Source organism: Methylophilus sp. 13 (genome assembly GCF_015354335.1).
Taxonomy (GTDB): domain Bacteria; phylum Pseudomonadota; class Gammaproteobacteria; order Burkholderiales; family Methylophilaceae; genus Methylophilus; species Methylophilus glucosoxydans.
The window spans coordinates 230,147-340,633 of record NZ_JADKYR010000003.1 but is presented as its reverse complement, the minus strand read 5'-3'; the positions used below and the strand labels follow the sequence as shown (position 1 = coordinate 340,633).

General features: G+C 50.6%; 123 protein-coding genes and 6 tRNA genes (1 of these 129 running past the window's edge). 104 read left to right on the top strand and 25 right to left on the bottom strand.

The features are described from left to right. The 23 genes from mlaE to tatC form a co-directional block, all read left to right on the top strand. A protein-coding gene (gene mlaE, locus INP77_RS09460; RefSeq protein ID WP_194748771.1) for a lipid asymmetry maintenance ABC transporter permease subunit MlaE crosses the window boundary here: on the top strand, positions 1–387 show its 3' end. Its footprint begins 408 nt before the window's first position; only the last 387 of its 795 coding nucleotides appear in the window; the start codon falls outside the window, past its left edge; it ends in the stop codon at positions 385–387. A 34-nt stretch (positions 388–421) separates the two neighbouring features. Next, the gene (mlaD, locus tag INP77_RS09455) at positions 422–967 is read left to right on the top strand and encodes an outer membrane lipid asymmetry maintenance protein MlaD (protein ID WP_194748770.1); all 546 of its coding nucleotides are present in this window, start codon (positions 422–424) and stop codon (positions 965–967) included. A 24-nt stretch (positions 968–991) separates the two neighbouring features. Then, a complete protein-coding gene (locus tag INP77_RS09450; protein WP_194748769.1) occupies positions 992–1,594 on the top strand; it encodes a phospholipid-binding protein MlaC in 603 nt (200 codons plus the stop codon). Between the two features lie 31 nt (positions 1,595–1,625). Then, positions 1,626–1,919 (top strand): STAS domain-containing protein, encoded by a 294-nt coding sequence (locus tag INP77_RS09445; RefSeq protein ID WP_194748768.1) that lies wholly within the window; start codon positions 1,626–1,628, stop codon positions 1,917–1,919. 74 nt (positions 1,920–1,993) lie between these two features. Then, positions 1,994–2,908 (top strand): ABC transporter ATP-binding protein, encoded by a 915-nt coding sequence (locus tag INP77_RS09440; RefSeq protein ID WP_368667932.1) that lies wholly within the window; start codon positions 1,994–1,996, stop codon positions 2,906–2,908. Then, entirely contained in the window at positions 2,905–3,711 is an 807-nt protein-coding gene (locus INP77_RS09435; RefSeq protein ID WP_194748767.1) for an ABC transporter permease, read from the top strand. Before INP77_RS09440 ends, INP77_RS09435 begins: the two co-directional genes overlap by 4 nt. Before the next feature lie 54 nt (positions 3,712–3,765). Next, entirely contained in the window at positions 3,766–4,011 is a 246-nt protein-coding gene (locus INP77_RS09430) for a BolA family protein (RefSeq protein WP_194748766.1), read from the top strand. Positions 4,012–4,041: 30 nt separating this feature from the next. Beyond that, positions 4,042–4,350: a Grx4 family monothiol glutaredoxin gene (gene grxD / locus INP77_RS09425; RefSeq protein WP_194748765.1), complete on the top strand. Its 309-nt coding sequence runs from the start codon at positions 4,042–4,044 to the stop codon at positions 4,348–4,350. A 2-nt stretch (positions 4,351–4,352) separates the two neighbouring features. Then, positions 4,353–5,618 (top strand): UDP-N-acetylglucosamine 1-carboxyvinyltransferase, encoded by a 1,266-nt coding sequence (gene murA, locus INP77_RS09420; protein ID WP_194748764.1) that lies wholly within the window; start codon positions 4,353–4,355, stop codon positions 5,616–5,618. A 2-nt stretch (positions 5,619–5,620) separates the two neighbouring features. Continuing rightward, positions 5,621–6,262 carry an ATP phosphoribosyltransferase gene (gene hisG, locus INP77_RS09415; RefSeq protein ID WP_194748763.1) on the top strand — a complete coding sequence of 214 codons (642 nt, stop codon included), beginning with the start codon at positions 5,621–5,623 and terminating at the stop codon, positions 6,260–6,262. A 13-nt stretch (positions 6,263–6,275) separates the two neighbouring features. Continuing rightward, positions 6,276–7,571: a histidinol dehydrogenase gene (hisD, locus tag INP77_RS09410; protein ID WP_194749111.1), complete on the top strand. Its 1,296-nt coding sequence runs from the start codon at positions 6,276–6,278 to the stop codon at positions 7,569–7,571. Between the two features lie 9 nt (positions 7,572–7,580). Continuing rightward, on the top strand, positions 7,581–8,645 hold the full coding sequence (hisC, locus tag INP77_RS09405) for a histidinol-phosphate transaminase (RefSeq protein ID WP_194748762.1): 1,065 nt from the start codon (positions 7,581–7,583) through the stop codon (positions 8,643–8,645). Between the two features lie 216 nt (positions 8,646–8,861). Next, on the top strand, positions 8,862–9,746 hold the full coding sequence (hxlA, locus tag INP77_RS09400) for a 3-hexulose-6-phosphate synthase (RefSeq protein ID WP_194748761.1): 885 nt from the start codon (positions 8,862–8,864) through the stop codon (positions 9,744–9,746). A gap of 152 nt (positions 9,747–9,898) precedes the next feature. Then, positions 9,899–10,489, top strand: coding sequence for an imidazoleglycerol-phosphate dehydratase HisB (gene hisB, locus INP77_RS09395; protein WP_194748760.1), 591 nt, complete (start codon positions 9,899–9,901; stop codon positions 10,487–10,489). 14 nt (positions 10,490–10,503) lie between these two features. Further along, the gene (hisH, locus tag INP77_RS09390; protein WP_194749110.1) at positions 10,504–11,148 is read left to right on the top strand and encodes an imidazole glycerol phosphate synthase subunit HisH; all 645 of its coding nucleotides are present in this window, start codon (positions 10,504–10,506) and stop codon (positions 11,146–11,148) included. A 53-nt stretch (positions 11,149–11,201) separates the two neighbouring features. Beyond that, complete coding sequence (hisA, locus tag INP77_RS09385; RefSeq protein WP_194748759.1) at positions 11,202–11,945, top strand: 1-(5-phosphoribosyl)-5-[(5-phosphoribosylamino)methylideneamino]imidazole-4-carboxamide isomerase; 744 nt, start codon at positions 11,202–11,204, stop codon at positions 11,943–11,945. A 2-nt stretch (positions 11,946–11,947) separates the two neighbouring features. Then, a complete protein-coding gene (hisF, locus tag INP77_RS09380; RefSeq protein WP_194748758.1) occupies positions 11,948–12,712 on the top strand; it encodes an imidazole glycerol phosphate synthase subunit HisF in 765 nt (254 codons plus the stop codon). Next, positions 12,709–13,092, top strand: coding sequence for a phosphoribosyl-AMP cyclohydrolase (gene hisI / locus INP77_RS09375; protein WP_194748757.1), 384 nt, complete (start codon positions 12,709–12,711; stop codon positions 13,090–13,092). The genes hisF and hisI overlap by 4 nt, the downstream gene beginning before the upstream one ends. After that, entirely contained in the window at positions 13,085–13,405 is a 321-nt protein-coding gene (locus INP77_RS09370) for a phosphoribosyl-ATP diphosphatase (protein WP_194748756.1), read from the top strand. The genes hisI and INP77_RS09370 overlap by 8 nt, the downstream gene beginning before the upstream one ends. Beyond that, entirely contained in the window at positions 13,402–13,731 is a 330-nt protein-coding gene (locus tag INP77_RS09365) for a histidine triad nucleotide-binding protein (RefSeq protein ID WP_194748755.1), read from the top strand. Before INP77_RS09370 ends, INP77_RS09365 begins: the two co-directional genes overlap by 4 nt. 25 nt (positions 13,732–13,756) lie before the next feature. Beyond that, positions 13,757–13,939 (top strand): Sec-independent protein translocase subunit TatA, encoded by a 183-nt coding sequence (gene tatA, locus INP77_RS09360; protein WP_194748754.1) that lies wholly within the window; start codon positions 13,757–13,759, stop codon positions 13,937–13,939. Between the two features lie 13 nt (positions 13,940–13,952). Then, positions 13,953–14,474, top strand: a complete 522-nt coding sequence (gene tatB, locus INP77_RS09355) for a Sec-independent protein translocase protein TatB (protein WP_194748753.1) — start codon at positions 13,953–13,955, stop codon at positions 14,472–14,474. Between the two features lie 31 nt (positions 14,475–14,505). Continuing rightward, the gene (gene tatC / locus INP77_RS09350; protein WP_194748752.1) at positions 14,506–15,243 is read left to right on the top strand and encodes a twin-arginine translocase subunit TatC; all 738 of its coding nucleotides are present in this window, start codon (positions 14,506–14,508) and stop codon (positions 15,241–15,243) included. Positions 15,244–15,256: 13 nt separating this feature from the next. Here the strand turns inward: tatC and INP77_RS09345 are convergent, their stop codons facing one another. Next, a complete protein-coding gene (locus INP77_RS09345; RefSeq protein ID WP_194748751.1) occupies positions 15,257–16,414 on the bottom strand; it encodes a S1C family serine protease in 1,158 nt (385 codons plus the stop codon). A 67-nt stretch (positions 16,415–16,481) separates the two neighbouring features. Here INP77_RS09345 and INP77_RS09340 point away from each other — a divergent pair, with 67 nt between their 5' ends. From INP77_RS09340 to rplQ, 53 genes are all read left to right on the top strand, one after another. Continuing rightward, positions 16,482–17,228 carry a Nif3-like dinuclear metal center hexameric protein gene (locus INP77_RS09340; protein ID WP_194748750.1) on the top strand — a complete coding sequence of 249 codons (747 nt, stop codon included), beginning with the start codon at positions 16,482–16,484 and terminating at the stop codon, positions 17,226–17,228. Positions 17,229–17,344: 116 nt separating this feature from the next. Continuing rightward, complete coding sequence (gene petA, locus INP77_RS09335) at positions 17,345–17,965, top strand: ubiquinol-cytochrome c reductase iron-sulfur subunit (RefSeq protein WP_194748749.1); 621 nt, start codon at positions 17,345–17,347, stop codon at positions 17,963–17,965. A gap of 5 nt (positions 17,966–17,970) precedes the next feature. Continuing rightward, a complete protein-coding gene (locus INP77_RS09330; RefSeq protein WP_194748748.1) occupies positions 17,971–19,257 on the top strand; it encodes a cytochrome b N-terminal domain-containing protein in 1,287 nt (428 codons plus the stop codon). Beyond that, on the top strand, positions 19,257–19,967 hold the full coding sequence (locus INP77_RS09325; protein WP_194748747.1) for a cytochrome c1: 711 nt from the start codon (positions 19,257–19,259) through the stop codon (positions 19,965–19,967). Before INP77_RS09330 ends, INP77_RS09325 begins: the two co-directional genes overlap by 1 nt. Before the next feature lie 65 nt (positions 19,968–20,032). Beyond that, a complete protein-coding gene (locus tag INP77_RS09320; protein ID WP_194748746.1) occupies positions 20,033–20,632 on the top strand; it encodes a glutathione S-transferase N-terminal domain-containing protein in 600 nt (199 codons plus the stop codon). A 61-nt stretch (positions 20,633–20,693) separates the two neighbouring features. Further along, positions 20,694–21,101 carry a ClpXP protease specificity-enhancing factor gene (locus INP77_RS09315; protein WP_194748745.1) on the top strand — a complete coding sequence of 136 codons (408 nt, stop codon included), beginning with the start codon at positions 20,694–20,696 and terminating at the stop codon, positions 21,099–21,101. Positions 21,102–21,229: 128 nt separating this feature from the next. Continuing rightward, positions 21,230–21,305, top strand: a tRNA-Thr gene (locus tag INP77_RS09310). A gap of 62 nt (positions 21,306–21,367) precedes the next feature. Then, positions 21,368–21,452 (top strand) — tRNA-Tyr (locus INP77_RS09305). A gap of 70 nt (positions 21,453–21,522) precedes the next feature. Further along, a tRNA-Gly gene (locus INP77_RS09300) sits at positions 21,523–21,598 on the top strand. 20 nt (positions 21,599–21,618) lie between these two features. Then, positions 21,619–21,693 (top strand) — tRNA-Thr (locus INP77_RS09295). Between the two features lie 122 nt (positions 21,694–21,815). After that, positions 21,816–23,006 carry an elongation factor Tu gene (gene tuf / locus INP77_RS09290; protein ID WP_194748734.1) on the top strand — a complete coding sequence of 397 codons (1,191 nt, stop codon included), beginning with the start codon at positions 21,816–21,818 and terminating at the stop codon, positions 23,004–23,006. A 58-nt stretch (positions 23,007–23,064) separates the two neighbouring features. Beyond that, positions 23,065–23,140 (top strand) — tRNA-Trp (locus INP77_RS09285). 43 nt (positions 23,141–23,183) lie between these two features. Then, positions 23,184–23,531, top strand: a complete 348-nt coding sequence (gene secE, locus INP77_RS09280; protein WP_194748744.1) for a preprotein translocase subunit SecE — start codon at positions 23,184–23,186, stop codon at positions 23,529–23,531. Further along, positions 23,531–24,067 carry a transcription termination/antitermination protein NusG gene (gene nusG / locus INP77_RS09275; RefSeq protein ID WP_194748743.1) on the top strand — a complete coding sequence of 179 codons (537 nt, stop codon included), beginning with the start codon at positions 23,531–23,533 and terminating at the stop codon, positions 24,065–24,067. Before secE ends, nusG begins: the two co-directional genes overlap by 1 nt. A 90-nt stretch (positions 24,068–24,157) precedes the next feature. Beyond that, a complete protein-coding gene (gene rplK, locus INP77_RS09270; RefSeq protein ID WP_029147986.1) occupies positions 24,158–24,589 on the top strand; it encodes a 50S ribosomal protein L11 in 432 nt (143 codons plus the stop codon). 1 nt (position 24,590) lies between these two features. Beyond that, entirely contained in the window at positions 24,591–25,277 is a 687-nt protein-coding gene (gene rplA, locus INP77_RS09265) for a 50S ribosomal protein L1 (RefSeq protein WP_194748742.1), read from the top strand. Between the two features lie 276 nt (positions 25,278–25,553). Beyond that, positions 25,554–26,051 carry a 50S ribosomal protein L10 gene (gene rplJ, locus INP77_RS09260; protein ID WP_194748741.1) on the top strand — a complete coding sequence of 166 codons (498 nt, stop codon included), beginning with the start codon at positions 25,554–25,556 and terminating at the stop codon, positions 26,049–26,051. 33 nt (positions 26,052–26,084) lie between these two features. Further along, positions 26,085–26,462, top strand: a complete 378-nt coding sequence (gene rplL, locus INP77_RS09255) for a 50S ribosomal protein L7/L12 (protein WP_194748740.1) — start codon at positions 26,085–26,087, stop codon at positions 26,460–26,462. Between the two features lie 243 nt (positions 26,463–26,705). Then, entirely contained in the window at positions 26,706–30,878 is a 4,173-nt protein-coding gene (gene rpoB / locus INP77_RS09250; protein WP_194748739.1) for a DNA-directed RNA polymerase subunit beta, read from the top strand. 23 nt (positions 30,879–30,901) lie between these two features. Continuing rightward, entirely contained in the window at positions 30,902–35,161 is a 4,260-nt protein-coding gene (gene rpoC / locus INP77_RS09245; RefSeq protein ID WP_194748738.1) for a DNA-directed RNA polymerase subunit beta', read from the top strand. A gap of 207 nt (positions 35,162–35,368) precedes the next feature. After that, complete coding sequence (rpsL, locus tag INP77_RS09240; RefSeq protein WP_194748737.1) at positions 35,369–35,752, top strand: 30S ribosomal protein S12; 384 nt, start codon at positions 35,369–35,371, stop codon at positions 35,750–35,752. Between the two features lie 98 nt (positions 35,753–35,850). Beyond that, positions 35,851–36,321, top strand: a complete 471-nt coding sequence (rpsG, locus tag INP77_RS09235; RefSeq protein WP_194748736.1) for a 30S ribosomal protein S7 — start codon at positions 35,851–35,853, stop codon at positions 36,319–36,321. A 55-nt stretch (positions 36,322–36,376) separates the two neighbouring features. Then, on the top strand, positions 36,377–38,470 hold the full coding sequence (gene fusA, locus INP77_RS09230; protein ID WP_194748735.1) for an elongation factor G: 2,094 nt from the start codon (positions 36,377–36,379) through the stop codon (positions 38,468–38,470). Between the two features lie 36 nt (positions 38,471–38,506). Then, the gene (gene tuf, locus INP77_RS09225; protein ID WP_194748734.1) at positions 38,507–39,697 is read left to right on the top strand and encodes an elongation factor Tu; all 1,191 of its coding nucleotides are present in this window, start codon (positions 38,507–38,509) and stop codon (positions 39,695–39,697) included. Between the two features lie 58 nt (positions 39,698–39,755). After that, entirely contained in the window at positions 39,756–40,064 is a 309-nt protein-coding gene (gene rpsJ, locus INP77_RS09220) for a 30S ribosomal protein S10 (protein WP_018986280.1), read from the top strand. A 137-nt stretch (positions 40,065–40,201) separates the two neighbouring features. Next, a complete protein-coding gene (gene rplC / locus INP77_RS09215) occupies positions 40,202–40,852 on the top strand; it encodes a 50S ribosomal protein L3 (protein ID WP_049637763.1) in 651 nt (216 codons plus the stop codon). Beyond that, positions 40,852–41,478: a 50S ribosomal protein L4 gene (rplD, locus tag INP77_RS09210; RefSeq protein ID WP_194748733.1), complete on the top strand. Its 627-nt coding sequence runs from the start codon at positions 40,852–40,854 to the stop codon at positions 41,476–41,478. Before rplC ends, rplD begins: the two co-directional genes overlap by 1 nt. Further along, complete coding sequence (gene rplW / locus INP77_RS09205; RefSeq protein WP_018986277.1) at positions 41,475–41,789, top strand: 50S ribosomal protein L23; 315 nt, start codon at positions 41,475–41,477, stop codon at positions 41,787–41,789. Before rplD ends, rplW begins: the two co-directional genes overlap by 4 nt. 11 nt (positions 41,790–41,800) lie before the next feature. Next, a complete protein-coding gene (gene rplB, locus INP77_RS09200; protein ID WP_194748732.1) occupies positions 41,801–42,634 on the top strand; it encodes a 50S ribosomal protein L2 in 834 nt (277 codons plus the stop codon). Between the two features lie 5 nt (positions 42,635–42,639). Continuing rightward, positions 42,640–42,915: a 30S ribosomal protein S19 gene (gene rpsS, locus INP77_RS09195; protein WP_018986275.1), complete on the top strand. Its 276-nt coding sequence runs from the start codon at positions 42,640–42,642 to the stop codon at positions 42,913–42,915. Positions 42,916–42,925: 10 nt separating this feature from the next. Further along, the gene (gene rplV, locus INP77_RS09190; protein WP_194748731.1) at positions 42,926–43,264 is read left to right on the top strand and encodes a 50S ribosomal protein L22; all 339 of its coding nucleotides are present in this window, start codon (positions 42,926–42,928) and stop codon (positions 43,262–43,264) included. Between the two features lies 1 nt (position 43,265). Next, positions 43,266–43,982 (top strand): 30S ribosomal protein S3, encoded by a 717-nt coding sequence (gene rpsC / locus INP77_RS09185; protein ID WP_194748730.1) that lies wholly within the window; start codon positions 43,266–43,268, stop codon positions 43,980–43,982. After that, on the top strand, positions 43,966–44,382 hold the full coding sequence (gene rplP / locus INP77_RS09180) for a 50S ribosomal protein L16 (RefSeq protein ID WP_055827127.1): 417 nt from the start codon (positions 43,966–43,968) through the stop codon (positions 44,380–44,382). Before rpsC ends, rplP begins: the two co-directional genes overlap by 17 nt. An 11-nt stretch (positions 44,383–44,393) precedes the next feature. Then, a complete protein-coding gene (gene rpmC, locus INP77_RS09175) occupies positions 44,394–44,588 on the top strand; it encodes a 50S ribosomal protein L29 (RefSeq protein WP_194748729.1) in 195 nt (64 codons plus the stop codon). Continuing rightward, entirely contained in the window at positions 44,585–44,842 is a 258-nt protein-coding gene (gene rpsQ, locus INP77_RS09170) for a 30S ribosomal protein S17 (RefSeq protein ID WP_275356359.1), read from the top strand. Before rpmC ends, rpsQ begins: the two co-directional genes overlap by 4 nt. A gap of 211 nt (positions 44,843–45,053) precedes the next feature. Continuing rightward, positions 45,054–45,422: a 50S ribosomal protein L14 gene (gene rplN, locus INP77_RS09165; RefSeq protein WP_018986269.1), complete on the top strand. Its 369-nt coding sequence runs from the start codon at positions 45,054–45,056 to the stop codon at positions 45,420–45,422. A 17-nt stretch (positions 45,423–45,439) separates the two neighbouring features. Then, a complete protein-coding gene (gene rplX, locus INP77_RS09160; RefSeq protein WP_194748728.1) occupies positions 45,440–45,757 on the top strand; it encodes a 50S ribosomal protein L24 in 318 nt (105 codons plus the stop codon). An 8-nt stretch (positions 45,758–45,765) separates the two neighbouring features. Then, positions 45,766–46,305 (top strand): 50S ribosomal protein L5, encoded by a 540-nt coding sequence (gene rplE, locus INP77_RS09155; protein ID WP_194748727.1) that lies wholly within the window; start codon positions 45,766–45,768, stop codon positions 46,303–46,305. A gap of 3 nt (positions 46,306–46,308) precedes the next feature. Then, entirely contained in the window at positions 46,309–46,614 is a 306-nt protein-coding gene (gene rpsN / locus INP77_RS09150; RefSeq protein WP_194748726.1) for a 30S ribosomal protein S14, read from the top strand. Between the two features lie 14 nt (positions 46,615–46,628). Beyond that, positions 46,629–47,024, top strand: coding sequence for a 30S ribosomal protein S8 (gene rpsH / locus INP77_RS09145; protein ID WP_194748725.1), 396 nt, complete (start codon positions 46,629–46,631; stop codon positions 47,022–47,024). A gap of 11 nt (positions 47,025–47,035) precedes the next feature. Then, entirely contained in the window at positions 47,036–47,569 is a 534-nt protein-coding gene (rplF, locus tag INP77_RS09140; protein WP_194748724.1) for a 50S ribosomal protein L6, read from the top strand. 74 nt (positions 47,570–47,643) lie between these two features. Beyond that, positions 47,644–47,997, top strand: a complete 354-nt coding sequence (rplR, locus tag INP77_RS09135; protein ID WP_194748723.1) for a 50S ribosomal protein L18 — start codon at positions 47,644–47,646, stop codon at positions 47,995–47,997. 14 nt (positions 47,998–48,011) lie between these two features. Next, positions 48,012–48,521 carry a 30S ribosomal protein S5 gene (rpsE, locus tag INP77_RS09130; protein ID WP_018986262.1) on the top strand — a complete coding sequence of 170 codons (510 nt, stop codon included), beginning with the start codon at positions 48,012–48,014 and terminating at the stop codon, positions 48,519–48,521. A gap of 2 nt (positions 48,522–48,523) precedes the next feature. Continuing rightward, positions 48,524–48,718, top strand: a complete 195-nt coding sequence (gene rpmD, locus INP77_RS09125) for a 50S ribosomal protein L30 (RefSeq protein ID WP_019881237.1) — start codon at positions 48,524–48,526, stop codon at positions 48,716–48,718. A gap of 2 nt (positions 48,719–48,720) precedes the next feature. Further along, a complete protein-coding gene (rplO, locus tag INP77_RS09120) occupies positions 48,721–49,158 on the top strand; it encodes a 50S ribosomal protein L15 (protein WP_194748722.1) in 438 nt (145 codons plus the stop codon). Positions 49,159–49,182: 24 nt separating this feature from the next. Next, positions 49,183–50,496, top strand: a complete 1,314-nt coding sequence (gene secY, locus INP77_RS09115) for a preprotein translocase subunit SecY (RefSeq protein WP_018986259.1) — start codon at positions 49,183–49,185, stop codon at positions 50,494–50,496. A gap of 3 nt (positions 50,497–50,499) precedes the next feature. Further along, positions 50,500–50,718, top strand: coding sequence for a translation initiation factor IF-1 (gene infA / locus INP77_RS09110; protein WP_194748721.1), 219 nt, complete (start codon positions 50,500–50,502; stop codon positions 50,716–50,718). 24 nt (positions 50,719–50,742) lie between these two features. After that, positions 50,743–50,856, top strand: a complete 114-nt coding sequence (gene rpmJ / locus INP77_RS09105) for a 50S ribosomal protein L36 (protein ID WP_081620790.1) — start codon at positions 50,743–50,745, stop codon at positions 50,854–50,856. 108 nt (positions 50,857–50,964) lie between these two features. Continuing rightward, a complete protein-coding gene (gene rpsM, locus INP77_RS09100) occupies positions 50,965–51,327 on the top strand; it encodes a 30S ribosomal protein S13 (protein WP_194748720.1) in 363 nt (120 codons plus the stop codon). A 39-nt stretch (positions 51,328–51,366) separates the two neighbouring features. After that, positions 51,367–51,756: a 30S ribosomal protein S11 gene (gene rpsK, locus INP77_RS09095; protein WP_018986256.1), complete on the top strand. Its 390-nt coding sequence runs from the start codon at positions 51,367–51,369 to the stop codon at positions 51,754–51,756. Between the two features lie 47 nt (positions 51,757–51,803). Further along, the gene (gene rpsD, locus INP77_RS09090) at positions 51,804–52,433 is read left to right on the top strand and encodes a 30S ribosomal protein S4 (RefSeq protein WP_194748719.1); all 630 of its coding nucleotides are present in this window, start codon (positions 51,804–51,806) and stop codon (positions 52,431–52,433) included. Positions 52,434–52,489: 56 nt separating this feature from the next. Continuing rightward, complete coding sequence (rpoA, locus tag INP77_RS09085) at positions 52,490–53,476, top strand: DNA-directed RNA polymerase subunit alpha (protein WP_194748718.1); 987 nt, start codon at positions 52,490–52,492, stop codon at positions 53,474–53,476. Positions 53,477–53,509: 33 nt separating this feature from the next. Next, entirely contained in the window at positions 53,510–53,896 is a 387-nt protein-coding gene (gene rplQ / locus INP77_RS09080) for a 50S ribosomal protein L17 (protein WP_194748717.1), read from the top strand. 42 nt (positions 53,897–53,938) lie between these two features. On the opposite strand, the gene INP77_RS09075 is transcribed toward rplQ, so the two are convergent. Beyond that, positions 53,939–54,187, bottom strand: a complete 249-nt coding sequence (locus INP77_RS09075; RefSeq protein WP_194748716.1) for a glutaredoxin family protein — start codon at positions 54,185–54,187, stop codon at positions 53,939–53,941. Positions 54,188–54,265: 78 nt separating this feature from the next. Here INP77_RS09075 and mgtE point away from each other — a divergent pair, with 78 nt between their 5' ends. Together mgtE and INP77_RS09065 are read left to right on the top strand one after the other, a co-directional pair. Further along, a complete protein-coding gene (gene mgtE / locus INP77_RS09070; RefSeq protein ID WP_194748715.1) occupies positions 54,266–55,723 on the top strand; it encodes a magnesium transporter in 1,458 nt (485 codons plus the stop codon). A 10-nt stretch (positions 55,724–55,733) separates the two neighbouring features. Beyond that, positions 55,734–57,026, top strand: a complete 1,293-nt coding sequence (locus INP77_RS09065; RefSeq protein WP_194748714.1) for a mechanosensitive ion channel family protein — start codon at positions 55,734–55,736, stop codon at positions 57,024–57,026. A 68-nt stretch (positions 57,027–57,094) separates the two neighbouring features. Here INP77_RS09065 and rpmG read toward each other — a convergent pair whose 3' ends face one another. The 5 genes from rpmG to coaBC all read right to left on the bottom strand — a co-directional run bounded on the left by rpmG (position 57,095) and on the right by coaBC (position 61,560). Beyond that, positions 57,095–57,250 carry a 50S ribosomal protein L33 gene (gene rpmG, locus INP77_RS09060; RefSeq protein WP_013441158.1) on the bottom strand — a complete coding sequence of 52 codons (156 nt, stop codon included), beginning with the start codon at positions 57,248–57,250 and terminating at the stop codon, positions 57,095–57,097. A 31-nt stretch (positions 57,251–57,281) separates the two neighbouring features. Next, a complete protein-coding gene (rpmB, locus tag INP77_RS09055; RefSeq protein ID WP_018986249.1) occupies positions 57,282–57,518 on the bottom strand; it encodes a 50S ribosomal protein L28 in 237 nt (78 codons plus the stop codon). A 95-nt stretch (positions 57,519–57,613) separates the two neighbouring features. Next, positions 57,614–58,066 carry a dUTP diphosphatase gene (gene dut, locus INP77_RS09050; RefSeq protein WP_194748713.1) on the bottom strand — a complete coding sequence of 151 codons (453 nt, stop codon included), beginning with the start codon at positions 58,064–58,066 and terminating at the stop codon, positions 57,614–57,616. A gap of 122 nt (positions 58,067–58,188) precedes the next feature. Continuing rightward, positions 58,189–60,261, bottom strand: a complete 2,073-nt coding sequence (locus tag INP77_RS09045) for a TonB-dependent receptor (protein ID WP_194748712.1) — start codon at positions 60,259–60,261, stop codon at positions 58,189–58,191. A 102-nt stretch (positions 60,262–60,363) separates the two neighbouring features. Further along, on the bottom strand, positions 60,364–61,560 hold the full coding sequence (gene coaBC, locus INP77_RS09040; RefSeq protein WP_194748711.1) for a bifunctional phosphopantothenoylcysteine decarboxylase/phosphopantothenate--cysteine ligase CoaBC: 1,197 nt from the start codon (positions 61,558–61,560) through the stop codon (positions 60,364–60,366). A gap of 100 nt (positions 61,561–61,660) precedes the next feature. Between coaBC and INP77_RS09035 the strand changes: the two genes are divergently transcribed. Together INP77_RS09035 and radC are read left to right on the top strand one after the other, a co-directional pair. Next, positions 61,661–62,428, top strand: coding sequence for a hypothetical protein (locus tag INP77_RS09035; RefSeq protein ID WP_194748710.1), 768 nt, complete (start codon positions 61,661–61,663; stop codon positions 62,426–62,428). Positions 62,429–62,446: 18 nt separating this feature from the next. Further along, positions 62,447–63,121 carry a DNA repair protein RadC gene (radC, locus tag INP77_RS09030; RefSeq protein WP_194748709.1) on the top strand — a complete coding sequence of 225 codons (675 nt, stop codon included), beginning with the start codon at positions 62,447–62,449 and terminating at the stop codon, positions 63,119–63,121. A 24-nt stretch (positions 63,122–63,145) separates the two neighbouring features. Here the strand turns inward: radC and INP77_RS09025 are convergent. Both INP77_RS09025 and INP77_RS09020 read right to left on the bottom strand, forming a co-directional pair. After that, positions 63,146–63,221, bottom strand: a tRNA-Val gene (locus INP77_RS09025). Between the two features lie 147 nt (positions 63,222–63,368). Beyond that, entirely contained in the window at positions 63,369–63,569 is a 201-nt protein-coding gene (locus tag INP77_RS09020; protein ID WP_228518840.1) for an ANTAR domain-containing protein, read from the bottom strand. A 286-nt stretch (positions 63,570–63,855) separates the two neighbouring features. Between INP77_RS09020 and INP77_RS09015 the strand changes: the two genes are divergently transcribed. From INP77_RS09015 to INP77_RS08990, 6 genes are all read left to right on the top strand, one after another. Beyond that, positions 63,856–65,910: a carbon starvation CstA family protein gene (locus INP77_RS09015; RefSeq protein ID WP_194748708.1), complete on the top strand. Its 2,055-nt coding sequence runs from the start codon at positions 63,856–63,858 to the stop codon at positions 65,908–65,910. A gap of 12 nt (positions 65,911–65,922) precedes the next feature. Next, positions 65,923–66,111 (top strand): YbdD/YjiX family protein, encoded by a 189-nt coding sequence (locus INP77_RS09010; protein WP_194748707.1) that lies wholly within the window; start codon positions 65,923–65,925, stop codon positions 66,109–66,111. Beyond that, positions 66,084–66,368: a TIGR03643 family protein gene (locus INP77_RS09005; RefSeq protein WP_228518839.1), complete on the top strand. Its 285-nt coding sequence runs from the start codon at positions 66,084–66,086 to the stop codon at positions 66,366–66,368. The genes INP77_RS09010 and INP77_RS09005 overlap by 28 nt, the downstream gene beginning before the upstream one ends. A gap of 103 nt (positions 66,369–66,471) precedes the next feature. Next, entirely contained in the window at positions 66,472–68,328 is a 1,857-nt protein-coding gene (gene ilvD / locus INP77_RS09000; protein ID WP_194748706.1) for a dihydroxy-acid dehydratase, read from the top strand. Then, positions 68,328–69,263, top strand: coding sequence for a D-hexose-6-phosphate mutarotase (locus INP77_RS08995; RefSeq protein WP_194748705.1), 936 nt, complete (start codon positions 68,328–68,330; stop codon positions 69,261–69,263). The genes ilvD and INP77_RS08995 overlap by 1 nt, the downstream gene beginning before the upstream one ends. Before the next feature lie 204 nt (positions 69,264–69,467). Further along, on the top strand, positions 69,468–69,791 hold the full coding sequence (locus INP77_RS08990) for a c-type cytochrome (RefSeq protein WP_194748704.1): 324 nt from the start codon (positions 69,468–69,470) through the stop codon (positions 69,789–69,791). 75 nt (positions 69,792–69,866) lie between these two features. On the opposite strand, the gene INP77_RS08985 is transcribed toward INP77_RS08990, so the two are convergent. From INP77_RS08985 to INP77_RS08950, 8 genes are all read right to left on the bottom strand, one after another. Next, the gene (locus INP77_RS08985; protein ID WP_194748703.1) at positions 69,867–71,261 is read right to left on the bottom strand and encodes an amino acid permease; all 1,395 of its coding nucleotides are present in this window, start codon (positions 71,259–71,261) and stop codon (positions 69,867–69,869) included. A gap of 68 nt (positions 71,262–71,329) precedes the next feature. Continuing rightward, positions 71,330–72,634, bottom strand: coding sequence for a M18 family aminopeptidase (locus INP77_RS08980; protein ID WP_194748702.1), 1,305 nt, complete (start codon positions 72,632–72,634; stop codon positions 71,330–71,332). Between the two features lies 1 nt (position 72,635). Beyond that, entirely contained in the window at positions 72,636–73,550 is a 915-nt protein-coding gene (hemF, locus tag INP77_RS08975) for an oxygen-dependent coproporphyrinogen oxidase (RefSeq protein ID WP_194748701.1), read from the bottom strand. Positions 73,551–73,556: 6 nt separating this feature from the next. Beyond that, positions 73,557–74,825: a phosphoribosylamine--glycine ligase gene (purD, locus tag INP77_RS08970; RefSeq protein ID WP_194748700.1), complete on the bottom strand. Its 1,269-nt coding sequence runs from the start codon at positions 74,823–74,825 to the stop codon at positions 73,557–73,559. Between the two features lie 110 nt (positions 74,826–74,935). Continuing rightward, positions 74,936–76,540, bottom strand: a complete 1,605-nt coding sequence (gene purH, locus INP77_RS08965) for a bifunctional phosphoribosylaminoimidazolecarboxamide formyltransferase/IMP cyclohydrolase (protein ID WP_194748699.1) — start codon at positions 76,538–76,540, stop codon at positions 74,936–74,938. A gap of 92 nt (positions 76,541–76,632) precedes the next feature. Beyond that, positions 76,633–76,869: a helix-turn-helix domain-containing protein gene (locus INP77_RS08960; RefSeq protein ID WP_194748698.1), complete on the bottom strand. Its 237-nt coding sequence runs from the start codon at positions 76,867–76,869 to the stop codon at positions 76,633–76,635. Further along, positions 76,869–77,912: a tRNA dihydrouridine synthase DusB gene (dusB, locus tag INP77_RS08955; RefSeq protein ID WP_194748697.1), complete on the bottom strand. Its 1,044-nt coding sequence runs from the start codon at positions 77,910–77,912 to the stop codon at positions 76,869–76,871. Before dusB ends, INP77_RS08960 begins: the two co-directional genes overlap by 1 nt. A 79-nt stretch (positions 77,913–77,991) precedes the next feature. Beyond that, positions 77,992–78,618, bottom strand: a complete 627-nt coding sequence (locus INP77_RS08950) for a TetR family transcriptional regulator (protein WP_194748696.1) — start codon at positions 78,616–78,618, stop codon at positions 77,992–77,994. A 198-nt stretch (positions 78,619–78,816) separates the two neighbouring features. On the opposite strand from INP77_RS08950, the gene INP77_RS08945 reads away from it, so the two are divergent. The 5 genes from INP77_RS08945 to lgt all read left to right on the top strand — a co-directional run bounded on the left by INP77_RS08945 (position 78,817) and on the right by lgt (position 86,940). Continuing rightward, positions 78,817–79,995, top strand: a complete 1,179-nt coding sequence (locus INP77_RS08945) for an efflux RND transporter periplasmic adaptor subunit (RefSeq protein WP_194748695.1) — start codon at positions 78,817–78,819, stop codon at positions 79,993–79,995. Between the two features lie 82 nt (positions 79,996–80,077). Continuing rightward, positions 80,078–83,215, top strand: a complete 3,138-nt coding sequence (locus tag INP77_RS08940; RefSeq protein ID WP_194748694.1) for an efflux RND transporter permease subunit — start codon at positions 80,078–80,080, stop codon at positions 83,213–83,215. After that, positions 83,212–84,672 carry an efflux transporter outer membrane subunit gene (locus INP77_RS08935; protein ID WP_194748693.1) on the top strand — a complete coding sequence of 487 codons (1,461 nt, stop codon included), beginning with the start codon at positions 83,212–83,214 and terminating at the stop codon, positions 84,670–84,672. Before INP77_RS08940 ends, INP77_RS08935 begins: the two co-directional genes overlap by 4 nt. Positions 84,673–84,783: 111 nt before the next feature. Continuing rightward, positions 84,784–86,049: an MFS transporter gene (locus tag INP77_RS08930; protein ID WP_194748692.1), complete on the top strand. Its 1,266-nt coding sequence runs from the start codon at positions 84,784–84,786 to the stop codon at positions 86,047–86,049. A gap of 99 nt (positions 86,050–86,148) precedes the next feature. After that, on the top strand, positions 86,149–86,940 hold the full coding sequence (gene lgt / locus INP77_RS08925) for a prolipoprotein diacylglyceryl transferase (RefSeq protein ID WP_194748691.1): 792 nt from the start codon (positions 86,149–86,151) through the stop codon (positions 86,938–86,940). A gap of 13 nt (positions 86,941–86,953) precedes the next feature. Here lgt and INP77_RS08920 read toward each other — a convergent pair whose 3' ends face one another. Both INP77_RS08920 and INP77_RS08915 read right to left on the bottom strand, forming a co-directional pair. Continuing rightward, positions 86,954–87,226, bottom strand: a complete 273-nt coding sequence (locus tag INP77_RS08920) for a YkgJ family cysteine cluster protein (RefSeq protein WP_194748690.1) — start codon at positions 87,224–87,226, stop codon at positions 86,954–86,956. Between the two features lie 6 nt (positions 87,227–87,232). Next, the gene (locus tag INP77_RS08915; protein WP_194748689.1) at positions 87,233–87,973 is read right to left on the bottom strand and encodes a molybdopterin-binding protein; all 741 of its coding nucleotides are present in this window, start codon (positions 87,971–87,973) and stop codon (positions 87,233–87,235) included. 212 nt (positions 87,974–88,185) lie between these two features. Here INP77_RS08915 and INP77_RS08910 point away from each other — a divergent pair, with 212 nt between their 5' ends. Then, entirely contained in the window at positions 88,186–89,859 is a 1,674-nt protein-coding gene (locus INP77_RS08910) for an MHYT domain-containing protein (RefSeq protein ID WP_228518838.1), read from the top strand. Positions 89,860–89,888: 29 nt separating this feature from the next. Here INP77_RS08910 and INP77_RS08905 read toward each other — a convergent pair whose 3' ends face one another. The 3 genes from INP77_RS08905 to polA all read right to left on the bottom strand — a co-directional run bounded on the left by INP77_RS08905 (position 89,889) and on the right by polA (position 93,322). Continuing rightward, positions 89,889–90,128, bottom strand: coding sequence for a GlsB/YeaQ/YmgE family stress response membrane protein (locus INP77_RS08905; RefSeq protein WP_194748688.1), 240 nt, complete (start codon positions 90,126–90,128; stop codon positions 89,889–89,891). Between the two features lie 151 nt (positions 90,129–90,279). Next, complete coding sequence (locus INP77_RS08900) at positions 90,280–90,498, bottom strand: hypothetical protein (RefSeq protein ID WP_228518837.1); 219 nt, start codon at positions 90,496–90,498, stop codon at positions 90,280–90,282. Positions 90,499–90,556: 58 nt separating this feature from the next. After that, positions 90,557–93,322: a DNA polymerase I gene (gene polA / locus INP77_RS08895; RefSeq protein ID WP_194748687.1), complete on the bottom strand. Its 2,766-nt coding sequence runs from the start codon at positions 93,320–93,322 to the stop codon at positions 90,557–90,559. Between the two features lie 96 nt (positions 93,323–93,418). On the opposite strand from polA, the gene INP77_RS08890 reads away from it, so the two are divergent. The 4 genes from INP77_RS08890 (at position 93,419) to INP77_RS08875 (ending at position 96,380) form a co-directional block, all read left to right on the top strand. Then, positions 93,419–94,144, top strand: a complete 726-nt coding sequence (locus tag INP77_RS08890; protein ID WP_194749104.1) for a TIGR00730 family Rossman fold protein — start codon at positions 93,419–93,421, stop codon at positions 94,142–94,144. A 104-nt stretch (positions 94,145–94,248) separates the two neighbouring features. Then, positions 94,249–94,593: a DUF2782 domain-containing protein gene (locus INP77_RS08885; protein ID WP_194748686.1), complete on the top strand. Its 345-nt coding sequence runs from the start codon at positions 94,249–94,251 to the stop codon at positions 94,591–94,593. Between the two features lie 40 nt (positions 94,594–94,633). Then, positions 94,634–95,560, top strand: coding sequence for a homoserine kinase (locus tag INP77_RS08880; protein ID WP_194748685.1), 927 nt, complete (start codon positions 94,634–94,636; stop codon positions 95,558–95,560). A 22-nt stretch (positions 95,561–95,582) separates the two neighbouring features. Then, positions 95,583–96,380: a BPSS1780 family membrane protein gene (locus INP77_RS08875; RefSeq protein WP_194748684.1), complete on the top strand. Its 798-nt coding sequence runs from the start codon at positions 95,583–95,585 to the stop codon at positions 96,378–96,380. A gap of 19 nt (positions 96,381–96,399) precedes the next feature. On the opposite strand, the gene INP77_RS08870 is transcribed toward INP77_RS08875, so the two are convergent. From INP77_RS08870 to trmL, 3 genes are all read right to left on the bottom strand, one after another. After that, entirely contained in the window at positions 96,400–98,169 is a 1,770-nt protein-coding gene (locus INP77_RS08870; RefSeq protein ID WP_194748683.1) for a GGDEF domain-containing protein, read from the bottom strand. Between the two features lie 206 nt (positions 98,170–98,375). Next, positions 98,376–100,556 (bottom strand): DNA helicase II, encoded by a 2,181-nt coding sequence (gene uvrD, locus INP77_RS08865; protein WP_194748682.1) that lies wholly within the window; start codon positions 100,554–100,556, stop codon positions 98,376–98,378. A 245-nt stretch (positions 100,557–100,801) separates the two neighbouring features. Beyond that, positions 100,802–101,266, bottom strand: a complete 465-nt coding sequence (trmL, locus tag INP77_RS08860) for a tRNA (uridine(34)/cytosine(34)/5-carboxymethylaminomethyluridine(34)-2'-O)-methyltransferase TrmL (protein ID WP_194748681.1) — start codon at positions 101,264–101,266, stop codon at positions 100,802–100,804. Positions 101,267–101,407: 141 nt separating this feature from the next. Here trmL and INP77_RS08855 point away from each other — a divergent pair, with 141 nt between their 5' ends. From INP77_RS08855 to INP77_RS14900, 8 genes are all read left to right on the top strand, one after another. Then, positions 101,408–103,060, top strand: a complete 1,653-nt coding sequence (locus tag INP77_RS08855; protein ID WP_368667931.1) for a GspE/PulE family protein — start codon at positions 101,408–101,410, stop codon at positions 103,058–103,060. 5 nt (positions 103,061–103,065) lie between these two features. Next, positions 103,066–104,280 (top strand): type II secretion system F family protein, encoded by a 1,215-nt coding sequence (locus tag INP77_RS08850; RefSeq protein WP_194748679.1) that lies wholly within the window; start codon positions 103,066–103,068, stop codon positions 104,278–104,280. A gap of 122 nt (positions 104,281–104,402) precedes the next feature. Further along, entirely contained in the window at positions 104,403–104,846 is a 444-nt protein-coding gene (locus tag INP77_RS15045; RefSeq protein ID WP_194748678.1) for a type II secretion system protein, read from the top strand. 12 nt (positions 104,847–104,858) lie between these two features. Beyond that, the gene (locus INP77_RS08840; RefSeq protein WP_194748677.1) at positions 104,859–105,317 is read left to right on the top strand and encodes a Tfp pilus assembly protein FimT/FimU; all 459 of its coding nucleotides are present in this window, start codon (positions 104,859–104,861) and stop codon (positions 105,315–105,317) included. 32 nt (positions 105,318–105,349) lie between these two features. After that, positions 105,350–105,973 (top strand): prepilin-type N-terminal cleavage/methylation domain-containing protein, encoded by a 624-nt coding sequence (locus INP77_RS08835; protein WP_228518836.1) that lies wholly within the window; start codon positions 105,350–105,352, stop codon positions 105,971–105,973. Beyond that, positions 105,957–106,748, top strand: a complete 792-nt coding sequence (locus INP77_RS08830) for a prepilin-type N-terminal cleavage/methylation domain-containing protein (RefSeq protein WP_194748676.1) — start codon at positions 105,957–105,959, stop codon at positions 106,746–106,748. Before INP77_RS08835 ends, INP77_RS08830 begins: the two co-directional genes overlap by 17 nt. Positions 106,749–106,834: 86 nt before the next feature. Next, positions 106,835–107,194 carry a hypothetical protein gene (locus INP77_RS08825; RefSeq protein ID WP_228518835.1) on the top strand — a complete coding sequence of 120 codons (360 nt, stop codon included), beginning with the start codon at positions 106,835–106,837 and terminating at the stop codon, positions 107,192–107,194. Between the two features lie 6 nt (positions 107,195–107,200). Beyond that, on the top strand, positions 107,201–110,260 hold the full coding sequence (locus INP77_RS14900; protein WP_228518834.1) for a DUF6701 domain-containing protein: 3,060 nt from the start codon (positions 107,201–107,203) through the stop codon (positions 110,258–110,260). The last annotated feature ends 227 nt before the right edge of the window (positions 110,261–110,487 follow it).

The following is a 110,487-nucleotide window of genomic DNA, read 5'->3' as shown; positions in this document are numbered from 1 at the left end:
GAAATGATGGCGGTCAGTCCCATCGCACGCGTCATTGCCCCGCGTTTCTGGGCGGGGGTGATTGCCATGCCAATATTGGCGGCCTTGTTCTCGATGGTGGGTATTTTGGGCGGCTATTTGGTGGCAGTGCCTTTGATTGGCGTCGACGCTGGGGCGTTCTGGTCACAGATGCAAGCCAATGTGGACTGGCAGTATGACATCCTGAATGGCGTGTTGAAGAGCCTGGTGTTTGGCGTGGCTTGTACCATGATTGCCTTGTTTGAGGGCTATGATGCACCGCCGACCGCTGAGGGGGTCAGCCGGGCCACAACACGCACAGTGGTGAGTTCGTCACTGGCGGTATTGGGACTGGATTTTATATTAACCTCGTTCATGATCGCGGTTTAGCAGGACAACGTACGAGATATTTGCGGGAGCAGCAATGGAAAGAACAACAATTGATTTATGGGTAGGGATCTTTGTGGCATTAGGATTGGCCGCTTTATTGGGCTTGGCCATGAAAGTGGGCAATCTCACTACCAGTAATATTGGCCAGACCTATACCGTGACGGCGAACTTTGAGAATATTGGCGGCCTCAAACCTCGCGCCCCTGTGAAAAGTGCAGGGGTGGTGGTCGGTCGCGTCAATGATATTGTGTTTGATCCTAAAACTTATGAGGCCGTCGTGAGTCTCAACATTGATGCTCGTTACGCGTTCCCCAAAGATACGTTCGCCAACATTTACACTGCAGGCTTGCTGGGTGAGCAATACGTTGGGCTCGAAGCCGGTGGTGACGAAGTCAGTCTCAAAAATGGAGACAAGATTACACAGACCCAGGATGCAGTTGTGCTGGAAAAACTGATTAGCCAGTTTTTGTATAGCAAGGCGACAGAAAGTAACGACAATGGAAATAAAACGGCAGCAACATCAACCGAAAGTACAGTTGATGCGTTAGATGCCAGCCCGCTTGATAAAGTGGGCAAATAACTCAAACGATATAAAGGGATAGCGATGAAAAAGTGGTGGATGGCAGCAGCCATGTGGTTGGTCAGTGGTGTAGCAATGGCAGCAATGGCGCCCGATCAACTGGTGAAAAAGACCGCCGACGATGTGATTGAAGTCATCAAAAGCGATAAGGATATTCAAGCGGGCAACCAGCAAAAGATTTTCAGTCTGGCAGAAGAAAAGATACTGCCAAACTTTGACTTTGAGAAAGTGTCACGTCTGGTGTTAGGTAAAAACTGGACTAATGCGAGCCCAGATCAGAAAACAGCTTTCCAGGCTGAGTTCAAGACGCTGCTGTTACGCACTTATGCTACTGCATTGTCTAAATATAAAAATCAGGTAATTGAATACAAGCCTTTCCGCATGGAGTCCGGGGCGGATACAGCAACCGTCAAAACGGCGATACAGCAGCCTGGTGGCGATCCGATTGCCGTTGATTACACATTGGGAAAAAAAGGCGACGACTGGAAAGTGTTTGATATCGTCATTGAAGGCGTTAGTCTGGTCACTAACTACCGTAGCCAGTTTGCACAAGAAATTCGCCAAAATGGTCTGGATAGCCTGACGAAAAAACTGGCGGACAAGAACAAGGCAGCCACAGGTAAATAACTGCGTGGTCTGAAGAAATCGGGAGAAACGGGTGGCTCAACTGACGCAACAACAAAATAGTTTGCACTTTAAAGGTGATTTGCTGATTGCCAATATCAGCGAAACTTTAGCTGACTTGCAAAAACTGCAGCTCGCCTCGCCACTGACCCTGGACTTTTCAGGGGTGAAAGAGGTGGATACGGTGGCGATCAGTATGATTCTTGAGATACAGCGCAGACTTAATCATGACTATACGCACCCGGGTAACATGTCAGTCGTCGGGGTGCCAGACAATCTGCGAAGTTTAATGCAGCTATACGGTGTCGATGGATTCTTGTTGAATTAACCACTCACAAAATCGAACAGCCCCAGCTCAGACGAGGTGGGGTTTCGTTTTTTTGGGATAGCGAAAGGATAGACGTGGCCGCTGCCATAGAAATCACAGGAATTACCAAACGGTTTGGTCAGTTTGAAGCCCTAAGGGGCGTGGATTTGCAGATTGAGCAAGGCGAGTTTTTTGCCTTACTTGGCCCTAACGGGGCAGGCAAATCCACGCTGATCAATTTGATGGCGGGGTTGTTGCAACCCACGAGCGGCAGCATCCGCATCATGGGGTACGATGTGCAGTCTGATTATCAGCGTGCGCGTCAGGCATTGGGCGTGGTGCCGCAAGAGCTGGTATTTGATCCGTTTTTCAATGTGCGTGAAATGCTGCGTTTCCAGGCTGGTTATTTCGGGCATGGCCCCGAGAATGATGTCTGGGTCGATGAGATTATCGAAGGGCTGGGGCTCACTGACAAAGCCTATACCAATATGCGAAAACTGTCGGGCGGCATGAAGCGTCGGGCCCTGATTGCGCAGGCGCTGGCGCACAAGCCCCCCGTCATCGTGCTCGATGAGCCGACCGCAGGGGTGGATGTCGAATTGCGGCAAATGCTGTGGGCGTTTATTCAAACACTGAATCAGCAAGGACATACGATTATTTTGACCACGCATTATCTCGAAGAGGCTGAGGCTTTGTGTCAGCGCGTGGCAATGATGAAGCAAGGCCGCGTTGTGGCGCTAGACAGTACGCGCGCTTTGCTCAAGAGCCATGCCGCAAAGCAGTTGTCGTTACGCTTGTCGGCGGCCTTGCCTGCTGTGTTACAGCCGCTACTCAAGCAGCAAAACGGGGAAGAGGTCGTCCTGGCGATCACGGAGTTAACGCAGGTGGAAACGGTGCTGACTGCGTTGCGTCAGGCGGGCGTGCAGGTGCTGGACATGCAACTGCAGGAGGCGGATCTGGAAGATGTCTTTCTTAACCTGGTGGGGAATCAGCAAGGGGTGCTGGCATGAAGTGGCTGAATCCATTTTTTTGGCTGGATGACAAAATCAGCCCGCAGCGTCGCGGCGTTTATACGCTGTTTAAAAAAGAGCTGTTGCGTTTTTGGCGCGTGGCATTTCAAACCATTGCTTCGCCCATTCTGACAGCATTGTTATACCTGCTGATTTTTTCGCATGTGCTGGAGTCCCACGTCAAAGTCTACGATCAGGTCAGTTATACCGCGTTTCTGGTGCCTGGCCTGATGATGATGTCCTTGTTGCAGAATGCCTTTGCCAATAGCTCATCGAGCCTGATCCAGTCTAAAGTGATGGGCAACATTGTCTTCCTGCTACTCACGCCGCTGACGACCATGGAGTTTTTTATCGCTTTTCTGGCGGCATCCATGATCCGTGGTTTAGTGGTTGGGTTGAGTATTTATCTGGTTGCGTTGTGTTTTGTGTCGGTACCAACGGTGCATCCCGGGTGGATTATCACGTTCGCCCTTTGTGGTAGCGCATTGCTGGGCACGTTTGGTGTGATTGCCGGTATCTGGGCGGACAAGTTCGACCAGATGGCCGCTTTTCAAAACTTTGTCATCATGCCGCTGACGTTTTTATCCGGTGTTTTCTATTCGATTCACTCGCTCCCCCCTTTCTGGCAGGCGGTCTCGCAATTGAATCCATTTTTTTACATGATAGACGGTTTTCGTTATGGCTTCTTCGGGCAGGGGGACGTGTCGCCATGGCTGAGTTTGGCAGTGGTGGCTAGCTTCTTGCTCGGATTGGCGTGGCTATGCCTAAAGATGTTAAAATCCGGTTATAAATTACGCAGTTAGCTGGTCAGACCCCTGGCTAGATTCAACTGTATTTTGTAGAACAAGAGAGGTTTTGTGTTAACAGCAGCGCAATTAGAGGCTTATATCCGCAACGGGTTGGAGTGCGATTACCTGAAAGTCAATGGCGATGACGGCACGCATTTTGATGCGGTGATAGTCAGTCCGGCATTTGAAGGTAAACGCATGGTGCAGCAGCACCAGCTTGTCTATGCCGCACTGGGAGACCGGATGCGTGCGGAAATTCATGCGTTGTCTATGCAAACCTATACCCCGACGCAATGGCAGCAACTGCAGGCCTGAAGCGTTCTTAACACGATGGAGTGATGAATCATGGATGTACAAGCAAAAATCAAAGAGACAGTGACCAGCAACAAGGTGGTGCTGTATATGAAAGGTAGCCCCAAGTTTCCGCAATGCGGTTTTTCAAGCGTGGCTGCGCAAATCCTCAACGCCTGTGGTGCCGAGTTTGTTGCGGTAGACGTGTTGCAAGACATGGAGGTGCGTGAAGGCATCAAACAATTTGCTAACTGGCCGACTATTCCGCAACTGTATGTAGGCGGGGAGTTTATCGGTGGTGCCGACATTATGCGCAGCATGTACCAGAGTGGTGAATTGCAAGAACTGTTGGCGAAAGCGTAATTTTGGATAAACTGATTATTGAAGGTGGCGTGCCTCTGCACGGCGAAGTCGTCGTTTCTGGCGCCAAGAATGCCGCGCTGCCAATTCTGTGCGCTGGCTTGCTGGCGGAAACGCCTTTTACGCTCACGGGCGTGCCTGAGTTACGTGATGTGGCGTCTACGCTGAAGCTGCTGGACACCATGGGCGTCAAGGTCAGCAAACAGGCGGATCAGGTCATACTGGATGCCAGCGATGTGGCCTCGTTTGAAGCCACCTATGACATGGTGAAAACCATGCGTGCATCTATCCTGGTGTTAGGACCATTGCTGGCGCGTTTTGGTACTGCCCGCGTGTCTTTGCCTGGCGGATGCGCCATTGGTTCGCGTCCGGTCGATTTGCATATCAAAGGTCTGCAAGCCATGGGTGCTGCCATGCATATCACGCACGGTTACATCCAGGCCAGCACCTTGCACTTGCCTAACCGTCGCCTGCAAGGCACTAAGTATTATATGGATCTGGTCACTGTCACCGGCACAGAAAATCTCATGATGGCCGCTGCGCTGGCGCAGGGCACGACGGTGCTGGAAAACGCTGCCAAAGAACCTGAGGTGGTTGATCTGGCCGAGTGCCTGAATAAAATGGGTGCCAACATTAAAGGCGCTGGCACAGACACGATTACCATCGAAGGGGTGGAGCGTTTGCTTGGCGCACAGCATCATATAGTGTGTGATCGTATTGAAGCCGGCACCTATATGGTGGCCGCTGCCATGACCGGTGGTGAAGTGACCTTGAAAAACGCACGTCCTGATTTGCTGGAGGCGGTGATCGAAAAACTGCGTGAAGCCGGTGCCCAAATCAGTCATGACGCGAACAGTATTACGGTCAAAAGTGATGGCAAACTCAAAGCCGTCAATGTGCGTACGGCGCCGCATCCTGCCTTTCCTACCGATATGCAGGCACAGTTCATGGCCATGAATACGGTGGCAGAGGGCGTATCTACGGTGATTGAAACCATTTTTGAAAACCGCTTCATGCATGTGCAAGAGTTGCAGCGCATGGGGGCCAATATTGATGTGCAGGGCAATACTGCATTGGTGAAAGGTGTCTCCGTGCTGGAAGGCGCAAATGTAATGGCCACCGATTTGCGTGCGTCTGCCGGCTTGGTTCTGGCTGGCCTGGTCGCTGAGGGGGAAACCGTGATAGATCGGATTTACCATCTGGACCGCGGCTACGAAAAACTCGAAGAAAAATTGAATCAACTGGGCGCCAAAGTGCGCAGATCGAATTAATCATGATTACTATCGCACTCAGCAAGGGGCGTATTTTTGAGGAAACCACGCCCTTGTTGGCCGCAGCAGGGATTCAGGCATTAGAAGACCCCGAGTCTTCCCGCAAGCTGATTGTGCCGACCAACCGTGAGGATGTCCGGTTGGTGATTGTCCGTGCGACCGATGTGCCTACCTATGTGCAATATGGTGCAGCAGATATTGGTATTGCCGGTAAGGATGTCCTGGATGAGCATGGTGGAGAAGGCCTGTATCAACCGCTGGACTTGAATATTGCGCGCTGCAAAATGATGGTGGCGGTGCGTGATGACTTCGATTATGAAGCCAGCATCCGTCAGGGCGCGCGCCTCAAGGTGGTGACTAAGTATGTGAAAACCGCACGCGAGCATTTTGCCGCCAAAGGCATGCATGTGGATTTGATCAAGCTTTATGGCTCGATGGAATTGGGCCCGTTGGTTGGATTGGCCGATGCGATTGTGGATTTGGTCAGCACGGGTGGAACTTTACGCGCCAACAAGCTCAAAGCAGTAGAGGAGATTGGTGCTATCAGTTCGCGGCTGGTGGTCAATCAGGCTTCTTACAAAGTGAATCGGCCTTTGTTGCAGCCGATTATTGATAGCTTTGCGGGCGCTGTCCGCAAAGATTAATGTTTAGAAAATGATGAAGATTAAACGCTTAAATACACAGGATCATGGCTTTGATGCCGAATTGAAGGCATTGCTGGCTTTTGAGACCGCGCAAGATGACAGCATAGACCTGGTGGTTGCCAATATTCTCAAGGATGTGAAGGCGCGCGGTGATGCGGCTGTGCTTGAATATACCAACCGCTTTGATAAAACCAATGCCTCCAGTCTGGCTGCATTGGAAATTCCTCAAGCGGAGTTGCAAGCGGCCTTAACCAGCCTGCCGGCGGCACAGCGCGAGGCTTTGCAGGCAGCAGCTGACCGGGTGCGTAGCTATCACGAAAAGCAGGTCATGCAGTCCTGGCAATATACTGAGGCTGATGGCACCTTGCTTGGTCAACAGGTGACGGCGCTGGATCGCGTGGGCTTGTATGTGCCTGGCGGTAAGGCGGCTTATCCCTCTTCTGTGCTGATGAATGCGATCCCTGCCAAGGTGGCGGGTGTGCAAGAGTTGGTGATGGTTGTGCCTACGCCGAATGGCGAGAAAAATTCATTGGTACTGGCTGCGGCTGCGGTCTGTGGCGTGGATCGCGTGTTCTGTATTGGCGGTGCACAAGCCGTGGGGGCGCTGGCATATGGCACTGAAACCGTGCCACAGGTAGACAAGATTGTCGGGCCAGGTAATGCCTATGTGGCTGCGGCCAAGCGCCGGGTGTTCGGGGTCGTCGGCATTGATATGGTGGCAGGTCCTTCTGAGATTCTGGTCATCAGCGATGGCAAGAGCAATCCAGATTGGACAGCCATGGATCTGTTCAGCCAGGCGGAACATGACGAGTTGGCACAGGCGATATTGCTGTCGCCAAGCGCAGAATTTCTGGATCAGGTGGAGGCCAGTATTGCCCGTCAGGTGGTCGACATGCCGCGCCAGGAGATTATTCGTACCTCGCTGCAAAACCGGGGTGCACTGATACAAGTAAAGGACCTGGCTGAGGCCGCCGAGATTTGCAACTACATCGCGCCAGAACACCTGGAGTTATCCATGGACGATGCCTTGGCCTTTAGCAAGCAGATCAAGCATGCCGGGGCGATCTTTATGGGGCGTGACACCTGTGAGGCGCTGGGCGATTATTGCGCCGGCCCCAACCATGTGCTGCCGACCTCACGTACCGCCCGATTCAGTTCGCCGTTGGGGGTCTATGATTTCCAGAAGCGTTCCAGCCTGATTATGGTGTCGTCTGCGGGGGCGCAAACGCTGGGCAAGATTGCTGCGACGTTGGCGTATGGCGAAGGCCTGCAGGCGCACGCGCGTAGTGCTGAGTATCGCTTGAAATAAGAGGCAGCCATGAGTCAATATTGGAGCAAGATTGTTCATGAGTTGACCCCTTATGTGCCGGGCGAACAGCCCAAGTTGCAAAATCTGGTCAAGCTTAATACCAATGAAAATCCTTATGGTCCCAGCCCCAAGGTGATTGCTGCCTTGGAGGCAGAAGCTGCAGACAGTTTGCGCCTGTATCCCGATCCGGATTCCAGTCGCCTCAAGGCGGCGTTGGCTGAATATCATGGGCTGCAAGCCAATCAGGTGTTTGTCGGCAACGGTTCCGATGAGGTGTTAGCGCACGTGTTTCAGGCCTTGCTCAAGCACGACTTGCCTTTGTTGTTTCCTGATATTAGTTACAGTTTCTATCCGGTCTACTGCGGCTTGTACGGCATCCACTTTGAAACCGTTGCGCTCAATGCGCAGTTTGAAGTGGCGATAGACGATTATTTGCGCCCTAATGGCGGGATTATTTTCCCTAACCCCAACGCGCCAACCGGCATTCCGCTGCCATTAAGCGAAATTGAGCGCTTGCTGGCCCACAATACGCAATCTGTGGTGGTGGTCGATGAGGCCTATGTTGACTTTGGCACCGAGTCCGCGGTCGCACTGATTCATCGTTACCCAAATCTGCTGGTGACGCATACCTACTCGAAATCACGTTCGTTAGCAGGCTTGCGCGTGGGCTATGCGTTGGGCAATGCCGCGTTGATTGAGGCATTAATCCGGGTCAAGGACAGCTTTAACTCATATCCGATTGATCGTTTTGCCGAGGCGGGTGCCATTGCGGCATTGCAGGATGAAGCTTACTTTCAGCAAACGCGTCAACAGGTCATCACGTCGCGTACCAGCCTGGTCAGTGCACTAGAAGCGTTGGGATTTGAAGTGTTGCCTTCCGGGGCAAACTTTATTTTTACCCGTCACCCGGCGTATGTGGGTGAGCAGTTGGCCGCAGGGCTGCGTGAACGCGCCGTGATCGTCCGCCATTTCAAAAAACCAGCTAGAATTTCCGATTTTTTACGGATTACCATCGGTAACGAGTCGCAAAATCAGGCCTTGATGCAGGCAATACGTGCGCTTGTGCAAGCCTGATGTCGTCAAAAGCGCGGGATTTGTACTAAATTACGGGCTAATCGCGGTTAATTGATTGTAATCGCACATAAAAATATCCAGCGAATATTGTCATTGTGTGGCAAATCCGGTTATGATGCACCCTATTGTACATAATGTGCAGTGACGGTTGCGTTTGCATGATTGCTGCGCATAGATTCATTGGATTGAAAATAGAGCAAACTCGGAGGAAGAAAAATGGCACAAACCCAGATGGCATTGGACTCATTGGATTTTGACGCGACGATCGCTTTAGCAGCTAAAGTGGCGCCACACGTTGATATCTTGGAAATCGGTACCCCTTGCATCAAGCACAACGGTATCGAACTGTTGAAAGCACTGCGTGCAAAATTCCCTAACAACAAAATTTTGGTTGACCTGAAAACCATGGATGCTGGCTTCTACGAAGCTGAGCCATTCTACAAAGCAGGTGCTGACATTTGTACCGTTTTGGGCACTGCTGACATCGGTACCATCAAAGGCGTGATTGATGCTGCCAACAAATATGGCAAAGAAGCGCAAATCGACCTGATCAACGTAAAAGACAAAAAAGCCCGTACGCTGGAAGTTGTTAAGTTGGGTGCACACATCATCGGCGTGCACACTGGCTTGGATCAACAAGCGGCTGGTCAAACCCCATTCGCTGACTTGGGCCTGGTGTCCGGTCTGAAAACAGGCGCTAAAGTGTCTGTGGCTGGTGGTGTAAAAGCTGCAACGACTAAACAAGTGGTTGACGCTGGTGCTGATATCGTCGTTGCTGGTGCAGCGATCTACGGTGCTGCTGATCCTGCTGCTGCTGCAACAGAAATCACCAAAATTGCACACGGTGCTGGTGCTGGTGCTGCTAAAGGTGGTAACAAGTTGCTGCCATGGATTATTGCTGCAGTTGCTGCAGTATTGGTATTCTCTTTGTTGGGTAAAAAATCTGAAGAAGCTGCGCCTGCTGCAGAAGCACCAGCTGCTGAAGAGGCTGCCCCAGCTGCTGAGGCGCCTGCTGCCGAAGCACCTGCTGCTGAAGAAGCTGCTCCAGCCGCTGAAGCGCCTGCTGCAGAAGCTGCACCAGCGACTGAAGAAGCAAAATAATCCGCTTTTATTTCTGATAAATGCACGATTCAAAAAAGCAGTCCATTGGGCTGCTTTTTTGTTTTTCACAACTGGTTTTGCCTGTCTGCCAAGACTTGCTGTAAAATGCGTATAATACTTGCAAACTCTCAGTGATCACCTTCCTCTCTCATATGTCACGTCAAGCCGAAGTTACGCGTAATACGCTAGAAACCCAAATTACTGTGTCGATTAATCTCGATGGTACAGGGCAGTCTGAACTGGACAGTGGGCTGGGCTTTTTGGATCACATGCTGGATCAAATCGCCCGTCATGGCATGATAGACCTGAAAGTGCATGCCAAAGGCGATTTGCATATTGATGCCCACCATACGGTTGAAGATATCGGGATCACCTTGGGTCAGGCATTCAGCAAGGCGTTGGGCGACAAAAAAGGCTTGACGCGCTACGGGCATAGCTATGTCCCGCTGGATGAAGCCTTGAGCCGTGTGGCGCTGGACTTGTCCGGTCGTCCGGGCTTGGCGTTTGATTGCACCTTTACGCGTGCCATGATCGGTGAGTTTGATGTAGATCTGATTCACGAATTTTTCCAGGGCTTTGTCAATCATGCACTGGTCACGCTGCACATTGATAATCTCAAAGGCCAAAACGCTCATCACCAGGCGGAAACGATTTTTAAAGCGTTTGGCCGTGCCTTGCGTATGGCGGCCACCCAGGATCCTCGCATGGCCGGCTTGATGCCATCAACCAAAGGTGCGTTATAGCCCGATTGTTTATGATGAATCGTTTGCAAGTCGCCATTGTTGATTATGGCATGGGAAACCTCCGTTCAGTTGCCAATGCTTTCAAAGCGGTAGCGCCTGATACCACGGTTGCAGTCACCAGCGATCCTGCGCAAATTGCCCAGGCGGAGCGGGTAGTGTTTCCGGGGCAGGGCGCCATGCCGGATTGCATTCGTGAATTGGATGCGCGGAGTTTGCGTCAGGCAGTGATGGACGCAACACAGCAAAAGCCTTTCCTCGGCATATGTATTGGTTTGCAAATGTTGTTTGAGCATTCTGAAGAAGGCAATGTGCCTGGGCTAGGCGTGTATGCCGGCGAGGTCAAGCGCTTTCCTCAGGCAAAAATGGTGGATGTGCATGGTGAAAAGCTCAAGGTCCCGCACATGGGCTGGAGCCAGGTACATCAGACTCAGCCGCATGCCTTGTGGCAGGAGATTCCTGACCAGGCCCGTTTTTACTACGTGCATAGCTACTATGTGGTCCCGGATGAGACGGCATTGACCGCTGCGACCACCGCCTATCCATTTGATTTTACCGGCGCGATTGCACGTGACAATGTATTTGCCGTGCAGTTTCACCCGGAAAAGAGCGCCAGTGCAGGCTTGCAACTTTTACGTAATTTTGTAAACTGGAAGCCCTAAGACGGGCTACAGTCGTTTTAGTCACTACTCGTTATTTATCTACTGAAAACAACATGTTAATCATTCCAGCAATTGATTTAAAAGATGGCCACTGCGTGCGTTTGAAGCAGGGACTGATGGAAGAGTCCACCGTATTTTCCGAAGATCCTGCAGCGATGGCCAGACATTGGGCAGATAAAGGCGGTAAGCGTTTACACCTGGTGGACTTGAATGGGGCCTTTGCGGGCAAGCCTGTCAATGAAGGTGCGATCAAGTCTATTGTGGCTGCAATAGGTGGGGATATCCCTATTCAATTGGGTGGTGGCATCCGTGATCTGGATACAATAGAGCGCTATCTGGATGATGGTATCAGCTATGTCATTATTGGCACCGCCGCTGTGAAGAATCCGGGCTTTCTGCATGAGGCCTGCTATGCTTTCCCAGGCCAGATCATGGTGGGGCTGGATGCCAAAGACGGCAAAGTAGCCGTGGATGGCTGGTCCAAGTTGACGGGGCATGATGTGATTGACCTGGCGAAGAAATTTGAAGATTACGGTGTGGAAAGTATTGTTTACACGGATATCGGCCGGGATGGCATGTTGACTGGCGTGAATATTGAAGCGACTGTAGCATTGGCGCAGGCTTTAACGATTCCGGTGATCGCCAGTGGCGGGGTGACCAATCTGGATGATGTGCGCAACTTGTGCGCCGTGCAGGATGAAGGCATCATGGGTGCCATTACCGGCCGCGCCATTTATGAAGGGACACTGGACTTTTCTGCTGCGCAAGCATTAGCTGACCAGCTGAGTGGTCAATAAAAATGGGCTGCGCCAAACGCATTATTCCTTGCCTGGATGTGACTGATGGTCGTGTCGTCAAAGGCGTGAATTTTCTGGAATTGCGCGATGCAGGCGATCCGGTGGAAATCGCACAGCGTTACAACGACCAGGGCGCGGACGAACTGACGTTTCTGGATATTACCGCCAGCTCAGACAATCGTGACTTGATTCTGCACATTATTGAGCGTGTGGCCGAGCAGATCTTTATCCCGTTAACCGTCGGTGGCGGCGTGCGCAAGGTTGAAGATGTGCGGCGGCTGCTCAATGCGGGGGCCGATAAAGTCAGCATCAACACCACTGCCGTGGTCAATCCGCAAGTGGTTGAGGATGCTGCCGGACGTTTTGGTTCGCAATGTATAGTGGTCGCGATTGATGCCAAAAAAGTAGATAATCAGCCGTTTGAGTGGGAAGTGTTCACCCATGGCGGGCGTAATCCTACCGGTCTCGATGCCGTCAAATGGGCGCAAAAGATGGTGAGTCTGGGGGCCGGTGAGTTGCTGGTCACCAGCATGGACCGCGATGGAACCAAAATCGGATTTAATAACCCGCTCAACAAAGCGATCAGCGAAGCAGTGGATGTGCCATTGATTGCTTCCGGCGGCGTGGGGAATCTGCACCATCTGGTGGAGGGTGTCACCGTTGGTGGCGCCGACGCTGTTCTGGCTGCCAGTATTTTTCACTATGGTGAGTTCACTGTGCAGCAAGCGAAAGACTATATGCGTGAACATGGGATAGAAGTGCGATGAGCTGGCTGGAGCAAGTGGCCTGGACGGCAGAAGGCTTGGTGCCGGTCATCGCCCAGGAAAAAGACACAGGTAAAATTCTCATGTTTGCCTGGATGAACCGCGAAGCCTTGCAATTGACTAGAGACTCTGGACATGCAGTTTACTATTCGCGCTCGCGCAACAAACTGTGGCATAAAGGTGAAGAGTCTGGGCACACGCAAATCGTGCACGACATTCGTCTCGATTGCGATAATGATGTCGTGCTGATCACGGTCGAACAATTGGGTGGCATCGCCTGTCACACCGGTAGGCATAACTGTTTCTTTCAGCAATTACAGGGCGATACCTGGGTGACTGTAGAGCCTGTGCTCAAAGATCCGAAAGCGATTTACCATGAGTGATGACGTATTAAGCCGCTTGTCTGAATTGCTGGAAGCGCGTAAAAGTGCCGATCCGGCCAGCTCCTATGTCGCCAAACTCTATGCCAAAGGCATGGACAGCATTCTCAAAAAAGTGGGTGAAGAAGCGACGGAAACAGTGATTGCGGCCAAAGGCGGCAACAAGGAAGAGCTGATTTATGAAACCGCCGATTTATGGTTTCATACCCTGGTGATGTTAAGTCATGCCGGCTTGCAGGCGCAGGATGTGCTTAATGAGCTTGCGCGCCGTGAAGGGCTGTCGGGCATCGTTGAGAAAGCGAGCAGAAAAGAATGAGTGCAGACTGCATTTTTTGTAAAATTGTTGCTGGCACTATTCCGGCGAAATTACTGTATGAAGATGACGAGGTCATCGCATTTCATGATATTCGGCCACTGGCGCGGGTGCATTTTCTGATTGTCCCCAAAGCACATATTGAAACGCTTAAAGAATGTACTGCTGAGCATCAGGCGCTTCTTGGCAAAATGATGTTGCTGGGTGCCAAACTGGCTGCTGAGCAAGGGTTGGTTGGCTATAAAACAGTGATGAATGTCGGGCGTGAGGGTGGCCAGGAAGTGTTCCATATCCATCTGCATGTCTTTGGTGGCGGGCCTGCCGCTTAAAAGTTGACGCGTTAAGGAGATTGCAATGGGTTCATTCAGTTTATGGCATTGGCTGATCGTGTTACTGATCGTGGTGCTGGTGTTTGGTACCAAAAAGCTGCGTAATATTGGCGGTGATGTAGGTGGCGCGGTCAATGAGTTTAAAAAAGCAATGAATGACGGCAAAGAAGGTTCTAAGCCTGATGAGATTTCTGACAAAAGTAAGTGAGTACTGACCGATTGTGTTTGATATTTCGTTTTCAGAATTACTGGTGATTGCGCTGGTTGCCTTGGTGGTGATCGGGCCGGAAAAACTGCCTAAAGTCGCCCGCACTGCGGGCGCTTTTTTTGGGCGCATGCAACGCTTTGTCAGCCAGGTAAAAGATGAGGTTAATCGTGAAGCCAGGTTTGCCGAGTTGCAACAACTGCAAGACGAAGTAAAATCGGGCTTGCAGTCGGTATATGACGATGCGGCACAGCATATTTTGCCTGAGAATTCGATCGCCGAAACCAGTGTCCAGCCCGAGAAGGTTGTTGAGCCGGTTAAACCGTCACGCAAACCACGTCAACGCAAGTCATCACCGGTGAACGATGAGCAGCCTGCTGAAGCAGCAGTGCCTAGCGCATTGGTGGTTTCTGAATCTGCGCCAGCGCCACAAGCCGAGTTATTTGCAGAAGCCCCTGCGGCAAAGCCGAGACAGCGCCGCGCACGGCAGGCGGCGAAGACGGCAAACGATACGCCACCGAATGAACCCATCCTCTAAGCGTTTGTAGTTTGATCGCGCTTTATAAATTATGACGCCTACTGAAAGTTTTATTTCCCACCTGATTGAGCTGCGTAACCGTTTGTTGCGTGCGGTTGCGGGCTGGCTGGTCATTTTTGTGGCTTTATTTCCGTTTGCTGACCGCATTTATCATTTGCTGGCGGCACCCTTGCTGGCAAAGTTGCCGCAAGGGGCGCAAATGATAGCGACAGCAGTCACCACGCCCTTCTTTGTGCCGATGAAAGTGACCATGATGGCAGCCTTTTTGATCGCGTTGCCATGGATGATTTATCAGTGCTGGGCATTTATCGCACCGGGGTTATATGCACATGAAAAACGATTGATTCGGCCCCTGCTTGCGGCGGCCATCGGGTTATTCTTTATGGGCATGGCCTTTGCCTATTTTGCCGTGTTCCCGGTTGTATTTGGCTTTCTGGTGGGTAGCGCACCAGCGGGTGTCGCGGTGATGACAGATATTGCTGAGTATCTGGACTTTGTCATCGGCATGTTTCTAGCGTTTGGTTTTGCATTTGAAGTGCCCATCGCCGTCATATTGTTATCATTGATGGGGTGGGTGACTTTGGCGCAACTCAAGGAGGCGCGCTCTTATGTAATCGTAGGCGCTTTTGTGTTGGGCGCCATTTTTACGCCACCAGACATTGTCTCTCAATGCATGCTGGCCATCCCGTTGTGGTTGCTCTATGAGCTGGGCCTGCTGGTGGTGCGCTGGTTGCCGCAATCGCCAGCAGACAGTGCTACACCAACTTAATTAAAGTTTCTAGTTATTGCGCTACCTTGCTTGGCAGTGGGCGCTTACCTACGATCAGGCTGATCTCCATTTTCTTGCCCGCGCGCAAGATCGCCAATGTTGCCTTGTCACGTGGCTTGAGCATGGCGATTATATTTAGCATTGCCTGGCTGTCAGACACAGGTTTGTTGTCGATGGCAATCAGGATGTCGCCAGGACGCAAGCCGGCGCGATCAGCCGGACTGTCTAACAACACACCGGCAATCAAGGAGCCGTTGACGTTCTTGAGGTTAAAGGATTCCGCCAGTTCTGGCGTAATGTCTTGCGCTTCTATGCCTATCCAGCCACGCGTCACCGACCCATTAAAAGTAATTTGTTCCATGACCTGTTTGGCGATGCTGACCGGAATAGCAAAGCCTATCCCCATGCTGCCGCCATTGCGGGAATAAATGGCACTATTGATGCCGATCAGGTTGCCGTTGACGTCGATCAGCGCGCCACCGGAGTTGCCAGGATTAATGGAGGCATCGGTTTGAATAAAGTTCTCAAATGTATTGATGCCCAGATGGTTGCGTCCCAGTGCGCTAATAATGCCTTGGGTCACGGTTTGTCCAACGCCAAACGGGTTGCCAATCGCCAGGACGACATCCCCTACCTTCATCTGGTCACTATTGCTGAATGTGATGGCAGGGAGTTGTTTGCGGTCTATTTTGAGCACGGCCAGGTCGGTCTCAGGATCGGTACCGACCACTGTGGCTGAGGACTTGCTGCCATCGCTGAGCGCAACTTCAATTTGATCGGCCGAGCTGATCACATGGTTATTGGTCAGGATCAGGCCATCGGCACTGACAATCACGCCGCTACCGAGGCTGTTTTCAGGTTGTTCATCCTCTTCTTCAATTTCATCACCGAAAAAATGACGAAACAATGGGTCATTCTTCAATGCGCGGTGTGGATCCTGGCTCATGCGGGCAGTGGTGAAAATATTCACCACTGAGGGCATGGCCTTGCTCACGGCATTGCGGTAGCCGGACTTCGCGACCATGGCCTGGCTAGTGGCGGCCGTTTCCTTGATCACCAGGGTTTTGTTCACGGGTTGCGTGAGCAGGGTGGGATAAAAAAGTTTTAAGACAAACAAAATGCCCAGACAAACGGTGACTGCTTGTGAGAAGATAGACCAGAGATGTCGCATAGATGCCAAAAGAGAAATGTGCAATAAGTGAATGTCTTTAATAACGACTAGTATATGAGACTCAGAGATGGAATTGAATCTTCTTGTTAGTGAATTGGCTAATTTTTTGCAAGTAAGCAAATTCCAGGACTATTGCCCCAACGGTTTGCAGGTGGAGGGGCGGCCGCAAGTGCGGCGCATTATCAGTGGCGTGACTGCCAGTCAGGCGCTGATTGAGGCGGCCATCGCCGCCAATGCGGATGCGATTCTAGTGCATCATGGCTATTTCTGGCGTGGCGAGCCAGCAGAGGTGACTGGGCTCAAGCGTCAGCGCCTCAAGCGCTTGCTCACACATGATATCAGCCTGCTGGCGTATCACCTGCCGCTAGATGCACATCCGCAGGTGGGAAACAATGTGCAACTGGGACAGGTGTTCGGCTGGCCGGTGACACGCTATCTTGATGATAAGAATATGCTGCCTGTGACCACCTTGGCGCAACCGATGTCGCTGGCGCAGGTGGCAGAGCATGTTGCCCAACGATTGGGGCGGCAGCCACAAGTGCTTGGGGCCCCTGATAAGTTAGTACACACTGTCTCCTGGTGTACTGGCGCTGCCCAATCTTATATTCAACAGGCGGTCACTGCTGGCGTGGACCTGTTTATCAGTGGTGAAGTCTCCGAGCAAACCTGGCATACCGTCTGCGAATCAGGTACGGCTTACCTCAGTGCCGGGCATCATGCCACTGAGCGTTATGGCGTCCAGGCGCTTGGGCAGTGGCTTGCACAAACGCATGGCTTGGAGCATGTTTATGTTGAGTTGGGTAACCCTGTTTAATTGATTAATATCAATGACTTATTGAAATAAATTTGGCTTGTTTCTGCGAAAAATGTATAATCGCGACTCAAGTTTTATACTCACTGTTACCTCAAAAGGGTAGATTAAGGAAGCCAATGTCAGAAAACAAAATTGACAACAACTGTTTGTCGTTTTGCCAGCCATCTGAGGTGGATTTGCAAAAACGCGATTTTTTGGTGAAAGCGACTGCCGCCACCGGGGCTGTTGGGGTTGCTGCAGTAGCGGTGCCGTTTGTTGGTAGCATGCTGCCAAGTGAACGTGCCAAAGCGGCGGGTGCACCTGTCGAGGTGGATATCAGCAAGTTGAAGCCGGGCGAGAAAATGACGGCTGAATGGCGTGGTCAACCGGTTTGGATCGTGCGTCGTACGCCAGAAATGCTGGATAAGTTGGTCAAGCATGATGACCAGTTGTCGGATCCGAATCTGGAAGTGCCGCAACAGCCTGAGTATTGTAAAAACAAGGATCGTTCTATCAAGCCAGAGTTCGGGGTCATGTTGGGGACCTGCACGCATCTGGGTTGTTCACCAAACGACAACTTTGCAATGACAGCAGACTGGGATGGTGGTTTTGTCTGTCCTTGCCACGGCTCTAAGTTTGACTTGGCTGGCCGTGTGTTCAAAGGCTCTCCGGCACCAAAAAATCTGCTGGTGCCGCCGCATCAATATCTGACTGACACGACCTTGCTGATTGGCGATGACAAAAAGGCGGAGGCTTAACTATCATGGCAACGACTAAAAAAACAACTGCCACTGGTTTACTGGGCTGGTTTGATGCCAGATTCCCGCTGACCAGTACCATCAAGGGACACCTTACCGAGTATTACGCACCGAAAAATTTCAACTTCTGGTATTTCTTCGGATCATTGGCTTTGCTGGTGCTGGTGCTGCAAATTGTCACCGGTATTTTTCTGACCATGAACTACAAGCCGGATGCCGAGTTGGCCTTTGCTTCGGTGGAATACATCATGCGGGACGTATTTGGCGGCAACATTATCCGTTACATGCACTCGACCGGCGCCTCCATGTTCTTTGTGGTGGTCTATTTGCATATGTTCCGTGGCCTGATTTACGGATCTTATCGCACGCCGCGTGAGTTGATCTGGTTGTTTGGTGTGGGCATTTTCCTGGTGCTGATGGGCGAAGCGTTCTTTGGCTACCTGCTGCCATGGGGTCAAATGTCTTACTGGGGTGCGCAGGTGATTGTGAACCTGTTCTCAACTGTGCCGTTTATTGGTCCTGACTTGTCTGAGTGGTTGCGTGGTGACTATCTGGTTTCCGATGCTACCCTGAACCGTTTCTTTGCTTTCCACGTGATCGCCTTACCGCTGGTGTTGCTGGGGCTGGTTGCTGTGCATATCGTGGCTTTGCATGAAGTGGGCTCTAACAACCCTGATGGCGTTGAAATCAAGACCTATAAAGACAAGGCAACCGGTATTCCATTGGATGGCATTCCATTTCACCCTTACTACTCTGTGAAAGATCTGGTGGGTGTAGTTGTCTTCCTGATGGTGTTTTTTGCGATTGTGTTCTTTATGCCTGAAATGGGTGGTTACTTCCTCGAAGCGAATAACTTTATTCCGGCAGATCCTTTGAAAACACCGCCGCATATTGCGCCAGTCTGGTATTTCACGCCTTACTACTCCATTTTGCGTGCAGTGCCGCCTATCGGTATCTCGCAATTCCCTGGTGTGGTAGCCATGGGCTTGTCAGTCGTGGCCTTTGCGTTCTTGCCGTGGTTGGACAAGAGTCCGGTGAAGTCTATTCGTTACCGTGGCAAGTTGTACAAACGCTGGTTGGCTGCTTTTGTGATCAGCTTCGTGATCCTGGGTTATCTGGGAACCGTGCCAGGTGATGTCTGGGGTCAATTTGGACCATGGATGGGTCGTGCAGACCGCGCGACTGTGTTGGCTCGTATTTGTTCAGTGGTGTACTTTGCATTCTTTGTCTTGATGCCTTGGTATACCAAAAAAGATCAAACCAAGCCTGTGCCAGAAAGGGTGACATACTAATGATGAAAAAATTGTTTTTGCAGGCCTTTGCAGGTCTGGCCCTCTTGGCGTCAGTGATGGCGTTTGCAAATGAGGTGCATATTGATGTCAAGGCGCCAATCAAGATGACGGATAAAGCGTCATTGCAGCGTGGTGCCAAGATCTTTGTAAATTATTGCCTGAATTGCCACAGCGCCAACTACATGCGTTACAACCGCTTGCAGGACATTGGCCTGACCGACAAAGAGATTAAAGACAATCTGTTGTTTGCCGGTGAGAAGGTGGGCGAAACCATGCGCATTAGCATGAATCCTAAAGATGCGAAAAAATGGTTTGGTGCTGCACCGCCTGATTTGAGCGTTGAAGTGCGTGCGCGTGGTGCGGATTGGGTGTATGCCTATCTGCGCAGCTTCTACAAGGATGAGTCACGTCCCACTGGCTGGAATAACCTGGTGTTTGACAAGGTGGCCATGCCGCATGTGTTATATGAGTTGCAAGGCGTGCAAGTACTCGATCACGAAACACACACCCTTAAACTGGACAAAGCCGGTAAGCTCAATCCGCAAGAGTATGACCAGTTTGTCGGTGATCTGACTAACTTCCTCGCATTTATGGCAGAGCCAGCCAAACAATCCCGTTTGTGGATTGGGGTGGCAGTGTTGCTGTTCCTGTCAGGATTGTTCTTCTTGGTGAAAAAAATCAAAGCCGAATACTGGAAAGATATTCGCTAATTGCCAACCAAGTCTGACACCAAGGCGTGAGGCCTTGGTGTCTTTTTTTATAGGGAAAATAAATTATGATGAGATTGTATTCGGGTACCGTTGATCCTTACAGTCACCGTTGCCGTATCGTGCTGTTCGAGAAGGGCATGGACTTTGAAGTCATTGATGTGGACTTGACCAATAAAACTGAAGATCTGGCCATTTTGAATCCTTATGGTGAAGTGCCGGTGTTGGTCGAGCGTGACCTGGTCTTGTCAGAAGCCAATATCATCAATGAGTATATCGATGAGCGTTTTCCTCATCCTCAACTCATGCCAGCTGACCCGGTCATGCGCGCACGTGCAAGACTGTTCTTGTATAACTTTGAAAAAGACTTGTTCAGTCATATCAAGGATGTTGAATCTGATAATCAGGAAACCGCGGATCGTGCACGCAAGGTCATTCGCGATAACCTGACGCAGTTGGTGCCGATTTTTGGCAAGCAAAACTACCTGATGGGCGACGAGTACTCCATGCTGGATGTGGCGATCACGCCATTGTTATGGCGGTTAGGGCATTATGGCATTGAGTTGCCAAACCAGGCTTCGCCATTGCTCAAGTATGCCGAGCGTTTGTTCTCTCGTCCAATGTATGCAGAGGCTATGACACCCTCTGAAAAGGCGATGCGTAAATAACATCAGTCATGCATAAACAGCGCGAATCCATATTCGCGCTGTTTTTTTAAGGAAGTCCAACATGAGTACATTGATTCCGACCACGGCTTATTTGATTCGCGCCATACATGAATGGTGTCTGGATAATAATCTGACGCCGCATTTGCTGGTCAAAGTGGATGCGCAGACGCGTGTGCCGATGGCTTATGTCAAAAATGGCGAGATTGTGCTAAATGTGAACTACACTGCTGTCAAAGATTTGCATATTGATAATGATGCGGTTGTGTTCTCTGCGCGCTTTAATGGCGTTGCGCAACATATTTATGTCCCGATCAACCGGATCGGAGGCGTATTTGCCAGGGAGAATGGGCAAGGTATGTTTTTTGAAGTTGTGGATGGCGTGCCGCCAGCGCCTGAAAAAATGGTGTCCCCGGTAGCGTCTGCGGTGGATGCGCAAGCGAAAAAGTCACACCTTAAAGTAGTGAAGTAAGGCTGCTGTGCTCGGTGTTTAGCCGATGCTTCATTTTGAATGCAATTTTTTCAACAAAAAATAAAAAAATTCATAAAAGCACTAGATCACATCCCAAAAAAAGTGATATAGTTGCGCCTTCCTGAAATGCCGGGTTAGCTCAGTTGGTAGAGCAGCGCACTTGTAATGCGAAGGTCATCAGTTCGATTCCGATACCCGGCACCAAATTTATGTCAGTTGACATTGACGTTGATGACATAAACCGCGATAATCGCGGTCGATTTTTTGGAGGGGTGGCCGAGTGGTTAAAGGCGACGGACTGTAAATCCGTTCTCTCTGAGTACGCTGGTTCGAATCCAGCCCCCTCCACCAAAAAATGATTGCCTGTAGGTGTTGCTGTAAAGCGGGTTGGTGAGAGCCTTCCTTGGGTGTTCTGCATAGTGCGGGTGTAGCTCAGTTGGTAGAGCACTTGCCTTCCAAGCAAGATGTCGCGAGTTCGAACCTCGTCGCCCGCTCCAACAATAACAAAAGGCAAAACGCCCATGTGGCTCAGTGGTAGAGCACTCCCTTGGTAAGGGAGAGGTCGCGGGTCCGATTCCCGCCATGGGCACCAGATGCGCTCTGTAGTGATATGGGGCTTGGTAAGTAGTCGCGCAAGGGTGCTGTCATCCGCGTCGCATAATTTGTGAAAACAATATTATTGGCTTTATTTAGTACTAATAAAGGAAAAACATCATGGCAAAAGGCAAATTTGAACGTACCAAGCCACACGTGAACGTTGGTACGATTGGTCACGTTGACCACGGTAAGACAACATTGACAGCGGCGATCACCACAGTGTTGACCAAGAAATTTGGTGGCGAAGCAAAAGCTTACGACCAAATTGACGCGGCACCAGAAGAAAAAGCACGTGGTATTACCATCAACACAGCACACGTTGAGTACGAGACTGCAAGCCGTCACTACGCACACGTTGACTGCCCAGGCCACGCTGACTACGTTAAAAACATGATTACCGGTGCTGCCCAGATGGACGGCGCGATCCTGGTATGTTCAGCAGCTGACGGCCCTATGCCACAAACACGTGAGCACATCCTGTTGGCCCGTCAGGTTGGCGTACCATACATCGTTGTATTCCTGAACAAAGCCGACATGGTTGACGACGCTGAGTTGTTGGAACTGGTTGAAATGGAAGTGCGTGACTTGCTGAGCAAGTATGACTTCCCAGGTGATGACACCCCAATCATCAAAGGTTCTGCTAAATTGGCCCTTGAAGGCGACCAATCAGAAATCGGCGAACCAGCGATCTTCGCATTGGCTGACGCATTGGACAGCTACATCCCAACCCCAGAGCGTGCCATTGACGGTACCTTCCTGATGCCAGTAGAAGACGTATTCTCTATCTCTGGTCGTGGTACTGTAGTAACCGGCCGTGTTGAGCGTGGTATCGTTAAAGTCGGTGACGAAATCGAAATCGTTGGTCTGAAGCCAACCTTGAAAACCACCTGTACTGGTGTTGAAATGTTCCGTAAACTGCTGGACCAAGGTCAAGCGGGTGACAACGTAGGCGTACTGCTGCGCGGTACCAAGCGTGAAGAAGTTGAGCGTGGTCAAGTGCTGGCTAAATCCGGTTCTATCAAACCACACACCAAGTTCACCGCTGAGATCTACGTGTTGGGTAAAGATGAAGGTGGTCGTCATACACCATTCTTCAACGGCTACCGTCCACAGTTCTACTTCCGTACCACTGACGTGACTGGTGCAGTTGAATTGCCAGCAGGTACCGAAATGGTGATGCCAGGTGATAACGTATCTATCACTGTGACATTGATCGCGCCTATCGCGATGGAAGATGGTCTGCGCTTCGCGATTCGTGAAGGTGGTCGTACCGTTGGTGCTGGCGTCGTTGCCAAAATCATCGAGTAATTGTTGATGTAGGTGAAAGCTGCGCTACAACCCGTGCAGCTTTCGCTTTAAAGAGTACAGGCCAATAGCTCAATTGGTAGAGTATCGGTCTCCAAAACCGAGGGTTGGGGGTTCGAGACCCTCTTGGCCTGCCAAACACCCAGAATAGTCTGTGGTGTTAATCATAAAGTTAAGTATATGATCGATAAAATCAAACTGGCTTTATCCCTGTTGTTACTAGCTTTGGGGATTGCCGGTTTTTATCTTTTTGAAGATAAAGCAATGGTTATCAGGATACTTGCCGTGTTGGCAGGTATTGTCGCGTCTGTAGCGGTCGCGTGGACTGCGCCACAAGGTAAGCAGGCGCTGGTTTTCTTTAATGAGTCTGTTGCTGAAGCCAAGCGTGTGGTGTGGCCAACGCGTCAGGAAACCCTGCAAACGACACTGGCTGTTGTGGTGCTGGTTGTGATCATGGCTGCTTTCTTGGCGTTGGTGGACATCAGTTTTGCCTACATGGTGCAATGGATTATGGGTAGGGGGGCTTAATGGCTATGCGTTGGTATGCAGTTCAGGCCTTCTCCGGCATGGAGAAATCCGTCAAGGCCGGTTTGGAAGAGCGCGTCGCAAGATCGAATATCCCGGATCAGTTCGGTGACATTCTGGTGCCGGTAGAAGAGGTGATTGAGCTGAAAAATGGTCAGAAGACCATTTCTGAGCGTCGCTTGTATCCTGGTTACGTGTTGGTGCAAATGGAAATGACTGACGAAAGTTGGCATTTGGTGAGAAGTACACCACGTGTGACTTCATTCATCGGTGGCACTGCACAACGTCCAACCCCGATCAAGGATAAGGAAGTCGAAATTATTCTGCGTCGCATGGATGACAGCAAATCTAATCCGACACAGAAGATGACCTTTGAAAAGGGCGAGAGTGTTCGTGTGATCGATGGTCCATTCAAGGACTTCTCTGGCAGCGTAGAGGAAGTGAACTACGACAAAAACAAACTGCGTGTTTCAGTGGTCATTTTTGGCCGTGCGACACCGGTTGAACTGGATTTTGCACAAGTAGAAAAAGAAGTCTAGTTGTGCATTGTGTCGACGGCCTGACTGGCGGTCGATATTTTTTAACGGGGAGCCTGCCACAGGCGCTATTACCCATTCAAGGAGTCAAACATGGCAAAGAAAGTCATTGGCTATATTAAGCTGCAGATCCCTGCAGGTAAAGCCAACCCAAGCCCACCAGTCGGTCCAGCACTGGGTCAACGTGGTCTGAACATCATGGAATTCTGTAAAGCGTTTAACGCGGCAACACAAGGCGTTGAACCAGGTCTGCCTATCCCAGTGGTGATCACTGCGTTTGCAGACAAGAGCTTCACATTCGTGATGAAAACCCCTCCTGCAACTGTGCTGATCAAAAAAGCAGCCAAGCTGGAAAAAGGGTCTCCACGTCCTCATACGGACAAAGTTGGCAAGATTACTCGTGCACAAGCCGAAGAAATCGCCAAAACAAAAATGCCTGACCTGACCGCTGCCGACATGGACGCAGCCGTTCGCACCATCGCTGGTAGCGCACGCAGCATGGGTATCGAAGTGGAGGGTGTATAACATGGCGAAAAGAATTGATGCGTTGCGTGCAAAGATTGACCGCAACAAGCTGTACCCGGTAGTTGATGCGCTGAGCCTGGTAAAAGAAGGCGCAACTGCTAAATTTAACGAATCTGTAGACGCAGTGATTAACTTGGGTATCGACCCACGTAAATCTGACCAGCTGGTGCGTGGCGCGATCGTATTGCCTAACGGGACTGGTAAAACAGTGCGTGTGGCTGTGTTTGCACAAGGTGCACAAGCTGAAGCTGCAAAAGCAGCTGGTGCTGACATCGTTGGTTTTGAAGATCTGGCCGAGCAAGTCAAAGGCGGTATGTTGGATTTTGATGTAGCCATTGCTACACCTGATGCGATGCGTATCGTTGGTGCCTTGGGTCAAGTGTTGGGCCCACGTGGTTTGATGCCTAACCCAAAAGTGGGTACCGTGACACCAGACGCAGCGACAGCAGTTAAGAATGCTAAAGCGGGTCAAGTGCAATACCGTACTGATAAAGGCGGTATCGTTCACTGCACCATCGGCCGTGCTTCATTTACTGTTGAGCAACTGCAAGGCAACCTGTCTGCTTTGATCGAAGCATTGAACAAAGCCAAGCCAGCCAGCTCCAAAGGCGTATACCTGAAGAAATTGTCAGTCTCCAGCACCATGGGTCCTGGCGTACGTGTTGACCAAGCTTCAGTCGCTGCTTAAGCATTGAATCAAGTCCCGGTCCGTTAATGGGTCGGGCAAGTACTTTGGGCTTGAGTGTTTATGCAATTTTGTAAGCACTCAAGAACATCAAAGACCGTTGGTGTTTTACTTAATTGAAAATTGAATGCAAATGGGTGAGTAATCCTCTGTTTGCAGCAGTTTGAAACCAACGCAGATGGCGATCCCCAACACAGGATATATCCATGCCCTGCACAAGGACGCCGTGAGTGGCCCGGTGATTTAACCGGGCTTTCATTAACGGAAGGAGAACAGACCTTGAGTCTTAATCTTACAGAGAAAAAAGAAGTCGTTGCCGAGGTTGCTGCGCAAGTAGCAAACGCACAAGCAATCGTACTTGCTGAGTATCGTGGTATTGGCGTAGCCAATATGACGAAACTGCGTGCTGATGCACGTAATGCAGGTGTGTATCTGCGTGTGTTGAAAAACACCTTGGTTCGTCGTGCAGTAGAAGGTACGCCTTTTGCCGCATTGGCTGACGACATGGTTGGGCCACTGGTGTACGGTATTTCTACCGATCCAGTTGCAGCCGCCAAAGTCATGAACAATTTCGCAAAAGATAACGAATTGTTCGTACTGAAAGCGGGCGCGATGCCTAATGAGCGTCTTGATGTGGCTGGCGTGCAAGCGTTGGCATCTACATTGAGCCGTGATGAGTTGCTGTCCAAATTGGCTGGCACACTCAACGAAGTCCCAACCAAGTTTGCTCGTGCCGTTGCTGCAATACGCGACGAAAAAGAAAAGCAAGCGGCTTAATTTTTAATCAAATTATTTTAGGAAATTTATATCATGGCAATTTCTAATGCTGACATCTTAGATGCAATCGGTGGCATGACCGTATTGGAACTGACTGCGTTCATCAAAGAAATCGAAGAGAAGTTTGGTGTTTCTGCTGCTGCTGTTGCAGTGGCTGCTGGCGGCGCTGCTGCTGGTGCTGCTCCAGCTGCTGCTGAGCAAACTGAGTTCAACGTCATCTTGAACGGCGCTGGCGACAACAAAGTGAGCGTGATTAAAGCAGTTCGTGAACTGACAGGTTTGGGCTTGAAAGAAGCTAAAGACCTGGTAGACGGCGCACCTAAAGCGGTTAAAGAAGGCGTAAGCAAAGCTGACGCTGAAGCCGCTGTGAAGAAATTGATCGAAGCGGGCGCTACTGCTGAGATGAAATAATTCACAATTGTGAATCTGGCTGGGCTGACGGGAGACCGTCGGCCTTCGCCATTTCTGGCGTTGCAGATTGTAAATAAACTGTAATTGTCTGGAAGCCTGTTGTAAAAGCGGTATTGTGGCCACATATAGATAAGCTAACCGGCTAATTTAAGTGGCTGATTTTAAATGCGAAGTTAGATGTCAAAACATTGCAGTGGATGAAAAGTGTTTTGTCTTCTACCCTCAAAAATTTCAGGAGACGCTATGAGCTATTCCTTTACCGAAAAGAAACGCCTTCGCAAAAGCTTTGCCAAGCGTGACAGCGTTCAAGAGGTACCTTATCTGCTGGCCATGCAGCTGGAGTCCTATAAATCATTCCTGCAGGAAAATGTACCAGCGGACCAACGTAAAAACGAAGGTCTAGAGTCGACTTTCCGTTCCATTTTCCCGATTGTGAGTCATTCAGAGAATGCCCGTCTGGACTATGTGAGCTACCAATTAGGCGCAGAGCCATTTGACGTGAAAGAATGTCAGCAACGTGGGCTGACTTACGCGGTGCCACTGCGTGTCAAGGTACGTCTGACCATTATGGACCGTGAAGCGTCCAAACCAACCGTCAAAGAAGTCAAAGAACAAGAAGTCTACATGGGTGAATTGCCGCTCATGACCGAAAATGGCTCTTTCGTGATTAATGGTACCGAGCGTGTCATTGTTTCCCAATTGCACCGTAGCCCTGGCGTATTCTTTGAGCACGATCGTGGTAAAACCCACAGCTCCGGTAAGTTGTTGTTCTCTGCACGGATTATTCCTTACCGTGGCTCCTGGTTAGACTTTGAGTTTGATCCTAAAGATTACCTGTACTTCCGTGTGGATCGTCGCCGCAAGATGCCAGTGACCATCCTGCTGAAGGCATTGGGCTACACTCCAGAGCAAATTCTGGAAACCTTCCACGACACCGACACTTTCCACATCGGCCCGAAAGGCGTGGAGTTTGAGTTGGTGGCAGACCGCCTGCGTGGTGAAGTGGCCAAATTCGACATTACTGACAAAGACGGTAATGTGCTGGTTGCCAAAGACAAACGTATCACCGTTAAACATATCCGTGACATCGAAAAAGCGGGCGTAACCACCATGGCGGTACCAACCGACTTTATGATGGGTCGCGCAGTTGCCAAAAACATTATTGATACTGAAACGGGTGAGCTGATTGCTAACGCCAATGATGAAGTGACACCATCATTGCTTGAAAAGTTGGTCGCGGCAAAGATTTCAGAAATCGACACCATTTACACCAACGACTTGGATCATGGTAATTTCATTTCGCAAACATTGCGCAGTGATGAGATTCCTGACCAGTACAGTGCACGTGTAGCGATTTACCGCATGATGCGCCCAGGCGAGCCGCCAACCGAAGAGGCTGTAGAGGCCTTGTTTAATGGTTTGTTCTTCTCTGAAGATCGCTATGACCTGTCCGTAGTGGGTCGTATGAAATTCAACCGCCGTGCTTATCCAAGCAAGCTGGAAGACCGTTCAGCAACCTGGATGCGTCGTTTCTACGAAAAAGTCGGCCCTCAAGGCGATACAGGTAGCAATGTGCTATCCAACGAAGATATCCTCGCTGTCATTGGCGTGCTGATTGAGCTGCGCAATGGCCGTGGCGAGATTGACGATATTGACCACTTAGGTAACCGTCGTATCCGTTCCGTGGGTGAATTGGCCGAGAACCAGTTCCGTGCCGGTCTGGTCCGTGTTGAGCGTGCCGTCAAAGAGCGTCTGTCACAGGCTGAGTCAGAGAACCTGATGCCGCATGACTTGATCAATGCCAAGCCAGTCTCCAGTGCGATTCGTGAGTTTTTCGGTTCTAGCCAGTTGTCGCAGTTTATGGACCAGACTAACCCATTGTCCGAGATTACGCACAAACGCCGTATCTCCGCTTTGGGCCCAGGTGGCTTGACCCGTGAGCGTGCCGGCTTCGAGGTGCGTGACGTACACACTACCCACTATGGCCGTGTGTGTCCAATTGAAACGCCTGAAGGTCCAAACATTGGTTTGATCAACTCACTGGCGCTGTATGCCCGTACCAACGAATATGGTTTCCTGGAAACCCCTTATCGTCTGGTTGAAGGCAACAAGGTGTCGGGCAAGATTGATTTCCTGTCAGCCATTGAAGAAAGCCAGTATGTGATCGCACAGGCTAACACCGAACTGTCTACAGACGGTGGCTTCAAGGAGGAATTGGTCTCTGCGCGTTTCCATAACGAATTTACCATGACGCAACCTGAGCGCGTGCAGTATATGGACGTGGCACCAGGCCAGATCGTGTCTGTTGCGGCTTCATTGATTCCTTTCCTGGAACACGATGACGCGAACCGTGCCTTGATGGGTGCCAACATGCAACGTCAAGCCGTGCCTTGTCTGCGTGCTGAAAAAGCCGTAGTCGGTACAGGCATTGAGCGTACAGTCGCGGTGGACTCCGGTACTGTCGTGACTGCCCGTCGTGGTGGCGTGGTCGATTACGTCGACTCAGGCCGTATTGTGATTCGTGTCCACGATGCTGAAGCGCAAGCCGGCGAAGTGGGTGTGGATATCTACAACCTGACCAAGTACACCCGTTCTAACCAGAACACCAATATTAACCAGCGTCCGCTGGTTAAAGTAGGCGATATCATTAGCCGCGGCGACGTGGTGGCGGATGGTGCTTCTACGGATATGGGTGAGTTGGCGCTGGGTCAGAACATGCTGGTTGGCTTTATGCCTTGGAACGGTTACAACTACGAAGACTCGATTCTGATCTCCGAGCGCGTAGTGGCTGATGACCGTTACACCTCCATCCACATTGAAGAGCTGTCAGTGGTGGCACGTGATACCAAACTGGGACCTGAAGAGATTACCCGCGATATTTCCAATCTGTCCGAGCGCATGCTGGGCCGTCTGGATGATTCCGGGATTATCTATATTGGTGCCGAGGTGGAAGCGGGTGACGTGCTGGTAGGTAAAGTGACCCCTAAAGGTGAAACCACTTTAACGCCAGAAGAAAAGCTGCTGCGTGCGATTTTCGGTGAAAAAGCGTCTGACGTGAAAGACACTTCACTGCGCGTGCCTTCTGGCATGACCGGTACTGTGATCGACGTACAAGTGTTCACACGCGAAGGTATCGACCGTGATGCCCGTGCGCAACAAATTATTGATGACCAGTTGTCTCACTACAAGAAAGATCTGGGCGACCAGATGCGTATTGTAGAAGACGATACTTTTGGCCGTATCAGCCGTCTGTTGACGGGTAAAGTGGCCACAGGTGGTCCGAACAAGCTGAAAAAAGGCGACACCCTGACTCAGGAATATCTGGAGAGCGTGGGTCGTTATGACTGGTTTGACATCCGTTTGAGCGATGAAGAGGCTGCCCGTCAACTTGAGCAGTTGAAAGACAGCTTGAGCCAGGCCCGCATCGAATTCGATAACAAATTCGAAGAGAAGAAGCGTAAACTGACACAAGGTGACGAACTGCCACCAGGTGTACAAAAAATGGTCAAAGTCTATCTGGCTGTGAAACGCCGTATTCAGCCTGGTGACAAGATGGCCGGTCGTCACGGTAACAAGGGTGTGATTTCAAAAATCTGCCCGGTCGAAGACATGCCATACATGGCTGATGGTACACCGCTGGATATCGTGTTGAACCCGCTGGGCGTGCCTTCACGGATGAACATCGGTCAGATTCTGGAAACCCACCTGGGTTGGGCTGCCAAAGGTTTGGGCAAACGCATTGGCGATATGCTGCAAGCAGAAGCCAAAGTGGCTGAAATCCGAGGCTTCCTGGACAAGATCTATAACAGCAGCACTGGCAAGAAAGAAGACATTGCTGGTCTGACAGATGTGGAAGTGATTGACCTTGCGCAGAACCTGAAACACGGCGTGCCGTTCGCGACACCAGTGTTTGACGGTGCCGCTGAGTCTGACATTAAAGCCATGCTGGATCTGGCTTTCCCTGATGATGACGAGCACACCAAGAAATTGCAGTTCCACGCTGGCAAAACACAGGTCAAACTGTTTGATGGCCGTACCGGTGATGCGTTCGAGCGTCCAGTGACTGTCGGTTACATGCACGTGCTGAAACTGCACCACTTGGTCGACGACAAGATGCACGCACGATCTACCGGTCCTTACAGCCTGGTGACACAGCAGCCGCTGGGTGGTAAAGCCCAGTTCGGTGGCCAGCGCTTCGGTGAGATGGAAGTGTGGGCACTGGAAGCCTATGGTGCGTCATACACCTTGCAAGAGATGTTGACCGTGAAATCAGATGACGTGAATGGCCGTACCAAAGTGTACGAAAACATCGTCAAAGGTGAGCACAAAATTGATGCGGGTATGCCTGAATCATTCAACGTGCTGGTGAAAGAAATCCGTTCACTGGCCATTGATATTGATTTGGACCGTAACTAAGCCCCGCCATTAGGAGAGTCTCTATGAAAGCGTTATTAGATTTATTTAAACAGGTTACGCAAGAAGAAGAGTTCGACGCGATCAAGATCGCGCTGGCTTCACCTGAAAAAATCCGTTCATGGTCCTATGGCGAAGTGAAAAAGCCAGAAACCATCAACTACCGTACCTTCAAACCTGAGCGGGACGGTTTGTTCTGCTCCAAAATCTTTGGCCCGATCAAAGATTACGAGTGCTTGTGCGGTAAATACAAGCGTTTGAAACACCGCGGTGTGATTTGTGAAAAATGTGGCGTTGAAGTCACACTGAGCAAAGTGCGTCGTGAGCGCATGGGTCATATCGAGCTGGCCTCACCTGTCGCCCACATCTGGTTCCTGAAATCCTTGCCTAGCCGCTTGGGCATGGTGCTGGATATCGCCTTGCGCGACATCGAACGTGTGTTGTACTTTGAAGCATTCATCGTGATTGATCCAGGCATGACGCCGCTGACCCGTGGCCAGTTGCTGACTGAAGATGACTACCTGGCCAAGGTGGAAGAATACGGTGACGAATTCAACGCCGTGATGGGTGCTGAAGCTGTGCGTGAATTGTTGCGCACCATGGACATTGAGCGCGAGATTGAAACATTGCGTAGCGAACTGTCCGCGACCAGCTCTGAAGCCAAAATCAAGAAGATCGCCAAGCGTCTGAAAGTCCTGGAAGCGTTCCAGAAATCTGGCATCAAGCCAGAGTGGATGATCCTGGAAATCTTGCCAGTGTTGCCACCAGAGCTGCGTCCATTGGTGCCACTGGATGGTGGCCGCTTTGCGACCTCGGATCTGAACGACCTGTATCGCCGTGTGATCAACCGTAACAACCGCTTGAAGCGTTTGCTGGAGCTGAAAGCGCCTGAAATCATCGTCCGTAACGAAAAACGTATGTTGCAAGAGGCTGTTGACTCTCTGCTGGATAACGGTCGTCGCGGTAAAGTGATGACCGGCGCCAACAAGCGTCCGCTCAAATCACTGGCTGACATGATCAAAGGTAAAGGCGGTCGTTTCCGTCAAAACCTGTTGGGTAAACGTGTGGACTACTCCGGCCGTTCCGTGATCGTGGTCGGTCCGCAGTTGAAACTGCATCAGTGCGGTTTGCCTAAGAAAATGGCGCTGGAATTGTTCAAGCCTTTCATTTTCCACAAGCTGGAAGTGTTAGGCTTGGCAACCACCATCAAGGCTGCCAAGAAGAAAGTGGAAGAAGAAGGACCAGAAGTTTGGGATATCCTGGAAGACGTGATCCGCGAGCATCCGGTGTTGTTGAACCGTGCGCCTACGCTGCACCGTTTGGGTATCCAGGCATTTGAGCCCGTGCTGATCGAAGGTAAAGCGATCCAGTTGCACCCATTGGTGTGTTCAGCCTTTAACGCTGACTTTGACGGTGACCAAATGGCGGTACACGTTCCATTGAGCCTGGAAGCACAGATGGAAGCCCGCACCTTGATGTTGGCTTCCAACAACGTACTGTCTCCAGCCAACGGCGAGCCTATCATTGTGCCTTCGCAGGATATCGTGTTGGGTCTGTATTACATGACTCGCGAAAAAGTGGCTGCACGTGGCGAAGGTATGATCTTCAGTGACATCAAGGAAGTACAACGTGTGTACGACCAGGGGCTGATCGATTTGCACGCCAAGATTACGGTGCGTATCCGTGAGTTCGAGATGGATGTGACCGGTCACAAAACCGAGAAATTCAATCGGTATAACACCACCGTTGGCCGTGCTTTGCTGTCTGAAATTCTGCCACCAGGCATGCCATACAGCTACATTGACAAGGCACTGAAGAAAAAAGAAATTTCACGCCTGATCAATGCCAGCTTCCGTAAGGTAGGCATCCGTGAAACCGTGATCTTCGCGGATAAACTGATGTACACCGGTTACTCATACGCAACCAAAGCCGGTATCTCTATCAGCATCAATGACATGTTGGTGCCACCAGAGAAAGAGCAATTGATTGCGGCTGCCGATGCTGAAGTGAAAGAGATCGAAGACCAGTATGTATCCGGTCTGGTGACACAGGGTGAGCGTTACAACAAGGTGGTCGACATCTGGGGTCGTGCTGGTGACAAAGTGGCTGAGGCCATGATGAAGCAGTTGCGCGAAGAAGATGTCAAGGACGCTGACGGCAACGTGGTCACCAAAGACGGTAAAGCTGTTCGTCAGGAATCCTTTAACGCGATTTACATGATGGCCGACTCCGGTGCGCGGGGTTCCGCAGCGCAGGTGCGTCAGCTGGCTGGTATGCGTGGCCTGATGGCGAAACCAGATGGTTCCATTATTGAAACGCCGATCAAGGCGAACTTCCGTGATGGCTTGAACGTGTTGCAATACTTTATTTCAACCCACGGTGCGCGTAAGGGTCTGGCCGATACGGCGCTGAAAACAGCGAACTCCGGTTACCTGACACGCCGTCTGGTAGACGTGACACAAGACTTGGTTGTGACCGAGACCGATTGTGGCACCACCGAAGGCTTGGTCACCAAGGCGCTGGTTAAAGGCGGTGAAGTGGTTGAGCCCTTGCATGACCGTATCCTGGGTCGTACCTCTGCTCTGGATATCTTGCATCCTGAAACACAGGAAGTGGTATTCGCAGCCGGTACTTTGCTGGGTGAAGACGAAGTCGAGAAAATTGATGCGTTGGGCATTGATGAAGTCAAAGTGCGTACTGCCCTGACTTGCGACACACGTTACGGGATTTGTGCCAAGTGTTATGGTCGTGACTTGGGTCGTGGCAAGCTGATCAGTATCGGCGAGTCTGTCGGCGTGATTGCGGCACAGTCCATCGGTGAGCCTGGTACACAGTTGACCATGCGTACATTCCACATTGGTGGTGCGGTATCCCGTGCAGCTTCTGTGTCACAAGTAGAGAGCAAGTCTAACGGTACTGCTGGCTTCACATCGACCATGCGTTACGTGACCAACTCACGTGGTGAGCAAATCGTGATTTCCCGTAACGGTGAGGTTGTGATTTCTGACGACAATGGCCGTGAGCGTGAGCGTCATAAAGTGCCTTACGGTGCGACACTGACCATCAATGATGGTAAGACGGTTAAAGCGGGTCAGGCCTTGGCGACTTGGGATCCACATACTCGTCCGATTATTACCGAGTATGCGGGTCGCGTGAAGTTCGAGAACGTTGAAGAAGGCGTCACGGTTGCCAAGCAGGTGGATGAAGTCACTGGCTTGTCCTCACTGGTGGTGATTGATCCTAAACAAAGAGCGGGCTCGACTAAAGGCTTGCGTCCACAGGTGAAATTGCTGGATGCAAATGGTGTGGAAGTGAAAATTGCCGGTACTGAAACGCCGGTAAACGTCACCTTCCAGCTGGGTTGTATCATTACCGTGAAAGATGGTCAGGAAGTGGGTGTGGGTGAAGTGCTGGCACGTATCCCGCAAGAATCCTCCAAAACACGGGATATTACCGGGGGTCTGCCACGTGTGGCTGAGCTGTTCGAAGCACGTTCACCCAAAGATGCCGGCATGCTGGCAGAAGTGACCGGTACTGTGTCATTTGGTAAGGACACCAAGGGTAAGCAGCGTCTGGTCATTACTGACCTGGACGGTATTACCAGCGAGTTCCTGATTGCCAAGGACAAGCACGTGACCGCGCACGATGGTCAAGTGGTCACCAAGGGTGAAACGATTGTCGACGGCCCGGCAGATCCGCAAGACATCTTGCGTCTGCAAGGTCGTGAGGCACTGGCACGTTATATCATTGACGAAGTGCAAGACGTGTATCGTTTGCAGGGCGTGAAGATTAACGACAAGCACATTGAAGTCATTGTGCGTCAGATGTTGCGCCGTGTGAAAGTGCAAGATGCCGGTGATACCAGCTTCATCCCGGGTGAGCAGGTAGAGCGTGCAGACTTGTTGACTGAAAACGAACGCGTCATTGCCGAAAACAAACGTCCGGCAACATTCGAGTACGTATTGCTGGGGATTACCAAGGCATCGCTGTCTACGGACTCCTTCATCTCTGCCGCATCCTTCCAGGAAACGACAAGAGTGTTGACCGAGGCTGCGATCTTGGGCAAACGCGACGATCTGCGTGGCTTGAAAGAAAACGTGATTGTCGGCCGTCTGATTCCAGCCGGTACCGGTTTGGCGTATCACGAGTCTCGCAAGCGTGCAGCAATTGCGTCATTGACGCCAAATGTCGCTGAGCCTTCAGAAGCGATGTTGGCCGCTGAAGCGATGTTTGCACCAGAAGAAGTGGTTGAAGAAACCGCAACGGACGACAACGCGACCGAGTAATTTTAGGCTTTACCGGTCGTCAGGCCGGGTAATAAAACAAGGGGTGTTCAAGTATGAATAATGCTTGACACCCCTTGACTCGTTTATTAAAATGCTGGGTTTCTCAGAATAGCCTTATTGTCTCAATAAGGTGTTATTGTTGATATGCCGCCGGTCCTGAGTTTCCTGCTCAGTTGGTGGATTTTTTAAGGTGAAGAGGTTAAGGCAATGCCAACCATTAATCAGTTAGTACGTAAACCACGCGTTAAAGTGGTAACCAAGAGCAAGGTTCCAGCCCTGGAATCCTGTCCACAAAAGCGTGGTGTATGTACCCGTGTGTACACCACTACTCCTAAAAAGCCAAACTCCGCGTTGCGTAAGGTTGCCAAAGTGCGCCTGACTAACGGTTACGAAGTCATTAGCTACATCGGCGGTGAAGGCCATAACCTGCAAGAGCACTCTGTGGTGCTGATTCGCGGTGGTCGTGTAAAAGACTTGCCAGGTGTGCGTTACCACATGGTGCGCGGTAGCTTGGATACGGCTGGTGTGAAAGATCGTAAACAGTCACGTTCCAAATACGGTGCTAAACGTCCTAAAGAAGCTAAAGCTTAATTTGTTAAGTTGGTTTCGGACATTGGTCCAATTTTTAATAGCGGCTGAAATGCCTTGCAGTGTTGTAGCTAGCAAAATTTAATTGAAAGAGAATAGTTATGCCTAGACGTAGAGAAGTTCCCAAACGTAATATCTTGCCGGATCCAAAATTTGGTAGCCAGGAAGTATCCAAATTCGTAAACGTACTGATGACAGGTGGTAAGAAATCTGTTGCTGAGCGTATTGTTTACGGTGCATTTGATCAAGTAGCCAGCAAGAGTGGCAAAGATCCGCTGGAATTATTCACCACAGCGTTGAACAATCTGCGCCCTATCGTTGAAGTGAAAAGCCGTCGCGTCGGTGGTGCTAACTATCAGGTGCCTGTTGAAGTGCGTCCTAGCCGTCGTAGCGCCTTGGCAATGCGTTGGTTGCGTGATGCAGCGCGCAAGCGTGGCGAAAAGTCCATGGGCTTGCGTCTGGCTGCTGAGTTGCTTGAAGCCTCAGAAGGCCGCGGCGCCGCAATGAAGAAGCGTGAAGAAGTTCATCGTATGGCAGAAGCCAACAAGGCTTTCTCACACTTCCGTTTTTAATTAAACGACCTCGTTCTTTAATAATTAGTTGAATTGATAGCAAAGGTAAAGCATCGTGGCACGTAAAACCCCTATTGAACGCTACCGTAATATTGGTATTTCTGCGCACATTGACGCAGGTAAAACAACCACGACAGAACGTATTCTGTTCTACACTGGTGTGAACCATAAAATTGGTGAGGTGCACGATGGTGCAGCGACCATGGACTGGATGGAGCAAGAGCAGGAGCGTGGGATTACCATTACTTCCGCTGCGACCACCTGTTTCTGGAAAGGCATGGACCTGTCTTTGCCTGAGCATCGATTCAATATTATTGATACCCCTGGGCACGTAGACTTCACGATTGAAGTTGAGCGTTCCATGCGTGTGCTGGATGGCGCCTGCATGGTGTACTGTGCGGTAGGTGGTGTGCAACCACAATCTGAAACTGTTTGGCGTCAGGCCAACAAATACAAAGTGCCTCGCTTGGCCTTTGTGAACAAAATGGACCGTTCTGGTGCCGATTTCTTCAAAGTTGTTGAGCAGATGAAAACGCGTCTGCGCGCAAGCCCAGTGCCTGTGGTGATCCCAATTGGCCGTGAAGATACTTTCACTGGCGTCGTTGATCTCATGAAAATGAAAGCCATCATCTGGGATGAGGCTTCTCAAGGCATGAAATTTACTTACGGTGAGATTCCGGCTGATCTGGTTGAGACTGCTAAAAAATGGCGCGAGCAGATGGTTGAATCTGCGGCAGAAGCCAGTGAAGATTTGATGAACAAATACCTGGAAAACGGTGATCTGGAAGAGAAGGACATCGTGTTTGGTCTGCGTACGCGTACCATTGCGGGTGAAATTCAGCCGATGCTGTGCGGTTCTGCCTTTAAAAACAAAGGCGTGCAACGTATGCTGGATGCGGTGATTCAGTTCCTGCCATCTCCAGTAGATATTCCTGATGTGACCGGTGAAGACGATGATGGCAAACCAGCCAGCCGTAAAGCTGATGACAAAGAGGGGTTCTCTGCACTGGCATTTAAATTGATGACAGACCCGTTTGTCGGTCAGTTGACCTTTATCCGTGTTTACTCTGGTGTGTTGAACAAGGGTGATACCGTGCTCAACTCTGTGAAGGGTAAAAAAGAGCGTATCGGTCGTATCGTTCAGATGCACGCGAATAACCGTGAAGAAGTGGATGAAGTGTTGGCCGGCGACATTGCAGCCTGTATCGGTTTGAAAGAAGTGACCACTGGTGAATCTCTGTGCTCTCCAGACAAGCCTATCATCCTTGAGCGCATGGTATTCCCTGAGCCAGTGATTCACGTGGCTGTTGAGCCAAAAACCAAGAGCGATCAGGAAAAAATGGGCTTGGCATTGGGCCGTTTGGCACAAGAAGACCCTTCTTTCCGCGTGCGTTCTGACGAAGAATCTGGCCAGACCATTATTTCCGGTATGGGCGAATTGCACCTGGAAATTCTGGTTGACCGTATGAAGCGTGAATTCAATGTTGAAGCCAACGTAGGTGCGCCACAAGTGGCTTACCGTGAAGCGATCCGTAAAGCGGTTGAGGTTGAAGGTAAATTCGTTAAACAGTCCGGTGGTAAAGGTCAGTACGGTCACGTATGGCTCAAAATGGAGCCAAATGAGGCTGGTAAAGGTTACGAGTTTGTGGATGCCATTAAAGGCGGTACTGTGCCACGTGAATTTATCCCTGCAGTGGACAAAGGGTTGCGTGAAACGATTCCAGCAGGTGTTCTGGCAGGCTTCCCAGTGGTCGACGTAAAAGTGACCTTGTTTGATGGTTCCTACCATGACGTTGACTCGAACGAAAACGCGTTCAAGATGGCTGCTTCTATCGGTTTCAAAGATGGTATGCGTAAAGCAGATCCAGTCTTGCTGGAGCCAATGATGGCGGTTGAAGTTGAGACGCCTGAAGAGTACATGGGTGATGTGATGGGTGACTTGTCATCTCGTCGTGGCATCATTCAGGGCATGGATGATATGCCTGGTGGCGGTAAAGCGATTAAAGCTGAAGTGCCGCTGTCAGAGATGTTTGGTTACTCCACTGTCGTGCGTTCCTTGTCACAAGGTCGTGCAACCTACAGCATGGAATTCAAACACTACGCAGATGCGCCGAAAAACGTTGCTGATGCAATCATCAACAAAAAATAATTGATTTTTAAAGTATTGAATTAAAGGAAAAACATCATGGCAAAAGGCAAATTTGAACGTACCAAGCCACACGTGAACGTTGGTACGATTGGTCACGTTGACCACGGTAAGACAACATTGACAGCGGCGATCACCACAGTGTTGACCAAGAAATTTGGTGGCGAAGCAAAAGCTTACGACCAAATTGACGCGGCACCAGAAGAAAAAGCACGTGGTATTACCATCAACACAGCACACGTTGAGTATGAGACTGCAAGCCGTCACTACGCACACGTTGACTGCCCAGGCCACGCCGACTATGTTAAAAACATGATTACCGGTGCTGCCCAGATGGACGGCGCGATCCTGGTATGTTCCGCTGCTGACGGCCCTATGCCACAAACACGTGAGCACATCCTGTTGGCCCGTCAGGTTGGCGTACCATACATCGTTGTATTCCTGAACAAAGCCGACATGGTTGACGACGCTGAGTTGTTGGAACTGGTTGAAATGGAAGTGCGTGACTTGCTGAGCAAGTATGACTTCCCAGGTGATGACACCCCAATCATCAAAGGTTCTGCTAAATTGGCCCTTGAAGGCGACCAATCAGAAATCGGCGAACCAGCGATCTTCGCATTGGCTGACGCATTGGACAGCTACATCCCAACCCCAGAGCGTGCCATTGACGGTACCTTCCTGATGCCAGTAGAAGACGTATTCTCTATCTCTGGTCGTGGTACTGTAGTAACCGGCCGTGTTGAGCGTGGTATCGTTAAAGTCGGTGACGAAATCGAAATCGTTGGTCTGAAGCCAACCTTGAAAACCACCTGTACTGGTGTTGAAATGTTCCGTAAACTGCTGGACCAAGGTCAAGCAGGTGACAACGTAGGCGTACTGCTGCGCGGTACTAAACGTGAAGAAGTTGAGCGTGGTCAAGTGCTGGCTAAATCCGGTTCTATCAAACCACACACCAAGTTCACCGCTGAGATCTACGTGTTGGGTAAAGATGAAGGTGGTCGTCATACACCATTCTTCAACGGCTACCGTCCACAGTTCTACTTCCGTACCACTGACGTGACTGGTGCAGTTGAATTGCCAGCAGGTACCGAAATGGTGATGCCAGGTGATAACGTATCTATCACTGTGACATTGATCGCGCCTATCGCGATGGAAGATGGTCTGCGCTTCGCGATTCGTGAAGGTGGTCGTACCGTTGGTGCTGGCGTCGTTGCCAAAATCATCGAGTAATTCTTTTTATGAGCGGCAGGCGTATCCTGCCGCTTTTTGCTCTTTTTAAGGAAAAAACATGGCAGCTCAAAAAATTCGTATCCGTCTGAAAGCATTTGACTATCGTTTGATCGACCAATCTGCTTTGGAAATTGTGGATACTGCGAAACGTACTGGTGCAGTTGTAAAAGGTCCAGTGCCATTGCCAACACGTATCGAACGCTTTGACATTCTGCGTTCACCACACGTGAACAAAACCTCCCGTGACCAGTTTGAAATCCGTACCCATCAGCGTTTGATGGATATCGTTGATCCTACAGACAAGACTGTAGATGCATTGATGAAATTGGATTTGCCAGCTGGCGTAGATGTAGAAATCAAGCTTTAATTTTTAAAGTTGTCATTAGAAATAACCTTTTCGAAAGAAAAGGTTATTGTCAAATCAAGAATAGTTCGGTATAATCCGCGCTCTTCGGTGGACGGTCAATTGTAATCGTTCACTTTAACTATTATAAGGAACTGATCATGAGCTTAGGGCTTATTGGTCGCAAGGTGGGCATGACCCGCATTTTTACAGAAGAAGGCGCAAGCGTTCCTGTGACAGTGCTGGAAGTGATTCCTAACCGCGTGACACAAGTAAAGACAGTCGCAACTGATGGTTATACTGGCCTTCAGGTTGCTTATGGTGAGCGTCGTGCTAGCCGTATCAACAAAGCGTTGACTGGCCATTATGCCAAGGCTGGCGTTGCTGCCGGTGCTGGTATTAAAGAATTCAATGTGGCTGAAGATGTATTGGCTAACTTCCAAGTGGGTGGCAATGTCACTGTAGACATTTTCTCCGTTGGTCAGTTGGTTGATGTGACGGGTACTTCCATCGGTAAAGGTTTTGCCGGTGCGATCAAGCGTCACAACTTCTCCTCTAACCGTGCATCTCACGGTAACTCACGTTCGCACAATGTACCGGGTTCTATCGGTATGGCGCAGGATCCAGGTCGAGTATTCCCTGGTAAGCGCATGCCTGGTCATTTGGGTGATGCTAAAGTCACAACCCAAAACCTGGAAATCGTCCGTGTAGATGTGGAGCGTAACCTGTTGTTGATTAAAGGTTCCGTGCCTGGCTCCAAAGGTGGCAATGTCGTTGTACGTCCAGCCATCAAAGCGAAAGGGGCTAAATAATGGAATTGAAACTTATCGATCAAAACGGCAAGGTTGCTAAAAAAGGCGTAGATGCCTCTGATGTGACGTTCGGTCGTGAATTTAATGAGTCATTGGTGCATGAAGTGGTTGTTGCCTACATGGCAAACGCCCGTACTGCAACCCGTGCTCAAAAAACACGTGCTACTGTTGCTCACACGACACACAAGCCATATGCACAAAAAGGTACTGGTAACGCCCGTGCCGGTATGGCATCCAGCCCGATTTGGCGTGGAGGTGGTCGTGCATTCCCAAACAGCCCTAACGAAAACTATAGCCACAAGGTGAACCGTAAGGCTTACCGTGCTGGTATGCAGACGATTTTGTCTGAACTGGTCCGTCAGGACCGTTTGAAGGTGGTAGACAGTTTCACTGTAGATACGCCAAAAACTAAACAATTCGTACAGAAAATCAATGCTCTGGGCATCGATGGCGGTGTTTTGCTGTTGACTGATGGTTTTGATGAGAATTTGTACTTGTCTTCCCGTAACCTGCCAAACGTATTGGTGGTTGAAGCGCAATATGCTGACCCAGTAAGTCTGGTGCGTTTCCCTAACGTTTTGGTCACAGCCGGTGCTGTGAAGAAACTTGAGGAGATCTTGGCATGATTACCGCAGCTACAAAAACACAAGATCGTTTGTTGCAAGTGATTTTGGCTCCACAAATTACTGAAAAAGCAACATTCATTGCTGACAAGCATCAGCAAATTGCTTTTAAAGTGCGTACTGATGCGACCAAGCCAGAAATTAAGGCGGCTGTTGAATTGGTGTTCAAGGTCGAAGTAGCTTCTGTGTCTGTGATTAATGTCGCAGGTAAAGTGAAGCGCGCTGGTCGTCGCATGGGTAAACGTAGTGACTGGAAAAAAGCTTATGTGAGCTTGAAGCCAGGTCAAGAAATTAACTTCGCAGCTGGCGAATAAGGAGAGAAGACATGGCATTAGTTAAAGTCAAACCAACTTCCCCCGGTCGTCGCGGTGTATTGAAAGTCATTACACCAGATTTGCATAAAGGCAAGCCTTACGCGCCGCTGTTGGAAAGTCAAAGCAAGAACGCAGGTCGTAACAATAATGGCCGTATTACCACTCGTCATCAAGGTGGTGGTCATAAGCAGCATTACCGTATTGTCGACTTCCGCCGTAACAAAGATGGTATTCCTGCAACTGTTGAACGTATCGAATACGATCCAAACCGTACAGCAAACATTGCTTTGTTGTGCTACGCGGATGGTGAGCGTCGTTACATCATTGCGCCACGTGGCATCGCTGCCGGTGCGCAACTGTTGAGCGGCTCTGAAGCGCCTATCCGTGCTGGTAATGCTTTGCCACTGCGCAATATTCCAGTTGGTAGCACCATTCACTGCATCGAGATTCAGCCAGGTAAAGGTGCCCAAATCGCCCGTTCAGCCGGTACTTCTGTGCAGCTGTTGGCGCGTGAAGGTTCTTATGCTCAGTTGCGTTTGCGCTCTGGTGAAGTTCGCCGTGTGCACGTGGATTGCAAGGCAACCCTGGGTGAAGTGGGTAACGAAGAGCATTCTTTGCGGTCTATCGGTAAAGCTGGTGCGATGCGCTGGCGTGGTATCCGTCCAACCGTACGTGGTGTGGTGATGAACCCGGTTGATCACCCGCACGGTGGTGGTGAAGGCCGTACTGCTGCCGGTATGAACCCTGTGTCACCATGGGGTCAGAAAACTAAGGGTTATCGTACTCGTAAGAACAAGCGTACCGATAACATGCGCGTAAGTCGTCGTCCGAGAAATGTAAGGTAATCGCTATGGCACGTTCTATTAAAAAAGGTCCATTTGTGGATGCACATTTGGCGAAGAAAGTCGAAACCGCTGTTGCGGGTCGCGATCGCAAGCCAATCAAAACTTGGTCACGTCGCTCGACAGTTTTGCCAAATTTCATTGGTTTAACCATCGCAGTGCACAACGGCAGACAGCATGTGCCTGTGTTGATTTCTGAAAACATGGTTGGTCACAAGCTCGGTGAATTTGCGTTGACACGCACATTCAAGGGTCACGCGGCTGATAAAAAAGCGAAGAAGTAAGGGGCTGATAATGCAAGTGACTGCAGTTTTAAAAGGCGTACACCTTTCTCCGCAAAAAGCGCGTTTGGTGGCTGACCTTGTGCGTGGCAAAAAAGTTGATCAAGCACTGAATATCTTGGCATTCACGCCCAAGCGTGGTGCTGAGATCATCAAAAAAGTGGTTGAGTCAGCTATTGCTAACGCTGAACATAACAATGGTGCTGATATCGATACGTTGAAGGTGACTTCAATTTATGTCGATAAAGGCTTGGTGATGAAGCGTATCCGTGCACGTGCAAAAGGTCGCGCTGGTCGTATTACGAAGCCAACCTGTCATATTCATGTGACAGTCGGTGACTCAAAGGAATAATATGGGACAGAAAATTCATCCAATTGGGTTCCGTTTGAGCGTTCAGAAAAACTGGGCCTCACGTTGGTACTCTAACAGCCAGAACTTCCCTGCGATGTTGCAAGGCGACATCAAAGTGCGTGAGTTCTTGAACAAGAAACTGGCAAGCGCTGCTGTAAGCAAAATTATTATCGAGCGTCCGGCTAAAAACGCAAAAATTACAATTCACAGTGCCCGTCCAGGTGTTGTGATTGGTAAAAAAGGTGAAGACATCGAGTCTTTACGTTCTACTCTGCAAGGGTTGATGGGCGTGCCTGTTCACCTGAACATTGAAGAAGTGCGTAAGCCAGAGTTAGATGCAACATTGATCGCACAGTCGATTGCTCAGCAATTGGAAAAGCGTGTGATGTTCCGTCGTGCCATGAAACGCGCCATGCAAAATGCAATGCGTTTGGGTGCACAAGGCATCAAGATTATGAGTTCCGGTCGTTTGAACGGTATCGAAATTGCACGTACAGAGTGGTATCGCGAAGGTCGTGTGCCTCTCCATACACTGCGTGCTGATATCGACTATGGTGTGGCAGAAGCTTCTACCACCTACGGTATTATCGGGATTAAAGTTTGGGTATTCAAAGGCGAGATTTTCGGTGACAACGCTGCTGCTAATGCTGCGGTTGCCGATGCTGAGCCAGAGAAAAAAGTAAGAAAGCCGAGGGCTAAAGATGCTGCAACCAGCTAGACAGAAATACCGCAAGATGCAAAAGGGTCGTAATAAAGGCATTGCGACTACTGGTAACAAGGTAAGCTTTGGTGAATTTGGTTTAAAAGCGATTGGTCGTGGTCGTTTGACCGCACGCCAGATTGAAGCTGCCCGTCGTGTGATGACTCGTCACATTAAACGTGGTGGTCGCGTTTGGATCCGTGTGTTTCCTGACCAACCAATCTCTAAAAAACCAGCTGAAGTGCGTATGGGTAATGGTAAAGGTAGTGTTGATTACTACATCGCTCAAATTCAGCCAGGCAAAATGTTGTACGAGATGGATGGCGTGAGCGAAGAGTTGGCTCGCGAAGCTTTCAAATTGGCTGCTGCTAAGTTGCCAATTGAAACTACATTCATGACCCGTCAAATTGGCAGTTAAGGAGTAGTTAAATGAAAGCTTCAGAATTCAGAGCAAAATCGGCAGATGAGCTCAATAACGAGTTGGTAGAGTTGCGTCGTGCGCAGTTTTCATTGCGTATGCAATTGGCGACTCAACAATTGAACAAAGTGGATCAGCTGGCTAAAGTGCGCAAAGATGTTGCTCGCGTCAAGACCGTGCTGGCTGAGAAGGCGAAACAGGCATGATGACTGAAAAAGCGAAAGTTGTACGCAGTTTGACTGGCCGCGTCGTAAGCAACAAGATGGATAAAACCGTGACTGTGCTTGTCGAGCGTAAAGTGAAACACCCTTTGATTGGTAAAGTGGTTGTGAAATCGAACAAGTTCCATGCACATGATGAAAACAATGCATGTAACGAAGGCGATGTTGTGACGATCACAGAAACCCGCCCATACTCCAAGACCAAAACTTGGATCGTAAGCAAAATCGAAGCTAAATAAGGCTTCAAATATATAAAACCGGAAAAACGCTTGTCATAAGCGTTTTTTTGGTTGTATAATGTTGGACTTTTCGGTGCCCGCCTTAGTTGGCATGTAGCTGGCACCCCAATACTGACCGTGGTCTATTGGCCTTAACGTGTTTTTTGGGCGCAAGTTCAAAAAGCGGGCGGCTGGTAGTGGTTATAACGGATTAAGTTGGAGATTATTTCTCATGATTCAAATGCAATCTCGGCTGGAAGTGGCCGACAACACTGGTGCGCGTTCCGTTCAGTGTATCAAGGTCTTGGGTGGTTCCAAGCGTCGTTACGCCAGCATTGGCGACATCATCAAGGTCAGCGTGAAAGATGCTGCTCCGCGTGGTCGCGTCAAGAAAGGTGAAATCTACAACGCTGTGGTTGTGCGCACTGCTAAAGGTGTTCGCCGTCCAGATGGTTCGTTAGTTAAATTTGATGCCAATGCTGCAGTGTTGTTGAACAACAAGCTGGAGCCGATTGGTACACGTATTTTTGGCCCTGTGACACGTGAATTGCGTAGTGAGCGCTTCATGAAGATTGTTTCACTGGCGCCTGAAGTGTTGTAAGGCTTGGAGACAATCAAATGAGCAAAATTCGCAAAGGTGACCAGGTCATTCTGAATACAGGTAAAGATGCAGGCAAAACAGGCACTGTTTTGAGCGTCTTGCCAAGCGGCCATGTAGTGGTTGAAGGTTTGAATGTAGTGAAAAAACACACTCGTCCTAACCCCATGCGTGGTATCACTGGTGGCATCATCAGCAAGGAAATGCCGGTTGACGGCTCCAATGTGGCGATTTACAACGCTGCAACACAAAAAGCTGATCGTGTTGGTTTTAAGGTACTGGAAGATGGTCGCAAGATTCGTGTATTCAAATCTAGCGGCGAGTCTATCGACGCATAGGAATAAATATGGCACGTTTAAAACAGTATTATAACGATACAGTAGTGGCCAAATTGACAGAACAATTTGGTTATACCTCTCCAATGCAGGTGCCTCGTATCGAAAAAATTACCCTGAACATGGGTGTGGGCGAAGCCGTTGCTGACAAGAAGGTCATGGAAAATGCGGTGTCTGATATGCAGAAAATTGCCGGTCAGAAACCTATTGTAACCAAGGCTAAAAAGTCTGTGGCTGCATTTAAAATCCGTGATGACTATCCTGTTGGTTGTAAAGTAACTCTGCGTCGTGAGCGTATGTATGAGTTTCTGGATCGCCTGATCACTGTGGCTATTCCACGTATCCGTGACTTCCGTGGTATTTCCGGCAAATCATTTGATGGCCGTGGTAACTACAACATGGGTGTAAAAGAGCAGATCATTTTCCCGGAAATCGAGTACGACAAGATCGATGCGCTGCGCGGGATGAATATCACAATTACCACAACAGCAAAAACAGACGAAGAAGCGAAAGCTCTTTTGGCTGCGTTTAGTTTCCCTTTCAGAGGTTAAGTCATGGCAAAAGTATGTATGACAGAGCGCGAGCAAAAGCGTCGCGAAACCGTTAAAAAATTTGCAGCTAAACGAGCTGAATTGGTTGCTACTGTGAATGACCAGTCTGCCAGTGTTGAAGATCGCATGGCTGCACGTTTGAAATTGCAAAGTTTGCCACGTAATTCCAGTCCTGTTCGCACACGTAATCGTTGTGCTTTGACTGGTCGTCCACGTGGTGTGTTTAGTAAATTTGGTATCGCACGTAACGAGTTGCGTAAATTGATGATGGCTGGTCACGTACCAGGTGTCACCAAGGCCAGCTGGTAACGGAGGAATAGAACATGAGTATGAGTGATCCGATTGCCGATATGTTGACCCGTATTCGTAACGCGCAACGTACGAATAAAACAACCGTTTCAATGCCTGCTTCCAAGTTGAAGGGTGCAATTGCAAATGTGTTGAAAGATGAAGGTTATATCGACGATTTCAACGTTCAAAACAATGATGGTAAGCCAGTTTTGAACATTAGCCTGAAATATTACGCAGGTCGTCCAGTGATTGAGAAGATCGAGCGCGTATCCAAGCCAGGTTTGCGTGTTTATAAAGGTAGCGAAAATCTGCCTAAAGTAATGAACGGTTTGGGTGTGACGATTGTTTCAACATCCAAAGGCGTGATGACCGATCGTAAAGCACAAGCTGCCGGTATTGGTGGCGAAGTTCTGTGCATCGTGGCCTAAGGAGAATCAATATGTCACGTGTTGCTAAAAATCCGATTGCAATTCCTGCGAAAGTAGAAGTTGTAATCTCAGCCTCAGAAGTCGCGGTGAGCGGCCCTTTGGGTAAGTTGACTCAAGCGTTGTCTGCTGATATTTCAGTGGTTCGCGAAGGTGAGCAGTTGTTGGTTCAAACGAATGGTGAAACACAGCATGCAAGAGCGATGTCAGGTACAACCCGCGCATTGCTGGCCAATATGGTGCAAGGTGTTTCTGCCGGGTTTACCCGTAAGCTGTCACTGATCGGTGTGGGTTACAAAGCCAATGCTCAGGGTTCTACCTTGAACTTGGAGTTGGGCTACTCCCACCCAATCAACCATAAAATGCCTGAAGGCGTGACTGTACAGACACCTACTCCTACTGAAGTAGTGTTGACAGGGGCCAACAAGCAAGTGGTTGGTCAAGTGGCTGCTCAAATTCGTGCTTACCGTGCACCAGAGCCTTATAAAGGTAAAGGTGTTCGTTATGCTGACGAAGTGGTGGTCATCAAAGAGACCAAGAAAAAATAAGTAAGACACTTGTAGGTTACAGCTCCTAATTAGAAGCTCGCCTGAACAGTGATTCAACATTAAAGGTAAATTCAATGAAAAACGTAAATAACCGCTTGCGCAGAGCACGTAAAACCCGTGCCAAAATCGCCGAGTTGAAAGTGACACGTTTGAGTGTACATCGCACCAACACCAATATCTACGCACAGATTATTGCTGAAACTGGCGATCGCGTGTTGGCGAGTGCATCCACCGTTGAGGCTGAAGTGCGTCAACAACTGAAAAATGGCGGCAACATCGAAGCTGCAACCCTGATTGGTAAGCGTATTGCTGAAAAAGCAGCAAAAGCAGGTATTACCACTGTTGCATTTGATCGTTCAGGCTACAAGTATCACGGTCGTATCAAGGCTTTGGCTGACGCTGCCCGTGAATCTGGTCTCAAATTCTAAGGGTGAGATAAAGAATGGCTAAAGATATTGAACAACAGCAGCAAACTGACGGTTTGCGCGAAAAGATGATTACCGTTAACCGTGTAAGTAAAACGGTTAAAGGTGGTCGTATCATGAGCTTCGCTGCGCTGACCGTGGTTGGTGATGGTGATGGCGCCGTTGGTATGGGTAAAGGTAAAGCACGTGAAGTGCCTGTGGCTGTACAAAAAGCCATGGACGAAGCCCGTCGCAGTATGGTTAAAGTGAACCTGAACAATGGCACATTGCACCATGCAGTGACCGGTGTTCACGGTGCCGCTAAAGTGCTGATTCAGCCAGCTTCTGAAGGTACCGGTATTATTGCTGGTGGCGCAATGCGTGCGATCTTCGAAGTAATGGGTGTGACTAACGTCGTTGCAAAGAGTATTGGTTCAACCAATCCTTACAACCTGGTTCGCGCGACCTTGAATGGTCTGGCATCCATGAATACACCGGCTGAAATCGCCGCTAAACGTGGTAAGACCGTAGAAGAAATCAGAGGTTAATCATGGCTAAAGCAAAAAAAGAAAGCGCTACTTTGAAAGTGACGCTGGTAAGAAGTTTGATTGGTCGTATTGAAGCACACAAAGCTACTGTTCGTGGCTTGGGTTTGCGTCGTATGCACCACACTGTAGAAGTGCAGGACACTCCTGAAATTCGCGGCATGATCAACGCTGTGAGTTATCTTTTGAAGGTTGAATAATCATGCAATTAAACACGATTAAGCCTGCTGCAGGCGCAAAAAAAGCACCTCGTCGTTTAGGTCGTGGGATTGGTTCTGGCTTGGGTAAAACTGGTGGCCGTGGTCACAAAGGTCAAAAATCCCGTGCTGGCGGTTTCCATAAAGTAGGTTTTGAAGGCGGTCAAATGCCTTTGCAACGTCGCTTGCCTAAACGTGGTTTTAACTCCCTGACTCATGCAGACACCGCACGTATTCGTACTAGCGAGTTGGCTTTGGTTGATGCTGAGGTGGTTGATATCTTGGCATTGAAAGCAGCGAAATTGGTTCCAGCTGCTGTGAAGGCAGTGAAAGTCTATCTGTCTGGTGAAGTTTCAGCCAAGGTTCAAGTGCAAGGGTTGTTGTTGACCAAAGGTGCTAAGGCAGCCATTGAAGCAGCTGGCGGCAAAGTGCTGGAAATATAAACGTAGTCAAAAGAGAGTATCAGCTTGGCACAGGATAATATCTTAAGTTCCGTTGGCAAACTTGGCGAATTAAAAAGCCGTTTGTGGTTCTTGTTGGGTGCATTGGTGGTTTACCGCCTCGGTGCACATATTCCAGTGCCAGGCATTGATCCTACAGTGTTGAAGCAGTTGTTCGACACGCAGAAAGATGGCATTTTGGGCATGTTTAACATGTTCTCCGGTGGGGCTCTGTCGCGTTTTACCGTATTTGCCCTGGGGATCATGCCCTACATTTCTGCGTCGATTATTATGCAGTTGCTCACGGTGGTTTCACCACAGTTGGAGCAGCTGAAAAAAGAAGGTGAAGCTGGTAGACGCCAGATCACGAAGTACACGCGTTACGGCACGGTATTGTTAGCGACTTTCCAGGCGCTGGGTATTGCGATCGCACTTGAAGGTCAGGCTGGTCTGGTATTGGATCCTGGCTTTGCTTTCCGCATCACTGCAGTTACCACACTGGTGGCCGGGACGATGTTCCTGATGTGGTTGGGTGAGCAGATTACCGAGCGTGGCATTGGTAATGGTATTTCTATCATTATTTTTGCCGGGATTGTAGCGGGCTTGCCGCATGCAATTGGTAGCACCTTGGATTTGGCTAAAACAGGCGCATTCTCTATTCCATTAGTGATGTTCCTGTTTGTGGCAGTGATTTTAGTGACAGCGCTGGTGGTTTTTGTTGAGCGCGGTCAACGCAAAATCACAGTGAATTACGCAAAGCGTCAGGTTGGTAACCGCATTTACGGCGGTCAATCGACGCATTTGCCTTTGAAGCTAAATATGTCTGGTGTGATTCCACCGATTTTTGCTTCAAGTATTATTTTATTCCCGGCTACTTTAGCTGGTTGGTTTGGTAGCAGTGAGCACATGTATTGGCTCAAGGACGTCAGTGCAAAACTGTCGCCTGGTCAGCCCTTATATATCTTGTTGTTTGCTGCAGCGATTTTGTTTTTTGCTTTTTTCTACACGGCATTGGTGTTCAATCCCAAGGAAACTGCAGATAACCTGAAGAAGAGTGGCGCATTTGTGCCAGGTATTCGCCCAGGTGAGCAAACCGCAAAATATATTGACCGCATCATGGGTCGTTTGACATTGATTGGTGCGCTGTACATTACGCTGGTTTGTTTATTGCCAGAGTTTTTAGTGTTGAAATTTAATACCCCGTTCTATTTTGGTGGAACTTCATTGTTGATTATCGTTGTTGTGACGATGGACTTTATGACGCAGGTGCAATCTCATCTGATGTCGCAACAGTATGAAGGCTTGCTGAAAAAGGCAAACTTTAAGGGGACGGGTAAGTAGAAGATGGCAAAAGAGGATCGCATTGAGATGCAGGGGGAGATTGTTGAAAATCTCCCGAATGCAACTTTTAAAGTGAAACTGGAAAATGGTCATACAGTACTTGGTTACATTTCAGGCAAAATGCGTATGCATTACATCCGTATTCTGCCAGGTGACAAAGTCACGGTTGAGATGACCCCTTATGATTTAACCCGTGCGCGAATTACATTCCGCGCAAAGTAAGTGAATTAATTAAAGGAAAGTAAGATGAGAGTTCGCGCATCAGTTAAAACATTATGCCGTAACTGTAAAGTCGTAAGACGTCGCGGTGTTGTTCGCATTATTTGTACTGACCCACGTCATAAACAACGTCAAGGTTAATGGTAAACAATTGCTTGTGAGAGCATAGTGAAGCTGATATAATATGCGGCTTTTCTTTTCTACGCACAAGTTTGATCGTGAAAAACGATTGATTATTGGAGTTTAAGTATGGCTCGTATTGCCGGGGTAAATATCCCAAACCACAAACATGCAGAAATTGCGTTGACCTCTATTTATGGTATTGGTCGCGATACTGCGCAGAAGATCTGTGCTGCAGCTGGTGTTTTAACTACTGTAAAGGTTAAAGACTTGAGCGATGCAGAAGTAGAGAAGCTGCGTGACGAAGTGGCTAAATACACTGTAGAAGGTGATTTGCGTCGTGAAGTGACCATGAATATCAAACGTTTGATGGACTTGGGTTGCTACCGCGGTATTCGCCATCGTCGTGGTTTGCCAGTGCGCGGTCAGCGTACCAAAACCAATGCGCGTACACGCAAAGGTCCGGTTAAAGCGATCAAACAAGCTAAATAATCTTTATTGAACAAAAGTAAATATTAAGGACAGTACAACATGGCAAAAGCTAATGTACGCGTTAGAAAAAAAGTTAAAAAGAATATTGCCGAGGGTATTGCCCACGTGCACGCTTCTTTTAACAACACGATTATCACGATTACCGATCGTCAAGGCAATGCATTGTCATGGGCTACTTCCGGTGGTCAAGGTTTTAAAGGTTCACGTAAGAGTACTCCATTTGCTGCTCAGGTAGCTTCTGAGGTGGCTGGTAAAGCCGCTCAGGAGTCTGGTGTGAAGAATCTGGAAGTGCGTATTAAAGGGCCAGGTCCAGGTCGTGAATCTGCTGTGCGTGCGTTGAATGCTGCTGGTTTCAAAATCACTAGCATTACGGATGTGACCCCGGTACCTCATAACGGTTGCCGTCCACCGAAAAAACGCAGAATTTAATTCATTTCGCTGTCACAGATTAGCGAATCGATTACTGGAGAACTATTTTGGCTAGAAATTTAGACCCTAAATGCCGTCAATGCCGTCGTGAAGGTGAAAAGCTGTTTCTGAAAGCAGAAAAATGCTTTACAGACAAATGCGCGATCGAAAAGCGCAACTTCGCACCAGGTCAGCATGGTCAACGCCGTAACTCACGTTTGTCAGACTATGGTGTCCAACTGCGTGAGAAACAAAAAGTACGTCGTATCTACGGCGTATTGGAAGGTCAATTCCGTACTTACTACGCGGAAGCTGACCGTCAAAAAGGCATTACTGGTGAGAGCCTGTTGCAGTTGCTGGAGTCCCGTTTGGACAACGTTGCATACCGCATGGGTTTGGCTGGTTCTCGCTCAGAAGCACGTCAAGTGGTCCGTCATAACGCTATTTTGGTTAACGGCAAGCGCGTAAACGTTCCTTCCTATCAAGTGAAGGCTGGTGATGTGATTTCTGTGGCTGATAAAGCAAAAACACAATTGCGTATTAAAGCAGCTGTTGAAGCAGCTGAGCAGCGTGGTTTCCCTGAGTGGTTGGAAGTCGACGTCAAAGCATTGTCTGGTAAGTTTAAGGCTAAACCTCAGCGTGATGAGTTGCCTGCTACCATCAATGAATCATTGATCGTTGAATTGTATTCTAAGTAATCGCTTAGTCTAGGCTAAGGTTTATTTTTTAATACCCAATTACTTCAAGGAATTGTATGCAAAATAACCCTACAGATTATTTGAAGCCACGTGTTGTTGACGTTGAAGTGATAACGCCACTCCGCGCACGTGTGACTTTGGAGCCAATGGAACGTGGCTTTGGCTATACCTTGGGTAATGCGTTAAGAAGAGTCTTGCTCTCTTCCATTCCGGGTTTTGCCATTACTGAAGTAAAAATTGATGGTGTCGTACATGAGTACTCCACTATCGAAGGTGTGCAAGAAGATGTTGTTGATATCTTGCTCAACCTCAAAGGTGTTGCTTTAAAACTGCACAACAAAACTGAAACCATTCTGGTTTTGAGCAAAAGCGGTGAAGGGATTGTAACAGCGGGTGATTTTGAAGTGGGTCATGATGCTGAGATTGTGAACCCAAATCATATCCTTGCTAACATCACTAAAGGCGGTAAGTTGAACCTGGAAGTGAAAGTTGAAATGGGTCGTGGTTATCAACCTGTTCCAGCGCGTCAAAAAGCCAACGATGAAGACCGTGTGTTGGGCTTCATGATGGTGGATGCGTCTTTCAGCCCGATCAACAAAGTCAGCTATCATGTTGAAAGTGCCCGTGTTGAGCAGCGTACTGACCTCGACAAGCTGATTATGGATGTGGAAACCAACGGTATCATCGAGCCTGAGCAGGCGATTCGTGATGCTGCACGTATCCTGATTGGTCAGTTGTCTGTATTTGCGAACCTGGAAGGTGCTTCTGCTGACGTTGAAGTGAAAGCAGCTCCACAGGTAGATCCTATCCTGTTGCGTCCAGTAGATGATCTGGAATTGACAGTACGTTCTGCCAACTGCCTCAAAGCAGAAAACATTTTCTACATTGGTGATCTGATTCAGCGTACTGAAAACGAATTGCTGAAGGCGCCTAACCTGGGTAGAAAATCACTGAATGAAATTAAAGATGTGTTGGCCTCCAAAGGCTTAACACTGGGAATGAAGCTGGAAAACTGGCCACCTGTTGGCTTGGAAAAAGCTTAATTTCTAATAAGATAAATACTTAAGGAAATTACTATGCGTCACGGTAATAGCAATCGTAAATTGAACAGAACCAGCAGCCACCGTGCTGCCATGTTCCGCAACATGGTGACCTCTTTGCTGCGTCACGAAGTGATCAAAACAACTTTGCCAAAAGCAAAAGAGCTGCGTAAGTACGCTGAGCCTCTGATCACTTTGGGTAAAACACCTACACTGGCAAACCGTCGTTTGGCGTTCAGCCGTCTGCGTGACCGTGACATCGTTGGTAAACTGTTCGGTGAACTGGGTCCACGTTACAATGCACGCAACGGTGGTTACCTGCGTATCCTGAAATGTGGTTTCCGCAACGGTGACAATGCGCCTATGGCGTTTGTTGAGTTGGTAGACCGTCCAGAAGTTGCAGAAGCACCAGCTGCAGAGTAAGTTCTGACGCATCAATAAAAAAGCCAGCAATCGCTGGCTTTTTTATTTGGTACGATGCGATAACAGCCATTGACTGACTTGTTCGCTATTAAAAGGCCAAGCCAGTATATTCTCCTGATCTGACGAGTTTTCTAACAATACTGGAATGCTGATTTGATAGCGTTCTAGCAATTTTTCATCTTCAATAATGTCTACGTATTGGTAAGGCAGTTTTAAGGCCTGCAAAATACGCTCTGCATCCTCACAGAGATGGCACCCAAGGGTGCCAAATAATATCAATGGCTTTTGCATAAAAGTCTAGGTAGTGTCATCAACGCTTTGTACAATAATACCTGCAAAAAATAACGGCTGCTCAACATTGGATCCTGCATGACAGAAATTCACGAACATGATGAAAAAGTAATTGAAGGCAAAGAGAGCCTCAGTGAGACTTTGCAGCAAGTGATCCATTTATTGGGTAAACACAAGCTGGTTGAGCATGTTGTGCATAGGCAGGATATGCCGAATCATGATCTGGTTGAGACGCTGGTACACAAGCAGAATTTAAATGTGCTGCAGCACAAATTGGATCAGCTACATCCGGCCGACGTTGCCTATATCTTGGAATCGCTGCCATTAGACGATCGTTTAATGGTTTGGGACCTGGTAAAAGCAGAACGTGATGGCGAGATTTTGCTCGAAGTATCCGATGCGGTGCGCCAGACGCTGATTGCTGACATGGATAGCGAAGAGTTGCTCGCCGCCGCCGAGCAGCTTGATACCGATGAGTTGGCTGATCTTGCGCCTGATTTACCTAAAGATGTATTGCAGGACTTGCTGTATAGCCTGGATACACAGCATCGTGAGCGTTTGCAGTCTGCGCTGTCTTATCCTGATGATACGGTCGGTTCGATCATGGATTTTGATATTGTGACCATTCGGGACGATATCACGCTGGAAGTGGTCTTGCGCTATCTCCGCAGGTTACCTAAGTTTCCCGACCATACCGACAAGTTGTTTGTCATTAATCGCGATGACATCCTGCAAGGGGTGTTGCCACTCAAGCGTATTATTCTGAATGATCCGGAGACCAAAGTCGGCGATATCATGTCTACCGATGCTGTGGTGTTTCACCCTGAGGATATGGCGGACCAGGCGGCGATGGCGTTTGAACGTTATGACCTGGTGACTGCCCCGGTGGTAGATAATAATCGCAAGCTGGTCGGCAGGATTACCGTGGATACGGTGATGGATATCATTCGTGAAGAGGCAGAGGCGGATATGCTGTCTTTGGCTGGTTTGCGCGAAGAAGAAGACTTCTTTGCTTCTATCTGGAAGTCGGTGCAAAACCGTTGGGCGTGGTTGGCAATTAACTTGGTGACGGCGCTGGTTGCTTCCCGAGTCATTGGCTTGTTTGAGGGTAGTATTGAGCGAATTGTTGCGTTGGCTGCACTGATGCCGATTGTTGCCGGCATAGGCGGCAATTCCGGCAACCAAACCACCACCATGATTGTACGCGGTCTGGCTTTGGGGCAGATTTCTGGCTATCACATGAAGTCTCTGTTGCAAAAAGAGATGGGCGTGGCTTTGCTGAATGGCTTAATCTGGGGCAGTGTGCTCGGCCTGATCGCTTTTTGGCTCTATCATAGCGCGGCCTTGGGGCTGGTCATGATGTCAGCGATGACTCTTAATTTGTTGTTGGCGGCCATTATTGGCGTCACCATTCCTTTGGTGATGAATAAACTGGATCGTGACCCCGCCGTGGGATCCAGCGTCCTCATTACGGCAATCACCGACAGCGGCGGCTTTATGATTTTTCTCGGCCTGGCCACCATCTTCTTGTTATAAGCGGTAATACATGGATAGCGATATTGATATTCTCTGGAAAGAAATTGCGCACGACCTGAGCTCGGTGTCGGCGTTATGGCAATTATTCATCATTGGTGCCGTGCTCGCTGTCAGCGGGCTGTTAAATCTGCACTTACGCAAGCAAATTGCGGCAGGGCGCGTAAACATCGTGTACAAAATACTGCTGGGCGGAATTGAGCGGCTGTTTTTTCCTCTGGTCGCATTTTTAATGTTACTGATTACCCGGCTCAGCCTGGAGCATTGGATGCATGTGGGGCTGATCAAGCTGTCAGTGCGCATGCTGCTGGCGATGGTGGTGATTCGCAGTTTTGTTTATGTATTGCGTTATGTCTTTTCACCTGGCGCCTGGCTGCATTCGTTTGAGCGCGTGATCGCCTGGTGTGTCTGGGTCATTGTTGCTTTGCATATCAGCGGTTTTCTCGATCCGGCATTGCAGGTTCTCGAAGACGTGAAATTCACTGTCGGCAAGCAGAAGCTGAACCTGTTGTTGCTGCTTCAAGGCAGTCTGACCATCATCATTACCATGCTGGTGGCATTGTGGCTGAGCCGCATTATTGAGATGCGCTTGATGGCTGCTACCAATATCAATGGCAACTGGCGCGTGATTATGGTCAAGCTGGTGCGCATGGTGGCGATTGTGATTGCCTTGCTGATGTCCATGGCGGCGGTGGGCATAGATGTCACCATGTTGTCCGTCTTTGGCGGCGCGCTCGGTGTTGGGTTGGGGTTTGGCTTACAAAAGATCGCCAGTAACTACGTGAGCGGCTTTATCATTTTGATGGATAAGTCTCTGCACATGGGTGACCTGATTACCATTGGGGAGCATCATGGTGTTGTGCAAGAGTTGCGCTCTCGCTACATGATCCTGCAGAAGCCCGATTCGACAGAAATCATCATTCCTAACGAGAAGATGATTACGGATGTGGTAATCAATCATACCTCTGCAGTACATACAGCCAAGGTGCCTATTCCTATTCAGATCTCCTATGAAAGCGATCTTGATCTGGCGATACAGTTATTAAAAGAAATCGGCAGAACACATGAGCGCACCATACAGGATGATACGGCGGTAGATGTGACAATCAAGTCATTTGGTCAGAATGGCATTGATTTAGTATTAGCGGTTTGGGTTCCCAACCCTGAGGAAGGTACAGCCAAATTGCAAAGTGACATTTATTATGAGATTTGGCGGCGCTTTAAAGCGAATAATATTCGGATTCCATACCCACAGCAGGAGGTCCGTATTATTTCCTCTTCAAGCGCTGTTAATGGCGATGCATAAACGATAAATGAAAGCTAATAAAAAAGCCTGCATATGCAGGCTTTTTTATTAAACACTTGAAACTAAAATTATTTCAATTTAGTCTCTTTGTACATCACATGCTTACGAGCAACTGGATCAAATTTTTTGATCTCCATTTTCTCTGGCATGGTACGTTTGTTTTTAGTAGTGGTATAGAAATGACCTGTACCAGCACTGGATTCCAATTTGATTTTTTCACGCATGATATTGTCCTTTGCTCACTAGTGCTGCGAGTTAGATTTTTTCGCCAGCAGCGCGCAAATCAGCCAATACTGCATCGATACCATTTTTGTCGATGGTACGCAAAGCGGCGTTAGTAATGCGCAGGCTTACCCAGCGGTTTTCGCTCTCAACCCAAAACTTACGGTTTTGCAAGTTAGGCAAGAAACGACGTCTTGTTTTGTTTTGTGCGTGGGAAACGTTGTTACCCACCATTGGTTTTTTACCGGTTACCTGACATACACGTGCCATGGTTGTCTCCAAATACTTTTATCTTTTCAGAAAGAGCGAGATTATAGATTGAAATTTATGATCAAATCAAGCAATTATTGCAACTTTTCAAATAATTAGTGCTTGCCTGTGCTGCCAAAGCCGCCTTCACCGCGTTCACTGCTGGTAAATTCATCCACGATATGAAAATCTGCCTGCACTACCGGCACAATCACCATCTGCGCGATACGTTCCATTGGGTTCAAAATAAACGGTTCTTTACTGCGGTTCCAGCAGGAAACCAGCAGTTGCCCCTGGTAGTCAGAGTCAATCAGGCCGACCAGGTTGCCCAATACGATGCCATGTTTATGGCCCAAGCCAGAGCGCGGCAGAATCATGGCAGCGTAATAAGTGTTATCGATATGAATCGCCATACCGGTTGGGATCATGATGGTCTCCCCCGCTTGTATGGTTTGCGTATGTTCAATACACGCTCTTAAATCCAGCCCTGCAGACCCAGGTGTCGCGTAACTTGGCATCATATGATGCAAACGAGGATCAAGGATTTTAAGGTCTACGGTAATTGACATGCGGCTGGCTCCAGAAACTGATTGCGCTATTAAACACGAAATGGCGTCGAAAATCACTAATCGCGGCAAGGCTATTCAATAAAAAAGCCAGCAGATGCTGGCTTTTAAGAAGAGATTCTTCTTTAGAACTTGTATTGTGCATTTATTCCAACGAGGTAATTGCGACCTGCAGCAGGCTCATAAAAACGTGCATTGGTATCATTGACGCGAACAGCACCTATGTACTCGCGATCAAACATATTTTCTAATCTAATATATTCTTTAAAATTCCAATGACTGAGATTTTGTTCGAGGCCTGCGCGCAGGTTAAAAATTGTATAAGAAGATGCGCTTTGCGAGTTAATATCATCAACATAAACTTTGCTGTTATATCTTCCCTCTAACGCTGTATAAAATCCCAAAGGCTGATATTTCCAAGCCACCTCGCCGTAAAGTTGATTTCGATATGTACCAGGGATGTAATTACCCGATTCAATCAGTCCGTTATTTCCAACATAGGACGAGCTATATTTCGCATTGAGAAATGAGTATGAAAGGTAAGTGGTGATATTGTTTTCATAACGGGTATCAAGGGATATCTCGGTACCGTAACGTTTAGTATTGTTCGCATTCGCGTAAACTGATCGCCCATTACTGTTTGCAGAAACAACGAGTTCATTTTGGGTGTTAATCCTGAATGCAGTTAGTGTGAGTAAGGAGGAGTCAGTAATATATGCTTTGGCACCTACTTCATAATTGTTACTTTGACTCGGTTTGAGCGTTAAATTTGGTGTCGCAGAGGCGACCGTACTATTGTAAGCAGCTTCAATAAAAGTGGGTGTCTCAAATCCTTTGCCAAAATTTGCATAAAGATTGAGCGCTGGTGTAACTTTCCAGGTGGCTCCCAAAACAGGGTTAGTCTTTTGGTAGTCAACTGAGCCGCTATTATCAGGTGGAGTTAACTGGTCATTTACTTTTAGAGTGACTTTTGTATGACGAACACCAGCATGCACGTCAAAATTATCGGTTAACGCAAGTTTTCCTTGAATGTATTGGTCGAAGTTATCGACAATATTATCTTCGATTCTATTAGGGCCTAAGCCTGTTCCCTGAATATTGGTGTCTTTGCGCGCATCAGTCGATTTTCCATAATTCAGTCCAAGGCTGATATTGTATTGTTTTCCTGCTACCTCACCTCTATTGTCCCAGCGTAAGTCTGAACCATAGAACTCTCTGGAAATTTGACTTGATCTAGCATTCGAGCCTGTCGCATTTGTTGCCAAAATCTGGTTGTTTTCGCGCGTGCCAACATAAGTAATCAAGTTGATTGTATTGTTTGGGTTGATTGTATGTTCAAAATTAAATCCAACTTGCGTGTGGCTGCGAGATACTCTTGTGTTCGCGTTCAGAGTAGCTGGAACGACCCCTTTTCGATCACTTGCAACATCAGCTTTCGTCAATCCACCAGGATCTTGGGCATCTTGATCAAACCAGTTAACTAAAGTGGTGACTTTGGTATCTTCTGTGAGGTTGAATTTGAATTTGGCAGTGGCCATCTGCTTGTTGCTTCTACTATGGTCACGGTAACCATCAGACTCGAAGTTGGAAACATTCAGCATGTATTCCATCCCTTCAAGCTGGCCGGAGGCTTCCAAGATGTTGCGTTTGGTGTCATAGCTGCCAAACATTGCGGTTGCACCTAGTGTTGGCGTTGCAGGGGCATCTTGGGTGAACATTTGAATTACGCCACCGGACGAGTTGCCGTAAAGCGAAGAGAATGGCCCGCGCATGACTTCTATACTTTTAATTGCTGACAGGTCAACTACGCCGGGTTGGCCTTGGCCATCTGGCATGGTCAGCGGGATGCCGTCGACATAAATACGAATGCCACGCACCCCAAACGATGAACGTGCACCAAAACCCCGGCTGGAAATTTGTGGGTCTTGCGCCTGCTGCGTGCGGTTTTGCGCGGTAATGCCGGGTACGCGAATCAGACTTTCCGAGAGGTTGATCTGCAGCTGGCCATCTTTGATGTTTTTTTGCTCTACGACGTCAATCGCGACCGGGAGGTCAAAGCTGTTTTGTGCTTGTCGGGTGGCTGTGACCACAATAGGGGACAGGGTGACGGCTTTTTCTTCATCTGCCAATCCGCTGGTGGGGGCGGTGAAGGCGGTTGCGATGGCCATCGATAAAGGCGTGAGGCGGAATACGCGCATGTTCAAACTTTCTACTTAAAATCGAATCGCGCGATTGTAAGCTGTGCGTAAGCTTTCCCTCCTCAGTATTTTCATGAAAATACTGAGGAGGCCTGAAGATATTTAATGTGGATCAAGTCTCGCATGCAGGTGGCAGAGAATCTCGAACGCGATATTGATTTTTTCATTAGCTTGCAGGGGTGTTTCAGCTTGATCATCTATGATGGTCACCGTGTTGTGGTCGCTGCCCAAGGCGGAATTGGCATGATTCGCCACAATCATGGGAATCCGCTTCGCCAGCCGTTTTTGTCGGGCGTGTTCGAGTATTTGTTCTGACTCTGCTGCAAAACCGACACAATAAGGCGGATTAGGCAAGGACGCGACATCTGCCAGAATGTCTTTGTTTTTTATGAGTGTTAAGGTAAGTGTAGACTCACTCTTTTTGATTTTCTGCGTTGATATTTGTTGTGGCCGGTAGTCTGCCACGGCGGCGACGGCAATAAATACATCTTGGTTGGCAATATGCTGCATCACTGTTTGATACATCTCACCGGCGCTGCCGGCGAAGCAGGCTTGGCTGACTTCGGGAGGCGTGACTTGATGGTGGCCATAGATTAGCGTGACCGTTGCGCCCATACGGGTGGCGGCTTGCGCCAGAGCAAAGCCCATTTTGCCACTGCTCAGGTTGGTGATGCCACGCACCGGATCCAGCATTTCCATGGTCGCACCTGCGGTTATCAGGATGTTTTTTCCAGCCAATAACTTGGGTGTGAAAAAACGGGTGAGGGCCTCCAGCAGGTGATCCGGCTCCAGCATTCTGCCTTGTCCGACTTCGCCACATGCCTGCTCACCGCTATCCGGCCCCAGGACGGTGACGCCATCTTGCCTGAGTTGTTGCACGTTGCGCTGGGTCGCCGCATTCTCCCACATTTGTCTGTTCATGGCGGGTGCAACCAGAAGTGGGCACTCACGTGCAAGGCATAAGGTGGAGAGCAGGTCGTTGGCAAAGCCATGCGCCAGTTTGGCCATAAAATCGGCACTGGCTGGTGCAACCAGGATGGCATCTGCCTGACGGCTGAGCTCAATGTGCGGCATGCCATTGGCGATACGCTGATCCCAGCTATCTATAAACACAGGTTGCCCGGACAAGGCTTGCAAGGTGGTTGGGGTGATAAAGTGGGTGGCTGCTTCAGTCATCACCACTTGTACATGGTGGCCTTGTTTAACCAGCAAGCGCACCAATTCTGCTGTTTTGTAAGCAGCGATGCCGCCAGTGACGCCCAGCAGAATATTTAAAGGTTTTGCGTAGATCGCATTCATGGCAAGTATTTTAACTGCAAAAGCGCGCATCGAAGCATTTTTGAGCGCCGCCGGCTGTCTTTAAACATGTTAACATCTATCCATCCTTTGGGTGGCAGGCATGATAAAGACAGTCCGAATTTTCTTCTGGGTAGTAGTGGTGAGTGCGGCTTTATTGCAGCTTTGGCAAGAGTACGAAGTCCTGCAATGGCGGCATCCGCTCAAGGTGGCTTTATATCCGGTCAATGCCGATGGCTCTGCAACTTCAGCCGCGTATATTGCCAGTTTGCGTGCTGAGGATTTTGAACAGTTGGCGGCCTTTTTCTCGCGGGAGGCCGCCAAATATCAATTGCCCTTGAGGCGGCCAATCACGTTTTATCTGGGCCCGGAAATTCATCAGGTGCCGCCTGCGCCACCCGCAGTGAGTGCGCCGTTGCATGAGATTATTTTGTGGAGTCTGCAATTTCGCTGGTTTGGCTGGCGGCATCAGCCGGAGGTTGGTGTCCCGCTAGACATCAAGTTGTATTTGCTCTATCACGATCCGGCCCGGCAGCGCCATTTACGGCACTCCACCGCCTTGCACAAAGGCCGCCTCGGCCGTGTCAATTTGTTTGCCGAAAACAGCCAGCACTCTGTGAATGCTGTCATCGTGGCGCATGAGCTGCTGCATACCCTGAGTGCCACAGATAAATACGACCTCAACACCCATCAGCCCCAGTTTCCGCAAGGATATGCAGAGCCCTATGCCCAGCCGCTATATCCGCAATCCATGGCCGAGCTGATGGCGGGCCAGATCCCTCAATCTGCGCAAACCTCGCGCATGGCAAAAAGTTTGGATGAAGTGGTGATTGGCCGACCAACAGCACGTGAGATCGGTTGGCTGCATTAGGCGATAAAAGGGGGCAACATGGCAATTACAGATTGGCCGGAACAGGAACGTCCACGCGAAAAGTTGCTGCGCACCGGCGCAGTGTCATTATCTGACGCAGAGTTATTGGCGATTTTCTTGCGTGTTGGGGTGGCTGGTAAAACCGCTGTGGATTTGGCGAGAGAGTTGTTGCAACATTTTCATAGCCTGAATGGCGTGTTTTCAGCAGATCTTAAACAGATGTCACGGGTGTCTGGCATGGGGGTGAGTAAATATTGCCAGTTGCAGGCGGTGCTGGAAATGAGCAAGCGGGCCTTGGGCGAAACCTTGCAGCAAAATGACAGTTTTCGCTCGCCACGCCAGGTGAAGGATTATTTGCAGTTACAACTGTCGGCCTTGCAGCGCGAAGTGTTTGGTATTTTGTTTTTAGATGCGCAAAATCGGCTGATCGCCTATGAAACCTTATTCGAAGGCAGCTTGATGCAAACCAATGTTTATCCGCGTGAGGTGGTTAAACGCGCGCTGGCGCTCAATGCGGCCGCGGTGATCCTGAGCCATAATCATCCCGGTGGGGTCGCCAGTCCGAGTCGAGCCGATGAGCAATTAACCAACAGTTTGAAAGAAGCGTTGATGCTGGTGGATGTGAAAGTGCTGGATCACATTATCGTCGCCAAGCAAGAGACGTTTTCTTTTAGCGAACAGGGGATGATTTGAAGCTGATCTGCTGAAGGCTGGGAGTGGTGGGTGCTAACGGGGTCGAACCGCTGACATTCGCCTTGTAAGGGCGACGCTCTACCAACTGAGCTAAGCACCCGTGCCTTGCAACGAAGCGCGCATTATACCGAAACTCTTTTTTAGTGCAAGCAGTTGCCCGGAATAAATGTGAAAGACTGCAGATGTTGACACGGCTGATGGATCACCAGAAACCGTCAAGGACGATTCCGGTGCAAGAATGGTGGCTTTAGGTGGTGAGTCGTTTGGTGATGTTAACTAACTGTAGCGAAATATCGGCGATGCCGGTTTTACGCTTAAAAGCCATTTCAGCCAGGAGTGAATAAGCCTGGTCTTCGCTGAGATCGCGCTGATGCATGAGAATGTCACGCGCGCTATCCACCAACTTCTGGTCTTCAAGACTCAGAATGTCGCGTGGAACGGGAGGCATGCCAGAAGCCATAACAGAATTGGGTGGTCTCATTGATCGTTTAATCAGATTATTACTGCTAGAGTTTTAGCAAACTGTATGCCAGCTGGATAAGCTTTGATAACAATATGATTCTAATCAGGAAACAGGCGGGACCTTTCTTTTTTGATGGCGGCGCTGTTCTAACTAGTCTGCACCACCGCAGTGCAGTTGCACCAGTTCGCAAGGGGGAGTGGGCCTGTGTAGAGTTTTGCGAAGATGAGCGCTTTTTGTTACAGTGCAGAGATTAAAAAAGGGAAGAAATGGCATGTTAAAAGGGTTGTTGAGGCAGGTGTTTTGGGGATTGCTGGCGCTCTTGGGGGCCACCGCTTTTGCACAAATTGCCTGGTGGCGTGGAGAAACATTGAATGCACTGTGGCTGATCACTGCGGCAGTGTGTGTTTACCTGATTGCCTATCGTTTTTATGCGGCCTGGATTGCGGCCAAAGTGCTGAGTATTGATGCCACCCGAGCCACGCCGGCCGAGCGGTTGAATAATGGCCGCGATTATGTGCCCACGCATCGCTGGGTGGTCTTCGGTCATCACTTTGCGGCCATTGCCGGGCCAGGTCCTTTGGTTGGGCCTACCCTGGCGGCACAATTCGGATTTTTGCCAGGCACCTTATGGATACTGATCGGGGCTGTGCTAGGCGGCGCAGTGCAGGATATGGTCACGCTGTTTTTATCTACCCGCCGCGATGGCCGCAGTCTGGGGCAAATGGCGCGAGATGAAATCGGCGCTATTGGTGGAACCGCCGCCATGATTGCAACGTTGGTCATCATGATTATTTTGATCGCAGTGCTGGGTCTGGTCGTGGTCAACGCCATGAAACACAGCCCTTGGGGCACGTCGACGGTTGCCGCGACCATTCCTATTGCTATGGTCGTCGGTGTCTATATGCGTTATCTGCGTCCGGGCCGTGTGCTTGAGGCGTCGTTGTTGGGCGTCGCTTTGCTGCTTGGTTCAGTGGTGTTGGGTGGCTGGGTTGATCATCATCCGACCCTGGCGGCGCTGTTTGACCATGAAGGCTTGCCGTTGGCGTTTAGCGTGATTGCCTATGGCTTTGCCGCGGCTGTGTTGCCGGTGTGGTTGTTGCTGGCCCCCCGCGATTATTTATCGACTTATATGAAGCTGGGCACGGTCATGATGCTGGCTGTGGCGATTTTATGGTTACGGCCCGAGATACACATGCCCGCGATCACGCCGTTTATTGATGGCACGGGGCCGATTTTTGGCGGCAAGTTGTTTCCGTTTGTGTTTATTACGATTGCCTGCGGCGCGATTTCTGGCTTTCATGCTTTGATCGCCAGTGGCACCACGCCCAAGCTGATTTCCAGTGAGGGCGATATCCGCATAATCGGTTATGGCGCCATGTTGCTAGAGAGTTTTGTTGCCATCATGGCCATGATCGCGGCAACCGTGTTAGAGCCTGGCGTCTATTTTGCGATTAACAGCCCGGCAGGCGTGGTCGGTAAAGAGGCGCTGGATGCTGTGAATACCATCAGCAGTTGGGGCTATCCGGTCACCGTGGAACAGATGCAGCATCTGGCAAGTGCGATGGGGGAAACGACCTTGTTTGCCCGCACCGGGGGCGCACCTAGCCTGGCGGTGGGCATGGCCAGTATTCTGGGCACGGTATTCGGGGAGCATTTGCTGGCCTTGTGGTATCACTTCGCCATCATGTTTGAGGCCATCTTCATTCTCACCACGCTCGATGCAGGCACACGCGTGGGTCGCTTTATGCTGCAAGATATGTTGGGTAACTTGCATCCCAAGTTAGGGGAAACCTCCTATACGCCGTCAGTGGTGTTAACCAGCGCGTTGATCGTCGCTGGCTGGGGTTATTTCCTCTATATCGGGGTGATTGACCCGAATGGCGGGGTCAATATTTTATGGCCGCTGTTTGGGATAGCCAACCAGATGCTGGCCGCGATTGCCCTGTCGGTTGCCACCGGGATCTTGATCAAGTCTGGCCGCGCGAATAAGGCCTGGATCACTGCGTTGCCCTTGGTCTGGTTGCTGGTGGTGACCACCAGTGCGGCTTACGAGAAGATTTTTAGTCAGGATATCCGGGTCGGTTTTTTTGCGGCCGCGAATGATTTGGCGCAGAAGCTGTCTACAGGGGTATTGCCGCCAGAAAAGGCGGCTGTTGCGCCGCAACTGATTTTTAACCAGCAGTTAGATGCCTGGCTCACCTTGTTTTTTGTGACCATGCTGTGGGTGGTGGTAGTGGATATGGTCAGGATGAGTAGACGTAGCCTGGCCGGTTTGCCCGTGAGTGCAAGTCATGAAACGGCGTACGTGGCGACTAAACTGGGCTAGAGGAGGAACATCATGCGATTGCTCAAGCAAATATGGCAGCGTGTCAGACAGCTTTCTGGCGATGATGCCTATGAACGCTATCTGGCACATTATGCCGAGCATCATGCGCATTTGCCTGATGCGCCGCCTCTGCTAGGGCGGGCAGCATTTTTCAAACAATGGCAGGATCAGAAATGGACAGGCGTCAAACGGTGTTGCTAGCTGAAATGGATCCAGGGGATATTTCGCGCATTATTGAGATGGCATGGGAGGATCGTACGCCGTTTGAGGCAATTGCCAGCCAGTTTGGGCTCAGGCAGGCAGACGTGATTATCCTCATGCGGCAGCAACTAAGTTCGGCTGCATTTATTGCCTGGCGTAAACGTACGCGTGGCCAACATACCAAGCACCAGGCGCTACGCAGCCCGGCGGTGAGTCGGCATTGCTCGTCCTATCAACACAAGCAATACCGACCTTAGCATTTTTTATCGCGCGCCGCGAATGTAACAAAGCTGTTTCAGCCGCACATGCGGCTACGGATTCAGTTAAAATAGGATTTTAACGTCAATCCTAGTGTTTCCCATGCCTAAATACCGTTCTCACACGACTACTCAAGGTCGTAACATGGCTGGTGCCCGCGCCTTGTGGCGTGCCACTGGTATGAAAGATGAAGATTTTTCCAAACCGATTATCGCGGTGGCTAACTCGTTTACGCAGTTTGTTCCTGGCCATGTGCATTTAAAAGATCTAGGTCAACTGGTTGCCCGTGAAATTGAAAAAGCGGGTGGCGTAGCCAAAGAATTTAACACAATTGCTGTCGATGACGGTATCGCCATGGGGCATGGAGGCATGCTCTACAGCCTGCCTAGCCGTGATTTGATTGCTGACAGTGTTGAGTATATGGTGAATGCGCACTGTGCGGATGCGCTGGTGTGTATCTCCAACTGTGACAAGATCACGCCGGGCATGTTGATGGCGGCATTACGCTTGAATATCCCTGTCGTATTTGTATCTGGTGGCCCTATGGAAGCCGGTAAAGTGAACTGGCAAGGCCAGATACGCAAGCTGGATTTGGTCGATGCCATGGTCGAAGCCGCGGATAGTCATGTCAGTGATGAAGAGGTGGCAGAGGTAGAACGTTCTGCGTGCCCAACCTGCGGTTCCTGTTCGGGCATGTTTACCGCCAACTCGATGAACTGTCTGACTGAAGCCTTGGGTTTAAGTTTGCCAGGCAATGGTTCTACACTCGCCACCCATGCTGCGCGCAAGCAGTTGTTCCTGCAAGCGGGTCGACTGATTGTTGAGCTGGCAAAACGCCACTACGAGCAGGATGATTACAGTGTGTTGCCACGCAATATCGCGACCATGCAAGCGTTTGAGAACGCCATGAGTCTGGATGTGGCCATGGGCGGCTCTACCAATACCGTCTTGCATTTGCTGGCGGCTGCGCATGAAGCCGGTGTCGATTTCACCATGAAAGACATCGACCGCATCTCACGTCAGGTACCGTGCGTTTCCAAAGTGGCACCTGCAACCAGCAAATATCACATGGAAGATGTGCATCGTGCCGGTGGCGTGATGGGCATCCTGGCCGAACTGAATCGTGCCGGTGTCATCCATACGGGCGTGCCAACCGTTCATAGTGCAACCATGGGCGAAGCACTGGCCAAATGGGACATTATGACCACGCAGGATGAGGACGTGAAAAAGTTTTATCGTGCTGCGCCTGGTGGCATTTCAACCACCATCGCGTTTAGCCAGAGCATGCTGTGGCCAGAGCTGGATAATGACCGTGAAAATGGCTGTATCCGCGACAAGGCGCATGCCTACTCGCTGGATGGAGGGCTGGCCGTGCTCTATGGCAATATTGCGCAAGATGGCTGTATCGTGAAAACAGCAGGCGTGGATGACAGTATTCTTAAATTCACCGGGCGCGCCCGTGTATTTGAAAGCCAGGACTCTGCCGTGGAAGCCATTCTCAACGACAAGATTGTGGCCGGGGATGTCGTGGTGATTCGCTATGAAGGGCCGCGTGGCGGGCCGGGCATGCAAGAAATGCTTTATCCGACCTCGTACCTCAAATCCAAAGGGTTGGGTAAAGCTTGTGCCTTGCTGACTGATGGCCGTTTCTCAGGTGGTACATCCGGCCTGAGTATTGGGCATGCCTCGCCAGAAGCTGCTGAAGGCGGTGCGATCGGCCTAGTGCAGGAAGGCGACACCATAGAAATTGATATTCCGAATCGCACCATACACCTGGCGGTGACTGATGAAGAAATGGCGCACCGCCGAGCCAATATGGAGGCCAAAGGCGCCCAGGCATGGAAACCGCTGAACCGTGAGCGTCTGGTCTCACCTGCCTTGCGCGCTTATGCCGCCATGAGCACCAGTGCCGCCAAAGGCGCCGTGCGTGATGTGACCCAGATCGAAAGGGGAAGATAATGAACGACGAATGTAGCATCCTCGCCAAAAGCATGGAAATGACCAAGCGCATGAAGTTGCATGCGCATGTCAATCAATGGCAAGACGAAAACGGTCTGCAATATCTCGAAATTGATAATCCGCTGGCGACCGGCAAGATTGCCTTGCAGGGCGCACATGTCATGCACTGGCAACCCAAGTTCCTTTCACACCCGGTTTTATGGTTGTCCAGCAATGCGCGTTATGTCAAAGGGCGTTCTATCCGCGGTGGCGTCCCCATTTGCTGGCCGTGGTTTGGCGCGCACCCTACCGACAGCACTTTGTGTCCGCATGGCTTTGCGCGCGTGATTCCCTGGCGAGTCATGGATATTGACGCGACGCCAACCGGTGCCACCCGCATCATTCTCGAAATGCAGCAAACGCCAGAAGCACAACGTCAGTTGTCCTATCCTTATGAGCTGACGCTGACCATTACTATTGGCCGCCGCTTGCGGATTGATCTGGCGACCACCAATCTGGCTGAGCATCCATTTGTGATTAGTGAAGCCTTTCACACCTATTTTAATGTCAGTGATTTATCCAATATCAAAATTACCGGCATGCAAGATTTGGTTTATCTGGATAAGCTACTCAAATACGAGCGCAACGTCGAGCACAACCCATTGAGCTTTGACGGCCACGAATATGACCGTGTTTATGTCGATCACAGCTCTGATTGTTCTATCCATGACAGCGGCTATAATCGCATCATCCATGTGTCCAAATCCGGCAGTGATACCACGGTTGTCTGGAATCCTGGTGCCGATAAGGCTGCGACCATGGGCGATATGGGCGTGGGCGAAGAGTGGCGCAAGACCATTTGTGTGGAAACAACCAACGCGCTGGATAATATGGTGGTGATTAATCCTGGCCGCAAACATGTCCTGAGCGCCGAGTATTCGATCGAGACCCTGTAACCTTGTTGTGACACGTGTCAACCATCTTGTTTCACGTGCGTTTTTAGGGTGTTGGCAAAACGCCAAACTGGTTCAAATTATCAATACGGCCTCGTATTTTAGCGGTTTTACTATTGTAGATTTTGGCTGGTCAGGTAAGATGCCACATGCACGAAAATTGCATTTCGGGGTTCTATTTATTTAGAGGATATTCAAGGAGATCGCATGAAAGTTTTATTATCCGCAATCGCAGCAGCGACCATGTTGATGGCAGGTTCTGCTCACGCTGTTGACGCTGCCGCTGCTAAAGCATTGGCACAAAAAAGCGGCTGTTTGGCTTGCCACAGTGTGGATGCTAAAGTATTGGGCCCAGCTTACAAAGATGTTGCTGCTAAATACAAAGGCGACAAAGGTGCTGAAGCTAAATTGATCGCTAAAGTTAAAGCGGGTGGTAGCGGTGTTTGGGGCAATATTCCAATGCCAGCAAACAGCCCACAAGTGAAAGACGAAGACATCAAAACCATTGTTGAATGGGTATTGTCTCTGTAATTCCAGCGTTGCTGTGAATCAAAAAAGCCGACTCAATCGTCGGCTTTTTTATTGCTGCTCGCGCGGGCTAAATTGTTAGCGCAAGCGGCTGTGTCTGAGTGAGTAAACAAAATAGAACACCACGCCCACCACTGCCCACAAGCCAAAGCGATGCCAGGTTGAGGCGGGTAAAAACGACATTAGCGCACCGCAGGTGATGACGCCGCCAAGTGGGATCAGCGGATTAAAAGGATTTTTGAACGGCCGCGGTAAGTCTGGATGGGTCTGACGCAAGCGGATCACGCCAATGCAGACCATAATGAAACTGGCCAGCGTCCCGATATTGACCGTTTCTGCCAATTCGCCGAGCGGGATAAAACCGGCTACGATGGAAACCACCGTTCCGCAAAGCAAGATAATTTTACTCGGTGTTTGGCGGTCAGGATTCACTGCTGAAAATACCGGGGAAATCAGGCCGTCGCGGCTCATGGCAAATAAAATACGTGTCAGGCCGTAGAGCAGCACCAGCAGCACAGTAATCAAGCCAGCCAGCACGCCAGTCGCCACTAGTGTGGATGACCAGGTATAACCCAGTTTGGTCAATGCATAAGCCACGGGTGACGAGGTATTCAGCTCGTGATAAGGAATCACACCGGTCAGCGTGCCAGAGACGATGATATAAATAATGGTGCAAAATGCCAGTGAAGCGATCAGCCCAATCGGTAAGTCGCGTTGTGGCAGTTTGCATTCTTCAGCCGCGGTTGACACAGCATCAAAGCCAAAATAGGCAAAAAAGACCAGCGAGGCGCCAGCCAGTACGCCAATATTTTTGCCGTTGTCCAGCGTTTCAAACCAGCCAAACGGCATAAATGGCAGCCAGTTTTCGGTGTGAATATGACCCACGGACAGGGCGAGAAAAATCGCAATCGTGGACAGTTTGATAATCACCATCAGGTTATTGGCTCGCGCACTTTCCTTAACGCCGACCATGAGTAACAGGGTCAACACCCAGATAATGGCAAAGGCTGGCAGGTTGATGGTGCCGCCTAACACCGGTGCCTTGGTCAAGTGCGCTGGCAAATGCAGACCTAGGTTGCTCAAGGTGTTTACAAAGTAACCTGCCCAGCCATTGGCAACCGCTGCAGCGCCAACGCCATACTCCAGTAATAGCATCCAGCCCATCATCCATGCAGCAAACTCGCCAAACGCGACATAGCTGTAACCATAGGCGCTGCCAGAGCCGCCAATTGAAGACGAGAGTTCGGCATAAGATAACGCCGCAAATCCTGCAGCGATGGCCGCAATAATAAATGAAAGGACGACGGCGGGGCCGGATTGGGTCGCGGCCGCGATGCCGGTCAGGACAAAAATGCCGGTACCGATGGCGCCACCGATGCCTAGCAAGGCCAGGTCAAAGGCGGTTAAACATTTTTTCAGGCCGGTATGCGCATGTGGTTGGATAGGTTTTTTGCGCAATAATTGTTCTAGCATTGATTGATTCTCCCCATGTCTGCCTAGGGTAAAGCAATCGTTGTACCAGCGTCAATGCTGCTGATGGATTAGCTGGCGTAATGCCGGCTGAGTGTGGCAATCATGTAGCCATGATCGAGCACACCCGCACTTTCGCGCAGGCTGTGCATGGCCCACATCGGGTTACCGACATCGACGGTGGCGATGCCTAATTGCGCTGCCATGATGGGCCCTATGGTGCTGCCGCAGCCTAAATCGGTGCGGTGCGCATATTGTTGATAGGGGACCTCCGCTTGTTCGCACAAGTGGATAAAGCGCGCAGCCGTGACGGCATTGGTGCTGTAGCGCTGGTTGGCGTTGGTTTTAATGACCGGGCCCTGGTTGACTTGCACATGGTGACACGGTTCATAGCTGCCGGCATGATTGGGGTGAAAGGCATGCGCCATATCGGCACTGATAAAAAAACTGTTGGCAAAGCTGCGCAGCTTGTCTTCTGGCGTGAGATGAGTGCTATGACAAATTCGCTCAATCACATCCAGCAAAAAACTGCCACCCGCCCCCGTGGCGCTTTCAGAGCCCACCTCTTCGTGGTCAAACAGTGCACAAATAGAGGTCGCCTGCGGCGTTTCGGTGCCTAACAGGGCTTCCAACGCGGCATGGCACGAGGCCAGGTTGTCCAGTTGGCTGTTGGCAATAAATTCTTGTTCCATGCCCCAGAAACTGCCGCGCTGGGTGTCATAAAAAGTGAGATCCCAGCCAGCAATGACGTCTGCGGGCACGGCCAGTTTGCCGGCGAGTGTATCAATCAGCAATTGTTTGGCTTCGGTGCTGTTGGCTGCGTGACCAAAAATCAGGGGCAGACCGGTTTGCTTGTTGAGTACCAGGCCTTTTTCATTCACTTCGCGGTTCATGTGTATGGCCAGATTGGGCAGGCGCGCCATCGGCTGCTCCAATTTGACCAGGCGCGTTTGCAGGCCCTCAGGGGTGCGGAGCACCACACGACCGGCCAGACTCAAGTCGCGGTCGGTAAAAGTCGCCAGAATGGGGCCGCCATAGACTTCTACCCCTAGTTGCGCCAGACCTTCTGTGCTGTAAGCTGCATGCGGTTTCAGGCGCAGGCCGGGTGAGTCGGTATGCGCGCCGACAATGCGCAGACCGCTGTCGGCAAGGGCTTGTTGACCAAGTACAAAGGCAATGATGGAGCCGCCATCACGCACTACGAAATATTTACCCCCTGCCTTGAATTGCCAAGGTTCGTTTTCACGCAGGTTTTTAAAGCCATGCGCCTTGAGTCGGCTTGCGACCGTGTCTACCGCGTGCCAAGGGCTGGGGCTTTGATCAATAAAATCCAGCAGGGCTTGCGCGTGTTGTCTGGCTTCTACTGAAACTTGCATATTAAACCCAGTCCTTTTCAATCAAAAAGTCAGTATACAGTTTGGCCTCTGCGCTACGGGCTTCAGGTTTCCAGTCATAGCGCCATTTAACGATGGGTGGCATAGAGAGCAAGATGGACTCTGTACGGCCATTGGACTGTAACCCAAAGATCGTGCCGCGATCAAAAATCAGGTTGAACTCGACATAACGGCCTCTGCGATAAGCCTGGAAATCGCGTTCGCGTTCGCCATAAGGCGTCTCTTTACGCCGTTGCACAATAGGCAAGTAGGCGTTGATAAAGGCATCACCCACTGCACGTTGCAAGGCAAAGCTTTTTTCAAAGCCCAATTCACTAAAGTCATCAAAAAAGACACCGCCGATTCCGCGCGGCTCCTTGCGATGCTTGAGGAAAAAGTAAGCATCACAGTCTTTTTTGAATTTGGGGTAATAATCGGCGCCAAAGGCAGCCAGCGCTTCTTTATTAACGCGGTGAAAGTGGATGCAATCGTCTTCAAAGCCATAGTAAGGCGTCAGATCCATGCCGCCGCCAAACCACCAGATATCCTCTTCACCCGCCTGTTGCGCCCGCGCGACAAAAAAACGCACATTCATGTGTACGGTCGGCACATAGGGGTTATGCGGGTGAAACACCAGGGAGACGCCCATGGCCTCCCAGGGGCGGCCCGCTGCTTCGGGATGTGCGACGCTGGCCGCAGGCGGTAGCTTGTTGCCGAGCACATGTGAAAAGCCAACCCCAGCCCGCTCAAACACGTTTCCGCCTTCGAGCAGGCAAGAGTTCCCGCCCCCACCTTCAGGGCGCTGCCAGCTATCCTGCAAAAAGGTTTTGCCATCGACGAGTTCAATGGCTTCGACAATACGGGCCTGCAAGCCTTGCAGGTAATCAAAGACGGCCTGGGGTTGGATCTGGTTTGTCATGACAGCTTAGTTTTTGATGGCGCGGTAACCGATATCTTTACGGTACTGAGCACCGTCGAACTGGATTTGTTCCAGTACTTTATAAGCTTGCTGTTGCGCAAACTTGACCGTTTCGCCCAAGGCCGTCACACACAAGACGCGACCGCCACTGGTGACTACCTTGCCGTCCTTGAGGGTGGTGCCAGCGTGGAACACATGACCATCCTGTACGTCTTTCGGCAAGCCATGAATTTCATCGCCCAATCTGGGGGTATCCGGGTAATTGGCGCTTGCCATCACCACACCCAAGGCAAAACGTCTGTCCCATTCTGCTTGTGCCTGGTCCAGCGTGCCATTGACTGCGTGTTCAGCCAGTTCGACCAGGTCTGATTTCAGGCGCATCATGATGGGCTGCGTTTCGGGGTCACCCATGCGGCAATTGAACTCCAGTGTTTTCACATCGCCTGCCGGTGTAATCATCAACCCGGCGTACAGAAAGCCGGTATACGGGATGCCATCTTTGGCCATGCCTTCAACGGTAGGCACAATAATCTCGCGCATGGCTTTGGCGTGGATCTCTGGCGTCACCACTGGCGCAGGCGAGTAAGCGCCCATGCCGCCGGTGTTGGGGCCTTGGTCGGCATCAAGCAGGCGTTTGTGGTCCTGGCTGGTGGCGAGTGGCAAGATGTTTTTGCCATCGACCATGACCATAAAGCTGGCTTCTTCGCCAGTCAAAAACTCTTCAATGACTACGCGTGCACCGGCATCGCCGAGCTTATTGTCAGCCAGCATCGCATCGACTGCGGCGTGGGCCTCTTCCAATGTCATGGCAACCACCACGCCTTTGCCCGCTGCCAGGCCGTCCGCCTTAATGACGATGGGTGCGCCATTGGCATCAATGTAGGCATGCGCTGGTGCGACCTCGCTGAAGGTCTGGTATTTGGCGGTAGGGATGTTGTGGCGGACCATAAATGCTTTGGCAAAATCCTTGGAGCTTTCCAATTGTGCCGCTGCTTTAGTCGGGCCAAAAATCTTCAGGTCAGCGGCGCGGAATGCATCGACCACGCCTTGCGATAACGGGGCTTCCGGGCCGACAATGGTCAGCGCAATCTGCTCATCTTCGGCAAATTTTACCAACTCATCGATTTTGGTTATCGGCACATTGATCATGTCAGGATTTGTCGCGGTGCCTGCATTACCGGGAGCAACATAAACGCGGCTCACTGCTTTGTTTTGTGCGGCTTTCCAGGCCAGTGCGTGCTCACGACCGCCAGAACCAATCACTAAAATTTTCATCTTTTATTACCTGATTAAGTTTGAGCCACAGAGAACTCAGAAGACACAGAGTAGCACTCAAAGGCGGAATGCTTTGAAGACGTTCTTTGTGTTCTCTGTGGCAAAAAGAATTAATGTCTAAAGTGGCGAATGCCGGTCACGACCATGGCCAGGCCACGTTCATCAGCCGCCGCAATCACTTCCTCATCGCGCATGCTACCACCGGGATGGATCACGCAACTCGCACCTGCATCGGCCAGTACGTCTACGCCGTCCCGGAACGGGAAAAATGCGTCAGAAGCGACCACTGAGCCTTGCAGGCTCAAGCCGGCATTTTGCGCCTTGATGGCGGCGATTTTGGTACTGTCGACACGGCTCATCTGGCCTGCACCCACGCCTAAGGTCATGCCATTGCCACAGAATACGATGGCATTGGACTTGACGTATTTAGCCACATTCCAGGCAAACAGCAGGTCTTGCATTTGTTGTGGCGTTGGTTGCAGTTTGGTGACCACTTTCAGGTCTGCCATGTGCATCTCATGGTTGTCGGCAGATTGCAGCAAAATACCTGAACCCACACGCTTGGAATCGACGGCATTGCGGCCTTGTTCCCAAGCGTTATTGCCTCCTTGGGGCAAGGCGATTTTCAGCACGCGTACGTTGGCTTTGGCGGTGAAAATGGCCAGGGCTTCTGGCGTAAAATCGGGGGCAATCAGCACTTCGACAAATTGTTTGGAAACGGCTTCGGCAGCTGCGCCATCAAGCGTGCAGTTGAAGGCAATGATGCCGCCAAAAGCCGAGGTCGGATCGGTTTTGAAGGCTTTGCTGTAGGCTTCCAGTGCGTTCACGCCCAGGGCTACACCGCAAGGGTTGGCGTGTTTGACAATCACGCAGGCCGGGCCGGTGAAAGATTTCACAGCTTCCCAAGCCGCATCTGCATCGGCGATGTTGTTGTAACTCAATTCTTTGCCCTGCAATTGTTGCGCGGTGGCCAGGCTGCCTGGGGCAGGGTAGAGGTCACGGTAGAAGGCGGCTTGCTGATGGCTGTTTTCACCATAACGCAGGTCTTGTACTTTGACAAAATTGCTGTTCATCTGGCCTGGGAACTGGCTCAGGACTGGCTTGCCTGCCGCTTCGGTTTCGGTGAAGTCAATGGCGGACAAGTAGTTGCTGATGGCGGCATCGTATTGGGCAATGCGGTTAAATGCGGCCACAGACAATTTGAAACGTGTTGCTTTGGACACGGCGCCCTGATTGGCTTTCAACTCGTTGACCACTTCAGTGTACTGGGCAGCGTCTGTCAGTACGGCGACATCGTTCCAGTTTTTGGCTGCGGAACGCACCATGGCCGGACCGCCGATATCAATGTTTTCAATCGCATCTTCAAGCGTGCAGTTGGGCTTGGCCACCGTCGCTTCAAACGGATACAGATTGACGGCGAGCAAGTCGATATTCTCAATGCCATATTGCTGCATGGCCGCCACATGTTCAGGCAGGTCGCGGCGTCCCAGCAGGCCACCGTGCACCTTGGGGTGCAGCGTTTTGACCCGGCCATCCAGCATTTCTGGAAAACCGGTAAAGTCGCTCACTTCTTTGACGGGAATGTGGTTGTCACGGAACAGTTTTGCAGTGCCCCCCGTGGAAAGGATTTCTACACCCAGTTGGTGCAGGGATTGTGCCAGTTCCAGCACACCGGTTTTATCGGAAACACTGATAAGCGCGCGTTTAATCGTCATAATGAGTTTGAATGGAGTTGCAAAATAAAAAATGAAAAGGCTTAAAAAATGAAAAGGTCTGATGTTGGGATGTCATCAGACCGGGGTCATGCTTATTCGAGGCCGTAGGCGGCCATTTTTTTTCTTAGGGTATTGCGGTTAATGCCCAGCATGTCGGCGGCTTTGCTCTGGTTGCCGCCCACTTTGTTCAGTACGTATTCCAGCATGGGCTTTTCCACGCAGCCAAGCACCATTTCGTAAATCGCATGCGGCGGTTGCCCATCCAGATGCATGAAATAGTCGTCCAGAGACTCGCGTACGGCGAGACTTAATTTACTATCGGTTTGCATTAGGCTGCGAGCTCCTGGGTGCCTGGGTGCTCTTGATCCAGTTCAGTCTCCTCGGCGTAGACCAGACGGTCGTTTTTCGCACGGAGCTCGGCAAAGAAGTCATTGATGGCTTGTAATTGTAATTCTATGGTTTGCAAGGTATTCATATTGTGACGGAAGGCCGCAGAGCCAGATAAGCCCTTGGTATACCAGGAAATATGCTTGCGTGCGACGCGCATGCCGGTGAGGTCACCATAAAAAGCATATAAGTCATGCAAGTGCTCCAGCATCACCTGGTGAATTTCATCTACGGTCGGCGGCAGCATGTGCTCGCCAGTCTTCAGAAAGTGCTCGGTTTCGCGGAAGATCCAGGGGCGGCCTTGGGCTGCACGGCCGATCATGACGGCGTCGGCCTGGGTGTAATCAAGCACAAATTTGGCTTTTTCTGGCGTGGTGATATCGCCATTGGCAATCAGCGGAATCTTGATTTGCTGCTTGACGGCGGCAATCGTGTCATATTCGGCGTCGCCATGGTAAAGGTCATTACGCGTGCGGCCATGAATCGTCAGCGCCTGAATGCCGATGTCTTCTGCCATTCTGGCAATCTGGATGGCGTTTTTATTTTGTCTATCCCAGCCGGTACGGATTTTCAGGGTGACTGGCACATCCACCGCATTGACCACGGCCTTGAGGATTTGGGACACCAGCGGTTCGTCTCGCAGCAGGGCAGACCCAGCCATGACGTTACAGATTTTTTTGGCCGGGCAACCCATGTTGATGTCGATGATTTGTGCACCATTGTCGACGTTATGTTTGGCGGCCTCGGCCATCATGGCCGGTTCTGCGCCGGCAATTTGTACCGAGATCGGGCTGACTTCGCCTTCATGGTTGGCGCGGCGCTTGGTTTTTTCACTGCCATACAATAAGGAATTGGAGGTGACCATTTCGGAGACGGCCAGCCCCGCCCCCATTTTTTTGCACAACATGCGGAAAGGACGGTCGGTCACGCCCGCCATAGGGGCAACCACCAGGTTGTTCTTGAGTTGATGCGGTCCGATTTGCATGCTTGGATAAGTCAGTGAAAAGACTGACTATTTTAACTGCAAATCGCAGATGAGGGAATGTTTAAAGTAGCATTTTTGCTTATTTTTTACGCAGATTAATGTGTGTGTTGATTAGTTGCATGGCGCGGTCGCGGAATAACGTTCCTTCGGTGTCTTTGACCCACATGTGCATTAGGCCTGAGAAAAACAGGTGGGTGTCCCAGGCGAGTTCTTGCGGACTAAGCTGGGTGCCGACCTGGCCGATTTCCTGTGCTTTGGCGTAGGCCTGTTCCATTTTGTGCACGAGTCCGCTACAGTTACCTAAAATAGATTTCAGTACATCGGCAAACTCATCCACGTATTCACACTTGGTCATCATGACTTCATAAGTTGCGCGCGTGGTGGTGTCGTCATTAAGAATCTGTACGGTGTTTTCGAGGTGTTTGCGAATGCGGCCCAGCGGGTCAATATTGGACTCTTCCGCGTTCCCGAGTAGGGTGTCATCCATGCGGTCTATCAGTGGCAAATACACTTCTTCGCGCATGGCATGAAACAAATCTGCCTTGTTCTGGAAATGCCAATAGACGGCGCCGCGCGTAACATTGGCATGGGAGGCAATCTGTTCCAGGCTGGTGCGGCTAACCCCTTTTTGCAGAAACATCTGTCGCGCAGCATCAATAATGTGTTGGCGCGTGATGGCGGCATCTTCTTTGGTTTTACGTACCATAAGTATTTATCGCTCTTTCATAAATTCATGAATGTTTCATTTGAATGTCGTATTTTATCAGCGGTCACTGGCAACTTGTGACGGCTCGAGATGGGCAAATTTTTTGCAAAACCCATTTACATACATTCGTGTTTGTATATAATATACATCCAATGATGTATGTAATCAAGTCTATTTTAAAACTAAACAGAGGATAACATGTTGATTTCACAGACTATCCAGCCTCGTCATGCCTTGCTCGTGCTTGCATTAAGCCTGGGATTGAGTGCTTGCGGAAAATCTTCACAGCAGCAAAATCCAGCCGCAGGCGGCATGCCTGCGATGCCAGTCACCGTGCAAACCGTCGTCGCTGAAACTATCCCGGTGCAGACTGAGGTGGTTGCGCAAACCGAGGGCGCCAAGCAAATTGAAGTGCGTCCCCGCGTTGGTGGCATTGTGCTTAAACGCCTGTATCAAGAAGGGGATGCGGTCAAGGCCGGGCAGGATATGTTCTTGATTGATCCTGTTCCGTACCAGTTGCAGGTAGATCAGTCCAAGGCGCTGATTGCACAGCAAAAAGCCCGCATTGAGCAAACGGCACGTGAGGCGCAACGTCTTAAGGGTTTGCTGGAGAGCCACTCTATCAGTCAGCGTGAATATGATAATGCGGCCTCTGATAACTCTGTTGCCGCAGCGACTTTGTTGCAATATCAGGCGCAACTGCGTGAAGCAGAGCTGAATCTGTCTTATACGCATGTTAAAGCGCCAGAGAGTGGGATTGCCGGTCGCTTTGTGTTGTCAGAAGGGGCGTTGGTCAGTGCCAACACTACCTTGTTGAGCACCATCGTACAATTGTCGCCGATTTGGGTCCGCTTCAGCCTGTCCGAGTCCGAGCTCACAGCGTTGGGCGGGCATTTGCGCCCAGGCCGCGTGCAGGATGTACGATTGATCCTGGCAGACAATACTGAATATCGTTATTCAGGCAAGATTAACTTCTCTGCCAGTCAGATTGACCCGGCATTGGGGACGCAGCAACTGCGGGCCGAGTTCCAGAATGCGGACAGTGCCTTGTTGCCAGGTCAGTTTGTGCGGGTACGCCTGACCACTGGCAAGCGTGATGGCGTCTTCCTGATTCCGCAAACGGCCGTACTGACTGGTCAGCAAGGCAAGTTTGTCTTTGTGGCCGAAAAAGATAAAGAAGGCAAAACGGTGGCCGCGGTCAGGCCGATTGTCGCGGGCGGCTGGTTTGACAACCGCTGGACGGTGTTGGATGGCTTGAAAGCCGGCGATCAGGTCATTGTCGACAATCTGATCAAGGTGAGGCCTGGTGCACCGGTGGCACCACATGCACCAGACGCTGCGCCGGCCCAAGCGGCACCGGCACCAGCCAAGTCTTAACGCATTCACCGTCTTTGTTGAATAAGCCCATTATGTTACCAAGGGCCTGGGCATGTACCAGGCCCGTCTCAGGGAAAACGATATGACCCGATTTTTTATCACACGCCCGATTTTTGCCAGCGTGCTGTCTATCATCATCGTGTTGGCAGGTCTCGCAGCGGCATTCCAGTTGCCGATTGCCCAATATCCGCAAATTGCACCCCCTACGGTGCTGATTACGGCCAGCTATCCTGGTGCCAGCGCAGAAACACTGTCAAAAACCGTGGCTGCCCCGATTGAGGAGCAGCTAAGTGGTGTGGAAAACCTGCTTTACTTTAACTCTAGCTCTGACAGCAGTGGTACTTTAACCATTACCGCCACATTTGATGTCGGTACCGATGTCAACCAGGCGACCTTTAACGTCAGTAACCGTTTGAACATTGCGTTGCCGCGTTTGCCCGAAGATGTACGCCGGACCGGGGTTGTGGTTCAAAAACGTTCGAATGACATCCTGCTGGTCGTGATGCTCACCTCGAAAAACAAAGACCATAATCGTTTGTTCCTGAGTAACTACGCCACCTTGAATTTGCTGGATGAATTCAAGCGCATCAAGGGCGTGGGCGATGTCACCATTTTTGGTGGGCAAGATTACTCCATGCGTGTCTGGTTGCGTCCTGACCGCATGGCGCAACTGGGGGTGTCTACCAGCGATGTTTCTGCGGCCATCAGCGCACAAAACGCGCAGTATGCCGCAGGCAAGATCGGTGCTGAGCCCGCTTTGCCTGATCAGCAATTGTCATTTACCGTGACAGCTAAAGGACGGTTGATTGACCCTGAAGAGTTCGGCAACATTATTTTGCGTGCGCAAGGCCCCAACGGTGTCTTGCACCTGAAAGATGTGGCACGCATCGAGTTGGGCGCACAAAGCTATAACGTGACCTCTGCACTCGATGGCCAGGCCGGTGTGGCAATGCCGGTCTTTTTACAGACCGGTGCCAATGCACTGGATACCGCCAATGCGATCAAGGCCAAGGTGGAAGAGTTAAAAGCCAAATTCCCGCAAGGCATGGAATACAACATTCCTTATGACACCAGTGACTTTGTGAAAGCCACCATCAAAGAAGTGTTCCATACCTTTGGTGAGGCGCTGGTACTGGTCGTGATCGTGGTGTTCCTGTTCCTGCAAAGCTGGCGCGCAACCCTCATTCCGATGATTGCAGTGCCGATTTCGATTGTTGGTACGTTTGCCGGCTTGTATGTGTTCGGCTTTTCGATCAACCTGCTGACTCTGTTTGCCATGATTCTGGCCATCGGCATTGTGGTGGATGATGCGATCGTGGTGCTGGAGAATACCGAGCGTTTGATGAAAGAGGAAGGCTTGAACCCGCTGCATGCGGCGATTAAGTCTATTGCACAAGTGCAAGCGGCAGTGGTGGCGATTGTACTGGTCCTGTGCGCAGTGTTTGTTCCTGTGGCATTCCAGGGCGGCATTGCCGGGCAGCTCTATCGTCAGTTCGCGGTCACTGTGGCCATTGCTGTGGTCATTTCAGGCGTGGTGGCGTTAACGCTGACCCCTGCTTTATGTGCCATGATTCTGAAGAGTGGCGGTCATCACGAAAATGCTTTTTTCAGAAAGTTTAACCAGGGCTTTGGCCGGTTGACCAGCTTGTACACGGGCACCGTCCGCTTGACCCTTCGTCACAAATTGATTGGTGCCGTCGTGTTTGGGGCCATGCTGGTGGTGATGATCTTCCTGTTCCGTACCGTACCGGGTGGATTTGTGCCGCCAGAAGATCAGGGCTATGTCATTAGCATTGTGGTGATGCCAGATGGTGCCACCTTGAAGCGGACTTCCCAGACCATGGAAAACATCCGGTCAGCGGTCGCGAAAGATCCTGCCACCGCGCATGAGTTTGCGGTGAATGGGTTTGAATTGCTCACCGGCGCCAACAAAACCAATGCAGCGACCATGTTTGTCCGTATGACGGATTGGGAAAAGCGTACGACCAATGCCGACCAGATGGTTGGAAAGTTGATCGGCATAGGCATGAGTCAGCCGGATGGCATGGGCTTTGCCGTGAACCCGCCAGCGATTCGTGGCTTGGGTTCTGCGGGTGGTTTTGAGGTCTATGTGCAGAGTCATGGGGATACGGATCCCATCAAGCTGGCGCAAGTCATGAACAACTTTATGGATGCAATGCGTGCCAATCCGCAACTGACACAGATTAATAGTTTCTTCCGGCCGACCGTACCGCAGTTGTACATCGAGGTAGATGAAGCCAAAGCCTTGTCACAGAATGTGAAAATTGCGGATATTTACGCGACCTTGCAGAGCACCATGGGTTCGCTCTATGTTAACGACTTTAACCGTAATGGCCGGACTTACCGCGTGCAGTTGCAAGCCGAGGCGGGTTACCGCATGAAGCCTGAAGACCTGGGCAAAGTGTATGTACGTAGCCAGCCGACGGATGATAATCCGAATGGCAATATGGTGCCGATGTCTGCATTGGCAAAAGTCAGCAACATCGTCGGTGCCGAACAGCTGGAACGCTACAATGGCCTGCTGTCTGCCAAAGTGTTCGGTAGCGGTGCGCCCGGCGTGAGCTCTGGCGATGCGATCAAACTGGTGGAAAAAATCGCCAAGGAAAACTTGCCGGATGGTTACCAGATTGCCTGGACCGGTCAGGCTTACCAGGAAAAACGGACCGGTTCTGCTGCGCTGGTGGCCTTTGGCTTCGCTACCATCATGGTGTTCCTGATCCTGGCGGCACAGTTTGAAACCTGGTCCTTGCCGCTGGCAGTGATCATGGCGATCCCGTTTGCGATGACAGGCGCCTTGCTGGCGGTGTTGACGCGTGGCATGAACAACGACATCTACTTCCAGATTGGCCTGATTACGCTGATCGGTCTGGCGGCCAAAAACGCCATCCTGATTGTGGAATTTGCCTCGCAAAAAATGGAAGAGGGCATGCCGTTGGCTGAAGCTGCGCTTGAAGCCGCCCGCCTGCGCTTCAGACCGATTGTGATGACGTCCATGGCGTTTGTGCTGGGGATTATTCCACTGGTATTTGCGACCGGTGCAGGTGCTGCAGCGCGTCAATCCATGGGGACGGGCGTCTTCGGCGGCATGTTGCTGGCAACCTTTATTGCCACCATCTTTATCCCATTGTTCTTTACCTGGCTGACCAGTGAGAAAAAAGTGCGTCACCATGGTCATGTTGAAGAAGAGGAAGCGGTATGAAACCGACAGTAAAACAACTGGTGTGGGCACAACGCCCGCTCATCATCGCGCTGGCAGCCTTGTCGTTGGCAGGTTGCCAGTTACTGGGCCCGTTATATAGCCGCCCTGACAGTCCGCTGCCACAGGGGTATGTTGAGCCCCAAGCGTCGACGTTGACGGCGGTGCCTGCGGCACAAATGCAGCAATGGTGGTCCTTGTTTAATGATCCACTGTTAACCCGGCTGATTGATACTGCACTGGTCAACAACAGTGATGTGCAGCTCGCCGTGGCACGTATTGAACAATACGATGCCGTGGCGCGTGAAACCTCTGGCAATGTGCTGCCGACCATCACGCTGGACAACAACAATACCCGTACCAGAATTACCGGGGCAGGGCCTAACCCGGTTTTCGGTACCAACCCGCGTAATGACAATAAACTGGCGTTAAACGGCAGTATTGAGCTGGATGTGTGGGGCAAGTTGAGAACGGCCAATGTCGCGGCACGGGCCAATCTGCTGTCGACCGAGTATGCCCGTGAGGCAGTACGCTGGTCATTGGTAGGGCTCGTGACCAATCAATACCTGATAATCCGTAGTCTGGATGGACAGCTGGCAGTCAACGCCGAAAACATCAAAACGGCGCAAGAAAGCCTGGCCATGACACAGCGGCAGCTGGATGCAGGCGTCAATACCGCGCTGGATGTTAATCAGGCTGAGCTAGTGGTGACCAATTTACGCGCGCAATCGCTGGAGTTGCAGCGCCAACGTTCAATCAGCGAGCATCAGCTCGGAGTGTTGACTGCAGACTTAAGCGTCAAAATCCCGGTCGGCGGTTTAATGTCCATGCCGATACCGCCGATGCCTCCCGCAGGCTTGCCATCCACCTTGCTGGAATCACGTCCGGATATCCGCCAGACTGAGCAGGATTTGATCGCTGCACATGCGAATGTGAAATTGGCAAAAGCAGCCCTGTATCCGACCTTGTCACTGACCGGGGCTTATGGTGGCGAGAGTAAAATCCTGAGTGACCTGTTTACGGCGCCAGCCAAAATCTGGACACTGGGCTTTGCAGCAAGCTTGCCAATATTCAATGGTGGACGCTTGAACGCCAGGGTCGATCAGGCCTCTGCCTTGCAGAAGCAGGCCGTGATTAACTACCAGGCCGCCTTGCGGACTGCATTTAGCGAAGTGAATGATGCGCTGGTGAATGCGCGCCAATACCGTGAGCAAGAAGCGGTGGCAGAGTCCAAGCAAAAAACCACTGCCAACATTTTGCGTATTTCGCAAAATCGGTATCAGGCGGGTTACTCCAGCTATCTTGAAGTGCTGGATGCGCAACGTAACCACAATGAGGCTACACAAGCCTTGGTTCAGAGCCGACAAAACACGCTGACAGCCACCGTGTCACTGTTTAAAGCCCTGGGTGCGGGTTGGGATCCAGAGCCACTGAAGAAAAAAGCCGAGGCTTCCAAGTAAGTCATGGCTTTATTCAACGCGCCGGGAGTAGTTATCTCCCGGCGTTTTTATTTGGCCGGCCCCATGCTGGCGAGGCTTGGAGATTTACGGTCTGCCAGCTAAGATGCTGCGATGTCTAGCCCCTCACTCAAGCACATTGCCTTTGCCAGTTTTATTGGTACAGCCATCGAATTTTACGATTTTTATATTTATGCCATGGCGGCAGCGCTGGTGATCGGCCAGGTCTTTTTCCCCGCCAGCGCGCCAGCGGTGCAATCGTTAAATGCCTTGCTGACCTTTGGTCTGGCGTTTATTGCACGGCCACTGGGGGCTTTGCTGTTTGGTCATTTTGGTGACCGTCTCGGCCGCAAATCCACCCTGGCCGCGTCGTTGCTGGTCATGGGCTGCTCGACGTTTCTGATTGGCGTCTTGCCAGGCTACGATCAATGGGGGCTGTGGGCGCCGGCGCTGCTTTGTCTGTTGCGGTTTGGTCAAGGTATAGGCTTGGGCGGCGAATGGGCAGGGGCAGCCTTACTGGCAACTGAATATGCGCCCGTACATCGTCGCAGCTGGTTTGGTATGTTTCCGCAACTGGGGCCTTCGATCGGCTTTTTACTCGCAACCTTGACCTTTTTGGCCTTAACTCTGGGGCTAACGGAGACACAATTTGAGCAGTGGGGCTGGCGCGTGCCGTTTATCGTCAGTGCGGCGCTGGTCATGGTCGGGCTATATGTCCGCTTCAAGCTGGCTGAAACGCCCGCATTCGCGCAGGCACAGTCTTCAAAAGAGTTGCATCGCTGGCCGCTTAAGGCGTTGTTGGTCACGCATGGGCGTGCCATTGTGCTCGGTGCGCTGGCCATGGGGGTGTGTTATCACCTGTTTTATACGGCGACGGTGTTTTGCCTGAGTTATGGCACGCAAACCTTGCACATTGCTCGCCCGGTTTTTCTGGGGCTGTTGTGCATCGCTGTGCTAGGCATGGCCATGGCGACGCCGCTGGCTGCCTGGTGGTCAGACAAGGTTGGCCAGCGACCCGTGCTGATGCTCGGACAAGGTCTGGCCGTATTACTGGGATTTGCCCTGGCGCCCTTACTAGGCAGTGCGGATAGCGGGCTGATCCTGGTTTTTCTGTTTGCGGCGCTGTTTTTAATGGGCGTCACTTTTGCCCCCATGGGCGCTTTTCTGCCACAGCAGTTCCCGGTTGCTGTGCGTTACAGCGGGGCAGGGCTCAGCTATCAGCTGGGTGGTATTCTGGGTGCCTCCTTCGCACCTGCCATTGCTCAATCTCTGGTCAATCAGGGTGGCTTGACCTGGGTAGGGGCTTATCTCTCCAGCATGGCCTTGATCAGTTTTCTGGCCGTCTGGCGCATGTCGCCAAGCGTATCCAACCTGGATTGAATAATAGGTGCATGCAGTGATTGAGTGGCTTTTAGTCTCTGTTTGCCTGCGCTGGTCGGGTCAGCAGTTATAATGCAGTTTTTTTCACGGTGATACGGCATGTTTACCCATCCGGGCTTTAACCCCATCGCATTACAAATCGGCAGTTTTGGTATCCACTGGTATGGTTTGATGTACCTGATCGGTTTTTTTGGTGGCCTGTGGTTGGGGCAGTATCAGGTCAAGCGGTTGCGTAAACTGGACCCAAACTCGCCCTGGCAGGCGCGTGACCCGGACGACATGCTGTTTTACATCGCGCTCGGTGTCGTGCTGGGTGGGCGGTTAGGCTATGTGGTGTTTTACCAGCCCAGTTATTTCCTGCAACATCCGCTGGAAATCTTTGCCCTGTGGCAAGGGGGCATGTCATTTCATGGTGGCTTTATTGGCGTCATGGTGGCCATGGCCTTGTTTGCCCGCAAGCGCGGCGTGATTTGGTTGCAATTGATGGACTTTGTGGCGCCGCTCGTGCCGATTGGCCTGGGGGCAGGCAGACTGGGTAATTTTATCAATGGCGAGTTATGGGGGCGGCCTACCCATGCGGATTGGGGCATGGTGTTCCCAGCCGTGGATCAGGTGGCACGGCATCCTTCGCAGTTGTACGAGTTTGCACTAGAGGGGGTCGCGCTGTTTGTGATTCTCTGGTGGTTTGCGGGCAAAAAACGACCCATCGGTGCAGTGTCCGCCATGTTCTTGCTCTGTTACGGCAGCTTCCGTTTTCTGGTTGAGTTTACGCGTGAACCAGACAGCTTTTTAGGCTTGCTGTCGCTGGGGCTCAGCATGGGCCAATGGCTCTGCGTGCCTATGATTCTGGCAGGGCTCTGGCTAATGCGCCGGGCGTATCGTCAGTCGTAAAGCCAGATTTCCATTAGGCGTTGCCTGGCTGAGTGGCACGTTCGAGGGCACTCAGCCACTGGATGGCATATGCACGTCCTTGCTGTTCTTCGCCACACATCTCCAGGCTAGGGCTTAATCCGCCACAAAACGCTGGGCGTTGTGGCTGCCCAAACAATTTGCAGCGATAGGCCTCATCTAGTTGTATGCATGGCACACCCGCGGGCTTGCCATGCGGCATGCCAGGGATCGGGCTATTGATGGACGGGGCAATGCAGCAGGCTCCGCAGTGTTGGCGGCATTCCATTCGAGGTTAAACATCCACCCAGGGGTAGCCTAATGCAGACACGCCAGCCTTCAGCTCCAGCATGGCTGCAAGCACATGCGCACTTTCGCCCTTGAGACCGACTTCCGTGGTGCGGCGCTGGTTGGTGCGCGGCAAGCTGAACAACTTGAGCATGGGATAACGGCTCAGCATGCTGTTCATCAAGTCAATCAAGTCGCTTTCGCCTGCCTCAGTGACGACAATGGCTTGCTCCAGATAGTCCTGGCCATGAAACAGGTGACTGTAATAGGTGTCCAGCACCCATTCCACCATCGGGTGCGCCATTTCTGGAAAGCCGGGCACAAAGTAATGCTCGTGAATGCTGAATCCGGCCACGCGGTTAATCGGGTTGGGGATGAGCTCACAGCCTTGTGGAAAGTCAGCCATAAGCACGCGTTTAGGGTAAGCCGCTTCCCCATATTGCGCTTCAATATTGGCAACGGCGCCTGCATGTCGCTCAATCGGTACCCCGGCAGCCGCGGCTGCACATTGGCGGGTGTAGTCATCCGGGGTGGCGCCGATGCCACCAAAGCTAAACACAATCTCGCCGCGCGCCATACTGGCCTTGAGCAACTGCGTGATTTGCTCGGGGATATCGCCGATAAAATGCGCCCAGCTCAGTTGCAAGCCGCGGGCAGACAGAAGCGCAATGACCTTGCTGAGATGGGCATCCTGGCGCTTCCCGGACAGGATCTCGTCACCGATGATATAAATCCCAAATTGGCGCATGTTATATTGAGTAAATTACTTTTGAGTGAGCGTTTTAACAGCAGCATAATACCAAGCAATTGCTGAAAATTCACAGCATAGCCGTTACAGCAGCACTTTTGCGGTCTGGTGAGCGCGTCAGTGTGCAAGTGCTTTGATGTGGTTTTGACCCATTGCGTGCTGGCCTAGCCAGCTTTTCAGTCAGTGATCAGTACATTATCGAAAGAAATCCATTGAACAGTTTTCTCTTTGATTTTGTGAGTCCAGCAGACACCATCCTTTCATCTCGCTATGAACCCTCGATGGTCGCCTTGTCCTACCTGATCGCACTCACGGCCTCTGTGATTGCCATCCATCTGGCCGAGGTCTCCCAGCAATTCAAACTTAAGCGCGACCGCCACTTGACCATGCTCGGCGGTGGCCTGGCAATGGGTGCCGCGGTGTGGGGCATGCATTTTATTGGCATGCTAGCTTTCGAGCTGTGTGCCACGGTGCGTTACGAGCTGGTCATCACCTTGCTCTCCTTGTTGCCGGCATTTGTTGCCTCCTGGGCATCCATGCAATGGGTGGCGCAAGCAAGAAAATCTCCTTACGATTTAACCATTAGCGGCGCCTTGATCGGCCTGGGCATCGGGGTCATGCATTACACCGGTATGCTGGCCATGCAAACGGCTGCTGTCATGGCGTTTAATCCATGGCTGGTACTGGTGTCTGTGTGCTCGGCAGTGATGCTCGCCATTCTGGCGTTATGGTTTCATCAACGCTGTAACCGTTTGCGGCGACTGCGGCCCTGGCGCCATTTGTTCAGTGGTCTGGTCATGGCGGCTGCCATTACCAGCATGCACTATCTGGGCATGGCTGCGGCCAGCTTTAGTGGCCCCATACAGTTTGATGAGCCTGTGCCCACCGTAGACCGGCTGTATTTGTCCTTGCTGGTCACCATGGGCTTGGTGACCTTGCTAGGCGCTATTCTGGCGCAAACCATGATTAGTCGGCAGCGGCAATTGGCCCGCGAGTTACAGTTCAGGGAGCATCAAATGCGCGTGATCTTTCAGCACGCGATAGACGCTATTGTGATTACGGATGCCAAGGGGCATATCCAGATGGTGAATCGCGCTTTTGAGGCGATGTTTGGCGTTCAGTCGCAGGCAATCGTGGGCCGTTCGCTTGGCAAAATGATCCCCGACTGGAAGCAGCTCAGCACGCTCTCGCGCAAACGCAGGCAACATGATCAGGCTGGAAAAGTGGTCGCAGAGCGTCAAGGGATACATGCGGATGGACGCGAAATTCCATTGCGGATTGCACTGACCCGTGTGATTGAAGATGAGCTGGATTTTTGTATCAGTTTTTTGATGGATTTAACCGTATTTCGCCAGCAGCAAAACGCCCTAGAGAAACTGTTGACCGAAGATCCGCTGACCGGCTTGTTCAACCGGCGCGGCATGCTCAGTATGATGCATGGCATTGTCAGCCAGCTTCAAAGCAGTCAGCCGCAACGGGGCATTATTTTATTATTTGTAGATCTTGATGGGTTTAAAGCTGTCAACGATACCCATGGTCATCCTGTGGGCGATGAAGTGTTGATGGCCATCGCACAACGATTACCTGATGTGTTGCGCGAAGAAGATATGGTGTGTCGTTTTGGCGGGGATGAGTTCGTGATTCTGCTGACCTTTGCCTCCCAGCCGGAAGAGCTGGCCCGCATGGTTGCAGGCAAGCTGGTCGAAAGCATCAGTCAGCCCATCAAATTGCAATCAGGTCAGGAGATCGCGGTAGGCTGTAGTATCGGTATTGCTTATGATTGGCCTAAAACGGCCGACGACATCGAAGCCTTACTGCAGAAGGCGGATAATGCGATGTATCAGGCCAAAAAAGGCGAAGCTGGAAAAGTCATTTTTTCCAGCTAGGCTGTACTGCATTAAGGGTAAATGCTGCTTTATGCCGACCTGAGCAGACGGGAAATAAAAATCAGGAAGACGGCACCGATCGTGGCGACGATAATGCTGCCTATCATGCCACCACTGGCACTCAAGCCCAGCAGGCCAAACAGCCAGCCGCCGACCACTGCACCGGCAATACCAAGCACCAAATCCCAAATCAGGCCAAAACCATCGCCTTTCATGATCAAGCCTGCCAACCAACCCGCGATAATCCCTACAACAATTGTCCAAAGCATGTGTGTACTCCCCTGTTGTTATGATGAAGCTCTATGCTAAGCACAGTTGCGCCTGTCATCTGTCAGCCCATCTAGGAAAAACCTGTCAGATTCAGCTGACTCACTCACTGCAAACGTCCAGATAGCGCCGCGCCTACCCTGACTTGAGGATTTATTTTTTCAGACCGATGATCAACAAGGCAGCCCCCGCCGCAATCACAATCAGGCTAAGCGCTTGCGGGACTTCCACCTCTTTGGTGATCTCTGCATTGGCCTCTAAAGAGCCGATTTTTGCCACGGTCTCTTTGCTCTCGTAACTAAACCCTTTGAAAATCAGACCAGCTGCGCCGACTGCAATCAATATAATGCCTACCATCGCTAATGATTTCATGCCCAAGCTCCACAGTTAAAAAAGATAGGCTCATATTGACCGTAAGTCAGGCGACTGTCTAGTGGGCGCTCTCCCAATTGTTGCCTACGCCGACCTCGGCTAGTAACGGCACTGATAAGGTTGCCACTTCTTGCATGAGCACGGGCAAGGTCTGTTTGACTAATGCCAGTTCATGTTCAGGCACTTCCAGCACCAGTTCATCGTGCACCTGCATGATGAGTTTGGTCTGCAGTTTTTGCTCGGTCAGCCATTGGTCGACGGCGATCATCGCCAGTTTGATCAGGTCGGCCGCCGTGCCTTGCATGGGGGCATTAATGGCGGCGCGTTCGGCGCCGTTTCTTCTTTGTACGTTAGCGCTGTTGATTTCAGGCACCCATAAGCGTCTGCCGAAATAGGTTTCGACATAGCCTTGCTGCTTGGCCAGTGCGCGCGTGTTTTCCATATAGGCTTTGACACCGGGGTAACGCGCAAAATAGCGTTCAATGTAATTGGCCGCCGCGCCGCGCTCAATATTGAGGTTTTGCGCCAGGCCAAACGCGCTCATGCCATAGATGAGGCCAAAGTTAATCACTTTGGCATAGCGTCGCTGCTCGTTATCTACGGCCGCTTTGTCCACGCCAAAAATTTCTGCGGCCGTGGCGCGATGGATGTCTTCGTTATTGGCAAAGGCCGTCAGCATTCCGGCATCTTGTGAGAGATGCGCCATGATGCGCAGCTCAATCTGCGAATAGTCCGCTGAGATGATCTGGCTACCGGGCGGGGCGATAAAGGCTTCGCGGATGCGACGGCCTTCGGCGGTGCGCACCGGAATATTTTGCAGGTTGGGGTCCGAGCTGGCCAGCCGTCCGGTAATTGCCACTGCCTGGTTGTAGTTGGTATGCACGCGCCCGGTTTGCGCGTTGATCATTTTCGGCAACTTGTCGGTGTAGGTGGATTTCAGCTTGGCCAAGCTGCGGTGCTCCAAGATTACCTTGGGCAACGGGTAATCCAGCGCCAGTTCCTGCAATACATCTTCGTCGGTACTGGGGGCGCCAGAAGGCGTTTTTTTCAAGGGTTTGATGCCCAGTTTGCCAAACAGGATTTCTTGCAACTGCTTGGGCGAACCCAGGTTAAACGGTTGTCCGGCCAGCTCATACGCCTGTTTTTCAATCTCCATCAAACGCAGGCCAATTTCATTGCTCTGGCGGTTGAGCATGTGGCTGTCGATCAACACGCCGTTGCGCTCCATGCGTTGCAACACTTGCATGCTGGGCATTTCCACCTGCTCATAAATAAAGCGCAGTTTGTCCGAGACTGTCACTTGCGGGTACAGGGCCTGATGCAGTTGCAGCGTGATGTCGGCGTCTTCCGCGGCATATTCGGCAGCCACCTCGACGGTGACCTGGCTGAACGACACTTGTTTTGCGCCTTTGCCCGCCACGCTTTCGTAGCTGATGGGGGCAATGCCCAGATGGCGCTCGCTGAGCTCATCCATGCCATGCCCTTTGTGGCTCTCAAACACATACGATTGCAACAGGGTGTCGTGCGCAATGCCTTGCAGCGTGATGCCATGATTGGCCAGCACATGCATATCGTATTTAAGGTTCTGGCCGACTTTTTTAATGTCCGGGTTTTCAAGGATGGGTTTGAGTTTGGCCAGGGTCGCCGTCAAAGCCAGTTGTGGAGGCGCATCAAAGTAATCATGGGTGAGCGGGATGTAAGCCGCTTCCCCCGGCGTGACGCTGAACGAGACGCCGACAATTTTGGCTTGCATGGGGTCCAGTGAGGTCGTCTCAGTGTCAAAGCAAAGCAGGGCGGCTTGTTCCAGTTTGGTGAGCCACGGTTCCAGTTCACTGTCCGATAAAATGGTCTGGTAAAGCCGTCGCGTATCCGGCGAGTAATCGCCACCGGCTTGCCCGCTAAGCTCCTCGACGGTTCGTAGGACTGAATTTTCAATCAATGGTGCTGTGGCACCGTCTGGCAATTTGTCTAAGTCACGCTTCCAGCTTCTGAACTCAAAATGGTCAAACAGCGCGAGTAGCGCAGGCTTGTCCGGGGCTTTGGGGATCAGTTCATCAAAATGCTCACGGATACCGATATCACAGCGGATGGTGATCAATTCGCGTGCCGTGGGTAACCAGGGTAGGGCTTTGCGCAAGTTCTCGCCGACCACGCCTTTGATGTTGTCGGCATTGGCAATGATATTGTCGAGAGAGCCATATTCTGTCAGCCATTTGACCGCCGTTTTTGGGCCGACTTTTTCGACCCCAGGCACATTGTCTACACTGTCACCGACCAATGTCAGGTAGTCGATAATTTTGCTGGGCGGGATGCCAAATTTATTTTCTACGCCGGCAATATCCAATACATCATCGGTTTTACGGAAGGCATCACGCATGGTGTTGACCACGGTAATATTTTCATTCACCAGTTGCGTGATGTCTTTATCGCCAGTCGAGATAATGGTGCGGATGCCTTCTTTTTCGGCCTGCTTGGCCAGTGCGCCAATCACATCGTCGGCTTCAACGCCTTCTTCAATAATCAGCGGCCAGCCCATCGCGCGGATGGTTTCGTATAGCGGTTCAATCTGCACGCGCAAATCGTCCGGCATGCTGGCGCGGTTAGCCTTGTATTCAGGATAGAGATCGTCGCGGAAGGTTTTACCCTTGGCGTCAAACACACAGGCGCTATAGTCAGAAGGATAGTCCTTATGCAGGCGCCGCAACATATTCAACACGCCTTGAATCGCCCCGACCGGCTCGTTGGCTGAGTTGCGTAAATCCGGCATGGCGTGAAACGCGCGGTATAAATAACTGGAGCCATCGACCAGCAGCAGGGTTTTCATCGTGTGTTCTCAAGAGTCAAATCAATGGCGTATTTTACGCATTTCAAAGCCACTTCATGTACACTAATTTGGTTTTGATTGTTGAAGGACTGAATGATGACCACCCCCAAGCTGCCAACCATGGTCGAGCCTGAGTTGCTCAATGGCGATAGTGCCAGCCATGAATCCTGGCATGCCTTTGAAATCATGGCCGAGTTTGTCGGCGCCACTGAAAACCTCAAGGCGATTACGCCCGCGGTGTCGATTTTTGGCAGTGCTCGTACCAAGCCTGACCATCCGTATTATCAACGCACCGAAGAAATTGCCCGGCTATTATCAGACTCCGGCTTTAGTGTGATTTCTGGCGGCGGGCCAGGCATTATGGAGGCGGCCAATAAAGGGGCTTTTCCAGGCCGTGGCGCCAGTGTCGGGCTGAATATCAAGTTGCCTTTCGAGCAGCACGGTAATCCCTATCAGGATATCGGCATCAGTTTTAAATACTTTTTTATGCGCAAGGTGATGTTCGTTAAATATGCCAGCGCATTTGTCGTCATGCCGGGCGGCTTTGGCACGCTGGATGAACTGATGGAAGCGATCACGCTGGTGCAAACGGGCAAAAGCCGCAAGATTCCGATTATTCTGGTCGGCAGCCAGTTTTGGGCAGGCTTGATAGACTGGTTGCGCAATACGCTGGTGGCAGAAGGCATGGCTTCGCCGACCGATATGCATCTGGTGCAAGTGATTGATGAGCCGCAACAGATCGTGGACGCGATTTTCAAACATTATGAAACCACTGGCTTCGAATTGACGCCAGCGGAGCGCAAGATGCAGTTGTACCTGTAATCGCTGCGCGCAAAGCCAGGATATTTACAAGTTTATTCAGCGCTGGATGTCCGCCACGGCACGGCTTTTTGCTAGAATAGCGATCACTGACTAAGGAGTCTTCCATGCGTAATGTTTCCCGTTTTATGCTGGCCACACTGTGCCTTGCGAGTTTTTCCATGCTGGCTAGTGCTGCGGCCCCCAAAGATGCCGAGTTGCTGGATGACATTCCCTCTCCGCCCAAGGTCATTGAAGGACAACCCATAGACCAGCCGACCATCTCCAAGCGCAAGGATGGTGATAACGAGGTTGAGGAATACAGCCTGAATGGCGAGGTCTATATGGTGAAAGTGACACCACCGAGCGGCAAGTCCTATTACCTGCACCGGGAAGACCGCAATGGCGAATGGGTACATGATGGTCCTTCTCGCCCGGTGTCCGTGCCCAAATGGATTCTTTTCCGCTTCTAAATGTTTTTGACCTGCCCGTAAGGGTAGGGTTGTCACCCACATGTCTGTTTTTACCACTCTGAGTCTGGATGAAGTGCGCCTATGGTTGGCGCCTTTTAATGTTGGCGAGCTGCAAACTTTGCGCGGCATTGCGGCTGGCATTACCAATACCAATTATTTTGTCGAAACCAGCGAGTCACGCTTTGTGCTGACTGTGTTTGAGAAAAACGATTTTGACGAGCTGCCTTATTTTGTGCACTTAATGACGCATTTGTCGCAGCACGGCATTCAATGCCCAAGCCCGATTGTCGATAAAGAAGGCGTGGCCTTGCACCGGATTCATGGCAAGCCTGCCCTGATGGTGAGCTGCTTGCGTGGCAGTGATGTCAGTCAGCCCAACCTGACCCAGATTGAAGCCGTGGCACAGACGCTGGCGCGTATGCATCTGGCGGGTATGGCGTTTCATGAGCAATCACACAATCAGCGCGGTCAGGGCTGGCGCGTGATGACAGCGCAGCAGGTGATGCCCAAGCTTGCACCCGTACAGCAGCATTTGTTGCAAGAGGAATTGCAGTTTCAGCATGGCCTGGATTTGTCTGGTCTGCCACATGGTGTGATACACGGCGATTTATTCCGCGATAACGTGTTGTTTGACGGCAATGTGTTGGGCGGCTTTATTGATTTTTACTATGCCTGCCATGATGTACTGGCCTACGATGTGGCCATTGCGGTGAATGAGTGGTGCGTAGACGCCAACGGTGTGTTTGTCGATGACAAGCTGGCCGTGTTCATGAATGCCTATCACGCGGTTCGCCCGTTCACTGCAGAAGAAAAATCCTTCTGGCCGGCCTTGTTGCGCCGCGCTGCCTTGCGCTTTTGGCTATCGCGCCTGTATGATTTTTACTATCCTGTGGCGGGGGAATTGACCCATGCCAAAGACCCGGCTCATTTCGAGCGGGTATTGCTGAATCGTCAAGCGCTTACTTAGTCGCGCTATAAAAGGGAGTCACATGACAGAAACAAACAGCCAGCGCGGGATTCGCTGGGTCAAAGAAAGCCTGGCTTTATTTAAAACGCAGCCACATATCTGGATGTTGTGCTCGCTGGCCTACATCTTCATTTTTATGGTGTTGCCATCCTTGCCATTGCTGGGGTTTCTAGGCATGGTGAGTGTGGTGATCTGGCCCGTCTGCATGGCCTGGATTGTGATGCTCTACCGCCAGGTGGATATGCACGGTGAAATGTCGCCCGGTGATGCCTGGCAACATCTCAAGCTGCATCTTAAGCCTTTGTTGCTGTTGGGCGCTAGCTGCCTGATTTATGCCGTGTTGGCGACCTATCTGCTCAGCAGCGAACTTGCTTCGCTCATTTCGCATGCGCCGACCAAAGCCGGCATGAGTGATTCACAAATGACCAAGTTTCTTGAAAACACGTTGTCATTTATTGTGAAGTTGCTGTTGCTGCTCTTGCCTTTGTTTATTGCTACCTGGTTTTCCCCCATGCTGATTGCCCTCAATGGCTATCCACTGGTGAAAGCGATCAAATCCAGTATCGCTGGCATGCTGCAATATACCGTGCCCATGGGCGTAGCCTGGCTAGTTATGATGCTGGGCATGCTGGTGGTAATGCTGGGACTGGGGCTGGTGATTGGCATTTTAGGTGTGCTGATTCCAACGGTCACGCAGTTGCTGATGCCGCTGCTGGTATTTATTGCCTTGCTGGTCATTAATGCGCTGATGTTTGCCTTTCAATACATCAGCTACAAAGATGCCTTCAGGGCAGCACCACAAGTCGAGGCCAGCGTTTAATTGCTTGCTGCTTGCAACGTTATCGCTTGCGGCGCTCGGTAAACAGGCTGTTACCGACAATCTTTTTGGCTTGCTTTTTGGCATGACTCATGGCGCCAGCCACTTCATGATGGCTGGCAAAAAACTCGGCGCTAACTCTGACTGCGCCGATAGACAAACTGCCAAACGGGAAAAAGTGTTCATTGCCCAAGCGGTCTTCAATATGAATGCCACCTGACTGCACATCCTTGAGGTCATAAAAGTCTGGCATGACCTTCGCCACCGTGTCCAGAATGTCGCGGCATATCCTTTCCCAGTCTTCACTCTGAAACACAATCACAAAGTCGTCACCGCCGATATGGCCGACAAAGTCATGCTCATGGTTCACCATGCTGCTCAGCATGCGCCCGACAAACTGGATCACCTCGTCGCCGCGGCGATAACCATAGGCATCGTTAAACGGCTTGAAATGATCAAGGTCACAATAACAGGCGACAAACGCTATGCGCCGTTCCAGCAGCTTGTCGATATGGGCATTAATTGGCACATTGCCCGGGAGCAGGGTGAGAGGGTTGGCATAGCGTGCGGCATGAATCTGCATGTTGGTCACTTCGCGCAACAGCGCATGACCACTGCCCATGCCCACATAACGCTCGCCGTCGACAATAATAAAGCCGTTCAGTAAATACTTGGGATCGGCTTGCAGGATCAGCTCGCTCAAGGCCAGGATGTGCATGTCCTTTTGGATGATGAGGCATTGCGTATCCATAAATGTGGTGCAGGATTTCTTGCCATGTAATTCTTTTTGGTAACGCCGCGCAAAGCGGTCTATGGTGTCATAACGGCTGATCAGCCCCAGTGGCTTGCCTTTATGGTCGGTGACCGGGATAGAGTTGAGATTGTTGTCGTGATGAAACCAGTCATAGACTTCTTCATTGGTCATTTCAGGCAGCGCCGCCACTTGATAGCTGGTGAGCCCGGATACGGTTGCTTGTTTGGAGACCATGGTTTGCTGGTCCGCAAATAAACGAATAATGTTTTTGTTGAGCAGGGTGCTCACTTCTTCGGACAAAGTCGCCTGAAATTTGGGGAACGGACGGCCCAGCAGGTAGCCCTGGGCATAGTCTATTTTCAAGTCTTTGATGACCGCCAGTTCTTCTTTGGTTTCTATGCCTTCGGCTATCGTCAGCGTGTTAGACTCCAGCGCAATTTTCTGAATGCCGCGGACAAATTCCAGCTTGATCGGATCGTTGTGGATGTTGGCAATAAAATGCTTGTCGATTTTGACATAGTGCGGTGACAGCTCAGACCACAAACGCAAACTTGAAGTCCCTTCACCCAGATCATCGAGCGCGATTTTAAACCCGAGTGCCTTGAGTTTGGTGACCGCCTCCTTGAGTTCGGCGTAATCGCGTATGGTGGAACTCTCGGTGATTTCGATAACAATATCGCTGGCTGCAAGCTGATAGTTCTCCAGCTGCGCCAAGCTTAATGACCAGTCACTTTCGCTGTGCAGCAAGGCATCCGGGCTAAAGTTTACAAACAGTGGCATGGCATGGTTCGCCCGGCGATATTCTTCAAAAATCACATCGCGCGCGATAGACTCCATCTCGATATCCCGCCCACATAACTTGGCTGCATTGAGCAAGGCAATCGGCGCATGTAGTTTGGACTCCAGTGGTCCGCGAATCAGCGCCTCATGCGCAAACACCTGCGCTTGCTTGATATCAATAATGGGCTGAAACAAGGGCAACAGGTTTCTCTGTGCCAGGATGGCTTCAATTTCGGTATTGGGGGCAGCATAAATCATGCTAGCAGTATCGACGAAGCGTGAAGATTCTTGATCAAGGAAATGTCAAGATTGGATGAAATATTTATGACAATATCTTGTGCTGCAAGCTAGCTTGAAATGGTTGAACGTAACAACTGAGACGAATGAAACCTCAACTTGAGGCGTATCAACAGACGGTGCGTGAGGTTACTGCCCTGAGGCCTCGTTAACAGGCGTAAACGACCTCAGATTTTTTCCAGCTTGGCGTATTCGAGCATCAGCGTTTTCAATCCGGCGCTGCCAAAATTCACTTTCACGGCCAGATCGCTGGCATTGCCTTCATAGCTGACTACCACGCCTTCGCCAAATTTGCTGTGGCGCACACTTTGACCAATCTTGAACGGATAGTTGGACTGGGTGCTTGCCGGTTGTGCAGCTGGCATGGTGTATTGACCGCCAGCCGCATAAGGTTTGGCAGCCGGTTTGCTATTCAGGCGTTTGGTGAGTTCGGCAGGAATTTCATCGACAAAGCGTGAAGGGATGCCGTAGCGAACTTGTCCATGTAGCATGCGGCTTTGCGCATAGGTCATATACAAGCGCTGGCGCGCGCGCGTGACGGCGACGTACATGAGCCGCCGCTCTTCCTCAAGGCCACCATTTTCATAGGCAGCTTGCTCGTGTGGGAACAGGCCTTCTTCGACGCCGCTGATAAACACACTCTGAAACTCCAGACCTTTGGCGGCATGCACGGTCATCAGTTGCAGGGCCTCATGACCAACGTCGGCCTGATGGTCGCCTGCTTCTAGGCTGGCATGGTTCAGAAACTGGGTCAGCAGGTCGGCATCTTCCTCCATGTTGTGATGGTTACCCAAGTCCTGCTTGCTAAAGGCGACCGCAGCCGTCACCAGTTCTTGCAAGTTTTCAATGCGGTCTTCGCCTTCTTTGTCGTTTTGGTAGTGCGCCATCAGGCCACTCAGGTTGATGACCATTTCTGCCATTTCACCCAGCGTGATGCCGTAGCCTTGGTCAACAATTTGCCGGATCAAGGCGACAAAGCCATCCAGGCCTTTGCTGCCTAGCTTGCCTTCACCCACTTTGTTGGTGGCGGCCTGCCATAAGCTGCATTCATTTTGGCGCGCAGCTTCTTGCAGTTGTTCTAGGCCACGCGCACCGATGCCGCGGGGCGGGAAGTTAATAATACGCAACAAGGCCGTGTCGTCGTTGGCGTTGGCAATCAGCCGCATGTAGGCCAAAGCGTGTTTGATTTCAGCCCGCTCGAAAAAGCGCAGACCGCCATACACGCGGTAAGGGATGTTGGCCGAAAACAGGGTATGTTCGAGAATGCGGGACTGCGCATTGCTGCGGTAGAGCAGGGCCATCTCGCCCAAGGGTACGCCTTCTTTTTGCAGCATATTCACTTCATCGACAATAAACTGCGCTTCGTCGGTATCGTTGTAAGCCTCATAAATGCGAATCGGCTCGCCCTTGCCGGCCGAGGTCCACAGGTTTTTACCCAAACGGTTGCGGTTGTTGGCAATGATGGCGTTGGCGGCATCGAGGATGTTGCTGTGCGAACGGTAGTTTTCTTCGAGCTTGACGATATTCTGCACGTTGAAATCGCGCTGGAAGTCATTCATATTGCCGACGCGTGCGCCACGGAATGCGTAAATGCTCTGGTCGTCATCCCCGACGGCAAAAATACTGTTATGTGCGCCGCCTAACAGTTTTAGCCACAGGTATTGCAGACGGTTGGTGTCCTGAAACTCATCGACCAGGATATATTGAAAGCGTTGCTGATAATGCGCACGGATGTGCGGTTCGCGTTCTAGCAACTCGTAGCAACGCAATAATAACTCGGCAAAATCGGCCACGCCTTCGCGGTTACATTGCTGATCATAGGCCGCATAAATTTCGCGCAATTTCTGGCTATGGCCGTCGTAAGCATCGACGCTATCCGCTCGCAGGCCTTCCTCTTTGCAGCTATTGATATAGCCCATCACCTGCTTGGGTGGATATTTTTCATCATCCACATTCATCAGTTTCATCACGCGCTTGATGGCAGAAAGCTGGTCGGCGGTATCTAAAATCTGAAAGGTATTAGGTAAGCCCGCTTCACGGTAATGCGCGCGCAACATGCGGTTACACAAGCCGTGAAAGGTGCCTGCCCACATGCCGCGTGTATTGATCGGCAACATGCTGGTGAGGCGGGTCAGCATTTCCTTGGCAGCTTTGTTGGTAAACGTCACTGCCATCAGGCCCATGGGGGAGGTTTGCCCGGTTTGGATCAACCAGGCAATCCGCGTGGTGAGCACGCGGGTTTTGCCACTGCCGGCCCCGGCTAGAATGAGTGCCGAGACATGCGGCAGGGTGACCGCTTGCAGTTGTTTATCATTCAGGCCCTGTAACAGATTATTTTCAGAATACATGCTGTTATTATCGCATGATGCAGCGTTTCAGGCGCAGTCTAAGCATGCGCTTGTACTCGGCAAATCGTTGCACGCAACATTTCTCTGGAACTTTTTAAAACATCCCACACTCATACTTGCACGATGATGATGAATCATCTTTCCGCTTCTTTCCTCCCTGAGCGGAAGCCTTTACGATGAGGCCTATTGCCCCGATTTACCCCTTAATCGGGGCTTTTTTTGTCTATAGGTTTTAGACGGTGATTTTAAACACCACCGGTAAACCCGACTTGTCGCCAGGCTTCATACAGCAAAATTGCGGCTGAGTTGGATAAATTCAGGCTACGGCTATGCGGCAACATTGGCAATCTGACACGATGCTCTGCCGCAAATTGGGCGCGAATTTCTTCTGGCAAGCCACGTGACTCTGGTCCAAACACAAATACATCCTCGTCTTTAAACTGCAAATCGCTGTGGCGCGTGCTGCCTTTGGTGGTCAAGGCAAACATGCGTTTTCCATGCAGCGCTTGCTGGCATTCCGCCCAGTTTTCATACACGGTCAACGCTGCATATTCATGGTAGTCCAGTCCAGCCCGCTTTAACTGTTTATCTGAAAGTTCAAAACCCAGTGGTTTGACCAGATGCAGCCTGGCACCTGCATTGGCACAGAGACGGATAATGTTGCCTGTATTGGGCGGGATTTCGGGTTCGAAAAGCACGATATGAAACATGTTTGGCTGCTTGTTTGCTTACGCAAGGATAGTATGACGGTGATATGATAGTCGAGAAAGTATCTCAAGATAAATAATTACAACGCCATGGCTCGTCCCGAGAAAATTAGATTAGGTGAAATTCTGGTCAGACAGAATTTCATGACCCAAGCTGAACTGGATCAGGCGCTGGAAGAGCAGCGCAAGACAGGCCGCCGCCTTGGACGGGTGATTGCTGAAAAAGGCTATGCCAACGAGCGGCAAATTGCTGAAGCCGTTGCACATCAGCTCAATATCCCTTTCCTGGATCTTGGCCAGTATGAGCTGGATCCCAAGCAGGTTCAAAAACTCCCTGAAGTGCAGGCACGTCGTTTCCGTGCCATTTTGCTCGAAGAGCGTCCAGACAGCATTCTGGTGGCGATGGTTGACCCTTCGGATGTCTATGCCTATGACGAATTGGTCAGGCTGCTCAGGCGTGATATTGATATCGTCGTGGTGCAAGAGAGTCTGCTCATGCAGACCATTGATCGTTCCTATCGCCAGACTGAGCAGATTTCTTCACTGGCGCTTGAGTTGCAAGAGGACCTGGCAGACAGCAATGCCGATCTCTCAAGTATGATGGGCGTAGACCTGGGCGTAGACGATGCGCCTGTGGTCAAGCTGTTGCAGACGATTTTTGAGGACGCGGTGCAAGTGCGAGCGTCTGACGTGCACATTGAGCCGCAAGACAACAAGCTGCTGATCCGCTTTCGGATTGATGGTGTCATGCACTTTCAAACCCAGGCAGATATCAAAATTGCCACTGCGTTGGTCATGCGTCTCAAGATCATGGCTGGCTTGGATATCTCTGAAAAGCGCCTGCCACAAGATGGTCGTTTTGGCTTCTCGGTCAAAGGTAAGGCGGTCGATATGCGTATTTCGACCATGCCAACGCAGTATGGCGAAACGGTGGTCATGCGTCTGCTGATTCAAAATACTGCGCACTTTCAGCTGGACAAATTGGGCATGCCGCCTGCCTTACTCGCACGCTTTAGAAAAATGATTAACCGCCCCAGTGGTATGGTGTTGGTCACCGGGCCTACCGGGAGTGGTAAAACGACGACCTTGTACTCAGCATTGAGTGAGCTTAATACCCCCGAAACCAAAGTCATTACGGTGGAAGACCCGGTGGAGTACCGTTTACCCGGCATTATTCAGACGCAGGTCAATGAAAAAATCGAGCTGGATTTCCCCAAGTTGCTACGTGCCATTTTGCGTCAGGATCCAGATATTGTGCTGGTGGGCGAAATGCGTGATGAAGAAACCGCGCAGACCGGTTTGCGTGCCTCAATGACAGGGCATTTGGTACTTTCAACGTTACATACTAATGATGCCTCCACTGCGCCCGTGCGTTTGATTGATATGGGGGTGCCGCGTTTCATGGTGGCCATGTCCTTGCTCGGTGTCATGGCGCAACGTCTGGTAAGGCTGATTTGCCCGCACTGTGCTGATGAGCATGCGCCTACCGAGAGTGAAACGGTGTGGCTCAATCAGGTGTTGCCGGATGCAACCTTACCGACCAACTTCCGCCATGGCAAAGGCTGTCAGCATTGCAACCGTACCGGTTATCTGGGGCGGGTAGGCTTGTATGAGTTTCTTGAAATGACCGATGAGCTGGCAATGGCAGCCAACATGCCGGATACCAATATCTTTATCAAAAAAGCGCGTGAACGTCTCAAAGGTAAAACCCTGCGCGACCAATCGCTGCAATTGGCGATTGAAGGTAAAACCACGCTGGAAGAAATCATGCGTGTCGATAACCAGTTTGAAGAATAACGCCTATGCCATTATTTGAATACAAAGGGCGCACCGAAGATGGCATGATGGTGACTGGGGTACAAGAAGCCGCCGATGCCGATGCCTTGGGCGCCGCGTTAATTGGTACCCGAATTACGCCAGTTGAGATTAAGCCCAAGAAAACGGGTGCTGTTGCGATTAACCTGTTTGAAGAGAAAATCACCAGTCTTGAGGTGATGATTTTCAGCAAGCAGATGTATACGCTGCTTAAAGCCGGTATTCCGATTATGCGCGCCCTCTCAGGTATTCAAAGCTCAGTAGGTAACCCTAAGCTGGCGCAAGTGGTCGGTCAACTGCGAGTGAGCCTGGACTCAGGCCGTGAATTGTCGGTTGCCATGACTGAGCACCCCAAGGTATTCAATGGCTTTTATATCAGCATGATCCGCGTGGGGGAGACCACAGGTAACCTGGACAATATTTTTCTGCGTCTGTCCGAGCATATTGAGTTTGACCGCTTTATGCGTGGGCAAATTAAGTCGGCTTTGCAATATCCTATGTTTGTGATTACCGCCATGGCCATTGCCATTGTGGTGATCAACGTCATGGTGATTCCTCAGTTTGAAAAAGTGTTTGCCAGCATGCATGCCGATTTGCCATTCATCACCAAGGTGCTGATTGCATTTTCAAACTTTATGCGCAATTACTGGTTTGTGCTGATTGGCATGATAGCCGCGGCAGGTTGGTCTTTTAAAGCTTATGTTAAAACGGCAAGTGGTCGGTCAAATTGGGACCGTATCAAAATGCGTATCCCGATTGCCGGCAAAATTATTTTTAAAGGCACCATGGCCCGTTTTGCCCGTAGCTTTGCGTTGTCTACACGCAGTGGTTTGCCCATTCTGTCAGCTTTAAGGCTAGTGTCACAAACAGTCGAAAACGACTATATTTCAGCAAAAATCCTAAGCATGTCTGCTGGCATTGAGCGCGGCGAAACCATACTAAGAACCGCTACGCAAACCGGCGTGTTCAACTCACTCGTTTTACAAATGATCGCCGTTGGCGAAGAGTCAGGCTCGCTGGATACATTAATGCAGGAAATTGCCGATATGTATCAGGCAGATGTGGAGTATGACGTCAAAACATTGGGTGCGCAGATTGAGCCTATTTTGATTATCTTTTTGGGAGCCCTCGTCCTAGTGCTTGCATTGGGGGTATTTTTACCAATCTGGGACATGAGTTCTGTGATGCTAAAAGGTAGCTAGTTTTGGGTGTAGTGGAATGGACCAAAATTGTCTGGCATAGTATTTGCTAATGACAATTTAACGCAGTGTTAACCTGCCACTGGGATAAGAACGACAGGGCATTTTGATTAGGAGTTTTAGTAATGAAAAAACAAGCTGGTTTTACATTGGTTGAATTGGTTGTTGTGATTGCAGTGCTTGGTATTTTGGCGGCTACGGCGTTGCCAAGATTTGTGAATGTGCAATCAAACGCAAGGGTTGCTGCTGGAAATGGGCTGGCGGCATCTTTACGATCTGCTGCTAATTTGGCTAGAGCTTCCTGGGTTGCGGCTGGTAGTAATGCCGCTGCATTGCAAGTAACGATGGATGGTCAAGCGGTCACAGTAAATAACTCCGGATATCCTACCGCTGATGCTGCAGGCATTGTTGCTGCATTGCAGAGTTTAGATGCTCAATTTACAGCGAGTCACAATAACGGAGTATCAACTTTTCAAGTGGGTACTTTCAACACATGTACAGTTACTTATACTGCCGCGACGGGTGTTGTTAGTACTGCAAATTTAAGTGCTGGTAACTGTGGAGGCTAACAAAAAGTACTTATGAAATCTGATGGCTTTACGCTTGTCGAGTTGGTTGTGGTAATTGCTTTGACAGGCGTTATGGTGGCTGTGGCAATGCCCAGATTCGCAAACGGCGATATCTTCGAAACCCGCGGTGACGCGGGTTTACTTTCATCTACATTACGCTATGCGCAAAAAACAGCGATTGCCCAGCGTCGGAATGTGTATGTGATTCTCAATAATGCGGTGCCAGATACGGTTAGCTTATGTTTCGATACCGCGTGCAATCAGGCAGTGATCAATCCTGAGACGACTGCTGCATATGTATTTACCAGCAGCAAGAATGTGGATATCACCTCAGGCAACGTAAGCGTGGGCTTTGACGCACTCGGGCGGGTGGTGCCTAATTCTACGGTTAACTATAAAGCGACCAACAAGAAAAATAATGCGCAATCTGTGACCGTGACTGTTGAGGCGGACACCGGATACATACACTGATCAGTCCACCAGTGACAGGCTGGATAATAACAATGCATCACAACAAACATCACTCTTACAGACAACCAGGCAAACCTTGCATGCGCTTGCAAGCAGGTTTTTCATTGGTGGAGATGGTGGTGTTTATGGTGATTGTCACCACCGCCATCGCCGGTGTTATCGGTGCGCTCTCATTTATGGGACGTCATTCTGCAGATCCGCTGGCGCGTAAGCAAGCAATCGCCATTGCTGAGTCGCTGATGCAAGAAGTCCAGCAAATGCCTTTTACTTATTGTGATCCCGATGACCCGAATGCTTCTACGGCGACAAGTTATGGCGATTGTACCAATCCACAAAATGCGACCTTGAATGGCCCCACTCCCTCTACAGAGAGCCGTTACAGTGCCACCGATCCATTTGATAATGTGGCCGATTATGGTGGATTTTCCATGCCTGGTGGTGGATGTGCCGGCATTTGCCGCATTGGCAATGCGACTGCCTTACCGGGCTTAAACCCTTACGCGGCATCCGTTGCAATTACTCAGGCGGGCGGGAGTGGTGCTTTTGCAGCGCTGCCAGCAGATGCGGTGTTACAGATTGTGATTACGGTGACAGGCCCCGCAGACACTATCATCCGACTGACTGGATATAGGGTTCGTTATGCGCCGAGAATTTAACCAACCCAAATCTGCTATTTCAGGCTTCACCTTGGTGGAGTTGGTCATCGTCATTGTGGTGATGGCAATTCTCGGCGGTATTTCCGTCACCTTTATCAAAAACTCCATTCTGGCGTATGTGAATTCAGAAGCCTATTATGAGCTGGCAGACCGTGCGGATATCTCATTGCGCCGCATGTCACGAGATATCCGCAACGCCTTGCCCAATAGTGTCTGGGTGGCTGCTGATAATTCCTATGTAGAGTTTGTGCCGATCAAAGCTGGCGGCCGCTACCAGCAGGATACGCTGGATTTTGTAAGTGCGAATGACACTTTTAACGTACTCGGCGACCCTGTGCCTTCTGTAGATTCTGGCGACCAGTTAGTGATTTATAACCTTGGTATTCAAGGAGCAGATGTGTATGCGGGGGATACGATTCGTTCCTTAACCAGCACTGGCACTAATCTCAGCACGCTCTCATTTAGCGGTTCAGCCTTTCCACTACCCTCCCCGGGTAGCCGTTTTTATGTGGTGAACGGGGCCGTATTTTATGTCTGTGATTTAGCCAACCGCCGTCTGTTGATGTATTCAAACTACGCAATTCCATCTGCCCATCCGTCAAACTTTGCCGGACTCACCCCTAGTATCGTTGCGCAAGATGTCACGGGCTGCAGTTTTACTTATACAGAAGGCGTCATGCAGCATAGCGGCGTGGTAACAGCACAGCTAGAGCTCAGTAAAAATGGTGGCGTTGTGCGCCTGGTTAACCTGATTAATGTGGTGAATTCGCCATGAAAAATACGCTTCATCGCATAAAAGGATTTATGTTGCCTGTGGCAATCTTCTTAATGGTGATATTGGCGTCGCTTGTGGGTTATTCCATGCGGCTGTCATTGTTGGCCAATCAAGGCTCGATACAGGATGTGCAAGGTGCACAAGCTTACCTGGCTGCCAAGGCTGGCGTCGAGTGGGCGGCTTATCAGGTGATTGCGCCAGGGACGACATCAATGCAATCCTGCCCAACACCGCCTAATCCGTTTACGATTAATGGCTTTAACATTGCATTGACATGTAATCAAACAAACCCGATGCCACAAGACCGGGCAGGGACACAGAATATCGGCATGTATACCATTACCGCGACCGCCTCAAAAGGAGCGGCTGGCGCGCTTGATTATATTGAGCGCAAAGTCACAGTGAGCTTGAGTCGTTGCCTGATGGGTACAGAAGAGTGTAGTTAGAGGAAAATGACCGTGTTTAGATGGAAGCATGCAACAGTAGTGATATGGCTTTTGTGTCTGGTCAGCTTGTTTTCTGCTGAAGCGACAAAAGCGGCAACGGTTACTTTAAACGCCAACGGCGGTTCTGACTCTTCAAATGGGTTAAAAATCTTTATCAATGATAACTCTCAAATTCAAGTGCAAAGGCTCAATAGTAGTGGCCAGCTTTATCAACCTGATCGAACGCCAGCTAATAGTCGGTTAGATAACGGGATTTATATTCGTGGCAATAATACTATTTATGGCCCTGATCACTTTGCCTACAACGCACCAGGAAGCTATACAGCGCAAGCAATGACAGCGGTGACGCCAGCTAACGCATCCGCTGGAAATGCGCAGACTACCCGTTCGCAGTTCACCGTTCCCGGGAACAATGTCGGCGGCGGACCACAAATAACAATAGATTGGAGTTATACCTATCCCTATGACTTTGTGACTGCAAAGGTCACTATTAATATTCCTTTGTTGTATCCAGTCAGCTCCAGTAATCCAGTGCGTTATTATCATGTGGTGGATACCTATTTGGGTGGCTCTGACTGTGGATGTGGTGTTCGTTACGTCGATACCAACGGCAAACAGGTCGCCGGGACTTATCCTTATGCAGGTAGCTGCTCTTCAGGAAGTGGAAATACGAATGTTCAGTGCCCTTCTAGTACAAGTTTGCCTGCCAACCTGGATGTGGTTGAGAGTTTCAGGGAGCGGGATGGGAAATTTGGCCGTTATTGTGTAGGCAATTACCAAACATTCTGGTCCAATGACAATTCCGTCGCCTGTGCGATCGCCAAAACAGGCCAATTGGGGAATACAGTCAATACCACTTTAACAGACACAGGCGCTGCGATTGAATACGACTTTACATCGCCTGGAACATACACATTCAGCTATGACTTTGTGGTTGGCTCAACCCTGGTGCCCGATTATGACCATCTGGAAATCCGCCACCCTGGCAGTTCCTCTTTATGTCCGGTCGATATTCAGGTCATGGCTTGTTTGGTTTCTACCATGCCTTGTCCGGATGATCAGCTCATCAATTCAGGAAGCCTTACTGGTACGCTGACCATCTCTCCCAGTTCTCCAACCGTCACAGTGACGCCGGACGCCCAGTTTGAGGTCGGGAATGCCCGTACCATTGACACCCTTACCTTACAAGGTAGCGCTGCAGCTACTTATACCTTGGGAGCAAGCGGTCTCACCAAAGGCCCGATGAATGGTGTCAAGTGCTGGAACACCGCAAATAACTCGCAAAGTTGTAGCTTTACAATGACAAATACCCCATGCGTGAGTACCTATGAGTGTATGGAAAGCGGGGTGACTTATAATAATTTGAATAGCAATTCATCGGCACGTAATCCGATTTACACAAAAATCCTAGCGCAGTCTTTTGATCTGGATGTGGTTGCGCTGCTCTCAAGTGGCGCCCAGTCGAGTGGCTATAATTCTTCAGGCTTAAAAGTTGATTTGGTGACAGATAGCAATGGCTCATGCAGTACAAATATTGTCGTCACTAAAGATGTTAGTTTTGCAGCCTCAGATGGTGGACGTAAAAAGGTGACTTTCAGTGCAACAGATGTCCCCAAAGCTTATCCTAACTTGCGATGTCAGGTACGCGACCCAGGTCAGAACAAATCGGGGTGTTCGTCTGATAATTTTGCCATTCGGCCACAATCCTTGGCTGTGACCAATACCAATACAGCAAGCTCAAGCTCACCAAGCAGTACAGTGAGCCCTGTGTTCAAGGCGGGGGCTGATAATTTCAGTCTGACTGTTTCTAGTGGCGAACAGGGCTATAACGGCACCCCAAAAATATCCAATGCCTTGCTGGCTGCTCACTCAGGCGCACCCGTCGTGGGGCAGGTGGCCGGGTCATTTGCTGCAGCCAGTTCTGGGGCCAGCACCGGAACCAACTTTACTTACTCCGAAGTTGGGCATTTTAAAATTTCACCGCAAGGTTTGTACGACGATACTTTCACTGCGGTTGATCAATCCAAAGGCGATTGTGATAACAGTGGGAGTCCGTTTGATAATGGCGGCGCAGGGACGCCGCCAAAATACGGCTGCCGTTTCGGCAATACCACAGACACAAATTATTTTGGTCGTTTTATCCCCAACAGTTTTCGGGTGGATGCTTCTAGTCCGGTGACGCTGGCGTGTGGCAACTTTGTGTATTATGGTCAAGATACCACTGCAAGCAGTGCAGCACCTGGATTTATTACACCCTTCAGCATTACGGCCTTGAACGCTGCTGGCAACACCACACAAAACTACACAGGTAATTATGCACGGCTGGATTTGACAAATTATAGTTTGTACCGATTTAGCGCTTCGCCGTCCAATGGTGCAACCCTAAGTGCGAGTGCTGCAAACCCAGCGATTAGCAAAACAACAGACAACACAGCGCCGATTTGGGGAAATGGGACTACCAGTGTTCGTGTCAGACATAAATTATCCCGACCGTCTTCTGCCATCAATCAGCAAAGTGTGGTGATCTCGGCACAGCCGCAAGACAGTGACAATGTGACTTCTACACAAACTGCATTGACGAGTGGTGGGATCGCTTTCCGTTATGGACGTCTGGCAGTCATCCCGGCTCATGGTTCTGAGCTGTTGGCTTTGCCAGTGCCGATTGAAGCGCAATATTATAAAGATGGCTTTTATGTGCGTAGTCAGGGTGATGCATGTACCACCATTGATAGCAAAAGCATCGTTATGAAAAACTATAAGGGTAACCTGGCGGCATGCGAGACCTTTATGAATGGTACTTATACTGCGAATAACGGCTTGGTGAAAGCCATTCTGTCAGCGCCCAAAGTGGGGTCTGATGGGCGGCCCAATGTCGGGAGTGTTGATCTTGAAATAAATCTGGACAACGCTGTTCCTGGGGAGGTCACTTGTCAAAGCAATGCCGGTACGGTCAGTGCTATTGGTGGCGGCAAATCAGATTGGTTTGGTACCTCGGACCCGGTGGGGCGCGCCTCCTTTGGCATCTACAAAGCGCCCATCATCTACATGCGTGAAAGCTTCCAATAAAGACAAAACCACCTAAATCAGGTGGTTTTGTCGTCTTATTCCTGCATTTGATCTCCCGTTTCAGGCACTAAAGTTGCTCGCATATATGAGGTGTGGCCGGATAGCGTGATTGTCTGGTGCCACGATGGCGCATGGCCACTTAAGTCATTTTGCGCATAAGAAGATGATTTGATGTGCGACTTTTTTGTGTATACTAATTTGCGATTGTGCTTGAAGTAAGTATTATT

What these genes read in the sequence shown, in the direction of transcription:
- purD (WP_194748700.1), bottom strand. Translation starts at nt 74,825, where the DNA reads ATGAAAATTTTAGTGATTGGTTCTGGCGGTCGTGAGCACGCACTGGCC.
- dusB (WP_194748697.1), bottom strand. Translation starts at nt 77,912, where the DNA reads ATGCAAATCGGACCGCATCAACTCAAGAACAACCTGGTGGTTGCCCCT.
- rplK (WP_029147986.1), top strand. Translation starts at nt 24,158, where the DNA reads ATGGCAAAGAAAGTCATTGGCTATATTAAGCTGCAGATCCCTGCAGGT.
- tatA (WP_194748754.1), top strand. Translation starts at nt 13,757, where the DNA reads ATGGGTTCATTCAGTTTATGGCATTGGCTGATCGTGTTACTGATCGTG.
- rplB (WP_194748732.1), top strand. Translation starts at nt 41,801, where the DNA reads ATGGCATTAGTTAAAGTCAAACCAACTTCCCCCGGTCGTCGCGGTGTA.
- rpoC (WP_194748738.1), top strand. Translation starts at nt 30,902, where the DNA reads ATGAAAGCGTTATTAGATTTATTTAAACAGGTTACGCAAGAAGAAGAG.
- hisB (WP_194748760.1), top strand. Translation starts at nt 9,899, where the DNA reads ATGTCACGTCAAGCCGAAGTTACGCGTAATACGCTAGAAACCCAAATT.
- INP77_RS09075 (WP_194748716.1), bottom strand. Translation starts at nt 54,187, where the DNA reads ATGCAAAAGCCATTGATATTATTTGGCACCCTTGGGTGCCATCTCTGT.
- INP77_RS09015 (WP_194748708.1), top strand. Translation starts at nt 63,856, where the DNA reads ATGTTAAAAGGGTTGTTGAGGCAGGTGTTTTGGGGATTGCTGGCGCTC.
- rplQ (WP_194748717.1), top strand. Translation starts at nt 53,510, where the DNA reads ATGCGTCACGGTAATAGCAATCGTAAATTGAACAGAACCAGCAGCCAC.
- rpoB (WP_194748739.1), top strand. Translation starts at nt 26,706, where the DNA reads ATGAGCTATTCCTTTACCGAAAAGAAACGCCTTCGCAAAAGCTTTGCC.
- INP77_RS08890 (WP_194749104.1), top strand. Translation starts at nt 93,419, where the DNA reads ATGACCACCCCCAAGCTGCCAACCATGGTCGAGCCTGAGTTGCTCAAT.
- hisD (WP_194749111.1), top strand. Translation starts at nt 6,276, where the DNA reads ATGAAGATTAAACGCTTAAATACACAGGATCATGGCTTTGATGCCGAA.
- rpmG (WP_013441158.1), bottom strand. Translation starts at nt 57,250, where the DNA reads ATGCGTGAAAAAATCAAATTGGAATCCAGTGCTGGTACAGGTCATTTC.
- rpsE (WP_018986262.1), top strand. Translation starts at nt 48,012, where the DNA reads ATGGCTAAAGATATTGAACAACAGCAGCAAACTGACGGTTTGCGCGAA.
- INP77_RS09005 (WP_228518839.1), top strand. Translation starts at nt 66,084, where the DNA reads ATGGACAGGCGTCAAACGGTGTTGCTAGCTGAAATGGATCCAGGGGAT.
- INP77_RS08870 (WP_194748683.1), bottom strand. Translation starts at nt 98,169, where the DNA reads ATGATTTATGCTGCCCCCAATACCGAAATTGAAGCCATCCTGGCACAG.
- INP77_RS09365 (WP_194748755.1), top strand. Translation starts at nt 13,402, where the DNA reads ATGAGTGCAGACTGCATTTTTTGTAAAATTGTTGCTGGCACTATTCCG.
- tatC (WP_194748752.1), top strand. Translation starts at nt 14,506, where the DNA reads ATGACGCCTACTGAAAGTTTTATTTCCCACCTGATTGAGCTGCGTAAC.
- hisI (WP_194748757.1), top strand. Translation starts at nt 12,709, where the DNA reads ATGAGCTGGCTGGAGCAAGTGGCCTGGACGGCAGAAGGCTTGGTGCCG.
- INP77_RS08850 (WP_194748679.1), top strand. Translation starts at nt 103,066, where the DNA reads ATGCCATTATTTGAATACAAAGGGCGCACCGAAGATGGCATGATGGTG.
- INP77_RS08945 (WP_194748695.1), top strand. Translation starts at nt 78,817, where the DNA reads ATGTTGATTTCACAGACTATCCAGCCTCGTCATGCCTTGCTCGTGCTT.
- INP77_RS09010 (WP_194748707.1), top strand. Translation starts at nt 65,923, where the DNA reads ATGCGATTGCTCAAGCAAATATGGCAGCGTGTCAGACAGCTTTCTGGC.
- INP77_RS08980 (WP_194748702.1), bottom strand. Translation starts at nt 72,634, where the DNA reads ATGCAAGTTTCAGTAGAAGCCAGACAACACGCGCAAGCCCTGCTGGAT.
- rpmC (WP_194748729.1), top strand. Translation starts at nt 44,394, where the DNA reads ATGAAAGCTTCAGAATTCAGAGCAAAATCGGCAGATGAGCTCAATAAC.
- INP77_RS08960 (WP_194748698.1), bottom strand. Translation starts at nt 76,869, where the DNA reads ATGCAAACCGATAGTAAATTAAGTCTCGCCGTACGCGAGTCTCTGGAC.
- INP77_RS08950 (WP_194748696.1), bottom strand. Translation starts at nt 78,618, where the DNA reads ATGGTACGTAAAACCAAAGAAGATGCCGCCATCACGCGCCAACACATT.
- rplE (WP_194748727.1), top strand. Translation starts at nt 45,766, where the DNA reads ATGGCACGTTTAAAACAGTATTATAACGATACAGTAGTGGCCAAATTG.
- hisG (WP_194748763.1), top strand. Translation starts at nt 5,621, where the DNA reads ATGATTACTATCGCACTCAGCAAGGGGCGTATTTTTGAGGAAACCACG.
- INP77_RS08935 (WP_194748693.1), top strand. Translation starts at nt 83,212, where the DNA reads ATGAAACCGACAGTAAAACAACTGGTGTGGGCACAACGCCCGCTCATC.
- rpsH (WP_194748725.1), top strand. Translation starts at nt 46,629, where the DNA reads ATGAGTATGAGTGATCCGATTGCCGATATGTTGACCCGTATTCGTAAC.
- rplX (WP_194748728.1), top strand. Translation starts at nt 45,440, where the DNA reads ATGAGCAAAATTCGCAAAGGTGACCAGGTCATTCTGAATACAGGTAAA.
- INP77_RS08830 (WP_194748676.1), top strand. Translation starts at nt 105,957, where the DNA reads ATGCGCCGAGAATTTAACCAACCCAAATCTGCTATTTCAGGCTTCACC.
- rpoA (WP_194748718.1), top strand. Translation starts at nt 52,490, where the DNA reads ATGCAAAATAACCCTACAGATTATTTGAAGCCACGTGTTGTTGACGTT.
- INP77_RS08920 (WP_194748690.1), bottom strand. Translation starts at nt 87,226, where the DNA reads ATGGAATGCCGCCAACACTGCGGAGCCTGCTGCATTGCCCCGTCCATC.
- rpsL (WP_194748737.1), top strand. Translation starts at nt 35,369, where the DNA reads ATGCCAACCATTAATCAGTTAGTACGTAAACCACGCGTTAAAGTGGTA.
- INP77_RS09035 (WP_194748710.1), top strand. Translation starts at nt 61,661, where the DNA reads ATGATAAAGACAGTCCGAATTTTCTTCTGGGTAGTAGTGGTGAGTGCG.
- hisC (WP_194748762.1), top strand. Translation starts at nt 7,581, where the DNA reads ATGAGTCAATATTGGAGCAAGATTGTTCATGAGTTGACCCCTTATGTG.
- INP77_RS08990 (WP_194748704.1), top strand. Translation starts at nt 69,468, where the DNA reads ATGAAAGTTTTATTATCCGCAATCGCAGCAGCGACCATGTTGATGGCA.
- INP77_RS09325 (WP_194748747.1), top strand. Translation starts at nt 19,257, where the DNA reads ATGATGAAAAAATTGTTTTTGCAGGCCTTTGCAGGTCTGGCCCTCTTG.
- rplR (WP_194748723.1), top strand. Translation starts at nt 47,644, where the DNA reads ATGAAAAACGTAAATAACCGCTTGCGCAGAGCACGTAAAACCCGTGCC.
- rpsS (WP_018986275.1), top strand. Translation starts at nt 42,640, where the DNA reads ATGGCACGTTCTATTAAAAAAGGTCCATTTGTGGATGCACATTTGGCG.
- lgt (WP_194748691.1), top strand. Translation starts at nt 86,149, where the DNA reads ATGTTTACCCATCCGGGCTTTAACCCCATCGCATTACAAATCGGCAGT.
- mgtE (WP_194748715.1), top strand. Translation starts at nt 54,266, where the DNA reads ATGACAGAAATTCACGAACATGATGAAAAAGTAATTGAAGGCAAAGAG.
- INP77_RS08915 (WP_194748689.1), bottom strand. Translation starts at nt 87,973, where the DNA reads ATGCGCCAATTTGGGATTTATATCATCGGTGACGAGATCCTGTCCGGG.
- tuf (WP_194748734.1), top strand. Translation starts at nt 21,816, where the DNA reads ATGGCAAAAGGCAAATTTGAACGTACCAAGCCACACGTGAACGTTGGT.
- grxD (WP_194748765.1), top strand. Translation starts at nt 4,042, where the DNA reads ATGGATGTACAAGCAAAAATCAAAGAGACAGTGACCAGCAACAAGGTG.
- INP77_RS08940 (WP_194748694.1), top strand. Translation starts at nt 80,078, where the DNA reads ATGACCCGATTTTTTATCACACGCCCGATTTTTGCCAGCGTGCTGTCT.
- rpsC (WP_194748730.1), top strand. Translation starts at nt 43,266, where the DNA reads ATGGGACAGAAAATTCATCCAATTGGGTTCCGTTTGAGCGTTCAGAAA.
- INP77_RS09020 (WP_228518840.1), bottom strand. Translation starts at nt 63,569, where the DNA reads ATGCCTCCCGTTCCACGCGACATTCTGAGTCTTGAAGACCAGAAGTTG.
- rpmJ (WP_081620790.1), top strand. Translation starts at nt 50,743, where the DNA reads ATGAGAGTTCGCGCATCAGTTAAAACATTATGCCGTAACTGTAAAGTC.
- rpmB (WP_018986249.1), bottom strand. Translation starts at nt 57,518, where the DNA reads ATGGCACGTGTATGTCAGGTAACCGGTAAAAAACCAATGGTGGGTAAC.
- rpsN (WP_194748726.1), top strand. Translation starts at nt 46,309, where the DNA reads ATGGCAAAAGTATGTATGACAGAGCGCGAGCAAAAGCGTCGCGAAACC.
- INP77_RS09315 (WP_194748745.1), top strand. Translation starts at nt 20,694, where the DNA reads ATGAGTACATTGATTCCGACCACGGCTTATTTGATTCGCGCCATACAT.
- INP77_RS14900 (WP_228518834.1), top strand. Translation starts at nt 107,201, where the DNA reads ATGACCGTGTTTAGATGGAAGCATGCAACAGTAGTGATATGGCTTTTG.
- ilvD (WP_194748706.1), top strand. Translation starts at nt 66,472, where the DNA reads ATGCCTAAATACCGTTCTCACACGACTACTCAAGGTCGTAACATGGCT.
- INP77_RS08905 (WP_194748688.1), bottom strand. Translation starts at nt 90,128, where the DNA reads ATGCTTTGGACAATTGTTGTAGGGATTATCGCGGGTTGGTTGGCAGGC.
- infA (WP_194748721.1), top strand. Translation starts at nt 50,500, where the DNA reads ATGGCAAAAGAGGATCGCATTGAGATGCAGGGGGAGATTGTTGAAAAT.
- INP77_RS09435 (WP_194748767.1), top strand. Translation starts at nt 2,905, where the DNA reads ATGAAGTGGCTGAATCCATTTTTTTGGCTGGATGACAAAATCAGCCCG.
- secE (WP_194748744.1), top strand. Translation starts at nt 23,184, where the DNA reads ATGATCGATAAAATCAAACTGGCTTTATCCCTGTTGTTACTAGCTTTG.
- rpsJ (WP_018986280.1), top strand. Translation starts at nt 39,756, where the DNA reads ATGGCAGCTCAAAAAATTCGTATCCGTCTGAAAGCATTTGACTATCGT.
- INP77_RS08885 (WP_194748686.1), top strand. Translation starts at nt 94,249, where the DNA reads ATGCGTAATGTTTCCCGTTTTATGCTGGCCACACTGTGCCTTGCGAGT.
- hisA (WP_194748759.1), top strand. Translation starts at nt 11,202, where the DNA reads ATGTTAATCATTCCAGCAATTGATTTAAAAGATGGCCACTGCGTGCGT.
- rpsQ (WP_275356359.1), top strand. Translation starts at nt 44,585, where the DNA reads ATGATGACTGAAAAAGCGAAAGTTGTACGCAGTTTGACTGGCCGCGTC.
- petA (WP_194748749.1), top strand. Translation starts at nt 17,345, where the DNA reads ATGTCAGAAAACAAAATTGACAACAACTGTTTGTCGTTTTGCCAGCCA.
- tuf (WP_194748734.1), top strand. Translation starts at nt 38,507, where the DNA reads ATGGCAAAAGGCAAATTTGAACGTACCAAGCCACACGTGAACGTTGGT.
- INP77_RS09330 (WP_194748748.1), top strand. Translation starts at nt 17,971, where the DNA reads ATGGCAACGACTAAAAAAACAACTGCCACTGGTTTACTGGGCTGGTTT.
- rplF (WP_194748724.1), top strand. Translation starts at nt 47,036, where the DNA reads ATGTCACGTGTTGCTAAAAATCCGATTGCAATTCCTGCGAAAGTAGAA.
- INP77_RS09450 (WP_194748769.1), top strand. Translation starts at nt 992, where the DNA reads ATGAAAAAGTGGTGGATGGCAGCAGCCATGTGGTTGGTCAGTGGTGTA.
- hxlA (WP_194748761.1), top strand. Translation starts at nt 8,862, where the DNA reads ATGGCACAAACCCAGATGGCATTGGACTCATTGGATTTTGACGCGACG.
- coaBC (WP_194748711.1), bottom strand. Translation starts at nt 61,560, where the DNA reads ATGAATGCGATCTACGCAAAACCTTTAAATATTCTGCTGGGCGTCACT.
- rplV (WP_194748731.1), top strand. Translation starts at nt 42,926, where the DNA reads ATGCAAGTGACTGCAGTTTTAAAAGGCGTACACCTTTCTCCGCAAAAA.
- purH (WP_194748699.1), bottom strand. Translation starts at nt 76,540, where the DNA reads ATGACGATTAAACGCGCGCTTATCAGTGTTTCCGATAAAACCGGTGTG.
- hisH (WP_194749110.1), top strand. Translation starts at nt 10,504, where the DNA reads ATGAATCGTTTGCAAGTCGCCATTGTTGATTATGGCATGGGAAACCTC.
- INP77_RS08855 (WP_368667931.1), top strand. Translation starts at nt 101,408, where the DNA reads ATGACCCAAGCTGAACTGGATCAGGCGCTGGAAGAGCAGCGCAAGACA.
- polA (WP_194748687.1), bottom strand. Translation starts at nt 93,322, where the DNA reads ATGAAAACCCTGCTGCTGGTCGATGGCTCCAGTTATTTATACCGCGCG.
- INP77_RS15045 (WP_194748678.1), top strand. Translation starts at nt 104,403, where the DNA reads ATGAAAAAACAAGCTGGTTTTACATTGGTTGAATTGGTTGTTGTGATT.
- nusG (WP_194748743.1), top strand. Translation starts at nt 23,531, where the DNA reads ATGGCTATGCGTTGGTATGCAGTTCAGGCCTTCTCCGGCATGGAGAAA.
- rplC (WP_049637763.1), top strand. Translation starts at nt 40,202, where the DNA reads ATGAGCTTAGGGCTTATTGGTCGCAAGGTGGGCATGACCCGCATTTTT.
- rpsK (WP_018986256.1), top strand. Translation starts at nt 51,367, where the DNA reads ATGGCAAAAGCTAATGTACGCGTTAGAAAAAAAGTTAAAAAGAATATT.
- INP77_RS09045 (WP_194748712.1), bottom strand. Translation starts at nt 60,261, where the DNA reads ATGCGCGTATTCCGCCTCACGCCTTTATCGATGGCCATCGCAACCGCC.
- INP77_RS08840 (WP_194748677.1), top strand. Translation starts at nt 104,859, where the DNA reads ATGAAATCTGATGGCTTTACGCTTGTCGAGTTGGTTGTGGTAATTGCT.
- rplP (WP_055827127.1), top strand. Translation starts at nt 43,966, where the DNA reads ATGCTGCAACCAGCTAGACAGAAATACCGCAAGATGCAAAAGGGTCGT.
- rplO (WP_194748722.1), top strand. Translation starts at nt 48,721, where the DNA reads ATGCAATTAAACACGATTAAGCCTGCTGCAGGCGCAAAAAAAGCACCT.
- INP77_RS09345 (WP_194748751.1), bottom strand. Translation starts at nt 16,414, where the DNA reads ATGCGACATCTCTGGTCTATCTTCTCACAAGCAGTCACCGTTTGTCTG.
- rplD (WP_194748733.1), top strand. Translation starts at nt 40,852, where the DNA reads ATGGAATTGAAACTTATCGATCAAAACGGCAAGGTTGCTAAAAAAGGC.
- rplL (WP_194748740.1), top strand. Translation starts at nt 26,085, where the DNA reads ATGGCAATTTCTAATGCTGACATCTTAGATGCAATCGGTGGCATGACC.
- INP77_RS08875 (WP_194748684.1), top strand. Translation starts at nt 95,583, where the DNA reads ATGACAGAAACAAACAGCCAGCGCGGGATTCGCTGGGTCAAAGAAAGC.
- rpsG (WP_194748736.1), top strand. Translation starts at nt 35,851, where the DNA reads ATGCCTAGACGTAGAGAAGTTCCCAAACGTAATATCTTGCCGGATCCA.
- INP77_RS09340 (WP_194748750.1), top strand. Translation starts at nt 16,482, where the DNA reads ATGGAATTGAATCTTCTTGTTAGTGAATTGGCTAATTTTTTGCAAGTA.
- INP77_RS09320 (WP_194748746.1), top strand. Translation starts at nt 20,033, where the DNA reads ATGATGAGATTGTATTCGGGTACCGTTGATCCTTACAGTCACCGTTGC.
- INP77_RS08880 (WP_194748685.1), top strand. Translation starts at nt 94,634, where the DNA reads ATGTCTGTTTTTACCACTCTGAGTCTGGATGAAGTGCGCCTATGGTTG.
- dut (WP_194748713.1), bottom strand. Translation starts at nt 58,066, where the DNA reads ATGTCAATTACCGTAGACCTTAAAATCCTTGATCCTCGTTTGCATCAT.
- INP77_RS09065 (WP_194748714.1), top strand. Translation starts at nt 55,734, where the DNA reads ATGGATAGCGATATTGATATTCTCTGGAAAGAAATTGCGCACGACCTG.
- rplA (WP_194748742.1), top strand. Translation starts at nt 24,591, where the DNA reads ATGGCGAAAAGAATTGATGCGTTGCGTGCAAAGATTGACCGCAACAAG.
- INP77_RS09370 (WP_194748756.1), top strand. Translation starts at nt 13,085, where the DNA reads ATGAGTGATGACGTATTAAGCCGCTTGTCTGAATTGCTGGAAGCGCGT.
- INP77_RS08900 (WP_228518837.1), bottom strand. Translation starts at nt 90,498, where the DNA reads ATGAAATCATTAGCGATGGTAGGCATTATATTGATTGCAGTCGGCGCA.
- trmL (WP_194748681.1), bottom strand. Translation starts at nt 101,266, where the DNA reads ATGTTTCATATCGTGCTTTTCGAACCCGAAATCCCGCCCAATACAGGC.
- mlaD (WP_194748770.1), top strand. Translation starts at nt 422, where the DNA reads ATGGAAAGAACAACAATTGATTTATGGGTAGGGATCTTTGTGGCATTA.
- hemF (WP_194748701.1), bottom strand. Translation starts at nt 73,550, where the DNA reads ATGACAAACCAGATCCAACCCCAGGCCGTCTTTGATTACCTGCAAGGC.
- rplW (WP_018986277.1), top strand. Translation starts at nt 41,475, where the DNA reads ATGATTACCGCAGCTACAAAAACACAAGATCGTTTGTTGCAAGTGATT.
- radC (WP_194748709.1), top strand. Translation starts at nt 62,447, where the DNA reads ATGGCAATTACAGATTGGCCGGAACAGGAACGTCCACGCGAAAAGTTG.
- uvrD (WP_194748682.1), bottom strand. Translation starts at nt 100,556, where the DNA reads ATGTATTCTGAAAATAATCTGTTACAGGGCCTGAATGATAAACAACTG.
- rplN (WP_018986269.1), top strand. Translation starts at nt 45,054, where the DNA reads ATGATTCAAATGCAATCTCGGCTGGAAGTGGCCGACAACACTGGTGCG.
- INP77_RS08835 (WP_228518836.1), top strand. Translation starts at nt 105,350, where the DNA reads ATGCATCACAACAAACATCACTCTTACAGACAACCAGGCAAACCTTGC.
- rpmD (WP_019881237.1), top strand. Translation starts at nt 48,524, where the DNA reads ATGGCTAAAGCAAAAAAAGAAAGCGCTACTTTGAAAGTGACGCTGGTA.
- rpsM (WP_194748720.1), top strand. Translation starts at nt 50,965, where the DNA reads ATGGCTCGTATTGCCGGGGTAAATATCCCAAACCACAAACATGCAGAA.
- INP77_RS08825 (WP_228518835.1), top strand. Translation starts at nt 106,835, where the DNA reads ATGCGGCTGTCATTGTTGGCCAATCAAGGCTCGATACAGGATGTGCAA.
- hisF (WP_194748758.1), top strand. Translation starts at nt 11,948, where the DNA reads ATGGGCTGCGCCAAACGCATTATTCCTTGCCTGGATGTGACTGATGGT.
- INP77_RS08985 (WP_194748703.1), bottom strand. Translation starts at nt 71,261, where the DNA reads ATGCTAGAACAATTATTGCGCAAAAAACCTATCCAACCACATGCGCAT.
- INP77_RS08995 (WP_194748705.1), top strand. Translation starts at nt 68,328, where the DNA reads ATGAACGACGAATGTAGCATCCTCGCCAAAAGCATGGAAATGACCAAG.
- INP77_RS08930 (WP_194748692.1), top strand. Translation starts at nt 84,784, where the DNA reads ATGTCTAGCCCCTCACTCAAGCACATTGCCTTTGCCAGTTTTATTGGT.